Origin of the sequence: Chryseobacterium sp. KCF3-3, from assembly GCF_045865955.1 — a bacterium.
In the GTDB taxonomy this organism is placed as follows: Bacteria; Bacteroidota; Bacteroidia; order Flavobacteriales; family Weeksellaceae; genus Chryseobacterium.
Genome location: NZ_AP035792.1, coordinates 115,343 through 229,756, shown reverse-complemented (window position 1 = coordinate 229,756; position 114,414 = coordinate 115,343). Strand labels below are relative to the sequence as shown.

General features: G+C 36.8%; 118 protein-coding genes (2 of these 118 only partly in view). 50 read left to right on the top strand and 68 right to left on the bottom strand.

Translation table 11 applies throughout. The annotated features are described in order from the left end of the window. Positions 1 to 878: the 5' portion of an adenosylhomocysteinase gene (ahcY, locus tag ACKTTZ_RS01065; RefSeq protein WP_034699895.1), read on the bottom strand. It extends 436 nt beyond the left edge of the window; only the first 878 of its 1,314 coding nucleotides appear in the window; the start codon lies at positions 876 to 878; its stop codon lies beyond the left edge, outside the window. A 167-nt stretch (positions 879 to 1,045) separates the two neighbouring features. Between ahcY and ACKTTZ_RS01060 the strand changes: the two genes are divergently transcribed. Continuing rightward, complete coding sequence (locus ACKTTZ_RS01060; protein WP_253317632.1) at positions 1,046 to 1,564, top strand: pyridoxamine 5'-phosphate oxidase family protein; 519 nt, start codon at positions 1,046 to 1,048, stop codon at positions 1,562 to 1,564. Positions 1,565 to 1,764: 200 nt separating this feature from the next. Here the strand turns inward: ACKTTZ_RS01060 and ACKTTZ_RS01055 are convergent, their stop codons facing one another. Together ACKTTZ_RS01055 and ACKTTZ_RS01050 are read right to left on the bottom strand one after the other, a co-directional pair. Beyond that, positions 1,765 to 2,622, bottom strand: coding sequence for an IS3 family transposase (locus tag ACKTTZ_RS01055; protein ID WP_081906501.1), 858 nt, complete (start codon positions 2,620 to 2,622; stop codon positions 1,765 to 1,767). 8 nt (positions 2,623 to 2,630) lie between these two features. Further along, on the bottom strand, positions 2,631 to 3,029 hold the full coding sequence (locus ACKTTZ_RS01050) for a transposase (protein WP_034697610.1): 399 nt from the start codon (positions 3,027 to 3,029) through the stop codon (positions 2,631 to 2,633). Between the two features lie 122 nt (positions 3,030 to 3,151). On the opposite strand from ACKTTZ_RS01050, the gene ACKTTZ_RS01045 reads away from it, so the two are divergent. Beyond that, complete coding sequence (locus ACKTTZ_RS01045; RefSeq protein ID WP_034699899.1) at positions 3,152 to 3,766, top strand: 4'-phosphopantetheinyl transferase family protein; 615 nt, start codon at positions 3,152 to 3,154, stop codon at positions 3,764 to 3,766. Here the strand turns inward: ACKTTZ_RS01045 and ACKTTZ_RS01040 are convergent. Then, entirely contained in the window at positions 3,747 to 6,011 is a 2,265-nt protein-coding gene (locus ACKTTZ_RS01040; protein WP_034699901.1) for an FUSC family membrane protein, read from the bottom strand. The two genes, ACKTTZ_RS01045 and ACKTTZ_RS01040, sit on opposite strands and share 20 nt — an antisense overlap. 228 nt (positions 6,012 to 6,239) lie before the next feature. On the opposite strand from ACKTTZ_RS01040, the gene blaCHM reads away from it, so the two are divergent. After that, a complete protein-coding gene (gene blaCHM, locus ACKTTZ_RS01035) occupies positions 6,240 to 6,998 on the top strand; it encodes a CHM family subclass B1 metallo-beta-lactamase (protein WP_407847020.1) in 759 nt (252 codons plus the stop codon). An 853-nt stretch (positions 6,999 to 7,851) separates the two neighbouring features. Here blaCHM and porV read toward each other — a convergent pair. Together porV and porU are read right to left on the bottom strand one after the other, a co-directional pair. Beyond that, complete coding sequence (gene porV, locus ACKTTZ_RS01030; RefSeq protein WP_034699905.1) at positions 7,852 to 9,015, bottom strand: type IX secretion system outer membrane channel protein PorV; 1,164 nt, start codon at positions 9,013 to 9,015, stop codon at positions 7,852 to 7,854. A gap of 60 nt (positions 9,016 to 9,075) precedes the next feature. Next, positions 9,076 to 12,978, bottom strand: coding sequence for a type IX secretion system sortase PorU (gene porU / locus ACKTTZ_RS01025; RefSeq protein ID WP_407847019.1), 3,903 nt, complete (start codon positions 12,976 to 12,978; stop codon positions 9,076 to 9,078). A gap of 164 nt (positions 12,979 to 13,142) precedes the next feature. Here porU and gldJ point away from each other — a divergent pair, with 164 nt between their 5' ends. Together gldJ and murF are read left to right on the top strand one after the other, a co-directional pair. Next, complete coding sequence (gldJ, locus tag ACKTTZ_RS01020) at positions 13,143 to 14,744, top strand: gliding motility lipoprotein GldJ (protein ID WP_034699909.1); 1,602 nt, start codon at positions 13,143 to 13,145, stop codon at positions 14,742 to 14,744. A 153-nt stretch (positions 14,745 to 14,897) separates the two neighbouring features. Further along, a complete protein-coding gene (gene murF, locus ACKTTZ_RS01015; RefSeq protein WP_407847018.1) occupies positions 14,898 to 16,169 on the top strand; it encodes a UDP-N-acetylmuramoyl-tripeptide--D-alanyl-D-alanine ligase in 1,272 nt (423 codons plus the stop codon). 663 nt (positions 16,170 to 16,832) lie between these two features. Here the strand turns inward: murF and ACKTTZ_RS01010 are convergent. Then, positions 16,833 to 17,441, bottom strand: coding sequence for an NUDIX hydrolase (locus ACKTTZ_RS01010; protein WP_034699914.1), 609 nt, complete (start codon positions 17,439 to 17,441; stop codon positions 16,833 to 16,835). Between the two features lie 36 nt (positions 17,442 to 17,477). On the opposite strand from ACKTTZ_RS01010, the gene ACKTTZ_RS01005 reads away from it, so the two are divergent. After that, the gene (locus ACKTTZ_RS01005; protein WP_034699917.1) at positions 17,478 to 17,867 is read left to right on the top strand and encodes a hypothetical protein; all 390 of its coding nucleotides are present in this window, start codon (positions 17,478 to 17,480) and stop codon (positions 17,865 to 17,867) included. Between the two features lie 125 nt (positions 17,868 to 17,992). On the opposite strand, the gene ACKTTZ_RS01000 is transcribed toward ACKTTZ_RS01005, so the two are convergent. From ACKTTZ_RS01000 to ACKTTZ_RS00985, 4 genes are read right to left on the bottom strand one after another with little or no spacing between them, the layout of a single operon-like run. Continuing rightward, positions 17,993 to 18,412 carry a hypothetical protein gene (locus ACKTTZ_RS01000; protein WP_407847017.1) on the bottom strand — a complete coding sequence of 140 codons (420 nt, stop codon included), beginning with the start codon at positions 18,410 to 18,412 and terminating at the stop codon, positions 17,993 to 17,995. Between the two features lie 21 nt (positions 18,413 to 18,433). Further along, on the bottom strand, positions 18,434 to 22,120 hold the full coding sequence (locus tag ACKTTZ_RS00995; RefSeq protein WP_407847016.1) for a DUF6443 domain-containing protein: 3,687 nt from the start codon (positions 22,118 to 22,120) through the stop codon (positions 18,434 to 18,436). Positions 22,121 to 22,138: 18 nt separating this feature from the next. Further along, a complete protein-coding gene (locus ACKTTZ_RS00990; protein WP_407847015.1) occupies positions 22,139 to 25,105 on the bottom strand; it encodes a hypothetical protein in 2,967 nt (988 codons plus the stop codon). A gap of 1 nt (position 25,106) precedes the next feature. Continuing rightward, entirely contained in the window at positions 25,107 to 26,738 is a 1,632-nt protein-coding gene (locus ACKTTZ_RS00985; protein ID WP_407847014.1) for a T9SS type A sorting domain-containing protein, read from the bottom strand. Between the two features lie 250 nt (positions 26,739 to 26,988). On the opposite strand from ACKTTZ_RS00985, the gene ACKTTZ_RS00980 reads away from it, so the two are divergent. Next, positions 26,989 to 27,261: a helix-turn-helix domain-containing protein gene (locus ACKTTZ_RS00980; protein ID WP_407847013.1), complete on the top strand. Its 273-nt coding sequence runs from the start codon at positions 26,989 to 26,991 to the stop codon at positions 27,259 to 27,261. A 7-nt stretch (positions 27,262 to 27,268) separates the two neighbouring features. Here the strand turns inward: ACKTTZ_RS00980 and ACKTTZ_RS00975 are convergent, their stop codons facing one another. From ACKTTZ_RS00975 to mdlD, 4 genes are all read right to left on the bottom strand, one after another. Beyond that, entirely contained in the window at positions 27,269 to 28,312 is a 1,044-nt protein-coding gene (locus ACKTTZ_RS00975) for an anhydro-N-acetylmuramic acid kinase (protein ID WP_407847012.1), read from the bottom strand. Between the two features lie 12 nt (positions 28,313 to 28,324). Next, a complete protein-coding gene (lptC, locus tag ACKTTZ_RS00970; protein WP_034699921.1) occupies positions 28,325 to 28,915 on the bottom strand; it encodes an LPS export ABC transporter periplasmic protein LptC in 591 nt (196 codons plus the stop codon). A gap of 1 nt (position 28,916) precedes the next feature. Continuing rightward, positions 28,917 to 30,233 carry a hypothetical protein gene (locus tag ACKTTZ_RS00965; protein ID WP_034699923.1) on the bottom strand — a complete coding sequence of 439 codons (1,317 nt, stop codon included), beginning with the start codon at positions 30,231 to 30,233 and terminating at the stop codon, positions 28,917 to 28,919. Positions 30,234 to 30,429: 196 nt separating this feature from the next. Beyond that, a complete protein-coding gene (mdlD, locus tag ACKTTZ_RS00960) occupies positions 30,430 to 31,749 on the bottom strand; it encodes an NAD(P)-dependent benzaldehyde dehydrogenase MdlD (RefSeq protein WP_253318074.1) in 1,320 nt (439 codons plus the stop codon). A 979-nt stretch (positions 31,750 to 32,728) separates the two neighbouring features. On the opposite strand from mdlD, the gene ACKTTZ_RS00955 reads away from it, so the two are divergent. From ACKTTZ_RS00955 to ACKTTZ_RS00925, 7 genes are all read left to right on the top strand, one after another. Beyond that, positions 32,729 to 33,847 (top strand): ATP-binding protein, encoded by a 1,119-nt coding sequence (locus ACKTTZ_RS00955; RefSeq protein ID WP_407847011.1) that lies wholly within the window; start codon positions 32,729 to 32,731, stop codon positions 33,845 to 33,847. Between the two features lie 332 nt (positions 33,848 to 34,179). Further along, complete coding sequence (locus ACKTTZ_RS00950; RefSeq protein WP_253318073.1) at positions 34,180 to 34,806, top strand: TetR/AcrR family transcriptional regulator; 627 nt, start codon at positions 34,180 to 34,182, stop codon at positions 34,804 to 34,806. Beyond that, positions 34,790 to 36,106, top strand: coding sequence for a TolC family protein (locus ACKTTZ_RS00945; protein WP_253318072.1), 1,317 nt, complete (start codon positions 34,790 to 34,792; stop codon positions 36,104 to 36,106). The genes ACKTTZ_RS00950 and ACKTTZ_RS00945 overlap by 17 nt, the downstream gene beginning before the upstream one ends. 16 nt (positions 36,107 to 36,122) lie before the next feature. Further along, positions 36,123 to 37,226, top strand: a complete 1,104-nt coding sequence (locus tag ACKTTZ_RS00940; protein WP_034699936.1) for an HlyD family secretion protein — start codon at positions 36,123 to 36,125, stop codon at positions 37,224 to 37,226. Positions 37,227 to 37,368: 142 nt separating this feature from the next. Further along, positions 37,369 to 38,946: a DHA2 family efflux MFS transporter permease subunit gene (locus ACKTTZ_RS00935; protein ID WP_407847010.1), complete on the top strand. Its 1,578-nt coding sequence runs from the start codon at positions 37,369 to 37,371 to the stop codon at positions 38,944 to 38,946. Positions 38,947 to 39,330: 384 nt separating this feature from the next. Then, the gene (locus ACKTTZ_RS00930; RefSeq protein WP_034699942.1) at positions 39,331 to 39,927 is read left to right on the top strand and encodes a hypothetical protein; all 597 of its coding nucleotides are present in this window, start codon (positions 39,331 to 39,333) and stop codon (positions 39,925 to 39,927) included. Positions 39,928 to 40,055: 128 nt separating this feature from the next. Then, positions 40,056 to 41,678 (top strand): IS1182 family transposase, encoded by a 1,623-nt coding sequence (locus ACKTTZ_RS00925; protein ID WP_407845762.1) that lies wholly within the window; start codon positions 40,056 to 40,058, stop codon positions 41,676 to 41,678. A gap of 355 nt (positions 41,679 to 42,033) precedes the next feature. Here ACKTTZ_RS00925 and ACKTTZ_RS00920 read toward each other — a convergent pair whose 3' ends face one another. Genes ACKTTZ_RS00920 through ACKTTZ_RS00910 form a run of 3 tightly spaced genes read right to left on the bottom strand, consistent with a single transcriptional unit; the run spans position 42,034 to position 44,410 of the window. Beyond that, on the bottom strand, positions 42,034 to 43,047 hold the full coding sequence (locus ACKTTZ_RS00920; RefSeq protein ID WP_253318150.1) for a TQO small subunit DoxD: 1,014 nt from the start codon (positions 43,045 to 43,047) through the stop codon (positions 42,034 to 42,036). 53 nt (positions 43,048 to 43,100) lie between these two features. Then, positions 43,101 to 43,478: a hypothetical protein gene (locus ACKTTZ_RS00915; RefSeq protein ID WP_034699947.1), complete on the bottom strand. Its 378-nt coding sequence runs from the start codon at positions 43,476 to 43,478 to the stop codon at positions 43,101 to 43,103. A 17-nt stretch (positions 43,479 to 43,495) separates the two neighbouring features. After that, positions 43,496 to 44,410 (bottom strand): alpha/beta hydrolase, encoded by a 915-nt coding sequence (locus tag ACKTTZ_RS00910; protein WP_407847009.1) that lies wholly within the window; start codon positions 44,408 to 44,410, stop codon positions 43,496 to 43,498. Between the two features lie 169 nt (positions 44,411 to 44,579). On the opposite strand from ACKTTZ_RS00910, the gene ACKTTZ_RS00905 reads away from it, so the two are divergent. Then, positions 44,580 to 44,900: a MazG-like protein gene (locus ACKTTZ_RS00905; RefSeq protein ID WP_407847008.1), complete on the top strand. Its 321-nt coding sequence runs from the start codon at positions 44,580 to 44,582 to the stop codon at positions 44,898 to 44,900. Then, a complete protein-coding gene (locus ACKTTZ_RS00900; RefSeq protein ID WP_407847007.1) occupies positions 44,897 to 45,457 on the top strand; it encodes a DNA-3-methyladenine glycosylase I in 561 nt (186 codons plus the stop codon). The genes ACKTTZ_RS00905 and ACKTTZ_RS00900 overlap by 4 nt, the downstream gene beginning before the upstream one ends. Positions 45,458 to 45,627: 170 nt before the next feature. On the opposite strand, the gene ACKTTZ_RS00895 is transcribed toward ACKTTZ_RS00900, so the two are convergent. Together ACKTTZ_RS00895 and ACKTTZ_RS00890 are read right to left on the bottom strand one after the other, a co-directional pair. Continuing rightward, complete coding sequence (locus ACKTTZ_RS00895) at positions 45,628 to 46,137, bottom strand: hypothetical protein (RefSeq protein ID WP_034699954.1); 510 nt, start codon at positions 46,135 to 46,137, stop codon at positions 45,628 to 45,630. Positions 46,138 to 46,221: 84 nt separating this feature from the next. Next, positions 46,222 to 46,587 (bottom strand): helix-turn-helix domain-containing protein, encoded by a 366-nt coding sequence (locus tag ACKTTZ_RS00890; RefSeq protein WP_034699957.1) that lies wholly within the window; start codon positions 46,585 to 46,587, stop codon positions 46,222 to 46,224. A 91-nt stretch (positions 46,588 to 46,678) separates the two neighbouring features. On the opposite strand from ACKTTZ_RS00890, the gene ACKTTZ_RS00885 reads away from it, so the two are divergent. Next, positions 46,679 to 47,209: an NAD(P)H-dependent oxidoreductase gene (locus tag ACKTTZ_RS00885; RefSeq protein ID WP_407847006.1), complete on the top strand. Its 531-nt coding sequence runs from the start codon at positions 46,679 to 46,681 to the stop codon at positions 47,207 to 47,209. Between the two features lie 89 nt (positions 47,210 to 47,298). On the opposite strand, the gene ACKTTZ_RS00880 is transcribed toward ACKTTZ_RS00885, so the two are convergent. From ACKTTZ_RS00880 to ACKTTZ_RS00865, 4 genes are all read right to left on the bottom strand, one after another. After that, positions 47,299 to 47,802: a DUF2199 domain-containing protein gene (locus ACKTTZ_RS00880; protein WP_034699961.1), complete on the bottom strand. Its 504-nt coding sequence runs from the start codon at positions 47,800 to 47,802 to the stop codon at positions 47,299 to 47,301. Between the two features lie 6 nt (positions 47,803 to 47,808). After that, entirely contained in the window at positions 47,809 to 49,278 is a 1,470-nt protein-coding gene (locus ACKTTZ_RS00875; protein WP_407847005.1) for an FAD-dependent oxidoreductase, read from the bottom strand. 33 nt (positions 49,279 to 49,311) lie between these two features. Beyond that, positions 49,312 to 50,898 (bottom strand): patatin-like phospholipase family protein, encoded by a 1,587-nt coding sequence (locus tag ACKTTZ_RS00870; RefSeq protein ID WP_407847004.1) that lies wholly within the window; start codon positions 50,896 to 50,898, stop codon positions 49,312 to 49,314. 162 nt (positions 50,899 to 51,060) lie between these two features. Beyond that, positions 51,061 to 51,960 (bottom strand): CorA family divalent cation transporter, encoded by a 900-nt coding sequence (locus ACKTTZ_RS00865; protein WP_034699967.1) that lies wholly within the window; start codon positions 51,958 to 51,960, stop codon positions 51,061 to 51,063. A 73-nt stretch (positions 51,961 to 52,033) separates the two neighbouring features. On the opposite strand from ACKTTZ_RS00865, the gene ACKTTZ_RS00860 reads away from it, so the two are divergent. Next, positions 52,034 to 53,056, top strand: a complete 1,023-nt coding sequence (locus tag ACKTTZ_RS00860) for a 3-oxoacyl-ACP synthase III family protein (protein WP_034699968.1) — start codon at positions 52,034 to 52,036, stop codon at positions 53,054 to 53,056. A gap of 192 nt (positions 53,057 to 53,248) precedes the next feature. Here the strand turns inward: ACKTTZ_RS00860 and ACKTTZ_RS00855 are convergent, their stop codons facing one another. Further along, on the bottom strand, positions 53,249 to 54,409 hold the full coding sequence (locus tag ACKTTZ_RS00855) for a thioredoxin family protein (protein WP_034699971.1): 1,161 nt from the start codon (positions 54,407 to 54,409) through the stop codon (positions 53,249 to 53,251). 301 nt (positions 54,410 to 54,710) lie between these two features. Between ACKTTZ_RS00855 and ACKTTZ_RS00850 the strand changes: the two genes are divergently transcribed. Continuing rightward, positions 54,711 to 56,339, top strand: a complete 1,629-nt coding sequence (locus ACKTTZ_RS00850; protein WP_407847003.1) for a tetratricopeptide repeat protein — start codon at positions 54,711 to 54,713, stop codon at positions 56,337 to 56,339. Positions 56,340 to 56,656: 317 nt separating this feature from the next. On the opposite strand, the gene ACKTTZ_RS00845 is transcribed toward ACKTTZ_RS00850, so the two are convergent. From ACKTTZ_RS00845 to pruA, 3 genes are all read right to left on the bottom strand, one after another. Further along, a complete protein-coding gene (locus ACKTTZ_RS00845) occupies positions 56,657 to 56,866 on the bottom strand; it encodes a hypothetical protein (RefSeq protein WP_034699977.1) in 210 nt (69 codons plus the stop codon). Between the two features lie 314 nt (positions 56,867 to 57,180). Next, positions 57,181 to 57,330: a hypothetical protein gene (locus ACKTTZ_RS00840; RefSeq protein WP_253318144.1), complete on the bottom strand. Its 150-nt coding sequence runs from the start codon at positions 57,328 to 57,330 to the stop codon at positions 57,181 to 57,183. Positions 57,331 to 57,767: 437 nt separating this feature from the next. Next, positions 57,768 to 59,393 (bottom strand): L-glutamate gamma-semialdehyde dehydrogenase, encoded by a 1,626-nt coding sequence (gene pruA, locus ACKTTZ_RS00835; RefSeq protein WP_407847002.1) that lies wholly within the window; start codon positions 59,391 to 59,393, stop codon positions 57,768 to 57,770. 406 nt (positions 59,394 to 59,799) lie between these two features. Here pruA and ACKTTZ_RS00830 point away from each other — a divergent pair, with 406 nt between their 5' ends. From ACKTTZ_RS00830 to ACKTTZ_RS00770, 13 genes are all read left to right on the top strand, one after another. After that, positions 59,800 to 60,165: a hypothetical protein gene (locus ACKTTZ_RS00830; protein ID WP_034697262.1), complete on the top strand. Its 366-nt coding sequence runs from the start codon at positions 59,800 to 59,802 to the stop codon at positions 60,163 to 60,165. Positions 60,166 to 60,319: 154 nt separating this feature from the next. Then, positions 60,320 to 60,622 carry an urease subunit gamma gene (gene ureA / locus ACKTTZ_RS00825; protein ID WP_034697260.1) on the top strand — a complete coding sequence of 101 codons (303 nt, stop codon included), beginning with the start codon at positions 60,320 to 60,322 and terminating at the stop codon, positions 60,620 to 60,622. Positions 60,623 to 60,633: 11 nt separating this feature from the next. Beyond that, positions 60,634 to 61,002 carry an urease subunit beta gene (ureB, locus tag ACKTTZ_RS00820; RefSeq protein ID WP_034697259.1) on the top strand — a complete coding sequence of 123 codons (369 nt, stop codon included), beginning with the start codon at positions 60,634 to 60,636 and terminating at the stop codon, positions 61,000 to 61,002. A gap of 1 nt (position 61,003) precedes the next feature. Further along, complete coding sequence (ureC, locus tag ACKTTZ_RS00815; RefSeq protein ID WP_407847001.1) at positions 61,004 to 62,725, top strand: urease subunit alpha; 1,722 nt, start codon at positions 61,004 to 61,006, stop codon at positions 62,723 to 62,725. Between the two features lie 113 nt (positions 62,726 to 62,838). After that, complete coding sequence (locus ACKTTZ_RS00810; protein ID WP_034697257.1) at positions 62,839 to 63,486, top strand: hypothetical protein; 648 nt, start codon at positions 62,839 to 62,841, stop codon at positions 63,484 to 63,486. Further along, positions 63,476 to 63,985 carry an urease accessory protein UreE gene (gene ureE, locus ACKTTZ_RS00805; RefSeq protein WP_034697256.1) on the top strand — a complete coding sequence of 170 codons (510 nt, stop codon included), beginning with the start codon at positions 63,476 to 63,478 and terminating at the stop codon, positions 63,983 to 63,985. The genes ACKTTZ_RS00810 and ureE overlap by 11 nt, the downstream gene beginning before the upstream one ends. Beyond that, entirely contained in the window at positions 63,978 to 64,670 is a 693-nt protein-coding gene (locus ACKTTZ_RS00800) for an urease accessory protein UreF (protein ID WP_253317552.1), read from the top strand. Before ureE ends, ACKTTZ_RS00800 begins: the two co-directional genes overlap by 8 nt. 284 nt (positions 64,671 to 64,954) lie before the next feature. Further along, complete coding sequence (gene ureG / locus ACKTTZ_RS00795; protein WP_034697252.1) at positions 64,955 to 65,593, top strand: urease accessory protein UreG; 639 nt, start codon at positions 64,955 to 64,957, stop codon at positions 65,591 to 65,593. Beyond that, on the top strand, positions 65,594 to 66,382 hold the full coding sequence (locus tag ACKTTZ_RS00790) for an urease accessory protein UreD (RefSeq protein ID WP_407847000.1): 789 nt from the start codon (positions 65,594 to 65,596) through the stop codon (positions 66,380 to 66,382). Positions 66,383 to 66,521: 139 nt separating this feature from the next. After that, complete coding sequence (locus ACKTTZ_RS00785; protein WP_079242526.1) at positions 66,522 to 67,223, top strand: hypothetical protein; 702 nt, start codon at positions 66,522 to 66,524, stop codon at positions 67,221 to 67,223. Between the two features lie 182 nt (positions 67,224 to 67,405). Further along, positions 67,406 to 68,293, top strand: coding sequence for an urea transporter (locus ACKTTZ_RS00780; RefSeq protein ID WP_253317551.1), 888 nt, complete (start codon positions 67,406 to 67,408; stop codon positions 68,291 to 68,293). Between the two features lie 127 nt (positions 68,294 to 68,420). Further along, the gene (locus ACKTTZ_RS00775) at positions 68,421 to 70,667 is read left to right on the top strand and encodes a TonB-dependent receptor (protein WP_407846999.1); all 2,247 of its coding nucleotides are present in this window, start codon (positions 68,421 to 68,423) and stop codon (positions 70,665 to 70,667) included. Positions 70,668 to 70,844: 177 nt separating this feature from the next. Beyond that, the gene (locus ACKTTZ_RS00770; RefSeq protein WP_034697247.1) at positions 70,845 to 71,735 is read left to right on the top strand and encodes a helix-turn-helix domain-containing protein; all 891 of its coding nucleotides are present in this window, start codon (positions 70,845 to 70,847) and stop codon (positions 71,733 to 71,735) included. Between the two features lie 132 nt (positions 71,736 to 71,867). On the opposite strand, the gene ACKTTZ_RS00765 is transcribed toward ACKTTZ_RS00770, so the two are convergent. The 3 genes from ACKTTZ_RS00765 to ACKTTZ_RS00755 form a co-directional block, all read right to left on the bottom strand. After that, positions 71,868 to 72,974, bottom strand: coding sequence for a DNA topoisomerase IB (locus ACKTTZ_RS00765; RefSeq protein WP_051934442.1), 1,107 nt, complete (start codon positions 72,972 to 72,974; stop codon positions 71,868 to 71,870). A gap of 200 nt (positions 72,975 to 73,174) precedes the next feature. After that, entirely contained in the window at positions 73,175 to 73,432 is a 258-nt protein-coding gene (locus ACKTTZ_RS00760; protein WP_407846998.1) for a DUF6526 family protein, read from the bottom strand. A gap of 50 nt (positions 73,433 to 73,482) precedes the next feature. Continuing rightward, positions 73,483 to 73,611: a DUF6526 family protein gene (locus ACKTTZ_RS00755; RefSeq protein WP_407846997.1), complete on the bottom strand. Its 129-nt coding sequence runs from the start codon at positions 73,609 to 73,611 to the stop codon at positions 73,483 to 73,485. Positions 73,612 to 73,827: 216 nt separating this feature from the next. On the opposite strand from ACKTTZ_RS00755, the gene ACKTTZ_RS00750 reads away from it, so the two are divergent. The 4 genes from ACKTTZ_RS00750 (at position 73,828) to ACKTTZ_RS00735 (ending at position 78,424) form a co-directional block, all read left to right on the top strand. Beyond that, positions 73,828 to 75,597, top strand: coding sequence for an aminopeptidase P family protein (locus ACKTTZ_RS00750; RefSeq protein WP_407846996.1), 1,770 nt, complete (start codon positions 73,828 to 73,830; stop codon positions 75,595 to 75,597). A gap of 608 nt (positions 75,598 to 76,205) precedes the next feature. Next, a complete protein-coding gene (locus tag ACKTTZ_RS00745) occupies positions 76,206 to 76,772 on the top strand; it encodes a Crp/Fnr family transcriptional regulator (protein WP_034697242.1) in 567 nt (188 codons plus the stop codon). A gap of 54 nt (positions 76,773 to 76,826) precedes the next feature. Further along, complete coding sequence (locus tag ACKTTZ_RS00740; protein WP_407846995.1) at positions 76,827 to 77,849, top strand: saccharopine dehydrogenase; 1,023 nt, start codon at positions 76,827 to 76,829, stop codon at positions 77,847 to 77,849. After that, positions 77,846 to 78,424 carry an NAD(P)H-dependent oxidoreductase gene (locus ACKTTZ_RS00735; protein WP_407846994.1) on the top strand — a complete coding sequence of 193 codons (579 nt, stop codon included), beginning with the start codon at positions 77,846 to 77,848 and terminating at the stop codon, positions 78,422 to 78,424. Before ACKTTZ_RS00740 ends, ACKTTZ_RS00735 begins: the two co-directional genes overlap by 4 nt. Positions 78,425 to 78,715: 291 nt before the next feature. On the opposite strand, the gene ACKTTZ_RS00730 is transcribed toward ACKTTZ_RS00735, so the two are convergent. The 3 genes from ACKTTZ_RS00730 to ACKTTZ_RS00720 form a co-directional block, all read right to left on the bottom strand. Beyond that, entirely contained in the window at positions 78,716 to 79,438 is a 723-nt protein-coding gene (locus ACKTTZ_RS00730) for an FAD-binding oxidoreductase (RefSeq protein ID WP_034697238.1), read from the bottom strand. Between the two features lie 89 nt (positions 79,439 to 79,527). Continuing rightward, a complete protein-coding gene (locus tag ACKTTZ_RS00725; RefSeq protein WP_034697236.1) occupies positions 79,528 to 80,391 on the bottom strand; it encodes an AraC family transcriptional regulator in 864 nt (287 codons plus the stop codon). A gap of 175 nt (positions 80,392 to 80,566) precedes the next feature. Further along, a complete protein-coding gene (locus ACKTTZ_RS00720) occupies positions 80,567 to 81,202 on the bottom strand; it encodes a LysE family translocator (RefSeq protein ID WP_034697235.1) in 636 nt (211 codons plus the stop codon). A 204-nt stretch (positions 81,203 to 81,406) separates the two neighbouring features. On the opposite strand from ACKTTZ_RS00720, the gene ACKTTZ_RS00715 reads away from it, so the two are divergent. The 4 genes from ACKTTZ_RS00715 (at position 81,407) to ACKTTZ_RS00700 (ending at position 84,159) form a co-directional block, all read left to right on the top strand. After that, on the top strand, positions 81,407 to 82,120 hold the full coding sequence (locus tag ACKTTZ_RS00715; RefSeq protein WP_253317544.1) for a hypothetical protein: 714 nt from the start codon (positions 81,407 to 81,409) through the stop codon (positions 82,118 to 82,120). A gap of 94 nt (positions 82,121 to 82,214) precedes the next feature. After that, complete coding sequence (locus ACKTTZ_RS00710; RefSeq protein ID WP_407846993.1) at positions 82,215 to 82,751, top strand: hypothetical protein; 537 nt, start codon at positions 82,215 to 82,217, stop codon at positions 82,749 to 82,751. Next, a complete protein-coding gene (locus tag ACKTTZ_RS00705) occupies positions 82,721 to 83,470 on the top strand; it encodes a sensor histidine kinase (RefSeq protein ID WP_407846992.1) in 750 nt (249 codons plus the stop codon). Before ACKTTZ_RS00710 ends, ACKTTZ_RS00705 begins: the two co-directional genes overlap by 31 nt. Positions 83,471 to 83,478: 8 nt before the next feature. Further along, positions 83,479 to 84,159, top strand: coding sequence for a DNA-binding response regulator (locus ACKTTZ_RS00700; RefSeq protein ID WP_407846991.1), 681 nt, complete (start codon positions 83,479 to 83,481; stop codon positions 84,157 to 84,159). Positions 84,160 to 84,223: 64 nt separating this feature from the next. Here the strand turns inward: ACKTTZ_RS00700 and ACKTTZ_RS00695 are convergent, their stop codons facing one another. From ACKTTZ_RS00695 to ACKTTZ_RS00645, 11 genes are all read right to left on the bottom strand, one after another. Further along, the gene (locus tag ACKTTZ_RS00695; protein WP_034697228.1) at positions 84,224 to 84,487 is read right to left on the bottom strand and encodes a RebB family R body protein; all 264 of its coding nucleotides are present in this window, start codon (positions 84,485 to 84,487) and stop codon (positions 84,224 to 84,226) included. Between the two features lie 85 nt (positions 84,488 to 84,572). Continuing rightward, positions 84,573 to 84,830: a RebB family R body protein gene (locus tag ACKTTZ_RS00690; RefSeq protein ID WP_034697227.1), complete on the bottom strand. Its 258-nt coding sequence runs from the start codon at positions 84,828 to 84,830 to the stop codon at positions 84,573 to 84,575. 84 nt (positions 84,831 to 84,914) lie between these two features. Further along, positions 84,915 to 85,172, bottom strand: a complete 258-nt coding sequence (locus ACKTTZ_RS00685; protein WP_034697225.1) for a RebB family R body protein — start codon at positions 85,170 to 85,172, stop codon at positions 84,915 to 84,917. Positions 85,173 to 85,249: 77 nt separating this feature from the next. After that, complete coding sequence (locus tag ACKTTZ_RS00680; protein ID WP_034697223.1) at positions 85,250 to 85,507, bottom strand: RebB family R body protein; 258 nt, start codon at positions 85,505 to 85,507, stop codon at positions 85,250 to 85,252. Positions 85,508 to 85,585: 78 nt separating this feature from the next. After that, on the bottom strand, positions 85,586 to 85,843 hold the full coding sequence (locus ACKTTZ_RS00675) for a RebB family R body protein (protein WP_034697220.1): 258 nt from the start codon (positions 85,841 to 85,843) through the stop codon (positions 85,586 to 85,588). Between the two features lie 461 nt (positions 85,844 to 86,304). Further along, positions 86,305 to 86,532 (bottom strand): RebB family R body protein, encoded by a 228-nt coding sequence (locus tag ACKTTZ_RS00670; protein ID WP_156106485.1) that lies wholly within the window; start codon positions 86,530 to 86,532, stop codon positions 86,305 to 86,307. Positions 86,533 to 86,552: 20 nt separating this feature from the next. Further along, a complete protein-coding gene (locus ACKTTZ_RS00665; RefSeq protein WP_407846990.1) occupies positions 86,553 to 86,936 on the bottom strand; it encodes a hypothetical protein in 384 nt (127 codons plus the stop codon). A 35-nt stretch (positions 86,937 to 86,971) separates the two neighbouring features. Further along, positions 86,972 to 87,802 carry a hypothetical protein gene (locus ACKTTZ_RS00660; protein WP_034697216.1) on the bottom strand — a complete coding sequence of 277 codons (831 nt, stop codon included), beginning with the start codon at positions 87,800 to 87,802 and terminating at the stop codon, positions 86,972 to 86,974. Continuing rightward, a complete protein-coding gene (locus ACKTTZ_RS00655; RefSeq protein ID WP_034697214.1) occupies positions 87,799 to 87,987 on the bottom strand; it encodes a hypothetical protein in 189 nt (62 codons plus the stop codon). Before ACKTTZ_RS00655 ends, ACKTTZ_RS00660 begins: the two co-directional genes overlap by 4 nt. Positions 87,988 to 88,025: 38 nt before the next feature. Then, complete coding sequence (locus ACKTTZ_RS00650; protein ID WP_034697213.1) at positions 88,026 to 88,541, bottom strand: hypothetical protein; 516 nt, start codon at positions 88,539 to 88,541, stop codon at positions 88,026 to 88,028. A 17-nt stretch (positions 88,542 to 88,558) separates the two neighbouring features. Then, positions 88,559 to 88,774 carry a RebB family R body protein gene (locus ACKTTZ_RS00645; protein ID WP_034697211.1) on the bottom strand — a complete coding sequence of 72 codons (216 nt, stop codon included), beginning with the start codon at positions 88,772 to 88,774 and terminating at the stop codon, positions 88,559 to 88,561. Positions 88,775 to 89,161: 387 nt separating this feature from the next. On the opposite strand from ACKTTZ_RS00645, the gene ACKTTZ_RS00640 reads away from it, so the two are divergent. Then, a complete protein-coding gene (locus ACKTTZ_RS00640; RefSeq protein WP_034697210.1) occupies positions 89,162 to 90,241 on the top strand; it encodes a hypothetical protein in 1,080 nt (359 codons plus the stop codon). A gap of 70 nt (positions 90,242 to 90,311) precedes the next feature. Here ACKTTZ_RS00640 and ACKTTZ_RS00635 read toward each other — a convergent pair whose 3' ends face one another. Beyond that, positions 90,312 to 91,193 carry a CPBP family intramembrane glutamic endopeptidase gene (locus ACKTTZ_RS00635; RefSeq protein WP_407846989.1) on the bottom strand — a complete coding sequence of 294 codons (882 nt, stop codon included), beginning with the start codon at positions 91,191 to 91,193 and terminating at the stop codon, positions 90,312 to 90,314. Positions 91,194 to 91,368: 175 nt separating this feature from the next. On the opposite strand from ACKTTZ_RS00635, the gene ACKTTZ_RS00630 reads away from it, so the two are divergent. Both ACKTTZ_RS00630 and ACKTTZ_RS00625 read left to right on the top strand, forming a co-directional pair. After that, positions 91,369 to 91,941, top strand: coding sequence for a helix-turn-helix domain-containing protein (locus tag ACKTTZ_RS00630; RefSeq protein WP_034697208.1), 573 nt, complete (start codon positions 91,369 to 91,371; stop codon positions 91,939 to 91,941). An 87-nt stretch (positions 91,942 to 92,028) separates the two neighbouring features. Then, a complete protein-coding gene (locus tag ACKTTZ_RS00625) occupies positions 92,029 to 92,568 on the top strand; it encodes a nuclear transport factor 2 family protein (RefSeq protein ID WP_407846988.1) in 540 nt (179 codons plus the stop codon). A gap of 91 nt (positions 92,569 to 92,659) precedes the next feature. On the opposite strand, the gene ACKTTZ_RS00620 is transcribed toward ACKTTZ_RS00625, so the two are convergent. The 22 genes from ACKTTZ_RS00620 to ACKTTZ_RS00515 form a co-directional block, all read right to left on the bottom strand. Further along, positions 92,660 to 93,493, bottom strand: a complete 834-nt coding sequence (locus tag ACKTTZ_RS00620; RefSeq protein WP_407846987.1) for a DNA adenine methylase — start codon at positions 93,491 to 93,493, stop codon at positions 92,660 to 92,662. Between the two features lie 178 nt (positions 93,494 to 93,671). Next, positions 93,672 to 94,025 carry a hypothetical protein gene (locus tag ACKTTZ_RS00615; RefSeq protein ID WP_407846986.1) on the bottom strand — a complete coding sequence of 118 codons (354 nt, stop codon included), beginning with the start codon at positions 94,023 to 94,025 and terminating at the stop codon, positions 93,672 to 93,674. Next, complete coding sequence (locus tag ACKTTZ_RS00610; protein WP_407846985.1) at positions 94,022 to 94,438, bottom strand: hypothetical protein; 417 nt, start codon at positions 94,436 to 94,438, stop codon at positions 94,022 to 94,024. The genes ACKTTZ_RS00615 and ACKTTZ_RS00610 overlap by 4 nt, the downstream gene beginning before the upstream one ends. A gap of 1 nt (position 94,439) precedes the next feature. Further along, positions 94,440 to 94,934, bottom strand: a complete 495-nt coding sequence (locus ACKTTZ_RS00605; protein WP_407846984.1) for a hypothetical protein — start codon at positions 94,932 to 94,934, stop codon at positions 94,440 to 94,442. Between the two features lie 4 nt (positions 94,935 to 94,938). Then, positions 94,939 to 96,945 carry a hypothetical protein gene (locus ACKTTZ_RS00600; RefSeq protein WP_407846983.1) on the bottom strand — a complete coding sequence of 669 codons (2,007 nt, stop codon included), beginning with the start codon at positions 96,943 to 96,945 and terminating at the stop codon, positions 94,939 to 94,941. 5 nt (positions 96,946 to 96,950) lie between these two features. After that, the gene (locus ACKTTZ_RS00595; protein WP_407846982.1) at positions 96,951 to 97,778 is read right to left on the bottom strand and encodes a phage baseplate protein; all 828 of its coding nucleotides are present in this window, start codon (positions 97,776 to 97,778) and stop codon (positions 96,951 to 96,953) included. A 2-nt stretch (positions 97,779 to 97,780) separates the two neighbouring features. Beyond that, positions 97,781 to 98,107, bottom strand: coding sequence for a hypothetical protein (locus tag ACKTTZ_RS00590; RefSeq protein WP_407846981.1), 327 nt, complete (start codon positions 98,105 to 98,107; stop codon positions 97,781 to 97,783). Positions 98,108 to 98,268: 161 nt separating this feature from the next. Next, positions 98,269 to 99,147, bottom strand: coding sequence for a nucleotidyltransferase (locus ACKTTZ_RS00585; RefSeq protein WP_407846980.1), 879 nt, complete (start codon positions 99,145 to 99,147; stop codon positions 98,269 to 98,271). A 1-nt stretch (position 99,148) separates the two neighbouring features. Continuing rightward, positions 99,149 to 99,442 (bottom strand): hypothetical protein, encoded by a 294-nt coding sequence (locus ACKTTZ_RS00580; protein WP_407846979.1) that lies wholly within the window; start codon positions 99,440 to 99,442, stop codon positions 99,149 to 99,151. Continuing rightward, the gene (locus ACKTTZ_RS00575; RefSeq protein WP_407846978.1) at positions 99,439 to 99,642 is read right to left on the bottom strand and encodes a hypothetical protein; all 204 of its coding nucleotides are present in this window, start codon (positions 99,640 to 99,642) and stop codon (positions 99,439 to 99,441) included. Before ACKTTZ_RS00575 ends, ACKTTZ_RS00580 begins: the two co-directional genes overlap by 4 nt. A gap of 7 nt (positions 99,643 to 99,649) precedes the next feature. Beyond that, on the bottom strand, positions 99,650 to 100,135 hold the full coding sequence (locus ACKTTZ_RS00570) for a hypothetical protein (protein WP_407846977.1): 486 nt from the start codon (positions 100,133 to 100,135) through the stop codon (positions 99,650 to 99,652). Then, positions 100,132 to 101,097, bottom strand: coding sequence for a late control protein (locus ACKTTZ_RS00565; protein WP_407846976.1), 966 nt, complete (start codon positions 101,095 to 101,097; stop codon positions 100,132 to 100,134). The genes ACKTTZ_RS00570 and ACKTTZ_RS00565 overlap by 4 nt, the downstream gene beginning before the upstream one ends. Continuing rightward, positions 101,097 to 101,690 (bottom strand): DUF6046 domain-containing protein, encoded by a 594-nt coding sequence (locus tag ACKTTZ_RS00560; protein WP_407846975.1) that lies wholly within the window; start codon positions 101,688 to 101,690, stop codon positions 101,097 to 101,099. Before ACKTTZ_RS00560 ends, ACKTTZ_RS00565 begins: the two co-directional genes overlap by 1 nt. Continuing rightward, positions 101,680 to 103,575, bottom strand: a complete 1,896-nt coding sequence (locus ACKTTZ_RS00555; protein WP_407846974.1) for a hypothetical protein — start codon at positions 103,573 to 103,575, stop codon at positions 101,680 to 101,682. Before ACKTTZ_RS00555 ends, ACKTTZ_RS00560 begins: the two co-directional genes overlap by 11 nt. A gap of 209 nt (positions 103,576 to 103,784) precedes the next feature. Further along, entirely contained in the window at positions 103,785 to 104,351 is a 567-nt protein-coding gene (locus ACKTTZ_RS00550; protein ID WP_407846973.1) for a hypothetical protein, read from the bottom strand. A 71-nt stretch (positions 104,352 to 104,422) separates the two neighbouring features. Then, positions 104,423 to 104,833 carry a hypothetical protein gene (locus ACKTTZ_RS00545; protein ID WP_407846972.1) on the bottom strand — a complete coding sequence of 137 codons (411 nt, stop codon included), beginning with the start codon at positions 104,831 to 104,833 and terminating at the stop codon, positions 104,423 to 104,425. A gap of 4 nt (positions 104,834 to 104,837) precedes the next feature. After that, positions 104,838 to 106,007, bottom strand: coding sequence for a DUF2586 family protein (locus ACKTTZ_RS00540; protein ID WP_407846971.1), 1,170 nt, complete (start codon positions 106,005 to 106,007; stop codon positions 104,838 to 104,840). 2 nt (positions 106,008 to 106,009) lie between these two features. Beyond that, positions 106,010 to 106,540, bottom strand: a complete 531-nt coding sequence (locus tag ACKTTZ_RS00535; RefSeq protein WP_407846970.1) for a hypothetical protein — start codon at positions 106,538 to 106,540, stop codon at positions 106,010 to 106,012. Then, positions 106,527 to 106,937, bottom strand: coding sequence for an N-acetylmuramoyl-L-alanine amidase (locus tag ACKTTZ_RS00530; protein WP_407846969.1), 411 nt, complete (start codon positions 106,935 to 106,937; stop codon positions 106,527 to 106,529). Before ACKTTZ_RS00530 ends, ACKTTZ_RS00535 begins: the two co-directional genes overlap by 14 nt. Beyond that, a complete protein-coding gene (locus ACKTTZ_RS00525; protein ID WP_407846968.1) occupies positions 106,937 to 107,362 on the bottom strand; it encodes a hypothetical protein in 426 nt (141 codons plus the stop codon). The genes ACKTTZ_RS00530 and ACKTTZ_RS00525 overlap by 1 nt, the downstream gene beginning before the upstream one ends. A gap of 17 nt (positions 107,363 to 107,379) precedes the next feature. Beyond that, positions 107,380 to 108,405, bottom strand: coding sequence for a hypothetical protein (locus tag ACKTTZ_RS00520; RefSeq protein ID WP_407846967.1), 1,026 nt, complete (start codon positions 108,403 to 108,405; stop codon positions 107,380 to 107,382). A 41-nt stretch (positions 108,406 to 108,446) separates the two neighbouring features. Then, on the bottom strand, positions 108,447 to 109,451 hold the full coding sequence (locus ACKTTZ_RS00515) for an HK97 family phage prohead protease (protein WP_407846966.1): 1,005 nt from the start codon (positions 109,449 to 109,451) through the stop codon (positions 108,447 to 108,449). A gap of 170 nt (positions 109,452 to 109,621) precedes the next feature. Here ACKTTZ_RS00515 and ACKTTZ_RS00510 point away from each other — a divergent pair, with 170 nt between their 5' ends. The 7 genes in view from ACKTTZ_RS00510 to ACKTTZ_RS00480 are tightly spaced (each overlapping or abutting the next) and all read left to right on the top strand, a layout consistent with a single transcriptional unit that may run on beyond the window. After that, positions 109,622 to 109,906 carry an oxidase gene (locus tag ACKTTZ_RS00510; RefSeq protein ID WP_407846965.1) on the top strand — a complete coding sequence of 95 codons (285 nt, stop codon included), beginning with the start codon at positions 109,622 to 109,624 and terminating at the stop codon, positions 109,904 to 109,906. Continuing rightward, complete coding sequence (locus ACKTTZ_RS00505; RefSeq protein WP_407846964.1) at positions 109,906 to 110,373, top strand: hypothetical protein; 468 nt, start codon at positions 109,906 to 109,908, stop codon at positions 110,371 to 110,373. The genes ACKTTZ_RS00510 and ACKTTZ_RS00505 overlap by 1 nt, the downstream gene beginning before the upstream one ends. Beyond that, on the top strand, positions 110,366 to 111,955 hold the full coding sequence (locus tag ACKTTZ_RS00500) for a hypothetical protein (RefSeq protein WP_407846963.1): 1,590 nt from the start codon (positions 110,366 to 110,368) through the stop codon (positions 111,953 to 111,955). Before ACKTTZ_RS00505 ends, ACKTTZ_RS00500 begins: the two co-directional genes overlap by 8 nt. Beyond that, on the top strand, positions 111,952 to 112,422 hold the full coding sequence (locus ACKTTZ_RS00495; RefSeq protein ID WP_407846962.1) for a hypothetical protein: 471 nt from the start codon (positions 111,952 to 111,954) through the stop codon (positions 112,420 to 112,422). The genes ACKTTZ_RS00500 and ACKTTZ_RS00495 overlap by 4 nt, the downstream gene beginning before the upstream one ends. Continuing rightward, positions 112,422 to 112,850, top strand: a complete 429-nt coding sequence (locus ACKTTZ_RS00490; RefSeq protein ID WP_407846961.1) for a phage protein Gp36 family protein — start codon at positions 112,422 to 112,424, stop codon at positions 112,848 to 112,850. Before ACKTTZ_RS00495 ends, ACKTTZ_RS00490 begins: the two co-directional genes overlap by 1 nt. Then, positions 112,840 to 113,331 (top strand): phage morphogenesis protein, encoded by a 492-nt coding sequence (locus tag ACKTTZ_RS00485; protein ID WP_407846960.1) that lies wholly within the window; start codon positions 112,840 to 112,842, stop codon positions 113,329 to 113,331. Before ACKTTZ_RS00490 ends, ACKTTZ_RS00485 begins: the two co-directional genes overlap by 11 nt. Beyond that, positions 113,328 to 114,414, top strand: the 5' portion of a protein-coding gene (locus tag ACKTTZ_RS00480) for a DUF935 family protein (protein ID WP_407846959.1). The gene runs 140 nt beyond the window's last position; 1,087 of the gene's 1,227 nt are visible here — the first part of the coding sequence; the start codon lies at positions 113,328 to 113,330; its stop codon lies beyond the right edge, outside the window. Before ACKTTZ_RS00485 ends, ACKTTZ_RS00480 begins: the two co-directional genes overlap by 4 nt.

Here is a 114,414-nt window from a genome sequence, read left to right as displayed (position 1 = left end):
AGGAAGTGTTCTCCTCTTACGATGTTGAAGTTACCTGTTGTAGTAATGATGATATCAGCATTGTCTACTACAGTGTCTAATCTTTTTACTTCATAACCGTCCATAGCAGCCTGAAGCGCACAGATTGGATCAATTTCTGTAACAGTAACGATAGAACCAGCTCCTCTGAATGAAGCAGCAGTACCTTTACCTACGTCTCCGTATCCGCAAACTACCACTCTTTTTCCAGCTAGCATTACGTCTGTAGCTCTTCTTACTGCATCTACAGCAGATTCTTTACATCCGTATTTGTTGTCGAATTTAGATTTAGTAACAGAATCATTTACGTTGATTGCAGGCATTACTAAAGTTCCGTTCTTCATTCTTTCATAAAGTCTGTGAACCCCTGTAGTGGTTTCTTCAGAAAGACCTTTGATATCTTTTGTGAACTCAGGATATTTATCAAAAACCATGTTTGTTAAATCTCCACCATCATCCAAAATCATGTTTAATGGTTTTCTGTCTTCACCAAAGAATAAAGTCTGCTCAATACACCAGTCAAATTCTTCTTCATTTAAACCTTTCCAAGCATACACCGGAATTCCAGCAGCAGCAATAGCAGCAGCAGCGTGGTCCTGTGTAGAGAAAATATTACAAGATGACCATGTAACTTCAGCTCCTAAAGCTACCAGAGTCTCGATAAGCACAGCCGTTTGGATTGTCATGTGAAGACATCCGGCGATTCTTGCTCCTTTCAGTGGCTGAGATGGTCCGTATTCTTCACGGATAGCCATCAAACCAGGCATTTCTGCTTCTGCAAGGGTAATTTCTTTTCTACCCCATTCTGCAAGGGAGATGTCCTTAACTTTATAAGGAACGTATTGTGTTGTAGTACTCATATGTAATGAATAGTTTTTAAATTCAATTGATAACGAAAGGCAAAATTACGATTTATAATTAAGATATAAAAACGGCAAACCAAGTTCAGTTTTATGAGATTAAACATGAGTTAATATTATTTAGTCTTAATATAAATAGTTAATTTTAGCTGATAAATAAATATATTATGAATCAAACTCATACAGAAAAGAAAGCCAAGCCAGTTACTCCTAAAGTAAAAGAATTAATCAATGCTTCTAAGAGCATCATTCTGGCTACTGTGGATGCAGAAGGAAATCCTAACTCAAGTTATGCTCCTTTTGTACAGGTAGATCAGACTTTTTATATTCTGGTATCTTTCATGGCAAAACATACTAAAAACCTTGCAGACGGAAGAAAAACATCCATTATGTTTATTGAAGATGAATCAGCAACCAAACAGATCTATGCCCGTGAACGTTTAACAATTGAAGCAGCTACTTCTCAGATTGAAAGAGATTCTGAAGTATGGAATACTGTAGTTGCAAAACTTAAAGAAGCTCATGGAAAAGTGGTAGATGTAATTTCCGAAATGGGAGATTTTATTTTAATTGCATTGCAACCTGTAAAAGGATCTTATGTTAACGGATTTGGAAGCGCTTATTTTGTAGATTCCAATCTGGAAATTGTAGAGCATAGAAATGATGTGAATCATCAGTCTAAATAATTAAGCCGGATGCTGGATGCTTGTAAAGATTAAGGAAACAAAAAATCCGTTTTTCATGAACATTTTTTTATTTAATCTTTAATTTATTTTTATAACGAATAGTAACTTCCGCCTTCCAGCATCCATCTTCCTTTCCTCATTCCTTTTTTTCCATCAATGAATTCTTCTCACTTTATTGATCTGTTGTTTTTTGTACATCCCTAACTAGAGTTGACCGTATTGTTATTTAATATCTCATTGTTAAATATATTCAAAATAGGTTTATTAATGTTCATATTTTGTCTCCAATATTCTTCAAATTTTTCTGGAGACATTTTACCAATTGCATTATGCGGTCGTTTAGTGTTATAATGGTTGACCGCTTTTTTAATAAACCTTTTAAGCTGCTCAAAGTTCTTTGGATTCCAATATTGGATATAATCATTCTTTATGGTTCTATTGATGCGTTCTGCATAAGCGTTCTCCTGAGCAGAAGCCCCCATACTTATTGTACTGTTATGGGCTTTTAATAAATCAATATAATCCCTTGAAGTGTATTGACTTCCTCTATCTGAATGATGAACCTTTGGAGGCTGGTTATTTTTCAATGCCATTTTTAAAGCTTTCAAATTGGCTGAAGCACGCATATGATCTGATACACTAAAGCCTACAATTTTCTTGGTATAAACGTCTATAATAAATACGGCATAGTAGAACTTGTCTTCAATTGGAATATAAGTGAGATCCGATTGCCAGAGAGCAGAAGGAGATGATATTTTCATTCCTTTTATTACATTAGGAAAATAAATCTTTGAGGCAATTGTAGTTCTTTTATAATTTTTCTTGATGTTTAAACGATAACCCAACTGCATGAAAATCTCTATAAAATTATCTCTACCAATAAAGTTAGGTTTTAATGTATAGTACATTTTTTCAACTCCACAACCCGGATGTTCCCTTCTTAGTTCATCGGCATCCATGATCAATGCTGCCAGTTTTACATCAAATTCCTGTTGTCTTTTTACCTGTTGATGTACAGCCTGTTTACTCACGCCAATGGACCGATAAAACATATTCATGGAATAGTTTACTTTTTCTTTGTTTGATCTAAACCATTGGATTGTGGAGTGGCGAAGTTTTTTTTGATGTCAATATGTAATTCGGTTTTAGCTAAATCTATCATCTTCTCCAAATAATCTATTTTGATCTGCTTTTGCCCCACACTGCGTTCTAACTCACGGATACGATCCTCTAAGTCTTTAACTTTTTGTGTACTGCTTATTTTCATTTCAATAACTCTTTGTCCTGGTTCGTTAAAGGTAGAAAATTTATAAATCCAATTATAAATGCTGCTATTACTAATTCCATAAAGTTTTTCCAGCTGAAGAGTACTGTAGGTGCCTTTTTCAAAGAGAGAAACTATTTCACGTTTAAATTCTTCAGAATAAATCCTATTCTTTTTAATAAGTCTGATGTTTACTTTCATAATAAATTGATCTTTTTTTAGTCAACTTATTTCAGGGACGTACATTTATAACAAATAGTAACTTCCATTCTCCAGCTCCCATCTTCAAGCTTTTTTTAGTATTTTTGTCCAATAAAAAAAGAATGCCCCTCTACAGAGATTTTTCAGATGATAATGCCACAATCCTGGTTTGGAAGTACGATGAAAGTGAAGAACTTGATATCAACCAACTTCTGGAACCGGAAAATGCTGAGAAGGTAAAAGATTATCATCCTAAAAAATTACTGGAAGTCCTGATGGTTCGCAAGCTCCTGAAAGGATTGAAACCTAATTCTAAAATTTTATACAAAGAAAGAGAACCTTTTCTTTCTCCCAATGATGCGGAAATTTCTATTACGCATTCTTTTCCCTTTGCAGCGATTGCTATATCTAAAAATAAAATAGGAATCGATGTAGAAAAATTCAATCCAAAGATTTTAAGGGTGATTGATAAATTCACCTATGAAAATGAGCGTGGATTTATTCCTGAGGATAAAGCTGATACTTTCTATACTATTATATGGAGTGTAAAGGAAAGTATGTACAAAATCCATCACTCTAAATACTGGTCTTTGAAAAAGAATTATGAAGTAAAACCTTTCGAGTTAAAACATCTTCATAAAATAAGCTGTCGTGTATATGATGATGAGTTTTCAGATGAATTCAAAGCGAGGGTAGAATTTTTTGACGACTACTGCTTTACGATTGTGGAGGAGTAGGCTCTGTTTCGTTTTTATATTTTTCGATCACTTTTCTCTGTTCCTTTGCTACATCATAGATCAGCTCCAGAATATCGTGGATATTTTTAAGCTCTGTTAAATGTGATATTTTATCAGGATCTCTTCGGTCTACAATTTCGTTTTCCTCAATCTCAGTCTTTCTTTTCAGAAGCATATCTTCAATGGAAGAATCTTCCGGTTCAAGACGGCTTTCCATTTTCAGTGTTTCGTTGACATCATTTCCGTTGAGAAGGGTAGAGGTCTGCTGCATTTCTGCTTCAATCTTTCTGCTCCAGCTTTCAGCATCTATTTCAGGATATTGCTCATTACTTTTTGAGTATTGAGACAGTGAAGCGGTATACGCCGTAATCAGATGTGATGTAGCCACAAATTGGTGCACAACTTCCAGCTTCTTCTGCTGGTTTTTAGGATCGGAAATCATTCTCTGGAAATTATCGGAAAGATTAGCCAGTGAAATAATGGCATTTTTTCGCTTCACCTTGTAATCTTCAAGATCGAACTTTCCCTCTAAGAATTTAGAAATCACACTCTGAAAATAAATAAGGTTGTCTGCGGCAGACTTTTTCATCAGATCCAGATTTTGGGTATGTTCCCAAACAGGCAATACAATATAAGATACAACAAAAGCTATGATTCCGGCAATAGCAGTATCAAAGATTCTGTCTTTAAATATAATATTGACTTTCCCGGGATTTAAAAAATTAAAGCTGAGAAAAACATAGATCGTCATAAATAATACTGCCCAGAAATACCGTCCTTTCAAAAAGCTGAAACACATGATCATACTAATGAGCAGAATAGCAAATAAAATCCCATTAATATGTACAAAATACAGAATGCCATACGCAATACTTGCTCCTGCAATTGTCCCATAGAGACGGAGAAGGTTTCTCTGTTTAGTGATGGAATAAGCAGGTTTTAAGATCGCTGTAATGGTAATTAATATCCAATACGTGTGTCCCAGTCCCAGAAAATCGAACATAGAAAAAACATATCCTAGCAATAATGCTGTTGTAATTCTAATGGCATGGCGGAAATGGGATGATGATAATGATATATTATTTCTTAGAACCTTAGCATTAAGTTTAGGTTCATTAGGCATAAATTTTTTAAGGTCTAACCCGGTGGATAAACTTTTCGCCAGCTTTATATCCTGCGAAAATACTTTATAGATCTCGTTAATTTCTTTTGTGATTTCATAGATACGCATCAGGATCTGGCGCAGGATCATGAAATTTTCCAGGTTGTCCGGTGAAAGCTGTTTATTTCTGAGTTCGAAGTAATTGTAATTTAAGTTTTTTAATTCCTGTTCCAGGTTAAACATTGGCTTTGCTCTGGTACCACTTTGAAGGGCAATTCCAATATTGGTAATCTCTTCTGCCAAAAGGTTAAGATAATCATGGATATTAACCAGAATCATGCTGTCTTCAAAGCTCTGTTGTAACTTTTGATAGTCACTTTCAGAAGTCATCAGTTTTTCATGAAGATCCATTGAGTTCAGGAACATCAGCATCAATAGACGGCTGGTTGTCGTAGATTCATTGACGATGGTTCTGGTTTTAAAAACCGTTTCTCTGGTATCCTCCTGAAGGTTTTTTATTTCAATCTGCTTGGCAATAACCTGAGTGGTCAGCTTATTAAAATCCGGGTTTTTCTGATAATAATTGGCTTTGATCTTTAAAAACTCAGCCAGCTGAAGATAATTTTCTCCAATCATCTGGCTTGCCAGTTTATAAGGACGAATGGTGGTTACAATAAGGAATATAAGTAAAAACCATATACAGCCGGAAGCGAAAATCAATAAACTTTTAAAGATATTACTTCCTGTAAGGTGGCCGTCAATAAAAATGGCAAGTACCACAAGGGATAATGAACCTACTGCGGCTAATCTCTGACCATAAACACCGATCAGGGAGAAAAACATCCCAAATACTATTACCTCAAGAAGAACCAATACTTTGATATTCATTACAAGGCTTGCAATGAGTGCTACAAAAACAAAACAGCAGATGGCAAAAGTAAGGGCATTTCTTCTTCGGATAAAAGGTCCAGGCTGATCTGTAAGGGCTACAAAGCTGGTTCCCAGTGGAAAAAGGAAATATTCTTTCAAAATCCCGAAGTGGGCGAGGACTAAACAAGGCAGAACAGTAGCTAATGTAATTCTGATGGCAGAATATACATACTGACTGGTTACAAATTTTTTTAGTTCCGCCGAATAGTTCATATTACAAAAATAGCTATTGAATTTAAGAAAATCGCCATAAAAAAGAGACTTTTACAAACTTAAATGTTATATTTTTTTTAATTGAGCTGTATGCTATTTAAAATAAACTGACAGCGGAAACATAGGAATGATCCACAATTCACAATTGATCACTTTTAACACAACAGCTAACAAATCTTGTTCCATGAATTCTTACCTTAGCTTATCTCAATCTTAAATAATTGTTTCATGAAGATCATTATTAAAAATATATGGGTCATTTTGTGCTCTTTTATTATTCTAAGTTGTACTTCACAGAGCAAAGATCATTTTAAAGCAAAGAAAATTTATGAATCAAAAAACCTGATCATTACTCAGATTTCGGAAAATTCTTTTATTCATACTTCCTTTAAACAGACGAATGATTTCGGAAATGTACCCTGTAATGGATTAATTGTGAAAGACCATCACGAAACTATTATTTTTGATACCCCTACCAATGACAAAAGTTCAGAAGAACTGATACAATGGATTAATGAAAAGCTCGATGCAAAAATTAAGGCTATTATTCCAACCCATTTTCATGATGACAGTTTAGGAGGATTGATGGCTTTTCATAAACACAATATTCCCTCTTATGCATATACTAAAACCATCGAATTAGCCAAAGAAAATCATTTTGCCATCCCTGAGAACGGCTTTAACGATTCATTGGTTCTAAAAGTGGGAGACAAAGATGTTCTGGCCAAATTTTTTGGTGAAGGACATACAAAAGATAATGCAGTGGGGTATTTTCCTAGTGAGAATATTTTATTTGGAGGTTGTTTATTAAAAGAGCTGGAGGCGGGTAAAGGATATTTAGGGGATGCTAATGTTTCTGCCTGGTCCAATACTGTCGAAAAAGTAAAAAAAGAATATCCGGATGTGAAAATTGTAGTTCCCGGACATGGAGAATATGGCGATGGAAAACTTCTTGACTATACCATTAATTTATTTAAAGGTCAATAGTGAATTTTTGCTTTGCAAAGTGAATGGTGAATGCTTGCAGTATGTAAAAAATTGACAAGCGAAGCGAATTGACGATTGACAATTGACGGATCTTTTACCAGTGAATTCTTGCTTTGCAAAGTGAATCGTGAATGCTTGCAGTATGTAAAAGAAATTGACAAGCGAAGCGAATTGACCATTGACCATTGACGGATCTTTTACCAGTGAATTTTTGATTTGCAAAGTGAATGGTGAATGTTTGCAGTATGTAAAAAATTGACAAGCGAAGCGAATTGACGATTGACCATTGACGGATCTTTTACCAGTGAATTTTTGCTTTGCAAAGTGAATGGTGAATGTTTGCAGTATGTAAAAGAAATTGACAAGCGAAGCGAATTGACCATTGACCATTGACGGATCTTTTACCAGTGAATTTTTGCTTTGCAAAGTGAATGGTGAATGTTTGCAGTATGTAAAATAAATTGACAAGCGAAGCGAATTGACCATTGACAGACATTTTACCAGTGAATTTTTGCTTTGCAAAGTGAATGGTGAATGCTTGCAGTATGTAAAATAAATTGACAAGCGAAGCGAATTGACCATTGACCATTGACGGATCTTTTACCAGTGAATTTTTGCTTTGCAAAGTGAATGGTGAATGTTTGCAGTATGTAAAATAAATTGACAAGCGATGCGAATTGACCATTGACCATTGACGGATCTTTTACCAGTGAATTTTTGATTTGCAAAGTGAATGGTGAATGTTTGCAGTATGTAAAATAAATTGACAAGCGAAGCGAATTGACGATTGACAATTGACATAAAAAAAGCCTCAATACAATGTATGAGGCTTTTTTTATATAGCTGTTGCTTATTAACGATCGTTGTTGGATGTTTCTTCTCCAATATTCCATGTAAGACCGAAACGTAGTGTGTTATCCAAAGCACTGTTGATCTTAGACATATTGATCAGGTAAGAAAGATCAAGTCCGAAAGAACGGTATCTTAACCCAACACCCGCAGTAGCAAACTGTCTTGCTCCCTGCTCTTCACTTTCATGGAAGTAACCTCCTCTTACAGAAAATGCATTGTCATAAGAATATTCTAAAGCACCACTATACATGATACTGTTTTTATTTTTGAAAGATTTTCCGATACCAGCCATTGGTCCTACATTCGGGATCTGATAAATAGGCTGTCTTGTATTCGGGTCTATTCCTGCATACTCAGATCCTGGAACCAATAGTTTTGAACCTTCCACAGAAATTCCTACTCTGTTCATATCATCCAGGTACATATCGTATCCAACCCCTAATCTTGCCATAGTAGGAAGATAAGATCTTGATTCTTCATTTCCTGTATAATCCAGTTTCGGACCTAAGTTCTGAATAGCCAAACCTGCATTTACTTTACCATCATATCCACCAATACTGGAGAATCTTGGAGAGGTATAGTATCCTGAAACGTCTACTGCAAAACTGTTTGCCGCTTTAAGTGTAGTATCTGTGTTGAATCCTCCGGCTAAGTCTGAACGGATAAATCTACCGGTAACAGCTCCGGAGAATGAATCAGAAAGTTTCAAAGCGTAGGCAACGTCAATGGAGAATTCGTTTGGTTTTGATGTACCCATAGAAGCGATTTCTGTACCCACCAATTGAGTCAGGTCTACCTGTCCCATATTGAAATAATAGATACTCGCAGAGATTGTAGATCTTTCTTCCTGCCCCAAAAACTTATGGAACGAAGCATATAATAAGAATACATCATTGGTAAGTTTTCCCATGTAAGGCGTATAGTTAAGACCTACGGAAGAACTTGTCCTGCTGAAAGGGTATTTAGCCGCATTCCAGAATTGTGAAAATGCATCCGGAGAGGTTACCACCCCTTGATCTCCCATACCTCCCGATCTTGCATCAGGTGCAATTCTTAAGAAAGGAGCTCCGGTAAGAACTGGGTTTACTTTACCTAAATCTTGCGAATAGCCTAAAAAACCAGCACTCAAACCAAATCCTAATAGCAGTTTAGTAGTTAAATTCATATGTTGTCTTTTATATATTATCAGTTTTTTGTTAATATTATTATCTATTGTTCTATTTAATTATTTCAAAAGTACCATTTTTTCTACAGCTGTAGCACTTCCTTTGCATTTTTCTTGATTTTGACTTTTTGCAAATATCTTAAAAATATACGTACCTTTTGCTACTGTAGCTCCAAAATCATCTCTTCCGTCCCATTCTATTGCCTGACGAGGGGTTCTAAAGCCCTGTAGGAAAGGTTCTGCAACCACTGGCTGCGATAAAGTTCTTACCAATTTTCCGGTTATTGTATAAATTTGTACGTTCACATCCAGAATATCATCACAGTTGTGTTCAAACTGAATATAGGTTTTATTGGTGAATGGATTTGGCCAGTTCAACGGACGGTTGATCGTCAGGTGTTGGTCAGACTCATCTTTAACTTCAAAATTTAACGTAGCAGTTGTCGAATTATTGTTTATATCCCAAACTTTAAATGATAATTGATGTTGTCCTATGGAAAGATTTCTGAAAGGGTAGGTTACATTCCCTTTCTGATATTCGGCAAGACTTGGGTTTAAGCATCCGTTTCCTTCTCCCGGAGCATAAAAATCATTTAAAACCACGGTATTGATAATCTGTCCGTCAAGATATACTGTAATATCATGTCCTACACCGGATCCTGTTGAGTTAATCCCTGTATCATCAGTAAGACAGGCAAGAAGCATAGGATTCTGATTGGTGATTCCACCATCTGCAAAGTTGGTGTTGTTCATATACAGTTTTACTTTTGGAGGTTGATTATCATTGATTCCATTAGGATTGATATCTCCCACCTGTACAGCCTGGTTGTTGAAAACATCCGTTGATTTATTGTCAGAATAGGCTAGTATTCTTCCTTGTCCTACAGCATAGTTAATGTCTTTAGGAACATAGAATTCAGCAGTGAAAACTCCGTTTACGGCAGTTCCTGCGGATTTTACAATTGCACTTCCTTCTTCAGTATAATCTAAAACCGGAGTTAAAATTCCACTGTTGTTAAGTGTTTTCTTGTTTAATCTCTTATCAAAAATATTGATGCTGACTTTTCCGTTGAAAGTATTGTTCAGTGTTCCGTTCGGATTATTAATGTGTCCTTTAATTTTCACAAAATCCAAACCTCTGATCAATCCTGGAACCGGAGTTTCAATATTATCAATAACCAAAAGTCTTTGAGGTCTGCTTAATTTCATCGCAGGATCACCCAGGAAATTTACTTTTAAATGGTTACTGTTAGGACCTTTTTGTTTTTTGGCAATTAAGTGGGCATTTCCTAATGAATTAAAATCGTCATTGGTTAATTTAAAAATATTCTGAGTGAATGTATTGGTAAAATCACGTCCGTAATCTACCCCAATAGCACGGCTGGAAGTAATCATGGTAGAAACACCTCCCTGCTTCATTTTAATAAACTGTTCTCCAACAGAATTGGTTGAAGGTTCGTCCCATAATGTGAATTCACAAGTGATGGTAGAGACAAAAGGGAATCTGCTGTATACATTAGAGAAGTTGTTGGCATTCTGAACCTCTGTGCTGGTAAGCACTCTTTCCTGTGCCCAACCATTGATTCCTCCGTGTCCGAAATAGAACAGGTACAAACTGTTTCCGATAGCATTGGAAATAGCCTGGTTTACCTGCGGATATCTTCTTCCTCCAGATGTGCTCTGAGCGGTAAAGGCATCCATATATAGTTTTTTAACATTATATTCTTTAAGATCCAGCTGGCCTGGCTGTTCAAAAATATTCACCAGTGAATTGTTCATTACATTATGAAAAGGACCTCCTCCTTCTTCATTATCATCCACTACAAAGTCAAGTCGCATACGCCAGTCTCCGAAAGGAGATGACTGCCCTTGAAGAGAATTGTTATAAGCCAGTGTTTTATTGATCATATCGCCGGCTTCACTTACATTAGCTGCCGGAATTCTACCCACAGGCACATCCGGTAAATTGTTTTCAATTAATAATGTAGTCTGTGGCTTGGTCATGACAATATAATCATCCGTAACAAATGATGATACGTAATCAGAAGATTGCTCACTCTGGTAGCTGGCAACAACGTTTGAATTATTCGGAACCCTGTTTTTATAATCGTATGAAGCATCCCCAAGAATAAATACATACTGAAGTCTGCCCAGAGGAGTGTTGAGTTTGCTTACGAAATCTCTTATCGCGGTAAGGTCTTTACTTCCGCTGCCATATTCCTCATAGATTTTGTTAATGTCAACAATTTCTACTTTGTAGTTATGAGTAGTCTGATGATAGTTGGCAATTCTTTGTGCCTGACCCATCATTTCAGGTACAGTAAGGATAAGATAATCTACGTTTTGTATTGCGGAAAGATTCTGATTGGAAATTCTTCCTACAAATTGTGGACTGAAAGCAGCATCAGCACGGAACGCTACAAATTCATTATTGAAATTCTGATCAGCAGCAGTGTAGGCAAAGTTGAAAGAACCACCTCCTGCTTTATTCACTCTTCTGTTAACGTTGGTAATATCCGTTACATCCCATACCTGTTCTATATTAGCTGCATTTGTGATACTGAAACCGTAGTCTGTATTGCTCCCGCTTACTATTGAATAATCCCTGAAGTTCATTTGTGAACCATTGAATGCAAGATTTTCTTTATACTGAACTTCCAGATAATCAAAATAGAAAGTTCCATTCGGATTCTTGGAAATATCGGGATTATAGACCAGTGTAAACTGGTTTCCGGTAAGATTGGTTAATGTTCCGGTGTATGTTACAGGATAGAAGGTATACTGATAGGAAGGAGTATCCATAGGAATTACCTGCTGTGGGTGTGGATTTAAATTATTGATTTTAAAATCCATCGTATTCTGCTGAGAATTATACGCCACAACCTGAGTTCTGTATCGTACCACATCATTCGCCTGTATAGGTGAATTGGTAGACAATGTTATGGTCTTTTCATTGGAGAAAGGAGTATCCTCTACCCATGTTCTTCCTACTTTTAAAAGGTTTTTCTGATCCTTGTTAATGACCTGGTAACTGTCATATCTTGTAATCAGCTGGGCAGGAAGATTTCCATCTACTGTGGGAACTCTTTTTCCTGCACCTTTGTCAAAATTGATATAATAATAAGAGAAATCTTCATAAATATTTTTGACATTATTACTTCTCTCACTGAATCGGGTATCGTGTCTTTTAAAACCATTTCCATTGCCGGTGTCATAAAGGTTATACCCATCAGGCCCTTGTGCATAGAAAAGAGCATAGTCATTATCATTCCAGACTCCATCATCTTCACCTACTACCTGAATGGAGTTTTCCTGTAAAGCTCCGTATCTTGGATCCTGATTGTATTCAGGAAGCATTACTCCTCCATTTCCATAAATTCTGAAGTTTTTAGGATTTACAGAACTCGGATTAATTCCGTTATCTTTTAAAAACTGGGAAGTAATTTTGAATACTCCGGACTTGTCTACCTTTATCTTATAAAAATTTCCACCTGATAAAGGATTACCGGTAGTACCTATTTTATTAACCGTTCCTGTTGTATTGATAAAAGAAGAGGCTTCTGAAACATTAAATGAAGATAATCTCTGAACGCGCCCTTTTATATTTTTAAATAAAGCAATACTAATGCTGGCATAGCTTTCACCCTCTAAAGTATAATAGGAAACATCTGCTACATCATAATCAGGAAGTCTGCCTTTATCCAGTTCAAACAATTCTTGATTAGAAACGTTTTCCCAAACAAGGTCTGAGATTTTTAATTGCTTTTCTCCGATTTTTTGCTTGCTTACTATAAAAACATTATTTTGGCTGAAAGAAAAACCTTCATTTTTAAAATTGGGAAGATTTAATTTTGTGTCACCAAAATCCTGAATTTTAGAACCATTCCATTCAATGGTGTTTCTTTGGGCGTAAAGTGTTGATGCAAAAGCGATTAAAGATAAAATCGTAATTTTTCGTTTCATGTTTACTATTGAAATTGCTAAATTACAAAATAAATGAAAATTTTAGAATTAAATTGTGATACAATAAAATTAATTTGTTAACGTTTTTCAAAAAAATCAAATGTTTACTTGATTTATTGAATAATTTATTTTTTCTTTGTACTTTGAAAATATTTATATCGACTATGAAAAAACTAAAGTTGTTTTCATTAATAGCATTAAGTTCTACACTTGCATTAACCAGCTGTGGCGGATCAGGAACCAGCAAAGGTGGCGGTACCAAAAAATTTGTCAGCAAAACAGGTTGGAAACCAAACGAAAAACAGGGTTGGTTTTTTGCAGGAAAGCAACAGAAGCAGAAGGGTTGGCCTGGGATGGTATATGTAGAAGGTGGAACTTTTACAATGGGATTAGTGAAAGATGATGTTATGCACGATTGGAATAACACGCCTCGCAGAATGCAGGTAAGTTCATTCTTTATCGGTGAAACTGAAATTACTAACTACGAATACCGCGAATACCTTACATGGTTGAAGTATGTATTCCCACCAAGTGACCCGAGTTTTAAGGAGATCTATAACGGTGCTTTACCGGATACCTTATTATGGGACAACAAATTAGCAAGAAACGATTATAACGAAACGTATTTACGTTCTCCGGAATTTGATTACTATCCGGTAGTAGGAGTTTCCTGGACTCAGGCAAACAGATACTGTGAATGGCTGTCAGACAGAGCGAACGAAAAAGCTTTGATGCAGGCGGGTATTATTGCTAAGGATTTGTATATCAACGAATCCAACAACCAGGGAGGTACTGCTTTCAACATGGATAAATTCAAATCGAATGATCCTGAAATGCAAGGATATATCAATGAGAAAAGAATGCAGCAAAAAACTGGTATGAAAACAACCAACCAGAGATTGCTTGCAGCTAACAGAGCTCCAAATTCTGCAATGGTACAGAAGTTCAGACTTCCTACTGAAGTAGAATGGGAATATGCAGCTCTTGGGATGGCTAAAACCAGAGAATATAACCAATATCTAGGTAAAAAACCTGAAATCGAAAGATTAAGAGGTACTAAAGGAAGAGACAGAGGAATGTTCCTTGAAAACTTCAAAATGGGTAAAGGTGACTATTCTGGTATCGCTGGATGGAAGAATGACGGATCTGCTCAGACTTCTGACGTAAGACAATATCCATCGAACGATTTAGGTATCTATGGAATGTACGGAAACGTTTCTGAATGGACGGCTGATGTTTACAGACCTATCATCGATGAAGATTACAACGATTTCAACTACTATAGAGGAAACATGCCTCAGGCGATCGTAAGAAACGGTGACGGTACTTACAAAATGATCGACGAAGGTACTATCAAATATGACACTTTAGCTGACGGAAGATTAGTATATAAAGGTCTTCCTGGACAGTTCGAAAGACAAACTATCGCTGACTACAGAAACTACAGAGATGGTGACAGACAGTCTTCTTTAGAATATTACAGAGTTTCTGATTCTGCTGCAGGATTCGATATGTACAATGCTCCTAAGAAAAGCTTTGTTGTAGATGGAACGGGTAGAGTGAAGTTACAGAAAGATACTAAAGACAGAACTTCCGGAATTTCTAACGAGGTTAGAGTGGTAAAAGGTGGTTCTTGGCAGGATACAGCTTACTGGTTGGATCCGGGACAAAGAAGATATAAAAATCAAAACAGAGCTTATGGTTGGGTAGGATTCCGTGTTGCACAGGATGCTAAAGCCAGCGATAAGAGTAGAACTAGAAGATAATATTTATCAAAAAATACTTATAAAAAACCTTCCGAACTTTCGGAAGGTTTTTTTATTTTTGACTCGTGAAATCGCTTGGGCTAAAAAGTCTAAAACGCTTATATAAATTTGGCGATTGCATACGACTTTTTAAAAAAAAATATATATTTCCACATGAATATAGAACAGTTTTATCCTTTATTTCTGCAGGCGGCAAAAGTAACCATTGACAGCAGAAAAATAGCAGAGAATGATATTTTCTTTGCCTTTTCCGGTGAGAATTTCAATGCAGCTACGCTGGCGGAAAAAGCCATTGATGACGGAGCTTTGGCAGTGATTGTTGAACTTCCGGAATTTGAAAACAGAGATAAAAATATTTTCTATGTTCCATCTACTCTTAAGTTTTTACAACAGCTGTCAATCTATCATAGAAGCAAGCTTGCTATTCCTTTTATAGGACTTACGGGAAGTAATGGAAAGACAACCACCAAAGAGCTTATTCATGCGGTCCTTTCTGAAAAATTTAATGTTCAGTACACCGCTGGAAATCTGAATAATCATATCGGAGTTCCATTAACTATTCTTTCTATTAAACCGGAACATGAAATGGCCGTGATTGAAATGGGAGCCAACCATCAGAAAGAAATTGAATTTTTATGTACTATTTCACAACCTGATTTCGGATATATTACCAATTTTGGAAAAGCTCATTTGGAAGGATTCGGAGGTTTTGAGGGTGTGATTAAAGGAAAGTCTGAGCTCTATGATTATCTTAAAAACAATAACAGAACTATTGTAGTTAATGAAAACGATCCTATTCAGGTAGAGAAAACTGAAAACTATTCCCCTAAAATTACTTTTGGAGCAGAAACCTCTAATTATCATTTTGAATCTTTTTCAGAAGAGCATTTTGTAGGATTGACCTATCAGGGAGTAAAAGCAGTTTCAAAACTGACGGGAGAGTACAATTTTACCAATCTTTGTGCAGCCGCAAGTTTAGGACTTCATTTCGGAGTCAGCTTTGAAAAAATAAAACATGCGTTGGAACTCTACACCCCAACAAATATGAGATCTCAGGTAGTGAAAAAAGAGGGGAGAACTTTGGTTTTGGATACATATAATGCCAATCCAAGTTCTATGAGCGCTTCTTTGAATAATTTCATCAGTTTTGAAGGCAGTAAAACCATTATTATCGGTGATATGCTGGAATTAGGTGATGAAAGTGAGAAAGAGCATCAGAACATCTTAAAATTGGCTCAGGACCTTAGTTTCAATGAGATTATTACTGTGGGAAAACATTTTAAAGCTGTGAATGCTTCAGACCTTGCTTTTGAAAATACAGCAGAATTAACAGACTATTTAAAACAGAATAAAATTCAGTCCGAAAATATATTGTTGAAAGGATCCAGAGGAATTGCTCTGGAGAAAGTGATTGATTTTATTTAAAGTAAGGAAGCTGGGAGTTGGGAGAGGGAAATTCTTAAAGGTAAACAACGAGTATTCTCTTTTTTATACCACTTTATAGAATTTCATTGTTAAAATGATCACCTGAAAAAATGGTAATCATGTACAATTTTACACTAATTTAATTTGCTCATCTTATTATTATGACTCTGTCATTCTGAATGTAACGAAGTGAAATGAAGAATCTAAGCCGTGTATGAGATTCTTGCTTCTTCAGAATAACAATAGTGTAAAATTATATATAGTCACCAAAAAATAAATAGCCGGATCGTAACTTCCAGCTTCAGCTCTGGAGAAAGTGATTGATTTTATTTAAAGAAAGGAAGCCGGAGGCTGGGAGAGGGAAGTTGTTGAAGGCAAGCAATGGGTATTCTCTTTTTTATACCACTTTATAGAATTTCATTGTTAAAATGATCACCTGAAAAAATGGTAATCATGTACAATTTTACACTAATTTAATTTGCTCATTTTATTATTATGACTCTGTCATTCTGAATGTAACGAAGTGAAATGAAGAATCTAAGCCGTGTATGAGATTCTTGCTTCTTCAGAATGACAATAGTGTAAAATTATATATAGTCACCAAAAAATAAATAGCCGGATCGTAACTTCCAGCTTCACTCTTCCAACTTCCAGCCTTATTACTTATTTTTTCGAATCCCAGAATTCTTTTACGATCAGCTTGATATTTTTAAAAGTACTCGGGAATACTTCATTTTCAATTTCTGATGTTGTTTTCCAGGCAACTTCTGTAATGCCTTCTTCTATTTGTGGTTTGGAAGTATCTTCTCCGTCAAAATTCATTTCAAACCAATGCGTGCATTTTAAGATTTTCTCGCCATTTCTTTCTACATAGATATGGTAAGTGGTATTGATGAATTGTACAAGTTCAACATTACTCAAACCAGTTTCTTCCTCTATTTCTCTTACTGCAGACTCTTCTCTGGATTCACCTTTTTCCATTTTACCCTTAGGAAGATCCCATTTACCCAGTCTTTTGATGAAAAGAATTTTACCTTCAGGGTTATTAACAAGACCTCCTGCAGCTTCTATAATTCTGAAAAGCTTTTGAAACTCCTGCCAGATTTCTTCCAAATTCTCTCCATACACATTCAGTTCCTGCACAGAAGTATTCTCCAAAAGATCCAATGCGATCTCTAAAGTTGTATAATTTTCATACCCAAGCTTTTTTTCAAGTTCTTCAGGATGCTTAGATATTAATAATTTTTTTTCGTTGACAAAAACTTTATACATTTGTAATAGTTAAGAATTTAAATACAAAAATAAAAAATGAATTTAGAAGGACGAAAGATTATTGTCAATAAATCATCTAAAGAACTTACCGAGTTGCTGAAATCTCCTGAAAATTATAAAGATTTTATGCCGGATGGTCTTCAGAAATTTGAAACAAGAGATAACGGATTTAAATTTGGATTGCAGGGAATGCCTGAAATCGCTTTAAAAATAGATGAAGTAGATGATCAGAAAGCTGTTTTAAGATCTGCAAGTTCAAGTTTGGACTTCTCATTAACAGCTACATTGAACCCAATCAGTGAAAATCAGACTGAGGTTCAGATGCTATTTGAAGGAAAATTCAATCCATTCATCAAAATGATGGTAGAAAAGCCTTTACAGAACTTTATCAATACGCTTACCGATAAAATCGAAGCTTATAAATAATAAAAAAACCTTCAGAAAATGAAGGTTTTTTTATTTTAGAATTAGATTCTTTTATAAGTTAATATACATTGTTTATTTTGATGAAGGATTTTTTATCTAAGATTTATAAAGGATTAAAATGAACATTATTCTAAATTTTCAACATCAGCTTGATCTATATTGTAACCTTTCAATAATGAGTAAGCTTTTTCAGATATTGCTAAAATGTTTTTTTTCGTAATAAAAAAATCATCTTTATTTGATTCCCCGTTTATTTTAGCCCAAAAGAAATTTGGAAGTTCTCTATCAGGATAAAGTTCTAAAAAAGTTTCAGATTTAGAAACTAAAACCTGATCAAAACTAATACCTGAAAGCTGTTTAGATTCTATACCTTTTCTCAATCTCTCTGTTACTATATAACATGGAAAAGACTCTACAAGATCATCTCCCAGCCAGCCTTCAAATTCATAGTGAAGATTTTTAATTAGTGGTGGAAAAAAAGAATTATCTATCTGTGTTTGATCTCCCAAGCTGCCTGCTACTTCTGGTTCTATAAGTTTATACATATGTTTTATTTATTTATCTATTTATTTTATTGGTGGTGTAAATTGGGCTCCAAATTTTTGATCTATTAAAGTTGCTTGATCTAACAGTTCCTGCTTCGTTGGAGTAGGATTTTCTTTATAAAACTTATTCCAAATCTTTCTTATCTGGCTCAAATGCACATCACTATTTATACTTTTGGGAATTCCTCTTAAGTTCTCTAAACTATGCATTTCAGCTTCAGTAACTACTCCGGGATATCTCTTTAATACTTGCTGCTCAACGGCATGATGTACCACAACACTACCTTTTAATTCTGGATTAACACTAAAAAAATTTCCTTTATAGTTGTTTGAACTACTTATTCCAAAGGCAGCTACTTTTTCAGTGGCTAACTCTGCTTGTATAAGACCCTTCATGCTCGGTCCTCCTACAGGTACATCTCCCATTAATGGTGCTACATTGGTTGCTATTCCGTCAGCATTTACTTGATATGAGAGTCCATTACCTCCTTTCCATATACGAGGATTAATAAAAGACCATATTTTGCCTAAAATAGATTCTTTGGCATCCAATACCTTATTACCAATTCTACTACCGTAAAAGTTATTTTGCTCATTCCATTGTTCCATGTAGACATTTACGTGATTCCGTAGCTGTAATGCCCAAACTACACCAATCTTCCCAGTTAAGTCTATCGGTGGTATTGCAATATTTAATCCTTCAAATTTGATCCAGAAGTTTTCATTATTGCTTCCAAAAGTCCCGCCTCCTGTATGCCAAGCCTCCAGAGCGTTGTCTAATGCTTTTACACTGCCTCCATTCCGGAAATAGCTCATTGCCCAGCTAATATCATCCCCTTCGAAAGACCATCCGTCTGTGGTTCTGTCTATTTCTCTTCCGTCAGGATCAGTGAAAGACACAGGGTTGTTCATTACATAGGCATAAGGACTGGTAGAATGATAACTTTCTGCCAGCTGGTCTATGCCATTCCATCTTCCCAGGTCCGGCATATACTGTCTCCAGCCATAATCCAGATTACCTGTACTCTGTAATTCTTTACCATTGTAAAGATATTTAAATTTATTATTACTTGTATCTCCTGTGTTGTAACCTGCATGTTTTAATCCAAATGGATAATAATTATTTTCTTCCAGAATTACTGGCTGTCCAGTGTTTCCTTTTGTATAAGACAATCTTATATTTCCAAGGTGGTCTTTATATTGATAGACATATCTGCTATTGACAAAATCATAATAACCCTCTTCATTAGCCAATACACATGATGTCAGTATCCCGGTTGAAGAGTTATCTGTATATTGAAAGCCACCCAGATAATCGGTAACCTCCATATTCCTTGTCATCTGTAATTTAGTACCATCAGAAGAATAAACATATTTCAGCGTTTCTGTTGGAGAGGTAGAAGGAATTATGGAAGGAAGGTTTAGAAAATTATAAGAAATCTTTTCCAACTTTTTGTCCAGATGTTGCGTAAGGTTTCCATTGGCATCATATCTCATCACAGTTCCTTTTCCACGAGCAAGGGGATACCCGCTGAGAGCATTTCCTTTTCCTGACTCTGCCACATATTCCAGCTGGTTTCCACCACTTAGATAATTATAGGTAAGGTCATCCATCACCTCAGCGGTACCATTCACAGCACTTCCCGTTCTATTCAGTGAGCTTATATTCCCCCCAGTATCATATCCTATCACCTCACTGTATTCCTTAGAATAAGGATTGGTTGCATTCTGGAAAAATCCTGCCAATAATCTTGATACGCCATCATATACATAGCCATATCTTCTTAGTGGCTCATTGGCACCGGAAGCCGTTTTCCAATCGGTTTCTGCAATACTTCCATTGTATTTCGGTTTCACTCTATGGTGGGCAAAAGAGTTGTTGGGTATTTCTGCTCCTTCTACAGTATTATATTTTACTTTGTAGGCAAATAACTTACTTCCCATGCTGCTTATATCGGAAGCGTTGATTCCGGTAAGCCATCCATGAATATTATAAGAATAATCGATGCTCTGAAGCGTATTTCCTGTCTTCTTGTTGGTGATCTGTCCCAGATCATTATAAGTATAATCAGAAAGAAGTTCTTCTTGGTTGGAACCAATCTGCTGATAATGCTTCAGCAGGAAATTCTGTGAACTGTATACAAACCTGTCTTTTATCGTAATTTGAGTATTTGATGTATTTTTTGAATGGAATGTATAAGACTCTTTTGTTTTTCCTGAAAAATCAAGCAAAGCTTCCGTGCGGGTAAAACCACCCAGATGATTACCTTCATACGTCCCGATTACCCTTCCCAAAGTATCATACCACAGTACCGATGAGGTCCATTTTTCATTTTCAACATTTCTTGTAATGGATGCCGTAGGAAGCATTTTAGTACTTCTTACAGATGATAACCCATTGACGGTCATAGAGGATGCTACAGGAGAAAGGGTGTTGCTTCCCTGTATCTGTTGAGGTCTTTGAGCTACCCCTGTAGGATATTCATCATAATAATTGACCCCAAAAACAGTCAGGCTTCCGGTAGGAAAAGCTTCCTGGGTATAGTATATATTTAGATTATTCTGAGTGAACGGTGAACTGCTGGACTTTTCATTATTAAGTGCATTAACTGAAGTATTATTCAATGTTGACTGTATATCTGCCCTTGAAGCTGTAGAAGGAAAGAAACCATAATATAAAGACCTTCCGAAGGCATCATATTTTGTGAACATCCAGCCCTTTTGACCGAAATTGTTTATAGTGCTTCTTAAATTCCCATCCTGTCCCAGTACTTGCCTGTTCTGTTTATCAAATACAAAATATTCCCAGTCCTTCCCCGGAATTTTTTTCTCGACAAGCCGATAGTATTGGTCATATTTGTATTGGTAACATAATGTATTCAATACTGCCTGAATTTGAGTTATAGTACTAGAAACAGCTGCTTTGGGAGGAATTATATATGCTATATTTCCAGTGTCATCATATACATAATAGGTATCAAGATTCTCAGTAGAACCATCTATTTTAGTATTGATTTGGCGTAGGAGTATTTTTACTCCTCGTGAATTGGTAAATGTTTGATTTTCATTTCCATCCTCATCTTTTGAGACGGTCTTAAATAATGTACCTGCCTTATAATAACCTCCGGAAGTATAGGCATCATCTGCTCCCAATGATAGAGAAACATCATAGATACCTGCTGATGGATTCCAGACAGTTTCAGCCCGAAATCTTTTTATCTGCCCTTCGGCATTGAGTGCATATTCCATTTTTTGAACATGTGTTCCGCTTATCTGCCATTCTGTTCCGGGCATCGCCTGTTTCTCAAGTCTTCCCAATGGAGATTTCTCATATGCTGCCTCTGAATAGGCATTGGGAATACCATAATAGGTATTTACTGTATTTCCATTCGTTGCTGATAAATAAGCCCCATTCTGTGAAGCTGCGGGGAGTGGGAGATAAGATTTAGTCTGCCTTCCTGAAGAATCATAAGCAATAGTAACTACAATATCTTTTGCTGACGGAGATCCCTTTATGGCAATATTCTGAACAGGTCTTCCCAATCCGTCCATATACTGCACAGTCTGGATCTGGGAAGCTCCAGACTGTTCTGTAGTAACAGCTTCCATATAAGTTCTGCTGTAGATGTAGTTCTCACTCTGCGTTAAACTCTGCGCCTTGCTCAGAACAGAAAGAAACAGAGAGAGAAATAATATAATATTTTTCATACTATTAGATTTAAAGTGTTAAGGTTGTGGCTTGTTATTGTATTTATATTCCTTTAGAATATTCCCATTTACATCTGATACTGTTTTCAATCTTCCGCTTTTGTCATATTGATAGATCTCACGAATACCATTCGGAGGGGTTGTTGTGGTTACACCTACTAAAGGATCATAGGTATAGGTTGTAACCTGAAAATTTTTCAAAACAGCATTACTTCTGAATAGGTCTAATGCTTTAACAAGCTCTGTTTCAGATAGGACATCTTTGTCAGCATTGGATTTTAAAACAATATCATCTGCCATAGTTCCTATATCTGTGAGTCTGGCACCTTCTATTTTTGCAATAGGCATGGTTTGATTATATCCCCAGATCAAAACAACAGGAAATCCTATCCCTGAAGTCTCATCAACATTTACCATGTATTGGCGCACATTCCCGTAGCTATCATAAACCTCATATTTTACAGTTGTTTTACTACTTCCATTATCTGTATTGCTGACCTTTAATGATATTGGATCAAATCTCCCCGAGTCAGTATAGAAATTTTCTGTTTTAGCAGCAGCCCTTCCATCTATCTTGGTCTCTGTTTCCAGTGGTATGGAAAAAATATTGGCATCCATCATCTGTGTTTTATTTTTATCTGCTGCATATCTAATCCAGCTTTCTGTTATGATGCCATCAGAAGATATTCCTTTCATAAAACTTGTTTTAAAGTTGCTAGAATTAAAGATTGTTTCACTTGTAGTCTTGGCAAAGACATTTCCTGAAAAATTTCTGGTAGTGGTTTTTGTATTCTTGATATAAGCAGGTTTAGTATACACTTCTGGATTACCATTGTATGCACCTATTTTAAGATCAGGGAGATTTTGAAGTGTCTCAAATTCTGTTTCATATTCTAAATAGGATAATATTTGGTTTTGGGCATTATATATCTCTTTCTTTTCTAACACACCAGATTTTGTTATAGGATAGTATTGCCAAAAGTTGGTAGGATTACCGTCCACCGTATATGAAGTTTTTGAATAATCATCCGGATTTTTGAAATAATATCTTACAAGACCATTTTCTCCATCACTTACAGATACGTTTTTATACAACACATAGCCAGGAAAAAAATTATTAGTACTTTCGGATTCATTTCTGAAAATATAACCACTAGAGCTAATAGGGTCACTGAATGAGGCATAATTATACTGTTCTGTTTTCGATGGAACAGTTTCTGTACTGCTCGTGTAATATTTGATATTTTTGAGTCTTGGACCATACTTATAAGTGCTGGTTTTATTGGGATAAGGTCCGTTTTTAAGCTTTATCTGGGACATTAAAAGCTGTGCTTTACCACCTGTTCCAGAAACACTTATTGTATAATTACCGGGTAATAATTGATAAATAGATGCTTGATTGGAAATACAAAATGTACTTATCACTTCATTATTTTTTTTCAGCGTATAGGTCAAATCAAAATGATAATGTCCTCCAGGTTGAGGATCTCCCGGGCCAGGCTGATCATTAGGATCAGGGGTATCCGGAACCCAGATTCCAGGTGGGTAATATTCACTAACAAGAAATTGTAATGCTACTGATTGTGTCACTCCCGGGGATCCTGTAACGGTTAAGGTATATTCTAAACTCTGATTAGTATCTACATTGAGTACCGGAACTAACGGCTTCCAATCCTGTACATATGGATCAACTATTTTCCCTGTGCCCATTGCATTTTCCAGATACTGTGGAGTATTTCTATTGAAAAAGTAATCATGAGCCTCATAATTATATTCAGCTACTCCACCCATAGGATAAATAATTCTTTTTAATAATCCGGGCATCTGGTAAGAGTCGAAATTACCAGGCGTGGGAACCGGCTCAACATAACAAAGATATATATTATCCTCATTAAGGGTTTCCTGATAAGGGTTATATATAAAGCCGGTTTTTTCGTATTCTAACTGGTCTTTGTTAATTTTTAAAAGTTTTGCAAGCAGCCTTCTTCCTTTTTCCTCAGTATTGTCTGAAGGAGTCGATGGATAAAGTTGCGTCCAACTGTAAACGAATTTATATCCAGAAATCACACTTCCCCAGGTATCTTTCAAAAGAATTTGTGAGATACTGTAAGGATCATTCATTGTTTTTTCCTTTGTTTCATCATATTGGTAATCTATATTTACAGAGCCTAAGCCGTCAGCATTTATCTTTGAAAGTTTACAACTCCGATATATAATAGGAGAAGTCGACTCTGCGGTAGCATGCTTGCTGTCTTTTCTATATTCAAAGCTTGCAACAACCATATTATCCGGCATTTTGATCTGACTCAAAAAGAAGGCTGACCTATACGGCAGAACAGCATCAGCATTACTACTCTCACTATAATCATTAAAAACATACTTATACCCGCTTTCATCTGTAATGGTAAAACTTGATACTGTAAAATAAAGTGGTGCTGCAGTATCTCTGATATAGGTTATTTTTACTTTATTCGCAGAAAGGCTTTGAATATCAATGTTACCAGTCGTTGCATTTTTGTTAAATTTGAATTTTCCTGAAACTCCCGGTAAATTATAATAATAAACATCATCAAAAATTTCCGGGGAATTACTCGAAGGATTATTACTGTATTGAACCTCATTTAAGGAGCCTATAATTTCTCTTGAAATAACTCCTCCTGCTAAGAGAGACCATCCTGTACCAACTTCACCGGCTGGTTCCAACGACTTTACATTCTTAGAATTATAAGCCAGTGCCAATGGCAATGAAATATTCTTGGAACGGGTAGGAAGCTCAATCAAAGGAATAGATAAGTTTGATGTACCATTAGCTATTGTAGCCGGGGTATTATTATATGCCGCTAAAGAGGATACTGATGCAACGGGATGAGCAAAGTCTCCAAAATTAATTTCGGGGGATTGGGCTTTTAACATATTGGAGAACATACTCCCAACCAATGTTCCTGTCAAGTATAGCAGCCATTGTATTGTATTTTTTTTCATCATTTTATTTTTTAATCAGTTTGGCATTCGCCGTTTTATTGGTATCTGTTTTTATGGTAATTAAGTAAGCTCCCTGAACCAAAGTCTGGGTATTAATCTTAGTCACTTTGTTTATGGTTTTCAGAGTTTGAAGCTGTCTTCCAGACATATCATACAACAGAATATCTGCTTCTTTGAAATCATTGAATTCTATTTCTACATAAGCATAATCTGAAACAGGGTTCGGATAAATTTTAATGTCATATTTTTCTATTAACTGATCAACCTGTTTGTCTCCCAGTTTGATAATCTTCCAGTTCTCTTTACCTAGCTCTTCTGCACTGGTTCCTGCCAATACAATAGAACCATCTCTGTTCAGCTTTAAATCAGAAAGTCTTTCTTCCTTTTTTCTGGATTCCCCTCTGACATGCTTTCTCCACTGCTCATTTCCGTTCTGATCAAGATAGAGCATCCAGAAGGTTTCATCATCAGTTTCTATTCTTCCCTCTGCCTGGGTATAACCTCCCAATAAGATTCCTTTTGAAGATTTGTCATCAGCTGAATGAATCACACTCATTCCCATTAAAATATCTCTGTTTTTGAAATTGTAGGATTTTTGCCACTGTTCATCACCTCTTTCGCTTAGGGCAATCAGCCAAAGGTCTGTTCCTTCTTCCAATCCAACGGTTTTATTTCCTGACCTTTCTGATCTTGATTCTCCACCGATGATAAAGCCATTTGAAATTAAAGCCAGAGTTCTTAAATGATCATCTCCTTTGCCTCCTAAGTTCTTTTCCCATTCCACTTTTCCGTTTTTGTCCAGCTTTACGATCCAATAGTCCCCCTCACCAAAGTTTTCAGTTTGTTTCGAGTTTCGGGATACGGGATTCGGGTTTTGAATATTTGATGCAGAACCCGCACCTCGCATCCCGGAATCTTTTTCAGAACCCGAAACACGAACCTCGGAACTTCTGGAATACATTCCCAATAATGCACCTCCGTCTCTCGTTGGAATCATTTTTTCTACTTCGTCTAGACCTTTTCCACCTAAAATTAATTGGGAGAGTTCTTTTCCGTTTTTGTCTAATCTGGTAACCCAGACATCTTTAGATCCATAGCCTTTTGCAGAATTCTGTATATTTCCAGCAACAAAGAATCCTAAATCGGTAGTTTGGATAACCGCTCTGGCTTCTTCATCGGAAGAACTTCCCAACGTTTTCTGCCACAATTCATCCCCGAATTCATTAATTCTGATCAGCCAGATATCTGAACCGCCTTTGGAATCGTCTTTTTTGTCCAATCCTTTTCCGGAATAAGAAGTTCCTGCCAGAAGAAATCCTCCATCCTGAGTAGTAACAGTCGCCGACAGATAATCATGGTTTTGTCCTGAGAAATATTTCTCCCAGACTTCTTCTCCCTGCTGATTGAGTTTTACCAAATGAAAATCATAACCGTTGTTTTGCTTACTGCTTGAAGCCTGTTGCTTATTGCTTTGAATAGAGCTTCCTGTGATCAGGTACTGCTGATCTATTGTCGTGGTAATCTGGCTTAGAAAGTCCTGCGTGCCGGACCTGATATCCTTTTGCCAGAGAGTTTCCTGAGCGGATAAACTCAGGATTGTGCATAAAGTAAATGCACAGAAATAATTTTTTTTCATAGGCTTGTGTTGTTAACGTGTTAAAAATATTATTAATAGGGGAAATATATACTCCGTAAAAACCCCATATTTTCATTAATTTTTCTTAACATATATTGTTTTCAATCTTAACTATATATGACAAAGCTAGACACACATAGCGACAAAATATGTCGTGTCTTTTTTATCTTTCAAACATATTTAATTTTTGTACCGGCTTTACAAATATAAATAAATGTAGTAATATAAGATTACAAAAATGTAGTATTTTATGATTCACTTTGTACAAGTGAAATATATTGAAGAACATAAAATCTCAGAATTAAAGCAAAGAATACCCGTCGAAATAGGTAATCAAATAAGAATATTTCGTGAAAAGAAAAAACTTTCACAAACGGAACTTGCTATGATGATAGGGAAGGATAGACAGTATCTCTATAAAATTGAAAAAGGAAAGGTAACTTCCAGTATTTTCACTATTTCTGTTATAGCCTATGCTTTAGATATTTCCCTGGCTGAGCTGATCGGTGAAATAGAAGTATGAAAAATATCTAAGCAATAACTCCCGAACAATGATCCGCAGTACTTCCAGTCGCAGAAGACAGCACATTGATCTCGTTATTCATTTTTAAAACACCCATGAAGGCAAAAATCAAAGCTTCCTTATAATCGATGATCTCTTTTTCGGGGATGATCACTTCGGCTTGTGTTTTCGCTCTTATTTTTTCAATTAAAAACGTGTTGTAAGCACCTCCACCAGTGATAAGGATGTCTTTTATATTATATCCATTGATGACATTGGCGATTTGCTGGGCAGCATGTTCTGTAAAAGTAGCCAGCGCATCTACTGTTTCAATATTTTCAAGAAGCGGAAATATATGTTGATGGCACCATTCTATTCCCAAAGATTTTGGATGTGAAATTTGATAGAAATCCAAACCATTAAGCTGATTCAGCAAAGTTTCATCTGTTTTCCCTTTTGCTGCCAAAGCTCCGTTTTCATCATAATTTTTATGAAGCTGTTGAGCCAAATGGTTCAAAACAATATTCACCGGAGCGATATCAAAAGCAATTCTTTTTCCTTCCGAACGTAAAGAAATATTGGAGAATCCACCCAGGTTCAGGCAAGCGCTGTACTCTGAAAAAAGCAACTCATCACCTATAGGAACTAAAGGAGCTCCGTTTCCTTTCATCAAGACATCCTGACTTCTGAAATCATAGATAACAGGTAATCCGGTTTCCAGTTTTATAGCTCTGCCGTCGCCGATTTGTAGTGTGAATTTTTTTTGTGGCTGATGAAAAACTGTATGACCATGAGAGGCAATTAAGTTGATATTTTCAAGTTGATGTTGATGAATAAATTTTTTAACCTGTTGCCCAAGATAAAAGCCATACTCTGAATGCAGTTCCAATAAATCTTCAGAAGAAAGATGAATAGAATTTCTGAGTTGAGTTTCCCAATCTTCAGAATAGGAGAGTGTCTCAGCTTTCAGGATTTGAAAAGTCCATGTGTCCTGCTTTTCAAATTCAGCAAGACAGATATCCAAACCATCCAGACTTGTTCCGGACATCAACCCAATAGCCAGAGCTTTCATTATTTTTTGGAATTATTTTTTATTTTCAGAAATTCTTTTTGAACTGAAATCTCCGGAGTTGTTATAGAATGTGTATTCGGAAAAATCATCCTTAGCAGTCATTCCATTAGCTCCTACCAGCGTAGAACCGTCTTCCATGGTTACATACACTGTATCTTTGGTATAGATTCTGTTTTTTCGTTGATCCCAATAGATACTCTGCATAGCAAATCTCTGTCCTTCATTGGTTTTTATTCTTACATCACCTTTGGCTTCGTAGAATTTTTTGTATTCAAAAATACGGGCGTATTTAGCGGTAATTCTTCCTGGAACTTTAGGTTTTTTTTTATCAAAAAACTCGATGTCAATTCCTTTTCTGGCTACTACATACGGACTGTCAATCAGCTCATATTTTTCAATGATGGGTGCTTTTGCTTTTAAAGTAATAAAGCCGGAATCACGCTGTATAATATTAGCATTGTTGATGATCTGTGAAGGAAAGTTTTTGCTTTGACTACCATTTCTTTTGGTAAGATCTTCCTCACAGGATGTCAATATAAAAAATATAGCACAACTAAAAAGGCATGCTATATTTTTATATGATATTTTTTTTGAAAAGTTCATTTTAGTTATAAAGTGCCTTTCTGAACCACTTATCAGCAAAATTAAAGCCGATTCTCAGGTTGACAAAATTCTGGTTGATCAGGTTGTTTTGAAGAGTTCCTCTCTTACCAACTTCTAACCCAATTTCAAGACCACTCATTCTGGTGATACTACTGTTTTTGAATGGAAGCATAACTCCGGCAGAAATACCGAATTTGTTAATACTGTTCCCTTCCAGGTTTAGATTCCCTCTTTCATAGAACGCTCCGTATCTATAGATTACTCTTGAGAAGTAGCTTCTGAAGTTGTTATAGTTGGGAAGGTACCATCCCCCTGCAGAAATTCTGTAGGTATCCTGGAAACTGAAATCTTTACCAAAATAAGAGATATCTTCTCCTTTTTTATAATCTACCTGTCCAGATACAAACCAATGGTTTTCACTTCCATATCCAACCCCTACGGATGCCTGTAATGGAAGAAGGTTTTTGGATTTCGTTTCTTTTTGTTCGATGATTGTTTCTGAACCAGAAAGTTTAGTGGTTTCCTGAGCATCAGAATATCTGTAAGTACTGTTGGTGTACTGAGTAGTCATATTACTTGTATTACCAAAAGTAGCCGTAGCTCCTACTGTGAACTTCTTATCAGTACGCGTGTTTAAAGTCTGATAGCTTGTTCCCAGTGTAAAATTAAAGTTTCTGACCCTGTTTTTAGTCTCATAACCATTAACATATTCACCTGTATAAGTCCCAAGATTGCTGTTGTAAGCACGGAATTCATTAAGGTCATTAAGGTCTCCAAAATAAAGGTTAGCTTTTGCTCCTACTGATAATTCCTGATTGATTTTATAAGAAACTGCAAGCTGTGCAGTGTTCAAAGTTCCGCTTCCTTTGAAGTTATTTTTGTAAAGAGGAGTCGTGTTATCACTGGCAAGCTGTTCTGTTACGATGTCGTAGCTTTTAGAACTGTATGGCTGATAAGAGATCCCCATTTTCACTTTTGAAGATAATGGAAACGCAATCGAAATATTGGAAAGATACGTAGAATGCTTTGTAGATTTCATATCGTTATAATTCGATTTGAAATAATTGTTTTCGTTGGTAGCTTCCAGTCTGATACTCGTAAGTTCAAAATTGGCGTTGTTTGCCGGGTTGGCAAAATTGAAACTACTGGTAAAATCACTAATAAAAGCAGTAGATATACCTCCCATAGAAGTAGTTTCGATCGTATTATCATATTTCACATCTCCAATTCCATAAGTTGCATAAGGAGAGTTGCTTAGACTCTGTGCATTCAGAAAATATCCAACTGATATGAATGATACTACAAAGATTTTTTTCATTCTTTATTTTTAAAACAATGCGCAAATATCTTAAATATTAATGAATTGTAAAAATTATATGTGGTTAAAGTTTGTTAAGGGCTTTTCTTTAAAAGAAAAATGCAAATTTTCTGCAATAAAAATATCAATTCTGTTTTGCAAAAAAGACTGTTCTATGATGAACAGTCCCGGTTTATATGAATAAGCATTTATACTCTTATTTTACCTGAAGAACAGAACGGCTGTGGCTGAAACACTCAAAACTGAATTTTCCGTGATATTTTCCCATTCCCGAAGTTCCTACACCTCCAAAAGGTAAATAGTGTGAACCCACGTGGATAATAGCACTATTGATCTCAGCATCTCCACTTGTAGTATGGTTTAAAACATAATCGGCAAGTTTCTGGTCTTCCGTGAAAACATATAATGCCAACGGTTTAGGACGGCTATTGATTTCCTCCAATGCTTCCTCAATATCATTATAGGTCATAATAGGAAGAATAGGACCGAAAATCTCCTGCTGCATCACCTGATCATCCCAGGTTACATTATCCATTAAAGTGGCTTCAAAGTGACGGGTTTCAAGATCATAATTTCCTCCGTAAATCACCTTTTCCGGTGCTGCTTCAAGGTAGCCTGCCAAATGTTTAATTTGGTTCTGACTTACAATCTTCCCGATTTTTCCCAAAGAATTACCTTCATAAGTGGCATTTAAATGAGCTTTAAATTTTTCAATAAATGCATCTTTTACAGATTCATGGATATAAATATAGTCAGGTGCCACACAGGTTTGTCCGCAATTAATCCATTTTCCATAAGAAATTCTCGCTACTGCTTTATCCAGATCTGCATCCTTATGAACAATCGTAGGAGATTTTCCTCCAAGTTCCAGAGTAACCGGAATTAACTGTTCTGCAGCGGCTTTCATGACAATTTTACCAACATTGGGGCTTCCTGTAAAGAAAATATAATCAAAAGGAAGGCTTAATAATAAAGTGTTTTCTTCAATAGCACCCTGAATAACGGCTACATAAGATTCATCAAATGATTCTTTGACAATATCTTCAAGAACCTGAGCAACATGTGGTGTATTCTCAGAAGGTTTTATGATTGCAGTATTTCCGGAGAGTAAAGCTCCGATAAGCGGACTGAAGGTCAATTGGACAGGATAGTTGAATGGTCCGATTATATAGGTAACTCCATAAGGCTGATAGGTTATTTTGCTCTCAACTTCAGCGCCTGAAGGATGGGGTTTTGAAGGAACAGAGGTAGGCTTTGCCCATTCATCAATATTTTCCAGCAAATAATCAAGCTCACTGATTACTATTTGAATCTCGACATATTCTGCTTCTTTTCTGCTTTTTCCCAAATCTGTATCTAAAGCTTCACAAAGTACATCGGTATGCTGAAGAAAAACGTCACGGAATTTTTTTAATTGTGCTTTTCTGAATTCAATATCTTTCGTCTGATTGGTTTTGAAAAAGGCTTTCTGCTGCTGAAATATGCCTCTGATTTTTTGTTCCAGGTTGGTATCCATTGGTTTATGATTTTAATATTTGAATTAGGTGTGAAATGGTAAGGAATTTACGAATATTTTCACTGAGTAAATTTATTGTATAAAATTAAATTGCGCAAAATTTAATTTATATTTTATTCTAATCCTATCATTGATATTACCTATAAAATAAGATGATACATTTCTTTTTAAACTTTTATTTTAAACCATTAAGATGGTATGAAGGCTTTAAGAATATTAAGAAAAGCTTCGCTTTAAGCTTAAAAATCAGAATGATTTTTTCTTAACTATCTTTTATTTCTTCACTCCTTCTTAATGGTTTAATATATATTCTATTTATATAAGTTTAAATAATATTCAAAATGTAAGATCTGTATTTTTATCCATTCTGAACCATTAAGATGATATTAAGGCTTTAAGAATATGAAGAAAAGCTTCGCTTTAAGCTTAAAAATCAGAATGATTTTTCTTAACTATCCTTTATTTCTTCACTCCTTCTTAATGGTTTAATATATATTCTAATTGATATAAGTTTAAAGAATATTCGAAATGTAAGATCTGTATTTTTATCCATTCTAAACCATTAAGATGGTATGAAGGCTTTAAGAATATGAAGAAAAGCTTCGCTTTAAGCTTAAAAATCAGAATGATTTTTCTTAACTATCCTTTATTTCTTCAATCCTTCTTAATGGTTTAATATATATTCTAATTGATATAAGTTTAAAGAATATTCGAAATGTAAGATCTATATTTTTATCCATTCTAAACCATTAAGATGGTATTAAGGCTTTAAGAATATGAAGAAAAGCTTCGCTTTAAGCTTAAAAATCAGAATGATTTTTCTTAACTATTCTTTATTTCTTCACTCCTTCTTAATGGTTTAATATATATTCTATTCATGTAAGTTTAAATAATAATAAAAAATGCATGATCTATATTTTTATCCATTTTAAGCAGACTTAATTTTATGAATTGAAATAAGATTTTTTATCTTTGAAACATGAATTGGGAGAACATCGCCGGACAGACAAATCTGAAAAAACTTCTTAGAGATAGCATTGCTGAAAACAGAGTGAGCCATGCCCAGCTTTTTGTAGGAAAAGAGGGATACGGAACATTGCCTATGGTATTGGCCTATGCACGGGAAATTTTCAGTCAGGAAAATGAACATGCTGCTGCGAAGGTGGAGCATCTCAATCACCTGGATCTGCATTTCAGTTTTCCGGTTTTTACGGATAATAAAAACTCGTTAAGCAAAAATAAATTTGATGAGTTCAGAGAAATGATTATGGCTTCCCCTTATGCAAGCTATGATGACTGGACTGCTTTTTTAGAATCAGAAAATAAACAGCTATTTATTTCCGCAGATGAAGTGGATGATCAGAACCAGAAGTTCTCTTTAAAAAGTTTTGAAGGAGGAACCAAAATCCTTATCGTCTGGAGAGCAGATAAAATGAATATTGCAGCATCCAATAAGTTTTTGAAATTTTTGGAGGAACCACCAGCAAAAACTGTCATTCTTCTTACTGCTGAAAGTACAAACGACATTCTTCCAACGATTCTTTCCAGAACACAGATTGTAGAAATTCCGAGAATTAATGATGAGGATATTGAAAATCATCTTAAAAAGAATTTCTCTGTTTCAGAAGAAAAAGTAAGAGAGATTGTTCATGAAGCTCAGGGAGATCTCAATGATGCTATAAAATTGCTGAATTCAGGAGATAAAAGCAATGAGTTTGAAAAGCTTTTTGTACAATGGGTAAGAGATGCCTTTATGGTAAAAAAGAAACCGGAATATCTTAGAAGCATTATTGTCTGGGCAAGAGAAATTGCAGGATGGAACAGGGAGAAACAGAAGAACTTTCTTAATTATTGTTCTGAGATTTTCAGACTGGCATTGCTTCAGAACTATCAGTCTGAAAATCTGGTATATAAAAAGATCAATGCGAACGGCTTCAATTGGGCCGGCTTTTCAAAATTTATCAGTGGAGCTAATATTGAGAGTATTTTAGAAGAAATTAATACAGCCGATCTTCATCTGACCCGAAACGGAAATCCCAAAATTGTCTGGACGGATCTGGGAATAAAACTTTCGAGATATATTCATAAAAGCACATAATTAAAACTCCGGTTAATCCGGGGTTTTTTGTTTTTGCTGTCAGGAAATGTTTGTCATATTGCCTGCACTTTCCCTATTTTTTTGTGCATATTTCAATGTGAAATTGCCAGAAAATTGAAAATTATCATGATTTTTTTTTTCAAAATATCAGATCAGCATGAACTTTTCTTACTTTATATTTCATCAAAAACAGCCTTTCCTGCGGTTTCAGCATCTATTATAGAAACTGTCTTTTCTTTACAATAAATTAAATCTATATTAAAAAATCAATCAATCGTTTGATTTTATTTGAAAACTTATGTACATTTGCGCCCTGAAAAATGAACACTAACATGATTTCAAAAGAAGAAAATATATTATTCGCTGCCGAGAAGCTCTTTGCAGAAAAGGGATTCGAAGGAACTTCCACCCGGGAAATTGCAAAGGCGGCTAATGTAAACATCTCTATGATCTCATATTATTTTGGCTCTAAGGAAAAACTTTATGAGAAATTAGTGGAATACAGAATGAATGAAGGTCAGTTTTTTTCAAAAGATCTTTTGGGAAGAACCGACATCAACGAGTGGCAGAAGATTGAAAGAGTAATCGATCAGTTTTCTTACAAGATCCGGACGCAAAAATGTTTCTACAGGATTATGCAGAGAGAGCAGCTGCATACTAAGAATCCTCAGATTGTAGAATTTTTGAAGCAAACCAAAATGGGATTCCTTTCCATGTATTCACAAATATTGGAAAGTGGTCTTAAAAATGGAATTTTCACCAAAAATCCACCTATTTATCTCCTTCATTCCACAGTAAGCGGAACTTTATTCTATGCATTCAATGCGAAAGAGATGTATAAAGAGTTCCTGAATGAAACAGAAGATGAAGAAACTTTTGATGAAAAATACTACACAGAACTTAATAAACATATTAAATATTTACTAAAAGACCTTTTAGGTTATGAAGAGAATAAATAACTCAGTGATTGCATTATCACTATTCGTAGGAATAGCAAATGTAAATGCTCAGGAGAAAAAAACACTTTCTCTTGACGAGGCCGTGCAGCTGGGAATCCAGAACAGCAAGAATCTCAAGATCGATGCAGCCAAGATCGAAGAGGCTACAGCTGACCTTTTGGAGGCTAAAAACAGACAACTACCGGAATTAAAAGTGTCAGGTAGCTATATGTACCTTCCAATAAAGCCAAATGTTGATATCAAACTTCCCGGTCTTTCAGGAGGGGCAGGTGGCCCTGAAGTACATCAGGTACTTTACGGTTCAGCTAATCTTAGCGTTCCAATCTACAGTGGTGGAAGAATCAAATACGGAATTCAATCTGCTAAATATCTGGTAGAAGCTTCTAAACTAAGCACTGAGAATGATAAAATTGCCATTGCTTATAACGTTGCTCAGGCTTATAATAACCTGTTTAAAGCGAACCAGTCTATCAAAGTTTTTGAAGAAAATCTTGCCGCTTCTCAAAAAAGAGATGAAACATTCCTTAAAATGGAAAACAATGGTTTGATCGCGAGAAACGACAGATTAAAGGCGAACCTTCAGACTTCAAATATTGAACTTCAACTATTGGAAGCTAAGAACAACTACAATATTGCCAACATCAATATGGATCTTTTATTAGGTCTTCCTGAAACTACAGAGCTTGCAGTAGATGAGAATTATATTGAAGAAGGATCAGACGTAAAACCTGTTGATTTTTATGTTAGCGAAGCCAGAGAAAACCGTAAAGATTTACAGGCTTTGGCACAACAGAGAAAAGCAGCAGAATTAGGTTCAAAAGCAGCAAAAGCAGAAAATCTTCCTTCCATCGCATTTACAGGAGGTTATGTAGCGGCAGATATTCCTAAATTTCTTACGGTATACAATGCTGTGAATGTAGGAATTGGAGTTTCTTATAACCTATCCAACCTGTGGAAAGAAAATTCTTCATTGAGACAGTCGCAGGCGAGGGAAAAACAGCTTGCTGCAACCGATGAATTACTGAATGATAACATTAAACTTGATGTCAACAGAGAATACCAAAACACAGACTACTCCAAAAAGAGAATCGTTGTTTTCGAAAAATCTGCTGAGCAGGCTAATGAAAATTACAGAATAACAAAAAATAAATACGATAACGGTCTTGCAACCATGACTGAATTACTGGATGCAGATGCGGCACAGATTGCGGCCAACGTTGGAGTGATCAATGCTAAGGCAGATGCTGCACTGGCATACAGAAAACTATTACAGACAACAGGAACTTTAACAATTAAATAATCAGATCGAAACCAAAATGGAAAATAATAATACACAGGCAGCTGAACCTAAAAAGAAAAAAAGTTTAGTTTTTCCTATCATTTTAGCAGCAGTAGTAATCGGAGGAGGAATCTACGGTTACAGAGCCTTTACTTACGGACAGTATCACGAAGAGACAGACGATGCTCAGATTACTTCCAATATGGCACCGGTAATTTCTAAAATATCAGGCTATGTAGCTCAGGTAAAAGTAAAAGACAACCAGTTTGTAAAGAAAGGAGATACATTGGTGATTTTGGATAACAGAGATCAGAAAATGGCTCTTGATCAGGCTCAGGCAGCACTATCTACCGCTAAAAGTAATATCTCCAATGCAGAAGCTACTACCACAGCAACTTCAAAAAATATAGGTTCTTCTGAAGCAGCGGTAGTTACTGCTAATGCTCAGATAGAAGCAGCAAAAGTAAACGTTTGGAAAACTTCTCAGGATTTGAAGAGATATGCTAATCTTGTAAAAGACCATTCTATTACAGAACAACAATACGAGCAGGCTTTGGCAGCAAAACAATCTGCAGACAGACAGTTACAGGTTTTGGTTGATCAAAGAAACCAAATTGCTCAGCAAACTCACATCGCTTCTTCTCAGACGGCTGCAAGTTCACAACAAATCAGTGTGGCAGGATCTGTTGCTAAGCAAAGAGAGGTAGATGTAGAAAATGCAAAATTGAATTTATCATATACTGTAATCCTTGCTCCAGAAGATGGATACGTAGGAAAAGTGTCTACACAGGCAGGTCAGTATCTGCAAGCTGGAGCACAGTTGTTTGCTTTGGTTAAAAATGACCAGAAATGGGTGGTAGCTAACTTCAAAGAGACACAGGTAGATAAAATGGTAGAAGGTCAGAAAGTGAAAATTGAGATTGATGCCTTCCCTGATAAAGAATTTGAAGGTGTAGTAAGCTCTTTCTCTCCGGCTACAGGAGCTACTTTCTCTATTCTTCCTCCGGATAATGCAAGTGGTAACTTCGTAAAAGTAGTTCAGAGACTTCCTGTAAAAATTGATTTTGTAAATCTTGATAAAGATATTGCCAAAAGACTGAGAACAGGAATGAACGTGAAAGCAGAGGTTGCTTTGAAATAACATTTAAAATTGTTAAAAGTCAATGAACTTCGTTATCAATAGTGAATCAGTTTTTGTTATCAATTAAAACGAAAAGCTTTAAAATTCACCATTCACCTGCGAAGCAAAATTCATTATTGACTTTTTACATCGAAAAAAACTTATGCAAGATTCATTAGTAGAATATGGAGCGCGTAGAGTAATCATTACGATTACGGCTATCCTTTGTGCCCTTCTTGAAATTGTAGACTCCACGATTGTCAATGTTGCCTTGAATGAAATGAAGGGGAATCTTGGATCTACACTTTCTGAAGTGGGATGGGTAATTACGGCGTATGCCATTGGTAACGTAATTATAGTACCAATGACGAGCTGGCTTTCCCAACAGTTTGGGCGTAGAAATTACTTTGCGGCATCCATCATTATATTTACCATATTTTCATTTTTATGTGGAAATGCGACCAATATCTGGGAACTCGTGTTTTTCAGATTGATGCAGGGAATCGGTGGGGGAGCCTTATTGGTAACTTCACAAACGATCATTACGGAATCTTATCCGATTGAAAAAAGAAGTATGGCTCAGGCTATTTATGGTCTGGGAGTAATCATCGGTCCTACGTTAGGTCCGCCACTTGGAGGGTATATCGTTGATAATTTCAGCTGGCCATATATTTTCTATATTAATATTCCGATTGGGATTGCAGCAACATTGATGACGCTACAGTTTGTAAGAAGTCCGAAATATGCTGAAAAACGTAAAGTCTCGGATGTTGACTGGATTGGGATTACTTTACTGGCAGTAACAGTAGGTTCACTACAGTTCATTCTGGAAAGAGGTCATGAAGAAGACTGGTTTGCCAGCGGAATGATTGTAGCATTTACAGTAGCAGCTGTGTTAGGATTTATATTATTCCTTTGGAGGGAACTTACTTTTAAATATCCAATTGTTGAGCTTAGGGTACTTAAAAATAGTAACTTGAGAATCGGAACCATGATGTCATTCGTGCTTGGATTTGGGCTTTATGGCTCCACATTCATCGTTCCGTTGTATACTCAGAGTATTTTGGGTTGGACGGCACTTCAGTCAGGAGCATTGATGATTCCGGCTGCATTAACGACGGCTTTCATGATGCCTATCATTGGTAGATTATTAGCAAAAGGAGCAAAACAACAGATTCTGGTTTCATTAGGACTTTTTATCTTCTTCGTTTACAGTTTCTGGGGATACAAAATTCTGACACCGGATACCAGTAAAGAAGCTTTCTTCTGGATGCTGATCGTAAGAGGAGCAGGTTTAGGATTGTTATTTATTCCAATCACCTCTTTGTCATTAAGTACATTGAAAGGGCAGGAGATTGGTCAGGGAGCAGCTTTTACAGGGATGATGAGACAACTGGGAGGATCTTTCGGGATTGCAGCTATCACAACCTTTATTGCCAATGCAGGCCAGAAATACAGGAATAACTTAATTTCCCATCTGGACGAAAACAGTTTTGATGTCCAGCAAAGACTAGCAGCTCTTAAAGCCAATTTTGTAGCAAAAGGAATGACACCTGATGCCGCAATGAATGCCGCTTATAAAATGCTCGACTTATCCGTAACGAAACAGGCCACTGTTTTATCTTATATGGATGTCTTTCTTTACCTTGGAATCATATTCCTGATATGTATTCCGTTTATCTTACTCGTAAAAGAGCGAAAGAGCAAAGAAAAAATAGATTTGAGTGAAGCCATGCACTAAATTTTAAATAAAAAAACCTTCGAGATTTTCGAAGGTTTTTTTTATGCTTTTTCTGATGTAAAATACAATAACTTTTAGTTTTCATTTTATTAAACAAAAAATAATATCACTTATTGGAGAGTTTATTTATTTTTTCTAGCTTTACAATACCAAATGAAAAAATATGAATAGATTCCCTCATCTCTCAACAATCCTTTCAAAAAGGATTGACCAAAATGCAGTACCGGATTGTTATCTGAACATCAGTTATTAAAATCCATTTACCCAATAGTTTTTTACTTTGTTTTTATATCCTATAATGACAAAATTCCAGATGGATAGATGGGACTTTTCTCTTCATTATTGTACTTAAGATGAACTAATAACAGTAATAACTTATTAACTATGAATCAAATTCAACTTCCGAAAACCTACGTGGCATTATCCGATTTCAGAAAAAACGATATCTATCTTCCTGAAATGAACCAGGCTCAGATTATTGCAGATTTCTTTCCCGGAACTTTTACAGAGCTTACCCAGCGTCTGTCTGATATTACAGGAGCTTTTTATGGAGGCATGCTCAAACAGATCGGAAAACTTTACGGGCCAGAAGCTATAGAACAGCTTTCCAGTACTTTTATGTACGACCTCGGATCAAGAATGACCCTAAAAAACCTTGAAACAAAACCTAATCTACAACCCGGAATTCCAGCGGTTGGAAAAATATTGATAGGAGCAGTTTTTACATCCAGTCCCGAATATAACTTTGAATTTAAAGAATTAAATGACTATAAATGCGAATTGCTCATTAAAGGCGTAGACCGTTACCATAAAATCACTCATAGCCTGCAAATTGCAGGACTGTTGAAATGGCCAGTCATAAAACCTTTTATACAGGGTATTTGCGACACTATGGGACTGGATGTTTTACTTGAAGTAAAAGTACTCAAGCTTGATCCGGATAGCTCATGCAGTTATCATGTTCTGGTTTCAGAAAAATAACATCAAATATGAATGAGGCTGTCTAAAAAGTCCAAAAAAATATCCCCGTTACTTAAAAAGTTTCGGGGATTTTTTTGTTGTTTGTCCTTTAAGATTTATCTTTAAGGTGCACCCAAACAAACATTGATATGAAAGTACGGTTTAAATCTTTACCCACCAATACTCCCAGCTTATTTCCTGAAGATATTTTTGATAAGATAGGTGCTAATGATCCGGTACGTCTTATCAATGAATTAGTGGATAACTTGAATATCGATCATATTATAAGTGAATATAAAGGCGGTGGAACGACAAGTTTTCACCCCCGGATGATGATCAAAGTTTTATTCTATGCCTATTTCAACAATATTTATTCATGCCGTAAAATAGAAAAGGCACTTGGAGAAAATATTCATTTCATGTGGCTTTCCGGCAACAGTAAGCCTGATTACAGAACCATCAATTACTTTAGGAGCAAACGGCTTAAAAACCATATTCACCGTCTTTTTGCAGATGTTACCGTTGTTTTGCAGAATTTAGGTTACGTAAGTTTAAATGTTCAATATATAGATGGTACAAAAATAGAATCATCTGCCAACCGATACAGCTTTGTATGGAAAAAATCTGTAGAAAAGAATAAATTAAAACTGGAAGCTCAAATTCATTCCGTACTTGAAGATATTGAATCCCAAATCAAAGAAGAGCGTTATGAATCCCATGAAAAGACCCTTCCAAAATCTATTGACAGCAGAGAGCTTCAGGATAAAATAGCAGAACTTAATCACTCTGTGGCACAGGACAATAAAACCGGTAAGAAGCTCATTAAAAAGCTTCAGCATCAGGACCTGCCCAGATTACAGAAGTATGAAGATCAATTAAAAATACTCTCAGGCCGCAACAGTTATAGTAAGACAGATCCCGACGCCTGCTTCATGCGGCTCAAAGACGACCATATGAAAAATGGGCAGCTTAAGCCAGCCTATAATGCACAGATCAGTACTGAAAACCAGTTTATCACCCATTACAGCATTCATCAGACTCCTGGAGATACCACTACATTGAAGGATCATCTTAACAGCTTTGAAAATCAGTATCACAAACAAAGTAAAGAGGTAGTAGCAGATGCCGGATATGGAAGTGAAGAGAATTACGAAATGATGGCAGAAAAAGCTATAGAGGGCTATGTAAAATATAATAATTTTCATAAAGAACAGAAGCGCAGTGAGAAGAACAATGCGTTTGCTGTACAGAACTTATATTATAATGAGGAAAATAACTTCTATGTATGTCCCTGCGGACAGCAAATGAACTTTATCGGTAAAGGCAAAAGAATCAGCAGTAACGGATATGAATCTCAGGTACATTATTATCAGGCTTTCAGATGTCAGGGTTGTCCTCTTAGAGAAAGCTGCCATCAAAGCCAGGATAATCGATTAATCGAAGTGAATTATAATCTGAACCATCACAGAATGAAAGCCAGACAAAGGCTGATATCTGAAAAAGGGCATTACCACAGAAGTAAACGGCCTATAGAAGTAGAAGCTGTATTCGGGCAATTAAAAAGCAATAATAAATTTTCAAGATTTACTCTAAAAGGACTTGAAAAAGTAAATATTGAATTTGGATTAATGGCATTGGCACATAATCTTAGAAAATTAGTGAAAAACAGAAAACTTAACCGTAAAAATTGGCTAAATACACTTAAATGCAAACAACATATGCATCTTTTCCATAAGTATATGAAAATCCAAAAGTATAAAATTGCTGCATAACTATACGCAGTCTCAAAACAAAAAAAAAGAGGCTGACCTTTTTGGACAGCCTCTTTGTGTAAATGAATATCAATGGTTTTACCTGAACTGCATATAGCATCTCGCAGATTCTGCAGATTTTATTTGTAAAAGAATTATAATCATGGAGAAAAAATTTCAATAGGAGTGGGCTTTAGCCCATTCACAGAAGAAGTAAACCTTCAAACGGCTTTAGTCCAATTTTATTCAATAGAAATGAGCTTTAGCCCATTTAATTAAATGATTTAAATTCCTTTGGTTTTAGCCAAAGCATAAAACGTTAAAATAATAAGCTCCAATCCCCGAACCCTGTATCTCAAATCCCGAATCCCAACCCTTATTCAATCTTCTCTATCCACTCAATACCACTTACATCAATCAGTTTCAGGGTATGAATTTCATTTTTTTCAAAAATATCATCAATATTCAGAGTAACATCAGCTTTTGCTCCCAATGGAATTACCAGACTGTGTTTTCCCGGTTTCACTTTGGCGACATAATGATTCTGTATATTTTCTTTAGGAATTCCGGAGAGTTCTTTATGATCGAATTCCTTTAAAATCTTTCCGTTTTTGTCGAGAACATGAATACCTATTAGGAAAGAACCGTACACATCAGCACCTTCTGTTCTGTAGACTTCAAATGTCAGCTTGGAATTGTTATGAGAAATATTTGAAATCTCCAGTTTAGGTTTTACTGATTTATTATGCAGCGTTCCCCATACACCTCCATGGAAGTATTGATTGGTAAAGAGAGTTAATCCGAATATAATGAGCGAGCCTGACAGTACAAGAACTTTTGGTTTTGAGACAGGAAAAGTTCCTGATCCCAACCATTGGAACCATCTTTTCTGGGTGAAATTTTTGTTGTTTTTTATGAAATAATAGTCCAGGGAATAAGGTCCGCTTCCTGTAAGAAAAAGAACAAATCCGCCTGCAACACCTAAAACACCAATCTGCCATTCATCAAGACAAGTTGTTCCCAGCCATCCGGAACCTAATAAAATTCCTAGAGCAAGGCTGAAGATGCCAATACTCATTAAGCGGGTAAATAACCCAAGGATGATGAATAAACCCACAATGGCTTCGATAATGGTAAAAATCATCATAGAGCGTTGCAAAGCATCAGGATGAGTCACCAGATATTCAATAATGGGTTTTATTCCCAGGGCATTTGGTAAGAAATGATTGAATTTTTCCCCGATATATCCCTTTTCATCAGGAATAAGCTTGTTTTCGAGGATCAGTCTGCGCCAGAACGCTGAAAAGTAGGTCCATCCGATAACCATGCGGAGGGATAAAGTATATAATCCGGCCAGCTCTGAAGACTGACGGTTTAAGATATGTTTCATTGAAATTAATATTGTATTGTAAAAAACTGATTTTTAATTAGGCTTAAAAAAAATTAAACCAGATTAAGCTTCAGTCTTTTAAATAAAATATACTTCGGTGGGCTGTTTCCTGTAGAATGCCCTGAGTAGTTATTGAAAGAAATCTTTTTTTCAACAGAATTTCCGGTTGTTGAAGAAAAATCAGAAAAAGGATTTCTGTATTGGCTCTGAGTTTTGTTTTTTGAAACCGAAATTCCGGAAGTAGCTGATGCAGAATCACAACTGAAAGAAAGTGAAGAGGTAGTTTTGATCTTATTCAGTCCGCTGATGAACTGAATGTCAAAAATATCAAGAACATTTCTTTTTACAGAACATGGAGATAATGAAAACACCAAAATCAGCATCGTAATGATCGCTTTATAGGTTTTCATATGGACTCCTGAATTGTGCATGATTACAAAACTACACTTTATTTCAATGTAAGCTTAATAAATTCTAAAAAATCGTTTTGCTGATCTACAAATAAGTAATGGGAACAGTTATCAATAAGTCTGAAGTTTTTCTTCCCGACAATATTTTTAAGATCATTTAGCTGTTTCTCTGAAAATATGCCGTCATTCTTACCATACACTGCAAAAACGGGAATTCCTTTTCTTCGGATATCTTTTAAAACTGTTGTGTTATCCAGGTTATTCAAAGGTTCATTTTGATAGAATTTAATGGGAGAATCAGCATTTCTTATATTGTTTTTGTAAAATTCCCCTGCTTTGTACTCCGTTCTCAGTATTTCACTTTCAGGAGTTGGATGTGGCATATCAAAGAAGCCAAGTTTCCCAGCTATATCATAGCATCTTTTTCTATAAGCAGCAGAGTTCTTGTCCAGACTTTCTATCTCTGAAATCTCTTTAAGCTGTGCAGCATCATTTTTAAAATGTTCTTTAGCCTGTTTTAAAATATGATCATAGGTTTCCTGTTGGGTAAATAAAGCTCCTGCTAACGTAAGTGTTTTTACTTTTTCAGGAAACTGAGCTGTAAATAAAGTCCCGATAATTCCACCAAAACTATGGGCAAGTATATTTGCTTTTTGGAGGTGATAAGTTGTGTAAATATCTTTTAAATCCTCAAAACTTTCTTTGAATGTCATGGTGGCATTCTCATTTTTTGAGCGCCCTTCACCACGCCTGTCATAAACGATCACATAAAATCCTTTATCGGCAAGCTTCTGAGCGGTAGTTCCTTCAAACAAAGTAGCATTTCCGCTTGGTCCGCCATGGATAAAAATGACGGGAGGTTTTTTGGGATTTCCATATGCTTTTGAATATAAATTCTGTGCTTTGAAGAAGATTGAACATATAATAAAAAGAAGGGAAAACACAGATTTCATGATATCGTTTTTAAGTTCTCTAAACTACTAAATATTCTCTGAGCAGAAGAAGATAAAATGAAGGAAATTATGATTACATTTAAAAATTGAAAATCACTACTGACGGACAGTTGTCACAGCTCTGGTTTATTTTTACCCTTTGAAAGTCTTTACTTAAAAACAGAGAAATATGGACACCAATAATTTTGATACCATCGTCAAACGTTCTTTAGACATCAGAGAGAAGTATCATCAGCTGGAAATAAAAAGCAACGGAAAAGAATGGTCAGTGGAAGAAGATGCACTTGCTTATCTTACCGATGCCGGATTGGTAGGGAGAAATGTAATGTCCCATCAGAAAACATGGCTGAAGAAAGATTCAGCAGAAGAACTGGAGCATAAATTAGCCGAAAATATCTGGTGGCTGATTGTTCTGGCAGACCGTACAGGAATTACTATTAAAGAAGCCATGGATAAATTTTTAACGAAAACAGAAAATATACTGAAATGAGTTATTGTTTAGCAATAGAAGGAATGCAGCCCGAAAGCAGAAAAGAACTGCACAAAAATTACCATGACAATTATTATGGGTATCCTATTCATGATGATAATGAATTGTTTGGAAGACTCATTCTTGAAATCAATCAGGCAGGATTAAGCTGGGAAACGGTTCTGAAAAAAGAAGACAGTTTCAGGAAAGCATATGACCAATTTGATATTCAGAAAATAGCAGATTATACAGAAGAAGACCGCAAAAGATTATTGAGCGATCCGGGAATTATCAGGAATAAGCTAAAAGTAAATGCTGCCATTGAAAATGCCAAAACAATCATTGCATTACAAAAGGAATTTGGTTCTTTTGAAAAATGGCTGGAGCATCATCATCCAATGACTTTGCAGGAATGGATGAAGCTTTTCAAAAAAACATTCAAATTTACAGGAGGAGAGATTGTTAATGAATTTCTTATGAGTACAGGATATCTGAAAGGCGCTCATCATGAGAGCTGTCCGATTCACTCAAAAGTATTAGCGCAAAAACCTTTGTGGAAGGAAAAAATAGCGAAATAATATATGGATTTCTACGGAATGACAAATAGAATTTTTTGACATTAGGCACAAACTGTTTCATTCCGTAGAATCTGAATTTTTTAATTTTTTTGATGTTGTATTAGCTCTTTATAATCATTATCCTGACAGAAAGACTCAAAACAAAAGAGATTGTATAAAGTGATGTTATTTTATTTCATACTTCTTACAGAAACATCAGGTTTTTCACCTTGTGGAACAATAAAGATTGCATTATCATTGATTGTATCTCCCGGATCAAAATAATAACTGCCGGTTACCGGAATTGTACTGGTGATGAGTTTCCCAGACTTGTCATAAGCAGAGTAGGTAACATTAATCATTTGGGCCTTCATTTTTAACTCTATCTTTTTAGAGGTTAGCCTGGCTCCGGTTGCATTAATACAGTCCAGTTCTACAAGGCCTATGTTGCTTACAATTTGAGGAAAGGCTGATAATCTGATGTTGAATGCCTTATCTGAAGTATTCTTTACCGATGCAGAAACTTTATATCGGTCGTAGGATTTTCCACCGGCTTCTACACTTTCTTTATTGAGGATATTAAAGGTAACCGCCATTCCATTGATATCGATTGTCTGGCCGTCAGAAATTTTTTGTGCATGTATATTTATTCCAGCAAAGACAGCAATAGGGAACAATAGTAAAAAAGTCAGGTTTTTCATAGTATTGGTTTATATATTTAAATATAATTATTTTATGTGAAATAATATAATGTGGTACTTTTTAAATATAAAACCACTTTTAGCTTATTGTTTTTTCATGATCTCTTGATGCTCCTTACCCCATTTTTCAAACTCAAGAATGATAGGCTTCAGTTTATAGCCAATTTCTGTAAGTTCATATTCTACCCTTGGAGGAACTTCTGCATATACGGTTCTGGTAATGATCTTATCTTCTTCCAGTCTTCGAAGTTGAAGCGTTAGCATACGTTCAGTAATGTTCTGAAGTTTCTTTCTCAGTTCCCCGAATCTCATTTTCCCGTTGATCAGATAACAACAGATGGCCAATGCCCATTGCCCTCCGATCGTGTTGGATGCATAGATTTCCGGACATTCATCAGCAAGCGCTTTCTTATTGGCAAAATTGGTAGAGGTTTCCTTTATTTTAGTCATTACTTACATTTTTTATAGTACCATACAATAGGTTGCTAATGTACGAAATGTAAGTTACGTGTTGTAATTTTGTAATAGAAATTTAAACAGAATGAAGACTTTAGTAATTGTTACACATCCAGAGATTGAAAAATCTGTGATTAATAAAAAATGGATGGACGAGTTAAAAAAATATCCTGAAAAATATACTGTTCATCAACTGTATGAAGCTTATCCTGATGGAAAAATCAATGTAGCGGAAGAGCAGAAGATGATGGAATCTTATGACAAAATTGTATTCCAGTTTCCTTTTTACTGGTTCAGTAGTCCGCCACTTTTGAAACAATGGCTGGATGAGGTGATTTTGTATGGCTGGGCATATGGAAGTACCAGTGGTTTCAAGCTGGCTGGAAAGAAAATGTCACTGGCCGTTACCGCAGGTATAGATGAAGAAGCCTACACTGCATCCGGAGTCTATAAATACACAATGAACGAACTTTTCAGACCTTACGAGCTGACTTTTGATTATATAAAAGCCGATTATAAGGAACCTTTCGTCTATTACGGAATTGAAAGGGACTCTTCCGATGAATGGATCAACAGAAGTGTTCCGATGTATCTGGAGTTTTTGGATAATTTATAATTTTTATTAGGAATCTATCAATATATTTTTTTGATAGATTCCTATTCCAGATGCTGCTGCAATATTTCTAAAACTTAAAGGAAGTTCATCTATTCTTTATTTAAAACCCGATTAATCCTCTTCTCTGCTTCCTCCTTTGTAATGCCATGATAAAAATCGTCCACAAAAGGATGATCATAACTTTGGTGAGGATAGACAAAAGGTCTTCCGATAGAATTGTTTACCACTACAGTTGTGGGAACACTTTCCTCAAATTCATAATCCGGAAGATAGGTAGAAAGCCATCCGAAATATTCTGCTTCGAATTCCTTATTGTCATAATTTTCAACATATTCATTGAAGTTTTTTTCACTCAGAGAAACCCAGATTCCGTAATCCAGATTTCTGCAGTCATCCATAACTTCCTGTACAAGAACAGTACGGATAAATCTGTGGGTATCTTCAGAATCTTCAACAACACATAAATCTGAAGTAAGTTCAGCATTTTTGAGTTCCTCTTCCGATAGGTCATAATAGAAATAAGGAGCATTATAGGCTATTGCAGGCCAGTCTTCTTTCTCTTCTCCACAGCATTGGCAGATGTATTTCGTCATCGTGTTTTATTTATAATGTTGGTAAAATTTATTGTCAAAGATCTCAGAAGGATCATATTTTCTTTTCAGTTCAAAAAAAGATTCTGCCTGCGGATAAACCTTTCTCATTTTCTCTCTGCCAATATGAAGACGGTAAGGAAGGTAGAAAGTACCCTCATTTTTCAGAGCAATATCTACCAGATGATTGGTCAGAATTTTCATGGCCTGCTCCTGCTTCTCTGTTTTCTTTTGATTGAATAAAAATACAAATCCAAATACATCTTCCCTCGCATAGTTCATATAGCTGTCTTCATCCTTATTCACCGCACGGATGGTGATATTAAGTAAATCCAGCCCTGAGCTTTTCAAAACAGGTTTTATATCTTTAATAAACTGACTGAAGTTTCTCTCCGGAATAAAATATTCCTGAAGAAGGTCTGTAGAATTTGGATCTTTATTTTCAATGAGTGAAACATGGTCATTCAGAAGCTCATTTCTGGAATACACTGCATTTTTTGTCATCTTATTCATTCCGGTTTCCAGATCCCAGCGAAGTCTTTTCCCGTATTCACTGTTGACTGTACTTCTGAATACAAGACGTTTAGTTTCTTCATTTTTAGCATTTTGAAGCGGAATTGGCAAAGGTTTTTCATTGGCTTTCTCAAAATAATTGATGGTAGCCTCTTCAAGAAAATGTTTGTCTGAAATTCTCAATCTTCCGAAAACCAGGTTGACAGCAGGATTTTCTGATATAAACTTTTTATAATAATTAGGATACTGATCTGCGCTTAAACGAATATATTTATACTGAAGTGCAACATTCTCTACCACTTTTAATTTAATATCAAGAATAATCCCGAAAAGTCCATACCCTCCGATTACCAGCTTGAAAAGTTCAGGGTTTTCTTCTCTGCTGCAGTTGAGAATGTTTCCGTTCTGATCCATTAGTGAAAATGATACCACACTGGAGGAAACAGGAGGAAGATTTTTCTGCCATCCATGACCGTTGACACTCATTGATCCACCCACAGAAAAAGAACTGAAAGCCTGCATCACAGCAATAGATTTTCCATGTTTGTCCAGATATTTGATCGCATCTTCCCAAAGAGCTCCGGAGCCAATGGTAAGGATATTGTTCTTTTCATCCAGCTCCATATGTTTGTAAGGGAGCATATTAAGTAGGATTCCGTTAGGATAGATGGTATGTCCGCCCATACTGTGCTGTGCACCGGCAATAGAGATTTTTAAGTTCTTCTCCTTTGCATATTGTATGATCTGACGGAGTTGATTTTCAATTTCAGATTTTGATGACGGTACTTTGATAAGTGTATCAATCTTTGTTAAATTCAGTTGGCTTGCATCATTGGTATATCCTTCAGGAATTTCATTTTTAACATCAGATTCACTCCATTTTGTTTTAAGAATATGAATAACAGGAATCGAAATAAAAATAAGGATCATGACCATCCCCAGGATAAAAACAGGTCTCTTTTTCATGGTTATTTAAAAAGCTAAAATACTTAAAAATCCTTATCCTACCGTAGGCGTATCTTCTTCCTTCAATATTTTTTTCTCTTTCATCGTAAGCATCATTCTTTCATATTTGTACTTTTCCCAGCTGAACGTATTGAGGAAATCAAGAGCGGCCTGAAAACCTCTGTTAAAAAGTTCTTCCTTTTCCTCTTTTTTCATGAAGAAATTCAGCCAGCTGCTGGTGCCACAATTGACACTCTGTATGCTGTAAGAACGGTAAAAAGTATGTTTGGTAAGGAATGTCTTATCATTAAAACCTTTCAGTGTACTGATGATATTTCCGGCATAGCTGAACGGTGTTTTAAGGATTTCTTCACTGGTTTTTCCTTTTTCAGAAAGAATCGCAGAATCGCTTGTCAGCTGTACCCCGAAAAGAGGCATTCTCGGATAAAAAACTTCATCGGCATGAAACAGGTCAATAGGAAAATTGGAAATACTTCCACCATCAATGAAAACTCCTGCAGGATTAATATCATCAGGTTTTGTATTCATCCAGTATCTCCAGGCGTACTTTACAGAATCGTCATTCTTATTGATTTGTTTCTGAAAAGGTTCAAAGAAAAAAGGAACCGCCATAGAAGCTCTCACAAATTCAGCCGGGCTGATGTGTTTCAGCTCCTCTTCAGACCAATAGAGATTGGCCATCGTAGGAAGTTCTACCTTAATTTTAGCATTGATATCTGTGGTAATAACAACATATTCAGACTTTAGAAGGTAGAAGGGGTTGTTTTTATAGTAATCATTGTTGACGGCGCTTTCATAGAAAATTCTGTAACGGGTTGGGTCAATATGTTCCTGATTTTTGACTTTAATTTTTTCAATGCTTTGCAAAGCCATCAGATAATACTCCTGGCCATTTCCATATCGATAGTTGAGATTAAGATCCTTTTCTTTCTGAATGAATTTTTCGTTGAGATGGGCAACAGTTTTTATTCCAAATTGATCCAGCGCATTTTGCATGGTATTCTGAAAAACATTTCCGGGATTCAGTCCGCTGTTTTCCTTTCTGAAATTATTGTACAGCTTTTGGATACAAAAAAAGAGGATGACAGCCGGAATCAGAGGAATCAAAAACATCAGCTTAGCATTCATAATCGTCGTTGAAGGTGCCAGAAAAGGAATGCTGATCAGAATCATAAAAAGGATAGCGGCAATAACAGCATTGATCTTAAAGAAATCTTTGTTGTTCAGCATCGCATGCAGAGTGGTTTTTACATAGGTTTTCCCATCCATAAAATCTGCAAAATTCCAGCTGAAAAGAATATCCTTGATCAGTTCACTTTTAGCTTCTTCTTTGGTTTTACAAGCAGCAATAAGCATCGTATTAATAGCTCCTGCACTTGTTCCTGCTACTTTCAGAAAACGGATTCCAAATATTTCCAGTCCATAAAGATAGCCTACCAATGCACTTCCCCAGACACCACCACCTTCCTGTACAAACTCTACATACTGATTCCCGGACTGATCGAGGAGATCAGAGAACTCTTTAGAAGAGATATTCTCATGCAAAGCAAGCAATTTATCTTTGGATGCTTGTGATAGAGAAGGATCTTCAAGAATTTTGTTGAGGTTCTCAGTAATCATGGTATTTTGTTTAGATGGTGTACAGTTATTATGAAACCGGGTGAATCAATCTTTAATTTAAAATAGTTGCCAGTTTGTATTTTATTGGAAATGAGATCTTCATACTTTAAAAACAGATGCCATTGGGTATTTTATGCACCTTTGTGTTCATGGAAAAATGAATTACCATTGTCTTCGTCTCACATAAATAAAGGTACTGATGACAACGGTTGCCATTGCTCCCAATGTGATAAAATATCCATACTTATGATGAAGCTCAGGCATATTATCGAAGTTCATTCCGTAAACTCCGGCAATAAAAGTGATGGGTAAGAAATAGACTGAATAAATTGCCAGAACCTTCATCACCTGATTGGCCTTTTGATCCGAAAGAGCCAGGAACATAGAAATAAGGTTGGTAATCTGAATATTCAAATGATCAAAATCGGCAACCACGTCTTTATGTTTATCTTTTAAATCAACAATCTCAGAGTCCTGTAAATTCAATAATTTAAATTTGTCAATAGCATCCGTAGAAATTACAAGCACACGGGAGTTCAATCCGGATTTTCGCTTCAGCTTGTAAAGACGGCGGATCTGGCTGGTATGATTGGTGTTTTTAAGGAAAATCTCATTCTCAATATTGTCCATTGTTTCAAACAGACTTAAAGATTCATCATCAAAACTTTTCATGATCAATATAGCAATCATCAGCATGATTTGCTGAGGTTTAAGGTCTTCCTGAATTAAAGACACTTTTTTCTTGGTCTCGGAAATACTTCTGGTTTTCATCCTGTGGATGGTAATAATGGTATTTTCCACCAGAAAGATTCCAATTTTGGTGCTGATATCACTGATTGTATTGAGATTCTTTCTTTCCAGTTCTGTGCTTTCACGGAGTAAAAAGAATTTTACATTCCCGTCTTCTTCATATTTTGGAAGGTGATTAGGATCCATCGTATCTTCCAGAAGAAGATTATTGATTTCATATCTTTCATGAAGAAATTTCAGGTCTTCTAAAGTAGGAGCCTCTACATCTACCCATTCGCACTGGGAGGTTCTGTATATCGTATCAATTGGCATAAAGTAAAAATACTAATATTTTGAAAAAGTATGTGTTAAATAAGTTTTATCTTTGCCAAAATTAAAAAACTATATGATTAAAAGTACCATAAAAGGGGTGGGATTTTATGTTCCAGATAACGTTGTTACCAATGATGATTTGGCAAAACTAATGAATACCAATGACGAATGGATTACGGAAAGAACAGGGATCAAGGAAAGAAGACATAGAAAAAACAGAAACGATTCCCAGGAAACCACTGCTTATTTAGGTTTTAAAGCTGCAGAAAAAGCGATCCAGAATGCTGGCCTTACCTCAAAAGATATCGATTATATTGTTTTTGCAACGCTTTCACCGGATTATTATTTTCCTGGGTGTGGAGTATTGCTTCAGGATATGCTGGGATGTGATACCATTGGAGCATTGGACGTAAGAAATCAGTGTTCAGGGTTTGTATACTCAATGAGTGTGGCTAATGCATTTATCAAATCAGGAACTTATAAAAATATCCTTGTGGTAGGAGCAGAAATTCACTCTTTCGGATTGGATTTTTCTGACGAAGGAAGAGGAGTATCTGTTATTTTCGGAGATGGGGCAGGAGCGGTTGTGCTTTCTGCATCAGAAGATGAAAATGCAGGAGATATTTTAGCGATGAATATGCATTCTGAAGGAAAATATGCTGATGATCTTTGTACTCAGTTCCCGGGTTCAAAATACGGATGGAGTGACAGAATGAGAAAAGATCCTGAAAATGTAACAAACAAAGAAGTATATCCGATCATGAACGGAAACTTTGTATTCAAACATGCGGTAACAAGATTCCCTGAAACCATGATGGAAGCCTTGAACAAAGCAGGAAAAACAGTTGAAGATCTTGATATGTTCATTCCACACCAGGCGAACCTGAGAATTGCTCAGTTTGTACAGGAAAAATTTGGATTACCGAACGAAAAAATCTTCAACAATATTCAGAAATACGGAAATACGACAGCAGCTTCTATTCCCATTGCTTTAAGTGAAGCCATTGAACAGGGGAAAATCAAGAGAGGAGATCTGGTGCTTCTTTCAGCTTTCGGAAGCGGATTTACGTGGGGAAGTGTTCTTTTTGAATATTAATGAGCACGAAAGAGAGCTTATAGAAATTTAATATACTCTATTTTTCACTAATACTACAAATGAAGACGTGAAAATTCCCCTCCACCGGAGGGGTGGCGAAAATTCAAAGAATTTTTGACGGGGTGGTTCAAACATAAATAAAAACCCCGCAGAACTTTAGTTCTGCGGGGTTTTTATTGTACTTATTTCTTATTAAAGACTCTTCAAAAGTTTTTCCGTATCAGAAGAATCCTGTCCGGTACTTTTTGCTAATTCAATAGACTTTTCAGCCCACATTTTAGCGTTTTTCTTATCACCTACCTTGTTGTAAAGATTGGCTAAAGTATCAGTATTGGCAAAATTCTGATCTTTCTTTACAGATTCCTGCGCCCATGCAATGGCTTTTTCCAGAGAAGTTTTATTGCTTACATTTTCAAAAAAGTTCCAGGCAAGAGAATTCAGTTCTTCAGAACCGGCAGCAGTATAATCTTTGTAAAGGTCAAGAATTAGTTTTTCATATTCAGGAATATCTTTATTCTTTAAAGCTCTGTTGGCTTTCATTCTTTTTAAGATTTTGTCAGCCTCTTCTTTGCTCAGGAATTTTTGAGTTTCAGCCATGAAATAGTTATCATCCCATTTCTTTGTATCCGGATTATAGGCTTTTTTAGAAACAGTATTCAGTTTAATATTTTTATCAAACTTTTCATATTTATCTTCCGGGAAGAATTTAACGATATCAGCTTTTTTATCCTGGAAAATTTTGTACAAAGGACTGTCTGTAGTTTGTACTCCTGAAAGAAGCATTTGGATGTCTTCCTGATCTAAGCTTGCTTTCTGTTGAAAATAACGGTTAAGAACTTTCCCGGCAAACTCAGCGTCGTTATACATGGTAAGTCCGGCAAGATTCTTTAAAAACTCAGGATCTTTTTCTCCTTTTTCAAACTGTTGCTTCAAAGAAGTAAGTCTTTTGTTTGGATCTTCTGCGTCTTTTGCAAACTGGATAAAGTCTTTTTCTTCCACATATCCTAAAGTTCGGTGTACAGCTTCACCACTTCCATCAATAAACAGGTAAGTAGGGAATGCTTTTACATTATATTTTTTTGCCAGCTCAATTCCTTCTCCTTTTTCCATATCAATTTTAGCATTGATAAAGTGAGAATTGTAATATTCTCCTACAGACTGAAGTGGGAAAATATTTTTAACCATCAGTTTACAAGGTCCACACCATGAGGCATATGCGTCAATAAAGACCAGTTTTTTTTCTTTTTTTGCTTTGGCCAGAATAGAGGCAAAATTGCCTTCTTCAAATTTAATTCCCTGCGCCCATGCAAGGGCTCCTATAAAGATTGAGGAAAGTATTGCTATTTTTTTCATAAAAACTTTTTATTCCATGCAAATGTAATAAATATGATGACACATGAGCCGTTCATATTGAAAATAATTATACAGGAACTTTGGTTTTAAAACAGGCATCAGCTTGTATTAAAGATAATCATCTATTATTTTAGTCTTATTATTAAAATTAATGTAAAATACTGTTTTAGGTTAAATGATTAAATTTCAATATAATATTTTAATAAAAAATAAAATATCACTAGTTTTGTAAAAAACAAAAAGACACCCCGTGAAAATAATGATGAATTATTATAAAATCAAAATAATAATTTATTTTTCTATGCCTAAAAGTCTTTTGCAATTTTTATTTCTGCTGGCAACAGCAGTCCCCATATTCGCTCAGAAAAAAAATAACTTTGACCTTATCTGTGAGAAGACCTCTTCTGTTACAGCCTATAAAGATTTACCCAAAGCAATCAAAACTGCAGATTCTCTCTATATGAAGGCACAAAAACCCTCGGAGAAAATAAAATGCCTTGTGCTCTCTTCAGAATTATACCATCATGCAGGTGAACTTAAAAAAGCAATCTGTTACAGCGAAAATGCCCACTCGGTAATCAATCAGATTAATGATCCGGAATGGATGGCTGTGGTGACCAGATTACTTGCGAGACAATATAGACAGGTAGGGTTATACGAAAGATCAAAAAAATACATTGTAAAAGGGCTTCAGGCTTCAGGTCAGATTGTTGATTTTCAAAAAAGTAGCGAAGCTGCAGGACTGTTGAATCAGGAAATGGCCTTCTATGAAATGGAGATGGGGAATTTTCCCAATGCAATACGTGATATTGAGTCCTCTCTGAAATATTTTGAAAAAATAAACAGCCAAAACGAAAACAGAACAGCCGCAGCTTCTTATCAGCTGCTGGGAGATGTCTATTTCAAACTTAATGATTATTCTGTTTCCGAAGACTATTATCGAAAAGCAGAAGGCCTGCTGAAAAATGGAAGCTGTACACTGGGATTGGTGTATAATGGCTTAGGAGGAATCCGTCTGAAGCAGAAAAACTGGAAAGATGCTGAACTGTATCTTAAAAAGGCAGAGAAAATAGCGGATACATCCAGAAGTCTTAAGCTTAAAAAAGCTGTTTATTCCAATATTAATGATTATTATGAAGGAATTGGAGACAATTTTAAAGCTTCATTATATGCTGTGAAATATATCCGTGCCTATGACAGTATTGCGGCCCGTAATCAAAGTTTTACACCAAAAGGTGCTGAGATTCTGAAAGGGAAAAGTCATAAAAATGATGGACATATGAATCTGATTAAAAACACAGCCATTATTATTCTGTTTATCTCGCTGGTGGGCTTACTTATTTTCTTCAGGACAAAGCAGAGACAACAGCGTTCAAAATTCAGAAATATTATAAGAACTCAGTTAAATATGGTCAGTAACAGAGTTCATTATCCTTTAGCTCAATCTGACGATGCTGAGTTTTCGAATATATTTGTGGAAGAAATTGATGAAAAAGATTCGGAGGCAGACCGAAGAAGAAATGATTCCCTGATGACTTCCGAGACAGAATCGAAATTGCTTGAATTGCTTGAAGATTTTGAAAAAGGTGATCTTTATAATAATAAAGGAATGTCTCTGTCTTTTCTTGCAGGTGAACTGAATACCAATACAAAATATCTGTCTTATGTAATCAATCAGCATAAAAATGCAGATTTCAAAACCTATGTCAATCGTTTAAGAATCAATTATATTGTAGACAAACTGATCAATGATGAGAAGTACAGGCAATATAAGATAAGTATCCTTGCTGACGAATGTGGATTCTCTTCACATAGTAAATTTGCTGCTGTCTTTAAAGCGGTTACAGACTATTCTCCTTCAGCATATATCAAATATCTGGATGCTGAAAACCCATCAGATAAAAATGTTCATTTTCCGGAAAATGATTAAAAAGAGAGGCTTTATTTAATTCTATCTTGCCATTTTCACGAAAATGAACAACCTATTATTTTAAAGGAAACCCCTGCTATCATATCTTTGCGCCAGTTTCGCAGTGCACAAGACAATTCTGTTACAGCTTATCACTTTTATTTCATTTCTGAACTAAGATCATTATAAGAGAAACTGAATTCCCATTTTTAATCTTTTAAGGAAATATTCTGATCAGAATATCTACCATATGCTATAATCGGGGTTGATTGCCCGGTTTTTTTTTCAGTCAAGTTTTTTTAAGTGCAAATCCACAGAATTTCTGTGGATTTGTGATTTTATTTAACTTTTGTACTGTCGGTTTTGGTTTTTAAAGTATCAGAGACAACCGGTGATGATTCAGAATTTGCTACTGCAGAATCTCCCATTTTGTTCAACAATGAATCCTTGTTATGGGCATCTTTAAATTCTTCTCTTTTTTCTTTATTTTGAGCACAGCTTCCAAGGAAAAGAATTCCAAGAAATGCTCCTATCCATAGTTTTTTCATAATAGTCAATTTTAATGTTTCGTTTTAATCAAATATAATGATTTAATTAAAAGATAAAAGATAAAAGATAAAAGATAAAAGATAAAAGATAAAAGATAAAAGATGTTTTTATTAAAATTCAATAGAGGCGGGTTTTAACCCGGCTAGCCATAAATCATGCATCCATTGGCTTTAGCCAAAACCTAAAAATAAACATCTTTCAAAACAAAACTTAATTATCGCTTTCACATTTTGGCTTCTAATCTTTTCAACAAAAAAAATCTGCAGAGCTTTCATCTGCAGATTTTCCATTTTTAGATTGAATGTTATCATTACTACTTGACAGGAGACGTTGCCATAGAATCCCTTTTTATCTTGGTAGTATCAGGATTCGTCATTTTTGTAGTCATTGTATCAGTAGTGGCAGGCGTCATACTTTTTTGCGTATTACCTACTGCCGCTGAATCCCGGCTACTCGTTGACATTGTCGATTCTTTGGTTCCACAGCTCACTGCAAATATTCCTATTCCAACAGCTGTTAGCAATAACTTTTTCATATTCTTCTATTTTGTGGTGTTGTAGTAATGGAAAAATCAACAATTATTCCTAACAGGGCCTGAAGAATCGTAAAATATCGGTAAAGTTTGTTAAAAGATGTTAGGTTGTAAGGGGATCGGGTTTCGGGGTGCGTGTTTCGAGATGCGAGTTTAACGTTTAATGTTGATCGTAGTCCAAAAAATACTTTATTACCAAAAATACTCTCATACTCTCAAACGCTATAACTCTCAAACCTCGAATCCCGCATCTCGCACCTCGCACCCCGAAACTCGCACCCACAAAAAAGCCCCGAAACCGAAATTCCGAGGCTGTATTCAAAGAACAGACAACAATTACTCACTGCCTATTACTCATTACTTATTAATTACCCTAGGTATGGATATTTGTAGTTCTTTGGAGAAACAAAAGTTTCTTTTACGCTTCTTACAGATGTCCATCTTAGAAGATTCATTTTAGAACCTGCTTTATCATTAGTTCCTGAAGCTCTACCACCACCGAAAGGCTGTTGTCCTACCACGGCACCCGTTGGTTTATCATTGATGTAGAAGTTACCAGATGCATTCTCTAAAGCTTTGTAAGCTTCGCTGATTGCGTAACGGTCTTGTGAGAATACAGAACCTGTCAATGAATAAGGAGAAGAAGAATCTACTAACTTAAGAGTCTCTTTCCAGTCTTGATCTTCATATACAAATACAGAAAGGATTGGGCCGAAGATCTCTTCTACCATACTTTCGTATTGAGGATTTGTAGTTTCAATTACTGTTGGGTGTACGAACCATCCTTTAGAATCATCCACTTTACCACCGATAGCTACAGTAGCTTCACCTGAAGCGTTTGCTCTGTCGATATATCCTTTACATTTTTCGAAAGAATTCTTATCGATTACAGCGTTTATGAAGTTAGAAGTATCTTCCGGAGAACCAATTTTGATGGTGCTCATCTGAGCTTCCATTACTTTTTTCACATCAGCCCAAAGAGACTTAGGAACATAAGCTCTTGAAGCTGCAGAACATTTCTGTCCCTGATATTCGAAAGCTCCTCTTACCAATGCAGTAGCTACAGCTTCTACGTTAGCAGAAGGGTGAGCAATAACAAAGTCTTTACCACCAGTTTCTCCAACGATTCTTGGATATGTTCTGTAGTTGTGGATATTATCACCGATCATTTTCCACATTCCCTGGAATACTTTTGTAGAACCAGTGAAGTGAAGACCAGCGAAGTCACGGTGAGCCAATACTTTTTCAGCAGTTTCCTTTCCATCAGTAAAGATCATGTTGATAACCCCTGCAGGAAGACCCGCTTCAATTAATACATCCATGATTACTTTTGCAGAATATACCTGCTTGTCAGACGGCTTCCAAACCACTACGTTTCCTAGCATTGCCATACAAGTCGGAAGATTTCCTGAAATTGCAGTAAAGTTGAACGGAGTTACCGCAAAGCAGAATCCTTCTAATGGTCTGTATTCAACACGGTTCCAGATTCCATTGTCAGAAACCGGCTGCTCAGCATACATTTCTGTCATGAACTCTACATTGAATCTTAAGAAGTCGATGAACTCACAAGCAGAATCAATTTCAGCCTGGTGTACATTCTTAGACTGCCCGATCATTGTTGCTGCATTAATTACATCTCTGTAAGGACCAGCCAAAAGATCAGCTGCCTTTAAGAAAATTGCTGCACGCTGTTCCCAGCCTAGTTCATTCCATTGCTGTTTAGCTGCCAATGCCGCGTTGATAGCGTCATCCACATGCTGCATACCACCCTGATAGTAGAACCCGAAATCATGAGCATGATCCTGTGGAGACTGAAGCTGTACTTTTGTTTCAGTTTTTACTTCTTTTCCATTGATGATCATTGGGATTTCTACCTTTTCAGCCCACATTTTTTTATACGTGTCGATAAGGCTTTTAACTTCCGGAGATCCCGGTTCGTATGAGTTTACAGGCTCGTTTACCGCTAATGGTACTTGCGAAATTGCTTTTGACATATTACGTTTTATTATTTTATTAAATTAAATAAGATGTGTATACAAATTTACAATAATTATAAAGAAAGAAAAAATGCCATCTGTTTTTGTCAAATAAAATATAAAATGAGTTTTCTGATGATATTTAAGCTTTTTTTGGTGATAGATTTTGTTAAATCCTGGTATGTTTTGATAATTCTTTAGCTTTTGGAAAAAAATGCATCGTTTTGTTATAATTATAGGAATTAGGACAATAAAATATTTGTCATAGTTTGAAAACAGTTATTAATTGCTGTAAATAAAGGATTTATAGAGGAGTGTTAAAATTATATAAATTCACATTTGTTGCGATTTTGAACATTTTAAATAATTTTTTTGATAGCCGGAGGGATAAGATTGTTCTAATTTTACACCATTATTAACAGGTATGAAAAAAAGAGTCTTATTTTTCTCTTTTGTGATATTTTTCTCAGCGTTGTGTGCAGGTCTTTTTGCACATAAAGGGAAAACTCAATCATACACTGATGTCCTTTCAAAAATTCATCTTTTACAACAGAAATCTGATCAGCAAACACAACCTGAAATCTATAGTTTTTCAGATGTCCAGGATGTGCAGGATTCCAATGACTGGGAGAAAGTAAAATTTGATTACTCAATACTTGCACAGCAGTGGTTGCACTATTTCTTTGCAGGTTACACTTACAATACACAGGTTGCGGCCGTTCAAAACCGCATTTATATTACAGCACCAAGATACATTCTGTATCATTCCCTGCAGATAGCAGGCTGCTAATTCTTTTTTAATTTTTAAATGATCTGCTATGGTTTGTATTCTCATGAGTACAGACTCATAAAAATCATTCCCAATTTACATTTTTGAACATGTCTGTTTGCCTTTACGGAGAGGTGAACCGGATATTGTTTGTCCAATTTTAAATAAAAATATTATGCACTTAACACCGAGAGAAACGGAGAAGCTTATGCTATTTCTGGCAGGCGAACTCGCTCTGAAAAGAAAGGCAAGAGGCCTTAAATTAAACTACCCGGAATCAATAGCTCTGATCAGTCACTTTTTGCTTGAAGGAGCAAGAGATGGTAAAAAAGTAGCTGAACTCATGCAGGAAGGAGCAAACCTTCTTACCAAAGAAGATGTGATGCCAGGAGTTTCAGAAATGATCCATGATGTTCAGATTGAAGCTACTTTCCCTGATGGAACTAAGCTGGTAACCGTACACAATCCAATCCGCTAATACTACTGATTATGATACCAGGAGAAATTTTTGTAAAAGAAGGTACAATTATCTGCAATGAAGGCAGAGAAACTGTAAAAATAAAAGTAACCAATACCGGAGATAGACCTATTCAGGTAGGTTCACACTTTCACTTTTTCGAAGTTAATAAAGCGATGAGTTTTGACCGTGAAAAAGCTTTCGGAAAGAGACTGAATATTGTAGCAAGTACTGCAGTGCGTTTCGAGCCGGGTGAAGAAAAAGAAGTGGAATTGGTAGAAATAGGAGGAACCAAAAAAGCAATGGGCTTCAATAATCTTGTCGATGGGCAGGTAGATTCTGAAGAACAGAAAAAAGTAAGCCTTGCAAAAGTTGAAGAGTTAAACTTTAAAAATCATTAAGATGAGCTTACACGTAGACAGAAAACAATACGCCAATATATTAGGTCCTACAGCCGGAGATAAAATAAGACTGGGAGACACTGAAATTATCATTGAAATCGAAAAAGATTTCACCCATTATGGTGACGAAGCCGTTTTCGGAGGAGGAAAAACCGTGCGTGACGGGATGGGACAAAATGTTACTGCTAAAAGAGACGAAGGCGTGCTTGACCTTTGTATCACAGGAGCCGTAATCATTGACCACTGGGGAATTGTAAAAGGAGATATCGGAATCAAAGACGGAAAGATTGTAGGAATCGGAAAAGCCGGAAATCCTGATACGATGGATGGTGTAAGTCCTAATATGATTATCGGGGCTTCGACTGAAGTTCACGGAGGAAAAGGGTATATCGTAACAGCCGGAGGTATTGATACTCACATTCACTACATCTGCCCTCAGCAGATTGAAACATCTCTTTACAGCGGAATTACCACAATGATTGGTGGTGGTACAGGTCCAAATGACGGAACAAATGCTACAACGGTTACTCCCGGAAGATTTAACATGCAGAAAATGTTGGAAGCAGCAGAAGAATATCCTATGAATCTTGGTTTCTTCGGAAAAGGAAACTGTTCAGCTGAAGAACCTATTGAGGAACAGGTGGAAGCAGGTGCTTTGGGAGTGAAAATCCATGAAGACTGGGGAGCAACTCCTGCAACCATTGATGCCGCATTGAAAGTAGCCGATAAATATGACGTTCAGGTGGCCATCCACACGGATACTTTGAATGAAGGAGGGTTTCTGGAAGATACCATGAGAGCCATCAACGGAAGGGTAATCCATACTTTCCATACAGAAGGAGCAGGTGGAGGTCACGCACCGGACATTATTAAAGCTGCTATGTATCCGAATGTATTGCCAGCTTCTACCAATCCTACACGTCCTTACACCATCAATACCATTGATGAACATTTAGACATGCTGATGGTTTGTCACCATTTGAGCAAAAACATCCCTGAGGATGTAGCGTTTGCAGACTCACGTATCCGTCCTGAAACCATTGCAGCAGAAGATATCCTTCACGATATGGGGGGGTTCAGTATCATGAGTTCAGATTCTCAGGCGATGGGAAGACCTGGAGAAGTAATCACCAGAACATGGCAGACAGCGAGCAAAATGAAAGAGCAGAGAGGTGATCTGGCTGAAGATAAAGATAGCGGAAATGATAATTACCGTGCAAAAAGATATGTGGCTAAATATACCATCAACCCAGCTATAGCACATGGTATTTCAGAATATGTAGGATCCATTGAGGAAGGGAAATTAGCAGATTTAGTAATCTGGAAACCTGCATTATTCGGAGTAAAACCGGAAATGATTGTAAAAGGAGGATTTGTTATTGCTGCTAAAATGGGAGATCCTAATGCTTCTATTCCAACACCTCAGCCAATTATCTACAGAAATATGTTCGGAGCTCACGGAAAAGCTAAGTTTGGTACTTGCGCGAACTTCGTTTCTCAGATTTCTATCGACAATGGAACAATCGCTTCTTATAAACTGGAAAAAATGATTCTTCCGGTGAAAAACTGTAGAAATATTGGTAAAAAAGACCTTATCCATAATGATAAGACACCTTTAATTGAAGTGAATCCTGAAAATTATAAAGTAACAGTGGATGGCGAATATATCACTTGTGAACCGGCAGAAACACTTCCTTTAACACAGCTATATTACTTGTTCTAAGATAAATTTTACGAATAAAACCTAACAGGTTTCAAAAACCTGTTAGGTTTATTTAACAACAAAAAAAGATTTATCAGACCATATTGTAAAACAATTATAGAACTAAGTTTAGAATGAAATATTTAAATAAAACAGTTTTTTCTCTTGCCATAGCGGGTGTGTCTATGCTTTCAGGACATCTGAATGCCCAGTTTCTGGGTGGACACAGGCTTAAAAGTGATGAAGACGGACCAAAAGGACAGTTTATGGTGTATGGTTCATTAGACTATTCTAAAATTACAACACCGTCAAGCAGCAGCAGTACCGTTTCCAGTGCACCACTTGGAGTAGGATACTTCATCAATAATAATGATCTTATCGGAGTTAATTATGCTTACTCGCAGAATACTGTTGACCACAATGTAGTATACAAACAAAATGAAGCAGGAATCTGGTATAGTCCTTCAGTAATGCTTGGAAAATATTTTGTGTTGATTGGTCAGGTGGATGCTCACTATGTTTGGGGGCAGCAGCTTTCAACAGCAGCGGATGCCATGCAGAATTTTAACGGATTCCGCCTTCGTGCCTATCCTTTGATCGGAATCGTATTAGGAGGAGGCTGGGCACTGAAATTCAAATTTGCAGAACTTTCAATGCTTCAGACTAAAACAAAAGAAGAAGGCTGGACGAAAAGCTATGTAGCCGGAATCAGTGGTTCAACATTCGGGGTGGGAATCTCCAAAAACTTAGACTTCAGAAAAAAATCCAAAAATGATAATTAATCAAATCATAGGCAATCTTGCTGAAAATCCTTCGGAGAAAACCATAGACTATCTTGATCTGGAATGGTTTGAAACCACCAAAAGAATCCAGCGTAAAAAAACCAGACAGGGAATTGATATTGCCATCAAATTTCTCAGAGAAGGACAACGCTTACGTGAAGGAGATATTCTTTTTGAGGATGCAGAAAAAATAATAGCAATCAATGTTCTGGAAACAGAAGCCATTGTGATGTCACCAGCTTCGCTGCTGGAAATGGGTACGGTATGTTATGAGATTGGGAATAAACATATTCCGCTTTTCATTCAGAATGACAAAGTTTTGCTCCCTTTCGAAATGCCGATGTTCAGATGGCTGGAGGCAAGTGGTTTCAAACCGGAGAAACAATCTGTGAAACTGCTGAATCTTCTTAAATCTAATGTAGAACCTCATGGACACGGCAGTCTGGGCTCCACAATTTTTACAAAAATTCTAAAAATGGCTGCTCCGAAAGATGAATAATATAAATTTCCTGTCAGGACTGCTTCACCTTGCAGATCCTACACTTCCCATCGGAGGCTATACTCATTCCAACGGACTTGAAACCTATGTGCAGGAAAGAATTGTCCATGATTTGGCAACCGCGAAAGAATTTGTACAGAATATGCTTCAGTACAATCTTAAATTCAATGACGGAGCTTTTGTGAAACAGGCTTATGAAGCGGCAGAAAAAAGTGATTTAGAAACATTATTGCTTCTCGACAATGAATGTAATGCGATAAAATGTCCAAAGGAAATTCGCCAGGCGAGCCAGAAACTGGGACTCAGACTGATTAAAATCTTCAAAAGAAGAGAAAGTTTTCCTTTTATGGAAGCTTTTGAGAAAGCTGTTCAGCATAAAGAAGCCAATTCTCATTACTGTATTGTGTTCGGAGTGTATGCTTATTTAATGAAAATTCCTTTGTATGAAGCCCTTTTAGGATTCTATTACACTTCGGTTGCGGGAATGATTACCAATGCTGTAAAATTAGTTCCCCTTGGGCAATTGGACGGACAAGATATTTTATTCTCACTATATCCCGTAATGGAAAAGACAGTCTGGGAAACCATGGAGTTGGATAGGGATATGGTGGGACTTTGTAATACCGCTTTTGATATCAGATGTATGCAGCATGAAAGATTGTATTCAAGACTGTATATGTCGTAAGACAAAAGTAAAAAGGTAAAAGTAAAAAGATAAAAGGGAGGAAAGGGGAAGTGATGAATAAAGATTGTAAAGTTAAGAAAATGAATGATTTATGGCTGGGTGAGTGGTGTGCTTCTTAGCTGAATGAAATGCCTTTGCTCCCTTTATCATATTCTCAATTAATAAAAAAATATACGTGAAATAAAGGGCTCTTTGCTTAGTAAAACGCCCTTGCGATCGAAAAATATTCACAGTAAAGAAAGCTTAGCGCCTATAGCGTTAAAAAAATAAAATTTAAAGAAAAAATGGAAAATAGAAAATACATAAAAGTAGGAGTGGCAGGACCTGTAGGTTCAGGGAAAACTGCATTACTGGAACGTTTAAGCAGAAAATTATTCGGGACTTATGATCTTGGAGTCATTACGAATGATATTTATACCAAAGAAGACGCTGAATTTATGGCTAAAAACAGTCTTCTTCCTCATGACAGAATTATCGGAGTAGAAACAGGAGGATGCCCTCACACCGCTATTCGTGAAGATGCAAGTATGAACCTTGAAGCGGTAGACGAGTTGGCTGCACGTTTCCCGGAAATCGAACTGGTTTTGATTGAAAGTGGTGGAGACAACCTTTCAGCGACATTCAGCCCGGACCTTGCAGATGTTACTATTTTCATCATTGACGTAGCAGAAGGAGAAAAAATTCCTAGAAAAGGAGGTCCTGGTATTACAAGATCAGACTTATTGATCATCAATAAAATTGACCTTGCCCCTCACGTAGGTGCCAGCCTTGAAGTGATGGAGAATGATGCCCGAAGAATGAGAAAAGGAAATCCTTTCGTGTTCACCAACCTGAAAACAGATGAAGGACTGGATAAAGTAATAGGTTGGATTAAAAAATATGCCCTTTTAGAAGAAATTGAAGAACCGAATTTGGTAAGATAAATGGATAGTCATTTAAAAATTATTGCAGGATTCAAGGGAGGAGAATCCTATGTGAAAGACCTTTATGTCTCACTTCCTTTCAGAGTAGTTTCTGTAGGACAGCGAAAAAGTGACAAAAAGCTCTATCAGATGGTGATGAGCTCCTCTCCGGGAATTCTGGATGGAGATCACTATCATTTGGAGGTTACCCTTGAAAAAGGAGCAGCGCTGCAGTTGCAGTCACAGTCCTACCAAAGGCTTTTCAATATGCAGGACAAAGCGCTTCAGGAGCTCAATGTTTCTATGGAAGATGAAACTTCTTTCGCTTATGTTCCTCATCCCATTGTTCCTCACGAAGATTCTAACTTTAAGAGTAAAGCAAATATTCATATCGGGAAAAACAGTCAGATCATCATCAGCGAGATCATTACCTGTGGGAGAAAACATTATGGAGAGGTTTTTAAGCTGAAACGTTTTCAGAATGTGATGGAAATCTATCACAATAATAAGCTTGTGGTAAAAGATAATGTTCTGATTCAACCTGATATGATCCCGATCAGCAGTATCGGAAACCTGGAACAATATACTCATCAGGGAACTCTGATTTTCTACAGTACAAAAGAAAATGTAAATAAAAACGGATTGATAGAGGAGATCGTTGAAGCCGCTGCGCAATATCATGAAGAAATGGAAGTAGGTGTTTCAGCAATGGAAGACAATGGTTTTGTGGTAAGAGCTTTAGGACACGGAGGTGAAATGATGTACAACTTCTTCCTGCATATTCAGGAGATTCTCTGGTCATTGGAGTAAAAGGAGACCCTTGTCAAGGTTCAAAACCTTGACAAGGATTCTTATATTCAATAGAAGCGGGCTTTAGCCCGCTTAACAAAAAGAAATCTTCCATTGGCTTTAGCCAAAACTTAATATAGAACAATGTAAATAATAGAAAATGGACAGTACAGTTTGGGCGCTTCTTCTGAGTGCCGTTTCAATAAGTTTTATACATACAGCTTCAGGGCCGGATCATTATCTGCCTTTCATTGTGATTTCAAAATCCAAAAAATGGAGCGGAATGAAAACAGCCATCTTAACCGTTGTCTGCGGATTCGGACATGTGTTCAGTTCTCTGATCTTAGGTTTTATCGGAGTTTTTCTGGGATGGCAGCTGAATAAAATCTCCTGGTTTCAGGATATCAGAGGAAATTTCTCAGGATGGGCACTGCTGATCTTTGGAGGAGTATATCTGGTATACGGCCTTATCCAGGCGATCAGAAACAAACCGCATAAACATTTTGATGTGATGGGTGACGATGTATACGTATACGAACATAATCACAGTGAAATCGTAATGCCTCAAAAAAGAATAAAAGTAACACCACTTGTTCTGTTTATGATTTTCGTAATGGGACCAAGTGAGCCGTTGATTCCTTTATTATTTTATTCAGGAGTAAAACATTCAATGTCAGAAATTGCTGTACTGGTAACTTCTTTCACAGCAACAACCGTGTTGACCATGCTTGGGATGGTTCTTTTGGGACGTTATGGATACTCAACACTATTCAATACCGAAAAACTGGAAAGATATATGGGCGTGGTAAGCGGAGCAGTAGTAACCGTTTGCGGTGTGGGAATGGTCTTTCTTGGATGGTAAACGGGTTTCGGGGTTTCGGGATTCGGGATTCGGGTTTTGGGATTTTAGCGGGAGAGTTTGAGGGTAAGAGAGTTTGAGAGTTTTGAGGTGGATTCCGAAACCCGCACCTCGCAACCCGCAACAAACAACAACCCGCAACGAAAAACAAACAACAACCCCATCATTAATAAATTAAAAAAACTATGGACGAATTTTTCAAAAAACTCCCCTTTATAGACAATGTTTTAAAAGGAATCGGGCAGATTATGCTCCAGGAAAACAGATGGACCGGACTTCTGTTTCTGATAGGAATCTTTATGGGAAGCTGGCAGTGTGGAGTGGCAGTATTGCTTTCAACAGCAGCCGGAACTTTCACTGCAATGAAGCTTAATTATGACAAATCCGAAATCAACGCCGGACTTTATGGTTTCAGTGCAGCACTGGTGGGAGTAGCGTTGGCTTTTCTGTTTCAGACAACGGTACTGATCTGGGTTCTTATTGTATTGGGTGGAGCGTTGGCTGCTGTTATTCAGCATTTCTTTATTCAAAAGAAAATTCCGGTGTTTACTTTTCCTTTCATCATTATTTCGTGGGTGTTGGTATTTGCACTGCATCACTTTACCCATATTCCACCTTCTGCAATGCTAAGCAGTGAAGTAATTCCTTCAGAATATGATGACTTTCTTACCTGTACCAATGGTTTTGGAGAAGTGATATTTCAGGGAGGAGTACTTTCCGGGATTATTTTCTTCCTGGCTGTTTTTATTAGCTCTCCGGTGGCCGCTTTATATGGATTGGCAGCCTCTATTTTGGGCGCAGGATTATCACAATTGAACGGAGAACCTATCAAAGAAATACACATGGGATTATTTGGTTTTAACGCAGTACTTTCCGCTATCGTTTTTTCCGGAGTTAAAAAAACGGATGGTTTATGGGTATTGATTGCTGTTCTTATCACCATTGCCATTGATGACCTGTTAATAGACAATCATTGCCTGGATATTGTGGGCGGAGTATTTACTTTCCCCTTTGTAGTGGGAACATGGATTACGCTTTTGATTCAAAAAGTATTTCTTAAAACAAAAAAATAAAGAGTTGGAGAGTTCAAAGTTCAAAGTTTAAAGTTTTTTTCACGATGATTGACAATTCACTTGCGAAGCCAAATTCACTATTGATATTCCTCTAACTTCTAAAATTTAAATATAATTAAACTAAAAAATGAAAATAACAAAAATAGCAGCCGTATTTCTGGCTATGGCATTCAGTGGAAAAATGATGGCGCAGGAAGCAGAAAAACAGTTGCTGATAAAAGATGCAGATGATAAATTTCCCATTGCAGATGTTTTGGTGAAATACGACCACGGAAACAGCCATACCCATACTGCAACAGACGGAACATTTGCCGTTCCTGTAAAATCTCTTCCTGATACCCTTGTAATCAGCCGTCAGGGATACGATGAGGTAAAATGGGTGGTGACCAATGATGATGATAAAAATAAAGTTATTTTTTTACAGCATAAACCTTTTCAGATTTCTGAAGTAGCCATCAATCACAGTTCATTTCTGTCTGCTATTACAAAGGTTGATCTGAACAAATTTCCGGTAAGCTCAGCGCAGGATCTGTTAAGGAAAGTTCCGGGACTGTTTATTGCACAGCATGCCGGAGGAGGAAAGGCCGAACAACTTTTTCTAAGAGGATTTGATGCCGATCACGGTACTGATGTAAGCGTTAATGTAGACGGAATGCCTGTAAATATTGTTTCCCATGCCCACGGTCAGGGATATTCTGACTTGCACTTTGTAATTCCTGAAACGGTCAATAATATTGATTTCGGAAAAGGAGCCTATTACATGGATCGTGGGGACTTTAACACAGCAGGATATGTAGATTTTCAGACCTACAATGGATTGAAAAACAGTATGGTTAAACTGGAAGGAGGTTCTTTCAACTCCAAAAGAGTATTGGGAATGTTCAATATTCTACATGATGATCTGGGACGAAAAAATGCTTACATAGCAGCAGAATACAATTATACAGACGGCCCTTTTGATGTAAAACAGAATTTTAACAGAGTCAATATCTTCGGAAAATACAACCAGTGGCTTACGGATAAAGACTATTTCAACATCCAGTTCTCAACATTCAATTCTTCATGGAATGCTTCCGGACAAATTCCGGAACGTGCCGTAGACGAAGGAATTATTGGGAGATGGGGAAGTATAGACCCTACAGAAGGTGGAAAAACTTCCAGAACAAACCTTCAGATGAATTTCAAACACATTATTTCTCCTTCTGAGCAGATTGATGCAATGGCTTTCTATTCAAAATACAATTTCAACCTGTATTCTGATTTTACCTTTAATTTAAAAGATAAAGAGCATGGTGATGAAATTCAGCAGACTGACGGCAGAAATATTTACGGAGCCGAAGTAAAGTATACAAAGACTTTTTCCTTGGTCAACAGTTCTTTAAACTGGACTTCAGGAATCGGATTAAGAAATGATGATATCAATACCTTACAGCTTAACCATGTGTATCACAGAGATATGCTGCTGGATAAATTATCAGATGTGACGGGAACAGAAACTAATCTTCATGCTTATTCAGGATTAATATGGAAAACCGGAAAATGGACGATCAATCCGGCTTTGAGAGTGGATCATTTTATCTTTAATATGCACAATCTGCTGGATGTGGAACAATTGCCATCCGGACAGTCAAAAGAAGCAACAAGGTTGAGTCCAAAATTGAATTTCTCCTATGCTCAGAATGACAATGTGATGTGGTTTCTGAAAACAGGAATGGGCTTTCACTCCAATGATCTGAGAGTGGTCGTTCCCAATAAGAATGAAAATACCCTTCCATACTCTATAGGTGCAGATTTCGGGGTAAGATTACACCCGTTCAAATCCTTGATTATTACTCCGGCATTATGGTATATGGATCTTCAGCAGGAATTTGTGTATGTAGGAGATGATGCAGTGGTAGAACCTTCCGGAAAATCAAGACGTTTCGGGGCTGATCTTGGAGTTCGCTTCCAGCCATTGGAAAATTTTTATCTGAATGCAGATATCAATTATTCACACGCAAGATTTACCGAAGAAGAAAAAGGTCAGGATTATGTTCCATTGGCTCCCGTAGTTACCAGTACAGGCTCTGTCAACTGGGATTTCCTGAATGGCTTTTCTCTGGGACTTCAGTACAGATATCTTGGTGCTAGACCTGCTGTAGAAGATAACAGCATCAGAACGAAAGCTTATTTTGTGAATGATTTGATGCTTTCTTATAACCGTCAGAAATGGGGTGCAAATGTTCAGCTGAATAACCTTTTCAATGTAAAATGGAACGAAGCCCAGTTTGCCACAGAAACGCAGTTAAAAGGAGAAGCAGAACCTGTTACAGATCTTACTTATACCCCGGGAAGTCCTTTTGGAGTGAGAGTAGGAGTGTATTATAAGTTCTAAAGAGGAGAGTGAGAGGGTGAGAGAGTTTGAGAGTAGAAGGGTTGAAGAGAGTAAATTATGTGTTTTGGGATACGTGTTTCGGGGTTTTTACTATTTACACTTTAGCTTTTTCACTCTTTTGCTTGCCTCCTTTGCTTTAAAATATTTTGTATAACTTTAAATAATCATAACAAGGATATGGAAGTATTATCCAATTTTCAATATAAAAAGCTTTTTCTTCCGAATATTGCGGACAAGATATTGGCTAACAATGCTGATATACAGCTGTATCGGATAGAAAATTATCTTAAAGGCATTCTGATGCCGGTGATTCCGTATCGTACCACGTTCAATTTTATTATTTTCGTTACCAACGGCCATATCAGACAGTATCTTGAAAATAAAGAATATCATGCTGAAAAAGGAGGCGTGATCTTTATTAAGCAGGGAACAATTACTGCAACTGTTGAATTATCAGATGATATTGAAGGATTCTTCCTTGCTTATGAAAATAATATTCTGTCTGAACAGGAACTACCCAAGCATAAAAGCAGTATCTTTTTCATGACCCCTTTTCTGAATCTTGACAGCCTGACCTATGGTACCATTACTCAGCTTCTCCCGATCATGGAACAGGAATTGTGGTTGAATAACCTCAATGTTAATGATGTAGTAGTGACAATGCTTCATCTTATTTTAATCAAAATGCTCAGCACAGATTCTGACAACCATCACAAATCTGCAACCCGTCCGATGGAACTGTCTCTTCAGTTCCGTGATCTTTTGTTTAAATACCATGTAGGGGAAAAGAGAGTGGCTTTTTATGCCGATAAACTGTCCGTTACAGAAAGTTATCTGAATAAGTGTGTAAAAGGAGTAACCCAAAAATCTCCAAAACAATGGATCAATGAGATTGATATCAATTACAGCAAAGCATTACTTCACTCCAGTAAAGATATTGCAGAGATTGCCTACGAACTGAATTTTCATACCGCATCCCATTTTACCCAGCTTTTCAAAAAAATTGCAGGAATTACACCAAAGGAATATAGAATCCAGTTTTTGAACAACAGTAGGATTTCAGTTTGATATAAAGAATCGAATTTGTGTAATGTCAATGGTCAATTTTTGCTGCGCAAGTGAATAGTCAATGAATTGATGAAGTATAGAATAAAAAATTCACTGCGAAGCAAATTCACCATTCACTATTGATTGGGTTCCCTACATTCTCTCGTTTTCCAGGATCTTCAGAACCAATCTTTCTTCTTTCGTCAGATCAGCTTTTCCGTCATTTTCTTCTATAACTTCAAGTTCATCAAGATATTTTTTGATGGTATTATTCTCATAAAGGTTGATGACTAAAGGATGAATATAATATTTCCTGCAGACAGCCGATGTATTTCCCAGATTCTCAGCCACCATGTCCAGGGCTTCTTTTACCTTCTTTTTATATTGAGTGTCATTTTCCGCATATCCGATTTCTTTAAAAGCAATCAGGGCACTTACTGTTCCGGACCATGTTCTGAAATCCTTAGCTGTAAAATCCTCGCCACTGATCTCTTTGATATAGTCGTTCACCATTCCGGAATCTACAGAATGACGGTTTCCTTCATCATCGAAATATTGAAAAAGTTCTTTCCCGGGAATATCCTTACATTTCTGAATAAGCCTTGCCAGCCTTTTACTCCTGAGGTCAATCTGATGCATGACGCCTTTCTTTCCTTTAAAAGAAAAAGTGATTTTCTGCCCGTTTATTTTTACATGTTTATCCCTTAACGTGGTAAGACCAAAAGAACCGTACAGCTTTTCATATACATTATTTCCAATACGGATATTGGTTCTTTGCATAAGGCTTACAATTAAGGCCAGAATTTTTCGTTTCTCAAAATTTCTCAGAGCAAGATCCTGTTCTACATGCAGCCGGATGTCCGGTAATGCATACCCGAACTGAAGCATTCTGTAAAATTTTGTATGATTTCTTAGAGCGCTCCAAAGAGGATGGTAGCGGTATTGTTTTCTTTGTTTGGCATCAAAGCCTGTTGCCTGAAGATGGCCGTTATCAAGAGCACAGATCCATACATTTTCCCAGGCAGGCGGAATCACCAGTTTATTGATCCTTGTAATTTCTTCTTTATCCTTTATTTTCTCCCCATCTTTATAATAGGAATATTTCTTTCCGGTTTTTTTACGAATAATTCCGGCGGTTTCTGCATCGGTGGTATATACGAGATGTACCGCCTTTGCAGAAGCTTCCGGGTCCTTCATTATTTTAACAATTTTTGAAGGCTTAAGGTGAGAAATCATCTCCAAATCTGTATTCTTCTCCATAAAACATGGTTAAGAGTTTTTACCCTTCGAAAAAATCAGTAAAAGAATCCCTACTATCACACAGACTAAGATTATTCCCCACCACATTCCTGCCTTAAAAATCGTTTCTACGGCTTCACAACTTGTAAGTGTCAACAACATTAATATTGTAATACTGTAAAAGCTCCATTTTTTCATAGGTGTCAATTTTTGTGGGTGTGCTAAATTCGGAGTCGGTCAGCTCTCCATTTTTTGATAGACCTTTTAATTTCATCTCCTGAGATGTTTTCATGAAGCGCTCTGTATAAAAGCTCTTTGAATTCATCATCATAAGTAAATCTCAATGCAGCAATCTGATCGAATTTAAGTTTCTCAGCAGTTTCATCAGATCTTTTATTGAAAATCTCAAAATAACGCTGTTTAAATTCCAGAACTACCATACGGTTTTGAAGTCCCAGTGCATAATGCTGCCTTGTCATAAATGCCAGATAAAAAAGCAAAAAAATCACGACAGAAAACAGTATCCAGATCAGTTGATTTCCGGGATCATCCCAGATTTATAAATTCCTAAAATCTCCAATATAATAAGCAATGGAAGATAAATAAAATGATGTGGCGGATAAAATTTTCTGTGGTTATTGTAGTTTTGCTGTTTCATGAAGTAGAATGCAGCAATAATCCTTCCAAAAATTTATTATTTTGATAATGTGGTAGTTTTTTTTACTTAAAAATGATTTATTTTATTAAATATGTTTAGTGGTTTGATTTTTTTTAGACCTCTTTAACAATAAAGAATTATTAAGCAAAATAGCGGGTAGATTTACCTTTCCGACATCAAATTTTTTGTAACTTTCGGTGGTTAAAAATAAAAAGAATGACTTCAAAGGAAAAAGTTGCTGCGCTTCGTGAAGAAATGCAGAAAAATAATGTTGATGCATTTATAGTATATTCTGCAGACCCGCATATGAGCGAATACCTTCCTGAAGAATGGCAGGAGAGAGCTTGGCTGTCAGGTTTCTTAGGTTCTGCCGGTTTCGTGGTGATTACCAAAGATAAAGGTGGACTTTGGACAGATGGAAGATACTTTACACAAGCTGCTATTGAGCTGGAGGGTTCCGGAATTGATCTTTTCAAAGATGGAATGGAAGGAACTCCCAATTATATCGACTGGATTATTTCAGAAATTCCAGCTGGTGGTAAAGTGGCAGTAAATGCAGTTGCAGCTTCTCATGCTAACTGGGAACTGCTTTCTCAAAAATTCAATTCCAAAAATATTACCCTGGCAGATGCTCCGCTTTTAAAAGAAGTCTGGAAAGACAGAGGAACTCCATCTGCTAATCCTATTTTCGTACATCCGATAGAAAGAGCCGGGAAATCAGTATCCGATAAAATCTCTGCGATCCGTCAGAAAATGGAAGAGCAGGAGGCTACTGTACACATTATATCAAGTCTTGATGATGTGGCGTGGACAGTGAATCTGAGAGGAAGTGATGTAGAAAGCAATCCTGTATTCTTAGGATATATTGTGATTACTAAAAATGATGCTGTTTTATTCACAGGATTAGAAAAAATGGAAGTGGCAGCCAGAAAACAAATGGATGATTCCTTTGTAAAAATGATGCCTTACGAAGAATTCTACAATTATCTGAAGACCTTCAAAAACGAAAAAGTTCTGGTTTCTCCGAACAGCAACCAACAGATTTTTGAAACATTAAAAACTGACAATCAGTTTATCAAAGCTCCGGTTCCTGGTAACCTGATGAAAGCTCAGAAAAATGAAACTGAACTGGAAGGTTTCAGAACAGTAATGGTAAGAGACGGAGTAGCAATGGTGAAATTCCTTTATTGGCTAACGCACAATGCAGGAAAAGAAGCGATGAATGAATATTCTATCGGACAAAAACTGAGAGGTTTCCGTGCAGAAGGTGAAAACTTTGTAGGAGAAAGCTTCGGATCTATCGTAGGATATAAAGACAATGGTGCTATCATGCACTATTCTGCCAAAAAAGAAGGAAGCAAAGAAGTGACCAACGAGGAAACTATCCTGGTAGATTCAGGAGGTCAGTACCTTGAAGGAACTACAGATATTACAAGAACTTTTGCCTTAGGAACCCCTTCGGAAGAGTTTAGAAGAAATTCAACATTGGTGCTACAGGGATTAATCCGTTTATCTATGGTGAAATTCCCGAAAGGAACAAAAGGAGTACATCTTGATGCCATTGCAAGACTTCCGTTATGGATGGAAGGGAAAGATTTCAACCACGGAACAGGACATGGGGTAGGAAGCTTCATGAATGTACACGAAGGGCCGCAAAGCATCAGAAAAGATCTGAATCCTCAGGAACTTCTTCCTGGAATGGTATGTTCAAATGAACCTGGTTACTATCTTGAAGGACACTATGGAATTCGTCACGAAAACCTGATTGCCGTAAAAGAAGCAGAAAAAACAATTCACGGAACGTTCTATGAATTTGAAACATTAACATTCTGCCCGTTCTTCAAAGATACAGTAGTAAAAGAGATCCTTTCAGAAAGCGAAATCGCATGGCTGAATGGTTACCATAAAACATGTGAGGAAAAGCTTGCTCCATACCTGGAAGGAGAAGTTAAAGAATGGTTCCTTCAACTGGTAAGCCCTCTTTAATACAATCAATGGTGGAAAGTGAATGGAAATCATAACTTTACACCTTGAATGGTAAACATTAAACTGAATATTGTTAGATAATCCAAAAGTCCTGTAAGGTATTTCCTTCAGGGCTTTTCTTTTTATACAACCGTATTTTTACGGATATAATTCTAGGGATTCCACTGATGCGTAAAAAATAGGGTTCACCTATCTTTGTTACAACAAAACATCATTCATATCTTCATAAATAACTCAAGTAAATTCAAAACGGTAGATCATCTCGTCCTGAGATGATTTTTTTTTGTTATTAATTGAATTTTATCAATATGCTCTTACTTAAAAAGTGACTGCTACAAAAGTGTCATTCTGAACACAGACTAAAGTCTGCGAACGTAGTTCATCAATGTAGTGAAGAATCTCATGTATTTGTTATTAATGAGATTCTTCCTTCGTCAGAAATCGAAGATTCGACGTAGTCAATGACATAGACCAAATTATTTCACTTTTGAGACGGTCTCTGTCTTTGCCCTCTTTACATTAAAACTCTGCAAAAATTAAAACTTTGCGTTTATAAACAACATTGCCTCCTTCTTTTTATTTATTTTCGCTGAAACTTATTTGATATCATGGAACGTGACTATTTTCGAAGCTTTAATCTGTTTTCAGAAGACGAAATTGAAGAATTTTTGAAATTTTCTGAGTTCAGGCTTATCCGTAAAAATGATTATTTCATACAGGAAGGAGAGCTTTGTAAGGAAGTAGGATTGGTGAAGTCTGGTATTTTCCGTTCTTTTTATACTTCTGATGAAGGAAAAGATATGACGTATTGCTTCCGGTTTCCCAATCATATGATCGCTGCCTATTCCTCATTTGTATCCGGATGTCCCAGTAAAGAAAGTATGCAGGCTATTACCAATGCTGAGGTGATTATTATTAAAAAAGAAGCGGTAGATGAACTGGTGAAGAATAGCATAAACTGGACGAAATTTTTAAAGATTATTGCAGAGCAGGAATATCTTGAACTTGAAACACGGTTTTTTCAGCTTCAGAGAAACAGCGCAGCCCAACGGTACGAAACATTAGTAAAGAATCATCCTGATTATATTCAAAACATTCCATTGCAGTACCTGGCTTCCTATCTTGGCATTACCCAAAGACACCTGAGTCGTATCAGAAAGGAAATTTCTTTTTAGACATTTGTCCTGCTTATTGAAACAGCAGTGCTCTACTTTTGTCAAAAAAAAGTTATGGAGCAAAATATTCTGATTATTGGTGGAAACGGATTGGTTGGAAAAACAATTTCCCGAATCCTGAAATCAAGAAATCCTCATGTTACTGTTTTTATTGGGGGAAGAAAAGGCGGAAAAACAGATAAAGACCTGAAGATTGATGTTACAGACCCTTCTTCATTTAAAATTATTTCCGACAAAAAGATACACCTCATTATTCTTTCTGTGAACGATAAAGAAGACAATGTACTTCGTTTTGCCATTGACCATCAAATAGATTATCTGGATATTACAAAACCTACTCCGGCTTTGGTGAAAGCTTACGATATTGCAGGGAAATCAGACATCAACAGCAGAATTGTCTTCAGTTCAGGATGGATGGGCGGGATTGTTCCGGGATTGGCTAATATTCTTTCGGATTCAGGAGATATTAATGAAGTAAAACTCTTTGTCTATTATTCCGTAAAGGATCTTGCAGGCGAGAGTTCGGCTCACTTTATGGCAGAAAATGTAGCCGTTCCTTTTGTTCATTATAAGAATGATAAACCGGTTTCAATCAGACATTTCCTGGATACTGAAACCTTCAATTTTTCTTATGGAATTGGGCATAGAAGTGCTTATAATTTTGATGTGCCGGATCTGTATATTCTCAACAAAGTGGAAAGAATTTCTGATGTGAGTGTAAAGATGACCTATAATTCAAAATTCATTACCTGGCTGTTGGGTTCTTTTCAGTATCTCAGAATCTACAATATTTTATCTTTAAAAGAACGAAAAATGATTTTTGGATCCAGTGGTAATGGGGATCAGGCAGTCTTTGAAATTGTAGTTGATGATCAGTCAGGACAAAAGAAACTGAGTTTGCAGAGCGAAAAAGGGCAGACGGAATTAACCGCTTTATCTGCTGTTCTGCACACCGAAGAACTGTTGAGAAATCCTCATGAAAACAAGGTGTATTTCAGCCATCAGCTGCATGAACCTTTATCATTAATGGCACAACTTAACGCCTACGATTCTATCAATATTAATGTGAAATCATGAAAAAAATAGCCATTATCAACGGACATCCCAATAAAGATTCCTTCAATTTTGGGGTTGCAGAAGCTTACAGACTGGGAGCAGTAGAAGCAGGAGCTGAAGTGAAGGAAATCGTGATAAGGGATTTAAACTTTAATCCCAATTTACAGTTTGGATATCAGAAAAGAATGGAGCTTGAGCCGGATTTGCTGAAAGCTTGGGAAATTATTCAGTGGGCAGATCATTTGGTTTGGATACATCCGGTTTGGTGGGGAGGATTTCCTGCTCTGATGAAAGGATTTATAGACCGCCTTTTCTTACCGGGAATGGCTTATAAATATCGGGGAAATTCTGTCTGGTGGGACAAGCTTTTAAAAGGTAAAACAGCCCATATCATAACTACATTAGACCAGCCGGGATGGTATTACCGCTTGTTTTTTGGCAGGCCCAGTGTGAATCAGCTTAGAAAATCTATCCTTGAATATTGTGGGGTAAAGCCGGTGAAGGTGACTTATATTGGAATTATCAGAAATTCTAAAGAGGAGCAGCGTTCCAAATGGTTGAGAAAAGTGAAGGAATTAGGAAGGAAACAGAAATAACCCGCACAATATTTCTAGGTATTGAGCAATGATAACTTTATCCGGTAATAATTGTTTTTATTATCAGATAAAGTTTCATTATTAAAGAAATTATTTAAACTTATCAAAAAATATAGGATATATATTAAAACCATGAAGAAGGATTAAGAAATAAAGTATAATGAAGATGAATCATTCTGATTTTTAAGCTTAAAGCGAAGCTCATCTTCATACTCTTAAATCCTTATTACATCTTAATGGTTCAAAAACAAAGTTTAAACAAGCTTAACGTGAATGCTCTTGTTCCCATCTTTATAATCCTTTTTTGCCCTCAATCCAATAGGCTTGTGATTTGATACATTTTGGTGATACACCTCTGGCTTTAAGAAATTTTCTGATTAATGACATTCTTTCTCCGTTTCCTGTAAGATAAAACACAACTTCATCATCAGAAATAGATTCTTTTTCTTCTCTCAGAAAGTCATTCAAAGCTTCAATCATTCTCATGGTATTGTTTTTAGGACTATGGTATCCATATAAATTAAGCTTTTCAAGAGCAGAACACTCATCCAGTTCATGAAGGCAAATAAATAGGGAACCACATTCTTCTACAGCTTCTTTGATGGAAAGTGAGCTTCCCAAAGAAGTTTCATCGCCTACAGAAAAATGAATTTTTGCATTGGAAGAAAAGAATTGTTTTCCTCTGGGCATTAAAAGTTTGATAGAGTTTCCTTTTGTCAGTCTGGTTACAAAATTACTTCCGGCAGCAGACATATCATGCAAATGAAATAAAACATCGAAAGTTCCCGCTTCTTTGTTAAAATTAAAAGGAGAATAATTCCTGAAATCCCTGTCGTTGATTCTTATTCCAATGGCATAGGCAGGTTCATAAGGAACATCCTGTAATTCAGTTTCAAAGCGTATCAGTCGAAGATCATTTGTAATCTGTTCTATATGGCTAACGGTACATTCTTTAAATTTGGAGGACCAAACATTTTCTACGGTGTCATTGATCCATTTTGGTAGGCTTGGCATAAATCATTTTTATTGCAAAGGACGTTGCAAAATCAGAAAATACCGATAGCGGTTTCGGGGAATTAATTGGACTATTCGGGGTTAGTTCTCTATTGGTGCTGATTCCGGAATTCTGATGGAGATTGATCTTCCAGTTTGGAAAATAAACGGCTGAAATAAGTATGATCACTATATCCAAGTTCATAAGCCACTTCTTTTATACTCAGATTGGTAAAGACAAGTAATCTTTTGGCTTCAATCAAAATTTCCTGATGAATCCAGTGTTGTGCAGGTTTTCCTGTAACTTCACGAACGGTTTCTGTTAAATATCCTCTTGTGATATTCAAAGTTGCAGCATATTCAGATGGACTTTTCATGGTTTTAAAATCTTTCCGAACCAAAATTCTGAATGCTCTGGATAGCTGTAAGGCACGGTTTTCATCTGACGCCGGAGAAATATTCTTCCGGGAATACATCAGAGCAAACATTCCGAGAAAAGCATTAAGCAGTGATTGAACGACGAGAAATCCTTCTTTAGTGGAAAGCATTTCGTTCGTATAGGAAGCATGAAGCAGACTTGCTGTAGTATTAATCTTTTTGACAAGACTTTTATCCATAGGCAGCGGTTGTATTTCACCCAACGATTCGTCGAAAAAAGAACGTACTGTGTCAGGAACAAGTTCTGCTTTCACCGCCACAAACCATCCGCAGACCTCTTTCATTAAAAGTCCCTGATGTACCTGCCCAGGCAATACACAGAAAATAGTGGATTCTCTGGCTTCAACTGTTTTAAAATCAACCATCATTCTTACATGACCACTTTCCATGCAGGTGAAAATGTAATGACTGTCCCGGTGTATGCCTTTGTCCAGAAGAATATCCTCGGCATCATGAGTCCTTTTATCCATCCTTTTGACATGGAACTGATGATGGGTAATGCCGTTTAAATCATAAGTGGGAATGGTCTGTTTCATCTTTAAACCTGTTGTGATGAGGATAATACGCAACGGTAAAATTACGTATTTTCACGGTTTTACATCCGGAATATTAATCTCAAATTCGCGGTGCATAACCATGATGCTTTCTTCAAGTCAGATTTTATATGAATATACACCGGAATTCGGAACAGAAAGAAACCTGTTCCGGATTTTATTTTGCTTTTGAAAATGCCATTTTTATGGCTAAATAGGTTAATACGCTGGCCATAAACCATTTCTGAACTTTTATCCACATCGGATTATTGGAAAAGAATAAGGCAACTCTTGCAGCTGTTAATACAATGATAAAATTGATGCTGAAGCTGATCAGAACCTGAATGATCCCAAGTTCCAGACTTTGGGTAAATATCGAACCATACTCTGGTTTGATGAACTGAGGAAAGAAAGACAGGTAAAACACAGCCACTTTCGGATTCAGTACATTCGTTAAAAAACCAATGGTGAAAAGCTTTTTGGGACTATCATGAGCAACATTTTTGTCAACATCAAAAATATTTCTGCTTTTAGGTTTGATAGCCTGATAAGCAAGATATAAAAGATAGACAGTTCCCAGGGTTTTAAGAACGGTATAAGCAAGTGGAACAGCCAGCAAAACAGCTGTAAGACCAAATGAAACCATGATGATATGGAATAAAAATCCACATACCACTCCGGCTAATGAGATAAACCCGGACTTTTTTCCCTGCGTTATAGACTTTGAAATCAGATAAATCATATTGGGACCAGGGCTGATTACTAAAATAAGTGCGGCCAGAATGAAAAATATAAGCTCGTGAAATGGAATCATGCTAGTACATATTTAAATGAAGAGGTTTCCGGTGCAAAGATAAGGGGTGTTTCCGGTTTAATTTTATCAGAGACACAAGAAAAAGTATTTTTTTTCAAATTATATTTTATTTTCCACCTGAATGTGATTTAAAAAATAGAGCAGTCTGTTTTTTTTGTAAATTTCAACTCATAAAATAATTATCATTCACAAATAAATATTATCATGACTACTGAAAACATCTTTGAAGCTATCAGAAAATGGAAACATCTTATTGATTCTTACAAAAACGGAATTGATACAAATGGAGCAGAAATTTTGAATTATTTGAATCAGGGAACTCACTTCAGCGTTTCAGGTGAAGACATTGAACAATGGAAAAGAAATCTTGGAACTACGGAGTTCCCAATGATTCATGCCTATGTGGGAATTCATGAAGGTAAGCTGAAATTTTTCCTCATTGATTCTAAAAGTGATAAAGATGCTCATTTCAATACCATTCTTGTTAAAGATTTCTTAGTAGAATTCGGTGAATCAAAAATAGAAAGCAGCAATGATATTGTGATAGATGTTCCTCCCATTACTGCTGAATCAGCTATTAACCGTAACTTCAGATGGAATATGTTTGGGACTTCTTGGATGCAGGCTCAGAAAACAGAAGATATTTTTCAATTGATTTCCATACCGTTTTCAGATTATGAGAATATTGGAATTACAGAAGGGCAGACATGTACCAGTTTCTTTGGACTTACAGATGATCTGGAAAAAAAAGATTCCGGATTCCCTTATCATATCGAAATCATTACAGTGAAAAGTCTGGCCATTAATCATATGAGCGAGACTGCTGAAAATTATTCTACACCAAGGCCTCCTTTTACGATTATTGATACTCTTAATGATTATCAACTTCTGAAGCAAAGCACCAGTGTTTTCGTATAACAGCCTATCCCTGTATTTACAAATTATAATTAATCTCGTCTTATGTGCCGGATTGATTGTACTGATAAAAGAAGGGATCAAAACAAAACTTCCTGTGATTATACTGCTCTCAGGAGAATTGATGCTGGAGCTGACGGACTTAACGGACCGGCTTATGAAATTAAATACACTCAATATCTACAATTATACATTGAGTCAGTTTTTTGGTTTGATGATTCTTACGGTGATTTATAACCATTACTATATCCAGCTTTCCCTTAAATTAAGATGGATGATCTATTGTTATGCTGTATTGGCATTGATTACTAATCTGTTATATGTGCAAGACGATACACGGATTACTTTTTATTCCAATATTATCACCAGTATTATTATTTGTAGCTATGCCGCTTCTTATTTTATGAAAATCATTAGGGAAGGCAGAGCAGACAGGGATATGTTTATTGTGAACATCCTTGTTTTCCTGTTTTTTTCTATAGAATGTATCATATCCACTACCTTTAATTTTTTAATCAGCAATCATCTGAGTTGGGTAGCACCTATCTGGCTTTTTAGAGGGATCTTACTATTGTCTTTTTATATAGCATTTATTAATCTGGGATGTGGCGTTGGGAAAATCAGGATCAGATAGTTGTATGGATATGGATCGGTATTGGATTGTTTTCTTTAACAACATTATTCGTTACGTTGTTGGTGATTAGTTATTTAAAAAGCATAAGGAAAAATAAACAGAAAGTCTCCCGTTTGGTCCGGAATTCAAAAAATGAATATTGGGAAAATATACTGCTTTTACAGGAACAGGACCGAGAACGGCTGGCAGAAGAACTTCATGATAACATTATTTCACAATTGAATCTAATCCGTTTGAATCTCAATGATAAAAAACCGGAAGATCTTAATCATGATTTAAAAAAATCAATGCAATTGATACGGGAGTTATCTCATAACCTTACGCCACCTGATCTGGATGAGGTTGAGCTGGTAGATTTAATTGCAGATTATCTTGATCAGATCAATAAAAATATAGAGGTTATTTTCCACCATATGACGATAAGGACAACCATCAGTAATCCTGTAAAACTTAACCTTTTCAGAATTATTCAGGAATTAATTACCAATATTTTAAAACATGCTGAAGCCACCAGAGTGGATGTCTCCTTAAGAATCTCTCTGAACTATTTGATATTAACCATAGAGGATAACGGACGGGGATTTATCATAGAAAAGCATTCGGGAGGTATTGGGCTGAGAAATATTCAGTCCAGAGCACAAAAAATTAAAGCAATTTATAAACTTAAGACACAGCCTGAAAAAGGCACAAAATTCATTGCCTGTATGGCTATACAATAAAAATAAACATGGAACACTCAAAAATTAAAATCGGAATTGTAGATGATGACCTGCTGTTTGTACAGCTTTTGAAAAATTATATTGAAAATAACGGAGACTATCAGGTGGTACTTACCTCAACAGGAGGATATCAGTTTCTCAAAGAACAGGATTCTGCCTCTTTAGATATTCTTATTCTGGATCTGAGGATGACCAATGGCGATGGCCTTGAAGTCATGGCCGAACTGGCTCACAGAGAAACCGAAACAAAAATCATTGTTCTTTCCAGTTTCTACCGTCGTTCATTCATGGGGCAGATGCTGAAAATGGGAGCCCATGCTTTTTTGCCCAAAGAAATTGAACTTGAGGAATTATTATCCGTTATGAAGACGGCTTATCATACCGGACATTATTTTTCCAATGACCAGATTGATGTCATGAGAACCCAGCTTTCCAATAAGCTTCCTGAGTTTCATGCATTCTCCAAAAATGAACTCACAGAAAGAGAAATAGATGTTTTAAAATTGGTTTGCCAGCAGTTGAGCACCAAAGAAATTGCAGATTCATTGTTTATTTCACCCAAAACAGTAGAAACTCACAAGACCAATCTGATGATCAAAACCGGAGTGAAAAATATGGCCGGACTTGTCATTTATGCCGTACAGAATAAGGTGATCGATCCGGATGAAATTGTATTATTTGATAAATAGTTTGATCCAAAAAGAATCAGGGAGCACATTATTGTACTCCCTGATAACAAGAAATCTAAAAACACTATAATTTAGGATGTAAAATTTTAGCAATAGAAACTGCATCTGCCACAGTATCCAGGCTGTAGATCTGAATAACACCTTGTGTAGTGGCTGCCTGACCTAAGATATTCTGTTGGTTTTGTGCATTTACTGCATTTTCAAACATAATTCCTGTAGAATGGGCAGCAGATTGATAGACGTTGGCCAAAGCCATTGCAGGAGATTCTCCTACTACTTTTACGTTCGATTGCGTTACTGCATCTGTGATTTGTTCGTTTACTGGCATAATGATTATTGTTTATTTGGGTTAAAAAACAACCGGAATTTCCGGTTGTTCGGATAATGGTATTTAAGCTGTTCGCAAAAAGTGATTACGGATTAAGGATCTTTGCAATTGAAACTGCATCTGCAACCGTATCAAGGCTGTAGATCTGTGCGATACCTTGTGTAGTGGCCGCCTGAGTAACAATGTTTTGCTGGTTCTGGGTATTCACTGCGTTTTCAAACAGGATTCCTGTAGAATGTGCGGCTGATTGATATACGTTGGCCATAGCCATTGCAGGAGATTCAGCTACTACTTTTACGTTCGATTGCGTTACTGCGTCTGTGATTTGTTCGTTTACTGGCATAATGATTATTGTTTATTTTGGTTTAAAAAACAACCGGAGTTTCCGGCTGTTCGGATAAGGATATAAGCTGTTGGCAAAATGGGATTACGGAGTAAGGATTTTAGCAATAGAAACCGCATCGGCTATCGTATCCAGGCTGTAGATTTGAGTCACCCCTTGTGTAGTGGCTGCCTGAGTAACAATATTTTGTTGGTTTTGCGTGTTAATTGCATTTTCAAACATAATTCCTGTGGAATGTGCTGCAGATTGATACACGTTACTTAGAGCCATTGCAGGAGATTCTGCTACTACTTTTACGTTGGATTGAGTTACTGCGTCTGTGATTTTTTCGTTTACTGGCATAATGATTATTGTTTATTTGGGTTAAAATCACCGGGTTTTCCGGCGGATTAATTTATTCTGCGGTCTGCAAAATGTGATTAAGGTTTAAGAATTTTAGCAATAGAAAGCGCATCAGCGATGGTATCTTTACTGTAGATTTGGGTCACACCTTGAGTAGTGGCTGCCTGGGTAACAATATTATGTTGATTCTGAGCGTTCGTTGCATTTTCAAACATAATTCCTGTAGAATGTGCAGCAGATTGATACACATTACTTAACGCCATTGCAGGAGATTCTGCTACTACTTTTACGTTAGACTGCGTTACCGCATCTGTGATTTGTTCATTAACTGGCATAATGAGTAAGGTTTATTAGGTTAAAAACAACCGGGCTTTCCGGTTGAGGTCAATTGCTTTGATCAAATAGCTTAAAAATTAAGGCTTAAGGATCTTCGCAATAGAAACTGCGTCTGCTACAGTATCCAGGCTATAGATCTGCAGGATTCCCTGAGTGGTCGCTGCCTGGCCTAAAATGTTCTGTTGATTTTGCGTATTTACCGCATTTTCAAACATGATTCCTGTAGAATGTGCTGCAGATTGATACACGTTGGCCAAAGCCATTGCAGGAGATTCTCCTACTACTTTTACGTTCGATTGCGTTACTGCGTCTGTGATTTGTTCATTAACTGGCATAATTGTAATTGTTTTTTTGAGATCTGATCTCGGTTAATAAATTATTGAGGTAAACTAGTTTTATGTTGGAGTTTTAAACTCACCACAGATCCTGCAGATGAATAGACTTCAAAAGCATTGGTATTAACAGGTTATGAATAAATTGGATCTGAAGGGTGGCTCTGAATACAATGGTTGAAACCCTATCTGTAAAATCTGCGCGAGTTTAAACCCTATTTTTTTGTAAAAGGATGCGGTCTTTATTTTTAATATCTGTCTCAAAAATAAATTCCTGCTGCAGGTATACTGGCAATGCCGGATTCCTTTGGGCTAAAGACGGATTCTGAATGATTGCTTTTGGACATTAACAGTATCTGAAAGCGGTGCGAAAATAAATGTTGACCTGATTGTATTATGCTGAGGGCACCGGATTTCATCTTTGCAGGGAAATAAACCGCATCCGTAGTTTTTAAAGACCTGGATTAAAAACGTTCTTTTTTAATGGCCTCCATTTGTTTGAGCTTTATATTTTTTGGACTCATTTTTTTTAATCCCATTACATAATGGCTGATGCCGGTTATGGCATTCCGTTGTTGGTTCAATGCAGAATTGATCTGCATCTGTCCGGTAGAGTGTGCGCTTACCTGTGCGGAAATAGCCTGAGGTACAGCGGTAGACATTCCTGTAACGATTGTATCAATTTCGTTCATATTCATTGATTTTGGTGGTTCTAAGTTTGGATGTTGCCTAATCTTGTATTCAGCTTATTCATTCGCTCCATTATTTTAAGCTCTTTCTCTTTTACCTTTGCTGTTGAGGCTTCCTGTAGTTTTTTCAGCTGTTCTTCATAATTCATTACAGGAGTTTCAGGCGGTGGAGGAGTGACCACGGGAACAGGAGCTGCTTCATGCTGTTTTACGGCTTCTTCCAGTTTTTCAAGAAGAGGAGCCAGTGACTTCATAGTCTCTTTGATGGCTTTTTCCTTGATATAAGTAATGATTTCGTCTTCATGCCTTAAAACAAAAGGCATGATTTCTTTTTCAACCATTTCAGGTTCTGTCACAGGCATAGGCGGCCTGGGAGTGGGAGTTTTCTTACGGTTTTTTCTGTGCATAAGTTGTATTTTTATGAGATAAGAATATCTATTTATTACAGCAGATAATTAATAAATGCAGCAGCAGATCTCCAGTCCCGGTTGATTTCTTTCACTACATTATATCCGGTAATCTCCAGGGCAATACAGGCTGAGATGGCACTGGCCGATAACATTTCTTTAAGTTGGTTAGGAGGAAGCGTTAGGATGTAATCATCCGGAATCACGGGAGGTGTACCGTTATTTAGAGTTGTTTCGTGTACGATAATACTCAGGATTTCCTGAAAATAATGGGCAATCAGTTTCGAGGCCTGAAACTCCAGTTCTCTTTTTAATTCTATGATTTCATTCTGGCTTACCAGTTCCGAAATAGCTGATACATCCACATCATGTACCGAATACTGTGCTTCCCCTGTATTAGATGGTGTAATCGTAATATCGGTTTTGAGTATACATTTTGATTTTTCAAGATTGATGGTAAGAAGCTTTGAATCCAATTCGGGAGAAGCCACTTCACCTAAAGTGCTGAGAGGTAAAATTCTCACATTACAGTAAAAGGCTTTCGGATCATCCAGTTTGACCATAATCACGGCTATTCCCGTTGATTGATCCTTAGGTTCTACCACAAAACACTGAAAATGATTGTATCTTTTTCCTAATCTGTTGACACAGTTCACCAGTCTTATGGAAGGCTGAACATTAATATCCGATGTCTGAAGATTAAATACAAAACGTTCCGCATGAGGATCATTCTTTTTGGTATCTGCACTTTTGGGATTCGGATAAAGAATATCATTGCTTCTGGTCAGATAAAGTCTTTCATTCAAATCATTTAAACTTTCCAGGTTTAAAATCTTGGCAGGTTTGGTTGCTGAGGAGTAATTCATCTCTTATTTATTTTAATTTTTTCAATGAGTTGGGCTATTATTGTTTTTTTCTTGGGATTAACTTCCGTTTCTATAGAAGAAATTACCGCTTCTTTAATCTCTGGTTTTACGAGTGGCTGTGTCAGTTTAACTGACTTTAATACTAATTTTCCCCCATGATCAGCCGTTATAAAGCTTTTTCTCATACTTTCTTTTTCTGATGAGACTTCTTCCGGAACCGGATCTACTCGTTTTTTTTTTCAGATTCTTCATTTTCAGGAGAAACTTCCGTGTAAGATGGGGGAGAAGGAAGGGCTTCTGAAACAGGAAGCGTATTGACATTATAAATAGTATTGGAAATCTTAGCCTTTACTTCAGCATAATCACTTACCATTTTGAATAAGTCTTTCATCATCTCATTGCCTTTTCCTGCATCCTGACCTTGAATGTTTTCTGCCATCTGAACAGAGGTTTCTTTACTGCCCGGAGCCGGCCCGAAAGTCGTTCCGTAGGTCAGGAGATTATTGGCCAGCCTGCTCAGGGCAATTAAACCTACCTGCTCAAATCCTTTTAAGAAAGACTGTAAATCCTGAACCATCATTCCTGTAGACTGTTCTATCATTACTTTGGTTACTCCGGTCATTGGAGAAGCTTTAGGCGGTGCCAATACCTCACTGTTCACAAATACTACAGCTTTCTCCGCCGGAGTGGTAGCATTGGCTGCCTGGGATTGTTGGGTTTCACTGTTGTTTTCACTCATGATGGTAAGGTTTTAAATTATCCTTTTAAAATTTTAATGGCATCTGCAACAATCGCAGGGTTGAGCTGGTTCAAGTTCTGCTGGTTTGTCACAGAATTCTGAATGGAAATTCCACTGGCATGCGTGGCCATCTGGTAAAGCATACTCATAGCCTGTGCGGGAGACTCACCAAGTACCGTAACGTTAGTCTGCGTTACTGCATCTGTAGTCTGGGTGTTTACTGTTTCTGCCATATTCTGGTTTTAATGGGTTACTATTTTTTTTTTAAAATCTAATGTTGACTATGAGATTGTTGATCTCTTTTGTCTGATACAAATTTCATCAAACAAAATAAATCTTCATTAAGGGAAAAAACGGAATTTTAAAAAATAAGGGAATTCTCCTATGAGTGAAATTTTAAGCATGAGTTTTTGCTATATATGAAAGTTTACTTAATTAAATACACAAATACATCATCTGTGAATACGGGTAAACCCTGAATTTCTGAAAATGGGTTTTTCCCCTTTAACGAGTCAGAATGTTTCCGCAGAAATTTGTGTTATTAATATGGATAAAAACTCTGGAAGTCAGAATAGAGAAAAATTTCAGAAATCAAATAAATAACCTTAAATAAAACGATTATGAGCATTATAGGAAAATACAACAATTTGTTTTTCAGTGCAAAAGGAACAAATAACAAAGCTAAGATAGGAATCAGGCTGAAAAACGGAAAGATAAAAGCAATGACTGTGCAGGAGGTCTTCAATACCTACTTTATAAACAGCAGGGAAAACGAAAGAAAGATGCTGGAAACCCTGGAGCTGATGGGAGGAGATATAAAAGATATCATTCAGGTACTTGACATTTATAATGCAGATTATTTGTCTGAAGGAGACTATAAATTCAACCATGATCAGTGGGAAAGTGACAAATATGAAAATGAAAGAAAAAAAAATTATGGGGATGTCAGCGAAAAGGAAAGGTATGAAGTTAATATCATCATGAATACCCAGGTTATTACATCTTCTGTATATCGGGATCTGCAGCAATTGTTTTTTATCAAAAAATTTCATGAAAGAAGATGGGATAACGGAAGTAAAAGTAAAGAATTTATGAGACAAAGACTTAGTTTATTGAGAAATGGAACAGAAGGTAGTCCTGATCTCCAGACGATGACATTCTACAGAACAATGGGAGAAACAGAGTTTAAAGGAATAAGTGAATGGGCTGAAAAATATAGGGCAGAAGGTGGAAATATTAAAACTGATCTTACTTTCCATCATGAAATAATGAATACAAAGGTATTTGCCAACGATAATATACCGAACGAGATACCTGTTCGTCACCATTTGGGTGGATACAGCCAGGCCAGATGGTATGCGAGACCTGACAGGCATCAGTTTAAATTTCTCGTGCAGTTTGTATTGAATAAAAATGCTAAAGGATTCTTTGGAAAGCCGGACCAGTTAGTTTTACAAAGAACATCAAAGAATAGTAATTCTGCGGTAGCAAAAATTAAATCATGGTTTGAAGATAACAAAATACCGTTTGAAGAAATAAGTAATAGTGAAGGCCAAAAAGCAGGCAGAATAGGCCTTAAAAATGAAGATAAGGAAGGAGAGGGATTAAGTATTTCGCTAGGTGAGAGCGGAGATACTCAGGAAATATTTCAGGATCTGCTCAGCAGAATACGGCTTATTGAAGTAATTGCTCCGGAATAGATTTTTCAAAATTAAGAATATAGTAAAAAGACAGCCCTTTCAATAAAAGGCTGTCTTTTTAATAAACAGATTATGCTGAAAGTGGACGATCCTCATCCAGTTCTTTCCTCTTCCTCCAGAAGAAATAAGCCACAACAGCTGTTGCAATAGGCAGAGCAATACCAAACTCATCAATATAATAATTGGTATTTCCCGTATCTACAGTGAGAGGAGTAAAAATAGACTGTATAAAAAGGTTATGACTGGCATGTAAAATAACGCCTGTCCATAAACTCCCGGATTTTAATCTTAACCAAGTGAAAATAAAACAGGCTGCAAATATCATAACCGTAAAACATAGAAGGGCTAACCATTTAGGCCCACCTGTATTATAATTGGAAAAAAGAAGGAGAGGATAATGGTAGATCGACCAGATCACACCCATCCAAAGGGAAGTAGCGGTATAAGAATTCATTTTGGCCAGCTGAGGAGTCAGAAGACCACGCCAGCCTATTTCTTCCCCTAATGCAGATCCCACCGAACGTACCATACCAAAACTGCTCATCAGAATAACATAAAGAATGATTGTGAGACCATCTGAAAGGTTCCAGCCCATTCCTTTGCCAATTTCCGCGACAAACTCATGATTATAAAAACCACCAGCTCCACTGATCCAGATGATGAGATAAGGAACTAAACTGTAAAGAATGGGAATACAATACGCCATGATCTGGTACTTTGTCAGTCCCCATTTCCATCCCAGAGAAGAAATCGGGATATTCCGGATACGGCAGGTAAGGAGTGCTGCTATGGCAGGACACCACATAACAATTGTTGCATAAGAGATCATCCCGCCGCCAAGTTTTCCTGTACGGATACACATATAATAGACAGGAAGACAGAAAAGCAGAGTAAGAATCAGATAAGTAGCAATATTCTTCCTGATTTCGGATTTGGATATCGTATTTTCCATAAACTGATTGGGTGTTGGTGTTTGTAAATGACTGACAAATAGAAAGTTATTTTTAAATAAAAATACACTTATTTTTTATATGAATAATAATTTAAACATCAATGGAGGTAAGAAAAAAATTTAATAAGGAAAACTGTAAATTAGCCAAAACATTTTTTTCAGAATATCCCAAACGATGTCCAAGCTAAAAGCCATAAGAGAACAAAAAAATCTGACCCAGGAAGAGCTGTCAGAACAATCCAAGATTTCCGTAAGAACCATTCAAAGGATAGAATCCGGAACAGAACCTAAAGGGCATACGTTAAGAGCTCTGGCACAGACTCTGGAAATAGAAGAAATTGAATTGCAGCAGGATCAACCACAAATAATTTCAGAAACAGATGAGGTTGAAATAGAAGTAAAAGAAGAGGAAGCTCCAATCAATTATTCATACATTAAAATCATTAATCTTTCGTCACTCATCTTTACCCTTTTACCGCCACTGAACATTTTTGTTCCGCTTATTCTCATGCATAGTATGAAGCAGAGAAACAGTCTGGCCAGACAGATTATTTCTGTTCAGATGATCTGGACAGTGATGGCACCTATTACCTTCATGCTCGGCATCTTTTTAAAGTTCGGAAAACAGTTTACCCTGATCCTGATGATCCTTATTGTGCTTTCCAACGTGTTTATTATCCTTCGCAATGCCGCCGAAATAGATAAGAATAAAAAACTCTATTTTAGACTGAAATTCAGCATGATATAAAACCTGTCATGGCTTTGTCTGGTTTTTGTCGGGTTCATTTTTAGCAGAAAAACGAAAGGAAATTGAATCTTTGTCAAAAAAATAACAATGACAAAGTCTTCAAGATTGAGCCTTCCTTTTTTTATGCTGTTCATGAGTATCATGCACGCACAAACAGAAAAAACAGATCCTCTTTATAAAACCATTATGTCGAAAGACAGCCTGTTTTTTTCTGTAGGATATAATACCTGCAACATACAGCAGATGGAAAATCTGTTGAGTGATAGCTTTGAATTTTATCATGATAAAGGAGGTTTCGAGGACAGGAAAAACTTTATCATTGATTTTAAAAACGGATTGTGCAAATCCCCGGAAACCTATCAGATAAAAAGAGTACTGGTTGATAAAAGCACAGAAGTTTATCCCATGTATAAAGATGGGAAGATCTATGCTGCCATTCAGAACGGAGATCATCTGTTTTATGAAAAGATGGGAAGCCAAGCCGGGAAATTAGTGGGAGAAGCAAAATTCACCCATTTATGGATACTGGAAAATAATGAGTGGAAGCTTAAAAATTCATTGAGTTTTAATCATCATCCGAAGCAGACTACCGATAGTGAAACCATGTTTGATAACGATCAGTTATAATCGCAAAAACTAATTATCTCAAATTTCTGAACAAAATATCCAAAAAACTTGGCTAACGAATATACAAAAAGCGTCCACGCGGGACGCTTTTTTAGTTATTATTTCTGTATATCATTATATCTTCATAGCCTGCATTATAGGTTAGCTGTGTACCAACCGTTACTGTGGTCGCACCATCAAAGGGACTATGACAATAACCGTTATTTTGCATCCATTCACACAGTTCTATTATTTGGCTTTTGTTGCTGGTAAAATAAAAATAAGAGCTATCCTCAATAGTTTTGAGTACATTTAAATAGTCTGCAAGCTTCCAATAATCTTCACGGTTGTATGTGGTAGTATCGGTAGACAGATAGGGCGGATCAACTAAAAAGACTACATTAGGATCATTTCTGTATTCAGCAAACAAATCCCGATAATCCTTCTTAATCCTATGTACTCCTTCCAGATAGTCTTTTGCGTTATAATCACTTAACCGGACTTTATTATAAAACTTTTCTTTTTTCAACTGTTCAAAACTGATTACATAATTCATAGAGAAAAGCAAAGATGAAGAGATCGTAACCCAATCGATAAAGCCTTTTTCATGGCTTATTCTTTCAATAATTTCACGGTGTAGCTCATCGCTTAATCTTTCTTTATCTTTTCTATTAGGGTTTTTAGAACAGATAACCCGCAGATCAGCCAGCAAAGTGTTAGTTTTATCAATATTTTCAAGTCTTTGACTATAATTATCAAAATCATTATAAATTACCGTTGCATCAGGATAAACGCTTTTTACGGTGTGGCTGAGCAACCCAGAACCTCCAAATAAATCGACATAGATTGCAGTTGGTGAAAATTCTTTTAAAGCGTTTTTAAAATGTTTTAAAAAACGGCGCTTTTGCCCTTGAAAAGGCAAAGGCGCCTGTGTGTAAGTTTTCATGGTATTAGTTTTTATATGGTTATTAGTTTTTTTATATTTGCAACTCCTACGGTATAGAGCAAACAAGCCAGCCAAAGAAGACTTTTGCGTCCTCCATGGCTGGCTTGTGCTATTTAAAAATACCGTAGGAAGTTTTTTAAATTTGGAGGACGCTTTTATTTCCTACCTCCTATGGAATTTACAGTATAATACCGCTGTCTTTTATCTTTTTTCTCAGCATTGTATTTTCTTCTTTTAATTGTGCGATAATACGCTTATGCAGGTTTATTTCATCCTCCAATAGTTTAATTTTGTTTTCATACATTCCGGTAACCTCTTTAAACTTTAGTTCATAACGGCTGCCGAGATCATCAATAGCATCTTTGTAAAGCTTTACCAATTTATCAGCATTTTCGATTTCCTTTCCCTCATTATCTGCCGAAAGTCCGTCAACCTCTGCCTGCATTTTCTTTTTACCGAATAAAAACCCGGCAACGCCTGTTAGAATAGCTCCTATGAATGTTCCGAAATGTTCAAATAATATTTCTTTCATCTCTTTGTAAATATGTTGTTATAATAATAAACCTGCATTTCCGTAATAGCCTCTTCACAGTGGTTTTTGCCTAAAATTTTCAGGAACCGTCTCAGCCAGGTATCTTTTTCATACAGCTTTATAAGTCCGGTGACTGCTGAAATAGTTTCGTACCACTTTCCGTACCTGGCATGCTCATTTTTGATTTTTAAGGTGTCATTTAGCAGCTCACCGGCTCCGGCATTGGCAAGACCATCAAAAACAAGATTAATGCTCCGCAGGATAGGGATAAATTGCCTTGAGACCTTATAATCCCATTTTATAAGGTGTTTGCCTAATGTATAGAAAAAACCTACTACAAAAAGCGTTAAGAAAATTGGTATCCCAATAATCATAAAGCCTATTTCAAGCAATAATTTTAATACTGTCTTCATGTTATATTTCGTTAATTTCTATGTCAAACATTGGAATATACATTCCCATAAACTGAGCGAAAATATCTACCAAATGCACAGATTTGGTTTTGATAAGAAAGCGGATGTACTGCACAGATTTGGCTTTTAAAACCTCTACTTTTTCTTCAATGATCTTATCTTCATCATCTGTAGTTCTGAGGGTTCCCTTCAAAACTCCGTTTTTACCCATGATTTCCTCTACATTACCCTCATGGATCATCCAGTCGGGCATTTCTAAGCGTTTGTAAATGATATTACCTTCACGTAGTGTCAAATATTGACGGACATTGACATAGATGCGATCTTCGTCTCCTTCCATGTCAGGGGTGTTAAATCCCGTTACCACTAATTTGCGGGCAAACTGCGGGTATATAGGATGATCCGGCAGTGCTATTTCATGCCATGATTTACCGGTGTTTTTTATGGCATCTACTACAGCCTGTACTTCAGGCGATAATACGAGTTCTGTTTTCATGATATTAGAATTTATATAGTTCCACTATGTTTACACTGATACCCGTAGCTGCTGCCGTATTTTGATTATACATGCCAAAAGAAATGGCTCCGGTATATCCTGTTTTTGTGTATAATAATGTTTGATTATTAATCGTAATGATGATCGTCCAGCTTCCGCCTCGTCTCATGAATATTACTGATAACCCATACGTATTCCCTGAATTATTGACCAGAGAATTTGATGAGTTATCCGGGAAAAAAACAGTAAAAGGATACCAATACTTTTGTACAGCTCTTAGGTTGACTACTGTTTGATTCAGTAGATCAACTGTGCTAGCAGCATTTACCAATCCGACAAAATGGGTCATAGTTCCCTGACCGTTAGTAATTGTTGACGTATTACCTGTAATTTCAACGGTCATATAAAAATCTTCATCTGCACCGACTAATTGATTTGTTTTTCTTGCCGCTACAAATGATGAGTCATCTGCCATTGCTTTTACATTAGGATCTGAACTGTAACTTACAGAAGCTCCGGACTCTGTAATTACGGGTGAAGTTGCATTATTGTTAATTTTTCTGCTCCAGACAATATTATTTAAATCAACCCTGTTTACCTGAGCTACTACATTCAGTGTAAAGCTTGTTAAATAATAGGCTACACCGTTCCACAATCTTAATTTATATGTTCCTTCAGGAATATCTTTGAAATTGTAATAGAAAGTAAGGTCAGTTCCATTGGTGTACAACTGAACTTGTGATGCAGGTATCTCTACCACCACAGTTGCTGTATCTGCTGAAGAACTTGCACCAGTACATAATTCAATCTTAAAGTTTGTAGGAGGTAAATTTAAATTTGCACCTCTTAAATTGATCCAGTAAGGTTTATTCTGTTTATCGACGATTGGAGGAGAAATGATTGCAACGCTCATTGTTCCAGTAGTCCAACCACCATTTGCAATGGTTTTAATTTCATTTTTCTGAGCATCGGTAAATCCTTCCCATAATGCTTTATAGTCTGTAAAATCCCTAAACATGAACATTCTGGGAGTTCCTGTTAAATCAGCTCCGTAAAAACGTCTGTTTGTATGAGTGATCTGATAAGGCAGTGATTCCGGGTTATCATCAAAAACCATCGCCTTTGCCCGTAATCTTCCATTATTCAGGTGCAGCATTTCGCTGGGAGTAGTTGTACCAATACCGAACTTTGTACCGTCATAATATAAGCCAGATGCTGTAAAATCGTTACCATTCCAAAAAGTAAGATAACTTGCAGCCGGATTGATTGCCCGCCATGTTACAGAGCCTGAAGCAAGCCGAGCTATATAATTACCTGCTGCTGTTGGTTTATCCATCTTTGCATCTAAAGCCGCCTGCAAGCCTTGAACCATCGCAATAGTGATGTTCGTTAATCCGGTCGGGATATAATTTCCAGCAGTGGTTTTACTACCTCCTTTATAGATATATAAAGAATAGTTACCGGCTCCGTCAGGAATGGCAATCATGTCATTTTTTTGATACTGATAATTAGCATTGTTAGCCATGAATGCAGCCAAAGAAGTTTCTGTTACAGAAATAAGCTCAGTTAATCCCAGTGCTTCAATCATGGAGGCTAAAATCTTTCCATCACCGGTAGTATAATCAGCAAAAGGAAGATACTTACTATCTGATTGATTTTTAGTATAAACATTCCCTTGTAATGAATTTGGGAGATCATCTATAAGAGCAATATTGGAAGGAAGATCGCCAACACCTAAAATAGTTCTCCACGCCTGAATATTAATGTTATTCAGGTTGGATGCGTCTAATTTGGCTAATGTTGTACTGTGCGCTTCTGTGTTAGTTAGATGCGCATTGTAGACCTGCTTATCTACTTTCTCCTGTAATTGAGTATTGAGATTTTCTACCTTATCCATCGGGATGGATTCGTCTTTATGATAAAAAGATGTCCACGAGGCAGCAAACTGTTCCTGTGTCGGGAAATCTCCGGTTTCAAACCAGCTTAATATTGTATTGATAGGGGTTGACATAATCGTTATGGTAAATTTGGTTCTATAAAATAGGCGATAATAGAGGGCTGTATATTGTTATGTGGTTGATTTCCTCCTACATAATCAGACTCAACCTTTCTGTTATTGTCAATCCAATTATCAGGATGTCCGACAGCATTACCTGATGCACTACCATTGGCAAAGGTTGGTGTTCTATGCGAATGAGAGGGCATTTCAGCCAACGTTAAAGTATGTTTCTTTGCTCCGATAGTTCCTTTCAATGTGGAAAAATCTACATCGTTAGGATCAAGCCCTACAATTACTTTTCCTCTGATGTCGATACATTCTTTCCAACCGGCAGGGATTTCAGCTACTGGCTTAAACCACGCCCAAACCACACCACCGTTAATGATAGGAGCTGTTTTCATTTCCAAAACTTCCACACGAGTAACCAGTGCATCAAAATCATCTTGGGAAACGCTGTTATCTACTTTTGATTGAATTTCTTTAAGGGTTTTGAGCTTTACAAAATCTGCCCAATTATAATTAACAGCTCCTGATCCGAATCGCACCGTCCTTTTTTCGATCAGCGTTTTAGTAGTCTGATCCTCGAAGGTCTTTTGAATGTCCTCCTTATGGATGTAGACGGTAGAAACGATAGAACCGCCCTCAAAGTAGTATAATTTACCTTCAATAGCTACGATTCCAGGCGTTACATTAGTTCCGGTAATATCACACCCGGAAAGTATCGTTAAATTCCCGGAAAGGTCTCCCAATACTTCAAATATTCCGTATGCCTCTTCAATGAGGGACATCAGGTCATTGGTAAGCGGAACCCCACCGGTTTGTAAAAATTTGAAATTGTATCGCATGATTAAATAATTACTATTTGATATTGTTTACTTTGCAGGATATAAAAATCAATCTCTGCCTTTAACTGGATCTGGTTAATTCCGGTATTTGGAATTTCTACGATAAAATCGTATTCACTGTACAGTTCCGCCTCCGTTCTTAAATAAATCGGGTTACTGTCATCATAAAGCCACTTCGTTTTACTGTGCTGCGGATCGTCCTCTGCTTCTGTGTATAGATAGACACCTTCGTACTGTACCGCTTTTACAATCTTTATCCGGCGTTCTATCGGATCAAAAGCATCATTAAGCCTTTTCTGCACTGAATACTTCTGATAGTTGTAATTCATTTTAATAAGGTTTTGCTTTCTTTTCCTTAAAAATTCGATATACATTGCCTCTAAAGGAAAAATAAGACACCATATATAATTGAGCAGCCTGTTTTTTCTCCGGAATGTAGGCAGCCACCAAAAAGTAAGCTGTTTAAAATTGATATTAAATAAATGATCCATTATTCCTGTGGTTGATAATTGATATAAGTAACTCCGCTCCAGTCCTCAATTTTAAATCTCCCGGACTTTGGTATCCTGCTTATTTCTATCGGTTGAAACTGTCCGTAACCAACACCTGGCTCAATCCATTTACTTTGTACACTTAACTCATTAAGATCAATCACTCCTTCAGTTGCTTTGATGGCTTCTAAAAGTGTCTGTACGCTCAGCTCTCCATTAAAAGGGAGATTCAATAAAAAGCGGTTTATAGTGTTCTGTACCGGAAATTTTCCGCTTACTATACTCATTCCGTTAGGTAATAATACCAGCGGATCATAACATATTTTAATATCCAGTTTCAGAATATCAGGTAAAAAATTCACGATCACGATATCATCACCAGTACACTGCGTTTCTTCAATGTATTTTTTGAATGCCAGGGCTTTTTCATCAGAAAGAACTTCGTCCGTATTTTCCCCTGCAATCTTCATGGAAATGACAATCCTGCCCATATTCGATCTGTTTCTTGTAACCGCTACGTACTTTATAATTTTTGAAGCTTCTACCTGTTCCGGAGTAGCTTCTACCTGTACGCCGTTATCTTCATAAGTTGTAGAAAACCGGTCAAATTCCTCCAGCCAGTCGAAACCGTATTGAAATGCTAAAGCTAATCCCCTGTACCACGGCAGACGTGGTACTTTTTGATTAGCAATTTTTTCGTCAATTTCTTTCAGGTGAAGTTCTGCAGCTTCCTGAAAACTGAATATGGCAAAAGCAATTGTTTCTAAAAGGTTGCGCCATATTGAAGCCTTAGAAGTAGAATTAAGCTCTTGTAAATAACCATTCTGCTCTTTAAGTCCTATTATGCTTAGTACAATCTCTAAAAGTGTTTTATTCATCTCAGCTTACTTTAAAATCTCCGCCTATTCTCATATATCCAATACCTTTAAGGGTTGGAATAACTAATGGGTCACTCACCCCCGTAGCCGGTTTTACGTCATTATCCACATAATAATTATATATATCGGTGTTTTTCTGTAATCCTTCAGAAACCTCCAAAGATAACCCGGCTGACAGCGTATCAGATATAGACAAGCCATTCGCTATGGCAATCCTAAAACTGTTTTCTACTGTTCCGGTATGCTGCAAGGCGATATCCAGAATAGACTGGTTATGTAAAACTTTTTTTATCATGTTATTTTCCCCTGTGTTAATGGACTTCCGGCTCCCCCGCAGATTCCTGTAACGGTTGCATTTTCCAGCAGAGCTTTCACTACTTCATAGATGGCATCTACCATACTATCTAAAGCCTGCTCTGCGGAGGTAGTATTATTACGAGCCTGTAATAATTTGGCTTTGATATTTGCTTTTACCTGTGTTTCTGTTAAAGGCATTTTAAAACTATTTTAAAAATTCATTAAATCTGTCTGCAATACTTTCAAACTCCGGATCAGTTAATAATTCAATGGTAATTCCCGCATTGGTCTTAAATACCATATTCCTGCAAGCCTGAATAAAATCACTCATTAGCTTTTTTAGCGTTTCATTCTCTTTTTTTAAGAGAAACCCGTCTTTATCTATCTGAAGCTGCGTATTTTCAATTTTCAGATCAAAATCTTCTATCTCACTGAAAAATTCTACATATAACCTGTGCAGATCTTCTTTAATTGGAGATACCAGCACATAGCTTCCGATTTTTGGAAAGAGAAAGAATCGCTTTCCGTTATCTTCCACGGTAGCTGAGAGCTGTACATCTTCATACTCTAGTCCATTATCACTCACCTTACAGGTTCCTGCCATTTTATCCACAGAAACAACCTGTGCGGGAAAAGTATCTACACCCCTTTTTGTTAGTATCTTTAAGGCATCCTGTAACGCTTTGCTCATATCTTATTGCTTATGGTAATTTCTCTCCTGGCTCCGTCCATTCCGTAGGTGGTGACCACCTTTTTAATAAAATACCTTCCTTCCCTGTTGGTATGCTCTTTATCCTGGATAACTGCCGCCATTCCACGGGTAGCATAAGGCATCAAAAAAGATTTTACGGAACCTTCAAACCCTTCATATTTCAGTTTTTTGAGTTCTGCTTTGGCTGCTTCCCTCATTTTGTTTTCATCTGAAATAACATGGGTGTGAAACGTTCTTATTTCTCCAGATTCATCTCCGACTTCCACAACTTTTTTATGATTTTTATTATCTATATAGATGTACTTTATCCGCAGCCTTTTTTCGTCTTCTGTTTTGTACTCCAGATTGTTTTCTACCAGATTATAGTTTAAATCATACAGGGCGTGCTGTCCTATATTATTAAGCTGCTGCAATCCTGCATATAGTTTTCCATCATCATCAAGGTAAATACTTACCAGTAATTGCTCTTTAATATCCTGCAATGCCTGTGTCCCGTTTCTGTCTTTTATTATCCACTTATCCACTGGATAATCCGGTATTTTGTCTGACAGTCTTATGTCTGTTCCTAAAACAATCTCCTGAAGGATTGCTTTTAGGGTGGTTTTTCCGAAATTCCTGTTAATATTCTTTCTCCTGAGCTGCCACATACCATCTTCGCATTTTATTTCCAGAGGAATTTTTGAACCTACACTGGCAACATAACCCACAAATTCAACTCCTTCATAACGTTCTTCATATCCCAGGGTAATGGTGACTTTATCACCCGGCTTTATGGTCTGCTCTGTAAATTTTAGTTCTCCGTTTTGCCGGATCTTAAATTTTGAAGGCATTTTTATAACTGCTGTATCTACCAAATCCTCAACAGACTTTGTGATTTCCACCTCATGAATGGAGCGGAAAGTGTAGTCACCAATCTGTATTTTTCCTGTCAGTATAAACATTATGGTAAGCTTATTTTTTGTTTTTCTGTGAGGTCAGCATAGAAATCCTGATCCGAAACTGCATAAATGGTGTATTTCTGTAGTCCCTGCTGTCCTGCCATTTCTTCAAACTCAATATTTTTAAGCACAATATTTTTAATATCAAAAAGAATCAGGAAAGGATTATCAATAACCTTCAAGCTGTCATTTATTTCAAACAATTTTTGTAGTTCCTGTACCTGTTGTGACGGGTATTCATCCCGGCGATTTTCATCTTCATTCACGCAAACCCCTCTTATGGTGATCTGATAGTCTTCAGTACAGATGTATTCTTTTACTGTTCCCTTCCGTTCTTTTCCTACTGTAGCGGTCTCTACAATGGTTTTTGCCAGGCTCATCGAAATAAGGGGTTCATTGGGAAATACATAATGCTCTTTCTTATAAGAAACCTTTAGCGTCTGGAAATACTTGCCACCTAATAAAAGGCTTCTGGCAATTCCGGTAAGGGAAGGCAGAACAAATTTTGTTTTATTTTTCGCCCACCAGCTTGGGAAAGCTGGTCCCACATAATCAAAGTGGGCTTTAGCTACGAGTTCTTTAATATCAAATTCCATTAGTTTGCATTTGGTTAATATTGTTTACAGCTCTTAATAGACCTTCTGTTACTTTATCTCCAAGACCTTGTACTCCTTTTTCAGAAGAATCAACATAAATTTTAGTATCTGTTCCCACTTTGTCAATATTGATCACAATATTCATTTGTTTAGAACCTCCGGAAACAATTCCGTCTTTATCCTTTTTACTCTTATCCTTGTCTTTGTCTTTCGCTCCGGGAGGTTTTAGACCTTTATTTTTATTCAGGTAATCTTCATACGCTGCCGGATCACCTAATTTATCTCCTGAAATATTTTTAAATGAATTTTTAAGTTTATTCCAATCTTTATTAAACTGATCCTCTTTAAACTCAACTCCAATATTTCCAAGTTCTTTTTTAGCCTGCCGATATCTATCGGCACTATCTTTCATTTCTTTAGAAAATCCCTTTTTGAAGTTTGCCTCGTTTTCCTGTATCTTTTTTGTCCAATCCGATGTAACTTGTTTATTCATGGTATTATATGCACCTGAAAAATCAAATTCTAAAGCCTGTTTTATCGCTTTTCCTACATTGGCAATCTTTTGAGCGATCTTATCAAATATTTCAAAAGCAGAATAACGAAGCCTATTAAACTGATAAATGGCAATATCTACTCCCATTCTAAAATCAGCTTTCACCTGCTGCCACCATAATTTAAGAAGGTTCCCCAGAGCCGTCCAGCTTTTACTCCAGCCGTCTGTGTACTTCATTAAAAAGCCGATCACCGTCATTAAGGTAACAATGCCTATAATGATTAAACTAACCGGATTCAGTGACATGACCAGATTGAAAACCCCAAAGGCTATGGCTGCATCCAGAAGGTAGGGAGCCAGTGGTCTTATCCAGTCTAAGAAAGTGGCAATCCCTGTAGAGAGCCAATCCACCACGGTTAAAACTCCCATCATTACATTACCAAAGGATTCCAATGCACTTTTTGAATCAGAAATACCGAAAACGCCTTGTATAGCTTCCTTGAAAAATGCCTTTAGCGATTTTACCAGTGGAGTGAGGTATTGCCAAAGCAACTCAAACCAGTGGGCAATCTGCGGCAGATGATCCTGTAAAAAAGCCAGACCGTCAACGATCAACCCTAAAGTATCTCCCATGATTCCTCCGGAATACCCGCCAACAGCTACCAGAAAACTCCACCACTGGTCTGCAAGATTGGAAAGTCTGCCTCCGAGCGTTTTGGAAATTACGTCCATAGAACCAGCAACCCCTTTCATCTGACCGTAGGAAATAATGGCATCCTTAATCGCCTGGTCATTCATCTGCACCTCTTTGGTAATCCCCTTAAAAGTGAGAGATACTTTTCCCCCGTCTTTAGATGCCCTGATCCCAAATTCCTTCATTCTCTCAAACTCTCCGGTCTGTGCATCCAGAATAGCTTCGGTAAGCTGGTCAAAGGATTTACCCTGCGAACTGGCAAGATCTCCCAAAGCAGTAAGTTCATTACGGGTAGGAAGTACTCCACGGTTTACGAGTTTAATAAAAGAGCCGGTAAGCTCGTTGAGCTGGTAGGGAGTTTTAGCGGCAAAATCTGTTAGCAGTGCTAAAGCTCCCTGTCCGACCTCCTTATTCTGAAAGGTATTGGTGAGGACGGCATCAAATTTTTCATATTCGCTCCGGGCTTCAATAACCTGATTGGTAAATCCGAGCAGGGAAATTCCTGCAAACAGCCCGATTAACTTTCCTTTCAATCCCCCGAAGGCATTTCCTAAACTTTTGGAAATGCTCTCGGTTTTCTTCATATCCTCATTTAAACGCCTTACATCACGGTCAGTATTTCCCAGGTCACGGGAAATCCTACGCAACTCTGAACTGGCGTAGTTTTTCATTCTGACAATAAATTCGTAGGCGTTCATTTAACCGGTATTTTCTGTGGATTCTTTTTCTGATATTCTGATAAAATGGAGCGTTTGTATTTTCTCACACCACTCATCATCCGTTAATTTCTCAGGCTGTGGGATATGAAAATAATACTGAAGGTAGCCGTCTAAAATTCTTATATTTAGGTCTTCTGCCTGCGTGTACTCATAAGCCGATGCATCACTGGTATCAATGACAGCATCGTTTAGAGCTTTTTTAGCTGTGCTACTTTTCTGTTTTGGAGTTCTTCAATGGCTTTATAAAGCGGCATTCTGATTTCTGCATCTTCTTTGTTATCAAACTCAGCAGAATGTTCGCCTACCTTAATAAGCTCATAGAGTTTCTCCTGAGTAACAAAAGGTTTAGAAGACGGGTTTTTTCTTTCCGCCATTTTAATGTCCTCTCTGGTGATAACCCTTACGCACGTTACGGCATCTTGAATTTTGATATTGAATTTTCTGTCTGCAAGCTCTGTTATTTCTGCATCCGGGTATTTTAAAAACTTAGTCAGCTTCTTTCTTGCCGGTAAGAAATAATCATCATCCTTGCGGATCTCTTCGTCTCCTTCAATCCATAAAGCTCTGAGCATTTCCTCACCAAAACCGACCTCTCCGTCATCATCCATAGCGTTAAACACCCGCTTATAATCGGTCATTGTAGGGATTCTTAAATAGCAAACCTTATCATCTACAGGAAATTCATATACTCCGCCGTATTTTTCTTTCCACTTGCTGATCTTTTGCTCCAGTGTTTTGTTTTCTTTTGTTGTCATTTTTTTGATTTTTTTAAAAAAAGCCCACCCATAAAGAGCGGGCTCAAAATTGAAGTGATTATGAATTATAGTTATTGTTGCCTTTTTACGTCAAGGAAAAGAATAGGAAGCTCCACGATCATGTTTTTATCCCCTTGTTTCATTCCTTTTTTAGCTTCTGTAAACTGTACACCTTTCAGAATGTCAATAACAATCTGACCGCCGTCTTTAGGCACATATGCCACGATAATATCAAAATCCAGAGAAAGGATATCTTTATTCGCAGCATCTCTTGTCATTGCCTCCAGCTCACTCTGCCAGATACTGATCTTGCCGTCAAAGCTTCGGTTTCCGCTCACAATGCTATGAGGTTTACAGCCCCTGCCGTATAGCAGGTCTTTTTCTTTTTTCTCGGTGTATTCAACTTCGGTAACTCCGTCTATGATCCTGCCACCAAAAGAAATGGTGATATCACACCAGCTGTATTGTTTTGAACTGAACATATTATTATGTGTCTATTTTTGTTGTGAAACCTATATTTACTGTGATATACTCTGCATAGCCTACCGGCTGTAACTGAATTTGTACAATCAGCTTTCCTGTGGTCAGCACATCCTGCGTTTCGTCAATGATGACTTTGCAGTTACTCAGCTCACCGGCGGAAGTCATGAGTCCGTTAATATTACTTTCAATGGCATTCTGCCATGATTTTATAATAGCGGGGTGAATGGTTCCGCTTGCCGTTACCGGAATTTCGTCTGCCAGATTTTCAACCAGAACATTATAAGCGATAATAACCGCCTTATCCATTACAAAACCATTGGAAAGCGTTTTAAAATCGTCTGTCTCTTTGGTCAGTGTGGAGTCTGTCGAAAAATAAAAGCCGGCTCTTCCTGCGAAGTTTCTTAAAAAAATGTAGTTTTTATCGGCAATATTATCCCAGGCAGTAGTAAGCGTTTCTACTTTTGCACCATTGGTATAGTAAGCTGCTGTATTTTCTACCGCTCCGTCTCGTACCCTGTGGATTTTACGCTGTACAGGAATTGAAGCCAAACGTCCGAGAGCCAGTCCCATGCTTGCTTCTTTTTCTCCGTCAGTATTGGCGATAACCAAAGAAACCCTGTTAAATTCTGTTGTGCTGTAATCCTTCAGCTCCTGAACGTTTCCGCTGAAATTGTTAGCGGAGATCAGTACCCTTACCGGAAAATATTTGTCTGCAAATTCGGTGGAAAGCTGCTGAGCTTTGATAACGGCTTTATCTACATCGGCATCAAGACCTCCAGCAGAGGTTTCTGTTCCCAGAGATTTTTTGATAATTCCCAGTACCCGGATTCTACCTCCAGCTTCATTGAGTAGTTTTTTTGCAAATTCCTGAGTATTATCCGCTATACTTTCCATAGAGGTAGCATCGGAAACCAGCATAATCCAAATTTCGGAACCTGTTTTAGCATAGTCATAGAAAGCCTTTACATGCTTATAAGCAAAAGGATTATCTGCTTTGGTAATTCCGGCTCCCTCTGCATCTTCCAGAGAAAAAAGCTGTTTACTTTCTCCTATGGTGATTTTTCCGGCAACCGTACTTCCTGTAATAACTACCCCCGGTACTTTCTGCACATTTCCAGTCAGGAGTCCGAGACCTGTGGTAGCTATATTGAAAATAATTTTAGGTAATCCCATGATTAGAAAGAAATTTTAATTAATGATTTAGTGACAAGTCCTGCAATAAAAGCAATGATCACGCAGGCAATAATTGCCATCCAATTGAGCTGTGTCTGCTTTTCTATAAGCTGATCATTGATCTGAGTGTTTTCCAGATACCGGTTCATATATTCCTGCCGGATTTTGGCTTCCAGAGCGAGACTGTCGCATTCTGCTTGTATAAAAACACTGTCATGTACAATTTTTAAGGTTGCTTTAGCGTTTCCGTTTTTCTGTGTCCATATTTTAGGTTTTTCAAAAGCCTTTAAATCAGCTTTAAATCCCGGCTGTAAAATTCCCGGCTGGATGAGTGTAAACTCAGAAAGCGGAATTTTCATACTTGCCTCCGTTTTCGGGGTGTATAATATGGTATCTTTATAAGTGACTTTACTTTCTGTTACCTGATTCGTTATACTTTCGCTTTTTTTAACAACCTGCCGGGAAGTCCGGCACGCTGTTAAAATCAAACAAATGGCAAGTAAAAAAAGAAAGTGCGTTTTAAATGTTTTCATATTCTTTTTTTGCGTTAAAACTCGGACAGGCTTTAGCAACTTTTGGAAAGTCCCGATGTCCTTGTATTACTGCTTTGGGGAATTGTTTTTTAAGCTCTTTCAGCTTTTTCAAAAGGCTGCTTTTTTGGGCATCTGTCCGGTTATCCAGTGGCTTACCATTTTTATCAATACCGCCGATATAGGAGATATTAATAATCTTGGAGTTCCAGCCAGCTACACCGTTAGACACTTTACTGGTAGATAAAAGCTCTACAATTTCACCGTCAGGCTTTATAATAAAATGATAGCCGGGCATTTTCCACTTTAATTCGTTTTTCCAGTAATTCTGGATTGATGACACTGTAGCGGTCTGTGCTGTAGCGGTGCAATGCACGGCTATATATAATATGTTTCGCATTATTCCGGGTTTTGAATATTTGCCAGTTCTGCTTTTTTAGCTTCAGTAAGCTCTGAAATCTTAGCAGCTGTTAGTTTAGTGTCCGGCTCTTCCTCGAAAACTTCCTTATATTCAGAGACTGCCTTATCCTTAGCGGCTTTCAGTTCTGCGGGAGTTGGTTGCTTTGCGGCATCTTTAAGCTGATTCTGCGCCACCTCCTGGGCTTTTCTTTGTAATCCGGCATGATCTGTAGTGATAAGATCATCCTCCTGATCTTCCACCGTTACGCTTCCTGATTTCAAATGCTCCAAAACCTTACTGTCTTCTAACGTTCTGGCGTGAGCTAAGGCATCCTGTTTCTGAACAAAAAGCGTCTCGTCCGATGTTGAAAATACCTTGTCATTCGACTGATTTTTAAAGAAATATTTTAATTTGTCTTTTAACATGATGAATGATTTTAAGGTTAAAGAATCGCTGCCAGATATTTAGGGTTTGCAGCTCTGATGTTTCCTACCAGTGCTCTTTGCGCAAATGAAAGGGTATCTGCTTGCAGACCGGAATCTCTTAAAGTTGCATACATTTCAGTATCTCCAAAACATCTGAATACTTCGTCTGAACACCAGATAATAGAACTTCTTTTGTCTGTGGCATCTTTAGTGGCTCCAAATGCTTTCTTTGCACCATCAGCGGTATAGATAGGATTTTGAGTATATCTGAATACTTTAAAGCCATACAGAACCTTTTCGTTTAGAATTTCCTTATACAGTTTTTTGTCCTCTTTTTTGATTCGAGCCATGTGTTCCGCATTGAAACAGATATTGAAGTTATCAACCATATCCAGATCATTCATAAATGCCTCAGCATCAATTACAGCATCAAGAATGCTGTCATTAGCTCCGGTATTTAAAATTTTGTTGAATGCGTTATTTACGGCAGGTGACCACATATAAGCTGCTCTTTTTCCAATATTTTTGGCAAGAGATTTTTTATGTCTTCCGATCACGCTGTCTCTTTTATTATACTGGAGTTCGATTTCCTGAAGCTGTCTGTGTCTTGTCTGCTCTGTTGAGTAAGTTTTCAGTACCACCTCATTAGGGATGTCCTGTATATTTGCCAATGGCAGCGGATTTTCGTTTCCTGCAAAGTAATCCTCAAATACGGCGGGTTCTATTCCTGCCTCTGCCAGATGTAGTTTATTATGTTCTACATATTCGGACATATCCGTGGAAGCATATACGAAGCTATTATCCGGGACAGGGTTTTCTTTAATTCCTGCTACCCATACTTCTGTCTGCAATCCTTCCATCAAATTTCCTTTATATAAGGAAACGGGTGCGAAATAGGTAATTACCGCATGTCCTGCCGTAATAATACTTGCAGCAACTAAAGGATTGATATTAACTGAAACAGCCTGCGCAAATACGAATGATGCAATAAAAGCCATTAAAAAGTTAACAGACAGAGCTAATAATGAAAGTCTCTTTTTCATAATTTTAAATGATATTGAAATAGTTTTTAAATAATTTTGAATTAACCTTTGTGGCGAATACCGGATGCATAGTCTTTTGCTAGCTGGGCATATTTTGTCGGCTCTTCGGTTCTGATTCTTTGCAGCTCTACCACGTTGTGTTTTTGCAGGTAGTCAAAAGTTTCCTGACCCTCCCCTGCATCGGTGGTTGCGGATGCATTTTGCTTTGACAGTTGTACTGCTCCGGCAATAGTGGTTTGTTTCTTGTTTTTACCGTTAGCATCTTCCTTATCGGATATCAGCTTGCTCAGCTTAGCCTTCTGTCCCTCGTGGTCGGCCTCAAATGCTAACAAAATACCGTCTTTCAGGTCTTCACTTACCAAACCTAAAGCCACCGCTTTATCTGTAATGGTCTCAGCTTCTGATTTTTGAAGAGCCTTATATTTTCCCTCCCATTCTTTAGACTCAGTTTCTGCTTTTGTTTGGGATAATTTCATTTCGTTAATAGTTTGAAGCAATTGCGCTTCCCCTGTATCTGCCGCTTTACCTAATGCAAGGGCAATGGTTTTTAATTCTGACATTGTATTTTCTGATTTTTGATTAACTAATTTGAGCGGGATTTGCCCGTCTTTGTTTTTGGATAGTCTCAGGGCATCGTCATTACCGCCGATATCTACGATGGAAATTTCAATCAGCTTACATTCTTTCACCGTTTCGTATTTCTGTCCCGGAAGCAAATCCTCCGGAGCAACTGAGGTCACCAGATCATCGGCATATAAGGAAGCCATGCGGATAAACCCACCCTCTACCTTTTGGGCTATTTTCTGGGCAAAGGCATCGTTCTGGTCAAACTCAATCTCAGCAACGAGCTGGGAGTTTTCCTTATAGAGCTTTACGGTTCTGCCGATAACTTCACCACCACGGTTTTTATCATTATACCTTTCGTGCATAAACAGCACGACAGGATTACGCATATACTGGCTGTAATCAATACCATCGGTCAGCACTCTGTATCCGTAGGAGTTTACATTCTCTGTATTAACAACAAACTTGTAAGTCTTAGACATTTTTTCTCATTGATTTCTGGGACAAAATTGGGGGATTGCCAAACCGGAAAAAAACTGTCGATCAACCAGTCGGAAAAAATTTATATACAGTCTGAAAAAATCCATACTGGTTGAATGATAAATTTTTATAAAGCCTTAATCGGTGGAATTTTGCGATAAATAACAAGCATATGAAAGACTTCTTATTTACCGATGATCTCGAAATAAAAAACGGAGATTTCGCTATCGGTGAAAGTGATAATCAGCATGTAAAAGATATACTGCTTGCCAGTAAAGGGGAATTTAAGCTATTCCCGGAGCTGGGGGTAGGAATCGACCAGATGCTGGCAACGGAGGATGCAATGGAATGGCTTATTGAAGCTAAAAAAAACCTCGAATATGACGGAATGAACGTAAAGAACATTGCTTTTACCGAGGAAGGCAAGTTAAATGTGGATGCAAAATATAAAGAGTAATGGCAAGATTAACCGCAGTTGAAAGCGACTTTAAAAAAAGTCAGGGAAAAGATTTGTTTATAAAAGGATTTAGCCTTCAGTCAATCTATGAAATTACCGGAATTGGAATAAAGACTTTAACAGGCTGGCGGGACAAATTCGATTGGGAAAAGGAAAAGGAGTTAAATAATATCCGTCCGTCTGAAATTAAAAAACTGATTCTGCAATATGTTCTGGATATAAAAGACGGGAAAAAACCCACCCACAAAGCTGATGACCTATCGAAAATATCAGCTGCTTTTGACAGATTAAATGACAGTCGGAAAAAAGCAGTTTATACAATGGAGAGTATTGACGGCTTTAGTTCCTATATATTGGAAACAGCCGGAAAAACCCAGGGTAAGAAACGTGAGAAATTACTGGAGCTGATAAAAGAAATCAGACCGCACTTTGATGCATATGTAACTGAATTATTGCAAAATGACTAAAACGGAATTAAAGGAGGCTAAAGAAAGATATTTCATGCTTTCCAAGATGATTAAGGATGCTACTTATAAATCTTTGGAAAATGAAAATACCGATCAACAGCAAGACAGGATTAAACGACTTTTAAAACCTGAGAATTATATAGAGTTCTTTGATTATTATTTTGGTGTTAATTCAGGTCTCCCATTGGCTGACGCTCCAAGTTCAGAGTTTCATCATGATAGTTATCAGAAGGTTTTTAAAGACAATAAAATTAGACAATTTCGAGAGTGGTATCGTGGAGCAGCAAAATCCATTCATACCAACGTAGGCAATATCTTACACCTGAAGGAAAATGACGAGTTATTTTTTGCTGTTCTGATAGGAGCAAATGAAGGTTTATCAAAAATTCTCTTGAGCGATTTACAAATGCACTTTGAAAGTAATGAAAGAATTATTAAAGATTTTGGACAGCAGTTAAGCTATGGAAATTGGGCAGATGGAGAATTTCAAACTAAAGATGGAAGGTTTTTTAAAGCACTTGGATTAAACCAACCTTTCAGAGGATTGAGATTTGGACAGTATAGACCTGATTTTGCAAGTGTTGATGACTGTGAAGATAGAGAAAGGGCGAATAATCCTAAAATGGTCAGGAAATATGGTGAGAAAATCACAGGAGATTTAAAAAAAGCCTTTCATAAAGAAAGAGGGCGCCTAATTATTCCTAATAACTACATTGTTAAAGATGGTTTACTTGATTTTATAAAAGAAAAATTCAAAGACAGTAAGCATTTAGATATTAGTCGTGTAGACCTGGCAACAAAAAATATTACCGCTGAAGATTGTAGAAAAAGAACAGATTGGGAACCATCATGGAAAGAACGTTATACGAGAGCAGATGTAATAGAGATCGTTGAAGATGATGACTATTATACTTCGCAAAGAGAGGATTTTAACAATCCCATTGAAGAGGGTAAACTCTTTAAAGCTGATACTATCATTCACACTATAATCGCAGAACATGAAATTTTTGACGGTATTCTGGATCATTGGGATTTATCATATACCGGACCGGGTGACTACAAAGCAGGGGTATTATTAGGAATAAAAGGGATAAAACTTTTTGTTTTAGAGGTATTCTGTGAACGATGCGAAATCAATTCCGCAATGGAAATCCGGGCTCAATGGTTTAAAAAGTATCTCCGAAAAGGCTATAATATGATGGGCTTTTTTGATGCTACAGCTGCACAGCAGGCAGTTTATACACCCATCATTTTACAGTCAGCAGAAGATAATAATTGTCCGAATATACCAATAGGGCTTCATCAGGAGGGCGATAAACACAATCGTATCTCAGCAGGAATTACCAATGCATTATTTAGAAAAATTCTTTTTTGGGATGAATCTTTGAAAATCAGATCAAAAGCGCATTATGACATATTTATGAAACAGATTTTAGCCTTTGAAAAGGGTACAACTTCAAACGATGATGCTCCTGATACATTAGAAAGAGGAATAACTCTTTCTCAGACTTACTTCGGATTCTCAAAGGAGGAAGGAAGCAATAAACCCACATTCGGAAAAAAGAAACAACGCAGATTATGACACCACGCAAAGAGCTTTTTATCAAAATAAAAGAAACATTAATGACCATTCCACAAATGGAGCTGGTCGATCTGGAACGTAAACAGATGCAGAGCGATAAGTTCCCGGATCTGTTTGTAGCTGCCCTCATAAGGATTAATAAAATTACTTATGAAACGATGACCGAAGAAAAGCAGGAGGGCAATGTTTCGGTAGATGTAATCCTGTACTGTCGTGACGGCTGGCTCAACCAGCATAATGGAACAGAAGACCCGGAACATGGATTAAATGAAATAGATCTGCTGGATGCCATAGCCGAAAAACTGCAATTCCTGCAAGGCAATCAGTTTAAGCCGTTACAGCAGACTGAAGACGAAACAGAGGAGCAGGAAATGACGGGAATGTTTTCCTATCGTCAGGGTTTCTCTACTATGATTTACCGAAAATTAGCCCCTAAATACCAACCTAAAAAAATCACATTACTGTAATGGCATTTCTAACTAAAGACGAACTGATTACCGAGGCTCCAAAGTCCTTTATTGATATACTGGTAGGAACAGAGCAGCCTATGGTCGATGAAGTGATAAACGACATGATAGATCTTATCAAAACCAATATAGGAGCCTATTATGATACTGACTTAATATTCAGTAAGCAGGGTGAAGCACGGTCACGCACGGTGCTAAACTATCTGAAAGACCTGGTATTCTACAAACTTCAAAAAAGGAGAAAGCCCGGAGTATTAGATCCTTCAGATTATGACGAGGCAATGAAATGGCTGGAGGAAGTTTCCACAGGAAAAAGAAAAGCCGATCTGCCACCGAAAAAGATTGACACGGACGGAGATGGTATTCCAGATAAAAACGTACCGTTTATGAAACTGGGGAGCAATAAATCTTATCCTAATGGCTGGTAGTTTACGAGACCTGCAACGGCTTTTTGACATAGCCGCAGAAAAAATACCGGATCAGGCAATGCGAATTATTGAAGTTGAAGGAAAAAACTTCATTAAAAAGAATTTTCAAGATCAAGGCTTCAACGATAGCGGACTGGACAAATGGAAGGAGCGTAAAACCACGGACACCAAAGGACGTGATAAGATGCGATATCGCACGAACAGAAGGGGAAGTCAGGGCGAACTCACCAAATTCGGACAAAAGGAAGTTGGAAGGGCTATTTTAACCGGACACAATACCGGAGGAGATAAGCTGCGTAATTCCTTCAGGACACGCAGGGAAAGATTAAAGGTTATTTTCTACACCTATAAGGAATATGCCGAGTATCACAATCAGGGTACAGATGACCTTCCAAAACGCCAGTTTATGGGTAAGTCTGCTTATCTGGAAAGACAGATATTCAATAAATTAAAACGAACATTAGACAATTTAATGCGATGACAACACAGCATACGACAGATATTAAAGGTAATTTGGTTTACAAACCCCTGAAGCTTTCCGGGAGTGATTCCAGGGATATAAAAAAGGTAACACAGCTCATGCTGGATGTTATCAAAACAAACCGAAGGCTTTGGCGAAAAGAGATATCCGACTGGCAGAGGGCAAGACAAATCCGCTACAGTAAGGATAATCCACAAAATTTCCTTTTACAGGAGGTATATGATGATGTAATGCTGGACGGACAGCTTACCGGAATTACTGAAAACAGAACTTTCAGAACGTCTAACAAAGATTATATTTTTGTTGATAAGAATGGAATGAAGGATGATAAGTGTACCGAATATATCAAGGATAAAACATGGTTTGAAAACTTTCTCAAAATAACCCATGAAACGGTATACTACGGAACCGGTGTAGTATGGCTGAAAGAATTTAATGGAAACGAGATCCTAACCACGGAACAGATAGAGCGTGGAGCGGTTATCCCTGAAAAGAAAATCATTGTTACAGACCCTTCACAAAGCAAAGGTTTAAGCTATCTTGAATTTCCGGAGTTTTTAATCGAAGTGCAAATGTACAGCAGTACAGGACTTTTGGAAAAGGCTGCACCTTATACCATCCTGAAACGTCATTCTTGGGGAAGCTGGGATGAGTTCGAGGAATTATTCGGCGTTCCCATCCGTATTGCTAAAATTGCATCGCAAAGTGATACCGTTAAAAATGAGGTGGCGGGATGGCTGGAGGAAATGGGATCAGCTCCTTACGGTGTTTTCCCAATCGGAACGGAAATTGAGATCAAGGAAAACAGCAAAGGCGATGCCTTCAATGTTTTCTACCAAAAAATTAAAGCACTCCGTGAGGAGCTCTCTATGCTGGTTCTGCACCAGACCATGACCACAGAAAACGGCTCATCCAAATCTCAGGGAACGGTACACGAAAATACGCTGAAGGAGCTTATTTTTGCGGATGAGAAAAAAATGCTTTCTATTTTGAATGATAGGCTGGTTCCTGTCATGCGTATTCATAAATACTCTATTCCTGAAGGATATAAAATTGCTGTAGCTCAAACCAAAGATCCGAGCG

Excerpts from the sequence above, each read along its gene's own strand:
- ACKTTZ_RS00840 (WP_253318144.1), bottom strand. The coding sequence starts at position 57,330 with ATGTCAACGAGTAGCCGGGATTCAGCGGCAGTAGGTAATACGCAAAAA.
- ACKTTZ_RS00580 (WP_407846979.1), bottom strand. The coding sequence starts at position 99,442 with ATGATAAAAAAAGTTTTACATAACCAGTCTATTCTGGATATCGCCTTG.
- ACKTTZ_RS00975 (WP_407847012.1), bottom strand. The coding sequence starts at position 28,312 with ATGAAAGCTCTGGCTATTGGGTTGATGTCCGGAACAAGTCTGGATGGT.
- ACKTTZ_RS00680 (WP_034697223.1), bottom strand. The coding sequence starts at position 85,507 with ATGCCAGTTAATGAACAAATCACAGATGCGGTAACGCAGTCTAACGTA.
- ACKTTZ_RS00560 (WP_407846975.1), bottom strand. The coding sequence starts at position 101,690 with ATGGAATTTGATATTAAAGAACTCGTAGCTAAAGCCCACTTTGATTAT.
- ACKTTZ_RS00510 (WP_407846965.1), top strand. The coding sequence starts at position 109,622 with ATGAAAGACTTCTTATTTACCGATGATCTCGAAATAAAAAACGGAGAT.
- ACKTTZ_RS00675 (WP_034697220.1), bottom strand. The coding sequence starts at position 85,843 with ATGCCAGTTAATGAACAAATCACAGACGCAGTAACGCAATCGAACGTA.
- ACKTTZ_RS00860 (WP_034699968.1), top strand. The coding sequence starts at position 52,034 with ATGATTAAAAGTACCATAAAAGGGGTGGGATTTTATGTTCCAGATAAC.
- ACKTTZ_RS00670 (WP_156106485.1), bottom strand. The coding sequence starts at position 86,532 with ATGAACGAAATTGATACAATCGTTACAGGAATGTCTACCGCTGTACCT.
- ureB (WP_034697259.1), top strand. The coding sequence starts at position 60,634 with ATGATACCAGGAGAAATTTTTGTAAAAGAAGGTACAATTATCTGCAAT.
- ACKTTZ_RS01050 (WP_034697610.1), bottom strand. The coding sequence starts at position 3,029 with ATGAAAGTAAACATCAGACTTATTAAAAAGAATAGGATTTATTCTGAA.
- porU (WP_407847019.1), bottom strand. The coding sequence starts at position 12,978 with ATGAAACGAAAAATTACGATTTTATCTTTAATCGCTTTTGCATCAACA.
- ACKTTZ_RS00990 (WP_407847015.1), bottom strand. The coding sequence starts at position 25,105 with ATGATGAAAAAAAATACAATACAATGGCTGCTATACTTGACAGGAACA.
- ACKTTZ_RS00810 (WP_034697257.1), top strand. The coding sequence starts at position 62,839 with ATGAAATATTTAAATAAAACAGTTTTTTCTCTTGCCATAGCGGGTGTG.
- ACKTTZ_RS00625 (WP_407846988.1), top strand. The coding sequence starts at position 92,029 with ATGACAAAGTCTTCAAGATTGAGCCTTCCTTTTTTTATGCTGTTCATG.
- ACKTTZ_RS00645 (WP_034697211.1), bottom strand. The coding sequence starts at position 88,774 with ATGGCAGAAACAGTAAACACCCAGACTACAGATGCAGTAACGCAGACT.
- ACKTTZ_RS00590 (WP_407846981.1), bottom strand. The coding sequence starts at position 98,107 with ATGAATTACAACTATCAGAAGTATTCAGTGCAGAAAAGGCTTAATGAT.
- ACKTTZ_RS00500 (WP_407846963.1), top strand. The coding sequence starts at position 110,366 with ATGACTAAAACGGAATTAAAGGAGGCTAAAGAAAGATATTTCATGCTT.
- ACKTTZ_RS00745 (WP_034697242.1), top strand. The coding sequence starts at position 76,206 with ATGGAACGTGACTATTTTCGAAGCTTTAATCTGTTTTCAGAAGACGAA.
- ACKTTZ_RS00785 (WP_079242526.1), top strand. The coding sequence starts at position 66,522 with ATGGACAGTACAGTTTGGGCGCTTCTTCTGAGTGCCGTTTCAATAAGT.
- ACKTTZ_RS00615 (WP_407846986.1), bottom strand. The coding sequence starts at position 94,025 with ATGAAAGAAATATTATTTGAACATTTCGGAACATTCATAGGAGCTATT.
- ACKTTZ_RS00630 (WP_034697208.1), top strand. The coding sequence starts at position 91,369 with ATGTCCAAGCTAAAAGCCATAAGAGAACAAAAAAATCTGACCCAGGAA.
- ACKTTZ_RS00800 (WP_253317552.1), top strand. The coding sequence starts at position 63,978 with ATGAATAATATAAATTTCCTGTCAGGACTGCTTCACCTTGCAGATCCT.
- mdlD (WP_253318074.1), bottom strand. The coding sequence starts at position 31,749 with ATGGATACCAACCTGGAACAAAAAATCAGAGGCATATTTCAGCAGCAG.
- ACKTTZ_RS00865 (WP_034699967.1), bottom strand. The coding sequence starts at position 51,960 with ATGCCAATTGATACGATATACAGAACCTCCCAGTGCGAATGGGTAGAT.
- ACKTTZ_RS00655 (WP_034697214.1), bottom strand. The coding sequence starts at position 87,987 with ATGAGAAAAAGCTTTATAACGGCTGATCATGGGGGAAAATTAGTATTA.
- ACKTTZ_RS00495 (WP_407846962.1), top strand. The coding sequence starts at position 111,952 with ATGACACCACGCAAAGAGCTTTTTATCAAAATAAAAGAAACATTAATG.
- ACKTTZ_RS00605 (WP_407846984.1), bottom strand. The coding sequence starts at position 94,934 with ATGAAAACAGAACTCGTATTATCGCCTGAAGTACAGGCTGTAGTAGAT.
- ureC (WP_407847001.1), top strand. The coding sequence starts at position 61,004 with ATGAGCTTACACGTAGACAGAAAACAATACGCCAATATATTAGGTCCT.
- ACKTTZ_RS00895 (WP_034699954.1), bottom strand. The coding sequence starts at position 46,137 with ATGAAAAACCTGACTTTTTTACTATTGTTCCCTATTGCTGTCTTTGCT.
- ACKTTZ_RS00660 (WP_034697216.1), bottom strand. The coding sequence starts at position 87,802 with ATGAATTACTCCTCAGCAACCAAACCTGCCAAGATTTTAAACCTGGAA.
- ACKTTZ_RS00945 (WP_253318072.1), top strand. The coding sequence starts at position 34,790 with ATGAAGAGAATAAATAACTCAGTGATTGCATTATCACTATTCGTAGGA.
- ACKTTZ_RS00530 (WP_407846969.1), bottom strand. The coding sequence starts at position 106,937 with ATGCGAAACATATTATATATAGCCGTGCATTGCACCGCTACAGCACAG.
- ACKTTZ_RS00770 (WP_034697247.1), top strand. The coding sequence starts at position 70,845 with ATGGAAGTATTATCCAATTTTCAATATAAAAAGCTTTTTCTTCCGAAT.
- blaCHM (WP_407847020.1), top strand. The coding sequence starts at position 6,240 with ATGAAGATCATTATTAAAAATATATGGGTCATTTTGTGCTCTTTTATT.
- ACKTTZ_RS00485 (WP_407846960.1), top strand. The coding sequence starts at position 112,840 with ATGGCTGGTAGTTTACGAGACCTGCAACGGCTTTTTGACATAGCCGCA.
- ACKTTZ_RS00830 (WP_034697262.1), top strand. The coding sequence starts at position 59,800 with ATGAAAAAAAGAGTCTTATTTTTCTCTTTTGTGATATTTTTCTCAGCG.
- ACKTTZ_RS00705 (WP_407846992.1), top strand. The coding sequence starts at position 82,721 with ATGTGGCGTTGGGAAAATCAGGATCAGATAGTTGTATGGATATGGATC.
- ACKTTZ_RS00610 (WP_407846985.1), bottom strand. The coding sequence starts at position 94,438 with ATGAAGACAGTATTAAAATTATTGCTTGAAATAGGCTTTATGATTATT.
- ACKTTZ_RS00695 (WP_034697228.1), bottom strand. The coding sequence starts at position 84,487 with ATGCCAGTAAACGAACAAATCACAGATGCAGTAACGCAATCGAACGTA.
- pruA (WP_407847002.1), bottom strand. The coding sequence starts at position 59,393 with ATGTCAAAAGCAATTTCGCAAGTACCATTAGCGGTAAACGAGCCTGTA.
- ACKTTZ_RS00730 (WP_034697238.1), bottom strand. The coding sequence starts at position 79,438 with ATGCCAAGCCTACCAAAATGGATCAATGACACCGTAGAAAATGTTTGG.
- ACKTTZ_RS00525 (WP_407846968.1), bottom strand. The coding sequence starts at position 107,362 with ATGTTAAAAGACAAATTAAAATATTTCTTTAAAAATCAGTCGAATGAC.
- ACKTTZ_RS00790 (WP_407847000.1), top strand. The coding sequence starts at position 65,594 with ATGGATAGTCATTTAAAAATTATTGCAGGATTCAAGGGAGGAGAATCC.
- ACKTTZ_RS00940 (WP_034699936.1), top strand. The coding sequence starts at position 36,123 with ATGGAAAATAATAATACACAGGCAGCTGAACCTAAAAAGAAAAAAAGT.
- ACKTTZ_RS01010 (WP_034699914.1), bottom strand. The coding sequence starts at position 17,441 with ATGTATAAAGTTTTTGTCAACGAAAAAAAATTATTAATATCTAAGCAT.
- ACKTTZ_RS00735 (WP_407846994.1), top strand. The coding sequence starts at position 77,846 with ATGAAAAAAATAGCCATTATCAACGGACATCCCAATAAAGATTCCTTC.
- ACKTTZ_RS00905 (WP_407847008.1), top strand. The coding sequence starts at position 44,580 with ATGGACACCAATAATTTTGATACCATCGTCAAACGTTCTTTAGACATC.
- ACKTTZ_RS00850 (WP_407847003.1), top strand. The coding sequence starts at position 54,711 with ATGCCTAAAAGTCTTTTGCAATTTTTATTTCTGCTGGCAACAGCAGTC.
- ACKTTZ_RS00550 (WP_407846973.1), bottom strand. The coding sequence starts at position 104,351 with ATGACAACAAAAGAAAACAAAACACTGGAGCAAAAGATCAGCAAGTGG.
- ACKTTZ_RS00725 (WP_034697236.1), bottom strand. The coding sequence starts at position 80,391 with ATGAAACAGACCATTCCCACTTATGATTTAAACGGCATTACCCATCAT.
- ACKTTZ_RS00720 (WP_034697235.1), bottom strand. The coding sequence starts at position 81,202 with ATGATTCCATTTCACGAGCTTATATTTTTCATTCTGGCCGCACTTATT.
- ACKTTZ_RS00515 (WP_407846966.1), bottom strand. The coding sequence starts at position 109,451 with ATGTCTAAGACTTACAAGTTTGTTGTTAATACAGAGAATGTAAACTCC.
- ACKTTZ_RS00585 (WP_407846980.1), bottom strand. The coding sequence starts at position 99,147 with ATGAATAAAACACTTTTAGAGATTGTACTAAGCATAATAGGACTTAAA.
- ACKTTZ_RS00640 (WP_034697210.1), top strand. The coding sequence starts at position 89,162 with ATGAGCATTATAGGAAAATACAACAATTTGTTTTTCAGTGCAAAAGGA.
- ureG (WP_034697252.1), top strand. The coding sequence starts at position 64,955 with ATGGAAAATAGAAAATACATAAAAGTAGGAGTGGCAGGACCTGTAGGT.
- ACKTTZ_RS00535 (WP_407846970.1), bottom strand. The coding sequence starts at position 106,540 with ATGAAAACATTTAAAACGCACTTTCTTTTTTTACTTGCCATTTGTTTG.
- ACKTTZ_RS00930 (WP_034699942.1), top strand. The coding sequence starts at position 39,331 with ATGAATCAAATTCAACTTCCGAAAACCTACGTGGCATTATCCGATTTC.
- ACKTTZ_RS00855 (WP_034699971.1), bottom strand. The coding sequence starts at position 54,409 with ATGAAAAAAATAGCAATACTTTCCTCAATCTTTATAGGAGCCCTTGCA.
- ACKTTZ_RS00575 (WP_407846978.1), bottom strand. The coding sequence starts at position 99,642 with ATGCCTTTAACAGAAACACAGGTAAAAGCAAATATCAAAGCCAAATTA.
- ACKTTZ_RS00915 (WP_034699947.1), bottom strand. The coding sequence starts at position 43,478 with ATGCACAATTCAGGAGTCCATATGAAAACCTATAAAGCGATCATTACG.
- ACKTTZ_RS00935 (WP_407847010.1), top strand. The coding sequence starts at position 37,369 with ATGCAAGATTCATTAGTAGAATATGGAGCGCGTAGAGTAATCATTACG.
- ACKTTZ_RS00760 (WP_407846998.1), bottom strand. The coding sequence starts at position 73,432 with ATGACAAGGCAGCATTATGCACTGGGACTTCAAAACCGTATGGTAGTT.
- ACKTTZ_RS00900 (WP_407847007.1), top strand. The coding sequence starts at position 44,897 with ATGAGTTATTGTTTAGCAATAGAAGGAATGCAGCCCGAAAGCAGAAAA.
- ACKTTZ_RS00910 (WP_407847009.1), bottom strand. The coding sequence starts at position 44,410 with ATGAAATCTGTGTTTTCCCTTCTTTTTATTATATGTTCAATCTTCTTC.
- ACKTTZ_RS00595 (WP_407846982.1), bottom strand. The coding sequence starts at position 97,778 with ATGCGATACAATTTCAAATTTTTACAAACCGGTGGGGTTCCGCTTACC.
- ACKTTZ_RS00565 (WP_407846976.1), bottom strand. The coding sequence starts at position 101,097 with ATGTTTATACTGACAGGAAAAATACAGATTGGTGACTACACTTTCCGC.
- ACKTTZ_RS00690 (WP_034697227.1), bottom strand. The coding sequence starts at position 84,830 with ATGCCAGTAAACGAACAAATCACAGACGCAGTAACGCAATCGAACGTA.
- porV (WP_034699905.1), bottom strand. The coding sequence starts at position 9,015 with ATGAATTTAACTACTAAACTGCTATTAGGATTTGGTTTGAGTGCTGGT.
- ACKTTZ_RS01045 (WP_034699899.1), top strand. The coding sequence starts at position 3,152 with ATGCCCCTCTACAGAGATTTTTCAGATGATAATGCCACAATCCTGGTT.
- ACKTTZ_RS00740 (WP_407846995.1), top strand. The coding sequence starts at position 76,827 with ATGGAGCAAAATATTCTGATTATTGGTGGAAACGGATTGGTTGGAAAA.
- ACKTTZ_RS00505 (WP_407846964.1), top strand. The coding sequence starts at position 109,906 with ATGGCAAGATTAACCGCAGTTGAAAGCGACTTTAAAAAAAGTCAGGGA.
- ACKTTZ_RS00880 (WP_034699961.1), bottom strand. The coding sequence starts at position 47,802 with ATGACGAAATACATCTGCCAATGCTGTGGAGAAGAGAAAGAAGACTGG.
- ACKTTZ_RS00995 (WP_407847016.1), bottom strand. The coding sequence starts at position 22,120 with ATGAAAAATATTATATTATTTCTCTCTCTGTTTCTTTCTGTTCTGAGC.
- ACKTTZ_RS00665 (WP_407846990.1), bottom strand. The coding sequence starts at position 86,936 with ATGCACAGAAAAAACCGTAAGAAAACTCCCACTCCCAGGCCGCCTATG.
- ACKTTZ_RS00620 (WP_407846987.1), bottom strand. The coding sequence starts at position 93,493 with ATGAAAACTTACACACAGGCGCCTTTGCCTTTTCAAGGGCAAAAGCGC.
- ACKTTZ_RS00715 (WP_253317544.1), top strand. The coding sequence starts at position 81,407 with ATGACTACTGAAAACATCTTTGAAGCTATCAGAAAATGGAAACATCTT.
- ACKTTZ_RS00600 (WP_407846983.1), bottom strand. The coding sequence starts at position 96,945 with ATGTCAACCCCTATCAATACAATATTAAGCTGGTTTGAAACCGGAGAT.
- ACKTTZ_RS00920 (WP_253318150.1), bottom strand. The coding sequence starts at position 43,047 with ATGAAACATATCTTAAACCGTCAGTCTTCAGAGCTGGCCGGATTATAT.
- ACKTTZ_RS00520 (WP_407846967.1), bottom strand. The coding sequence starts at position 108,405 with ATGAAAAAGAGACTTTCATTATTAGCTCTGTCTGTTAACTTTTTAATG.
- ACKTTZ_RS00755 (WP_407846997.1), bottom strand. The coding sequence starts at position 73,611 with ATGAAACAGCAAAACTACAATAACCACAGAAAATTTTATCCGCCACAT.
- ACKTTZ_RS01005 (WP_034699917.1), top strand. The coding sequence starts at position 17,478 with ATGAATTTAGAAGGACGAAAGATTATTGTCAATAAATCATCTAAAGAA.
- ACKTTZ_RS00635 (WP_407846989.1), bottom strand. The coding sequence starts at position 91,193 with ATGGAAAATACGATATCCAAATCCGAAATCAGGAAGAATATTGCTACT.
- ACKTTZ_RS00765 (WP_051934442.1), bottom strand. The coding sequence starts at position 72,974 with ATGGAGAAGAATACAGATTTGGAGATGATTTCTCACCTTAAGCCTTCA.
- ureA (WP_034697260.1), top strand. The coding sequence starts at position 60,320 with ATGCACTTAACACCGAGAGAAACGGAGAAGCTTATGCTATTTCTGGCA.
- ACKTTZ_RS00685 (WP_034697225.1), bottom strand. The coding sequence starts at position 85,172 with ATGCCAGTAAACGAAAAAATCACAGACGCAGTAACTCAATCCAACGTA.
- ACKTTZ_RS00890 (WP_034699957.1), bottom strand. The coding sequence starts at position 46,587 with ATGACTAAAATAAAGGAAACCTCTACCAATTTTGCCAATAAGAAAGCG.
- ACKTTZ_RS00845 (WP_034699977.1), bottom strand. The coding sequence starts at position 56,866 with ATGAAAAAACTATGGATAGGAGCATTTCTTGGAATTCTTTTCCTTGGA.
- ACKTTZ_RS00540 (WP_407846971.1), bottom strand. The coding sequence starts at position 106,007 with ATGGGATTACCTAAAATTATTTTCAATATAGCTACCACAGGTCTCGGA.
- ACKTTZ_RS00950 (WP_253318073.1), top strand. The coding sequence starts at position 34,180 with ATGATTTCAAAAGAAGAAAATATATTATTCGCTGCCGAGAAGCTCTTT.
- gldJ (WP_034699909.1), top strand. The coding sequence starts at position 13,143 with ATGAAAAAACTAAAGTTGTTTTCATTAATAGCATTAAGTTCTACACTT.
- ACKTTZ_RS00965 (WP_034699923.1), bottom strand. The coding sequence starts at position 30,233 with ATGAAAAAAATCTTTGTAGTATCATTCATATCAGTTGGATATTTTCTG.
- ACKTTZ_RS00775 (WP_407846999.1), top strand. The coding sequence starts at position 68,421 with ATGAAAATAACAAAAATAGCAGCCGTATTTCTGGCTATGGCATTCAGT.
- ACKTTZ_RS00875 (WP_407847005.1), bottom strand. The coding sequence starts at position 49,278 with ATGAAAAAGAGACCTGTTTTTATCCTGGGGATGGTCATGATCCTTATT.
- ACKTTZ_RS01040 (WP_034699901.1), bottom strand. The coding sequence starts at position 6,011 with ATGAACTATTCGGCGGAACTAAAAAAATTTGTAACCAGTCAGTATGTA.
- ACKTTZ_RS00750 (WP_407846996.1), top strand. The coding sequence starts at position 73,828 with ATGACTTCAAAGGAAAAAGTTGCTGCGCTTCGTGAAGAAATGCAGAAA.
- ACKTTZ_RS00650 (WP_034697213.1), bottom strand. The coding sequence starts at position 88,541 with ATGAGTGAAAACAACAGTGAAACCCAACAATCCCAGGCAGCCAATGCT.
- murF (WP_407847018.1), top strand. The coding sequence starts at position 14,898 with ATGAATATAGAACAGTTTTATCCTTTATTTCTGCAGGCGGCAAAAGTA.
- ACKTTZ_RS00925 (WP_407845762.1), top strand. The coding sequence starts at position 40,056 with ATGAAAGTACGGTTTAAATCTTTACCCACCAATACTCCCAGCTTATTT.
- ACKTTZ_RS00885 (WP_407847006.1), top strand. The coding sequence starts at position 46,679 with ATGAAGACTTTAGTAATTGTTACACATCCAGAGATTGAAAAATCTGTG.
- ACKTTZ_RS01055 (WP_081906501.1), bottom strand. The coding sequence starts at position 2,622 with ATGAATATGTTTTATCGGTCCATTGGCGTGAGTAAACAGGCTGTACAT.
- ACKTTZ_RS00545 (WP_407846972.1), bottom strand. The coding sequence starts at position 104,833 with ATGTTCAGTTCAAAACAATACAGCTGGTGTGATATCACCATTTCTTTT.
- ACKTTZ_RS00490 (WP_407846961.1), top strand. The coding sequence starts at position 112,422 with ATGGCATTTCTAACTAAAGACGAACTGATTACCGAGGCTCCAAAGTCC.
- ACKTTZ_RS00870 (WP_407847004.1), bottom strand. The coding sequence starts at position 50,898 with ATGATTACTGAGAACCTCAACAAAATTCTTGAAGATCCTTCTCTATCA.
- ACKTTZ_RS00780 (WP_253317551.1), top strand. The coding sequence starts at position 67,406 with ATGGACGAATTTTTCAAAAAACTCCCCTTTATAGACAATGTTTTAAAA.
- ACKTTZ_RS00985 (WP_407847014.1), bottom strand. The coding sequence starts at position 26,738 with ATGAAAAAAAATTATTTCTGTGCATTTACTTTATGCACAATCCTGAGT.
- ureE (WP_034697256.1), top strand. The coding sequence starts at position 63,476 with ATGATAATTAATCAAATCATAGGCAATCTTGCTGAAAATCCTTCGGAG.
- lptC (WP_034699921.1), bottom strand. The coding sequence starts at position 28,915 with ATGAACTTTTCAAAAAAAATATCATATAAAAATATAGCATGCCTTTTT.
- ACKTTZ_RS01060 (WP_253317632.1), top strand. The coding sequence starts at position 1,046 with ATGAATCAAACTCATACAGAAAAGAAAGCCAAGCCAGTTACTCCTAAA.
- ACKTTZ_RS01000 (WP_407847017.1), bottom strand. The coding sequence starts at position 18,412 with ATGTATAAACTTATAGAACCAGAAGTAGCAGGCAGCTTGGGAGATCAA.
- ACKTTZ_RS00980 (WP_407847013.1), top strand. The coding sequence starts at position 26,989 with ATGATTCACTTTGTACAAGTGAAATATATTGAAGAACATAAAATCTCA.
- ACKTTZ_RS00555 (WP_407846974.1), bottom strand. The coding sequence starts at position 103,575 with ATGAACGCCTACGAATTTATTGTCAGAATGAAAAACTACGCCAGTTCA.
- ACKTTZ_RS00955 (WP_407847011.1), top strand. The coding sequence starts at position 32,729 with ATGAATTGGGAGAACATCGCCGGACAGACAAATCTGAAAAAACTTCTT.
- ACKTTZ_RS00570 (WP_407846977.1), bottom strand. The coding sequence starts at position 100,135 with ATGAGCAAAGCGTTACAGGATGCCTTAAAGATACTAACAAAAAGGGGT.
- ACKTTZ_RS00700 (WP_407846991.1), top strand. The coding sequence starts at position 83,479 with ATGGAACACTCAAAAATTAAAATCGGAATTGTAGATGATGACCTGCTG.